Source organism: Enterobacter sp. kpr-6 (genome assembly GCF_900116015.1).
In the GTDB taxonomy this organism is placed as follows: Bacteria; Pseudomonadota; Gammaproteobacteria; order Enterobacterales; family Enterobacteriaceae; genus Enterobacter_D.
Genome location: NZ_FOYH01000004.1, coordinates 1 through 114,809 on the forward strand (window position 1 = coordinate 1; position 114,809 = coordinate 114,809).

Consider the following 114,809-nt stretch of genomic DNA (forward strand, 5'->3'; position numbering starts at 1 on the left):
GCACCACCCAAGCGGGAATAGCTCAGTTGGTAGAGCACGACCTTGCCAAGGTCGGGGTCGCGAGTTCGAGTCTCGTTTCCCGCTCCAAATTTCTCCTGAATAAATTATCCACAGCGTAAAGCCTCGCTGCGGGCGTTTTATTTCACTCTTGTCATATTCTTGTAAACAGACTTATCCACAGCCGCCTTCTCTTTATCCAGAGCTTTAAATGCTTCAGGATGTGAATAGTATTTGCTTAACATCTTAAAAAATAACGATAAAATATTATTGCAAAGTGTTAATGCGATCGCTTGACCTCTTTTTGCACCTTGAAACGCAATGTGTTTTTATTTTTATGCACAAGCTGTGGAAAGCTCAGGCGTCCCTTGGCAGGCCTTTTTCTATCACTCTCACCAGTCGCTGTTTTTGCGGTAATTGCACCTCAACCACACAGGCATTTCGCTTCTCAATTTGCTGCGCAATCGCCCAGTCTATGTGTTCATCAAGAAGTGGGTGCTCACCTCTGCGTGCTTCGAGTGCCCGAATATTTTGCTCATCCCAGGCAGCATTTCCCAGCGCGACGGCGATATTACGCAGCCAGCGCAGATGACCAATACGGCGGATCGCCGATCCCTCCGTCATTTTCAGGAAATGCGCTTCGCTCCAGGCAAATAGCGCGGTTAATTCCGGCGCGTGCAGCGCTTTACGCGGGCTGAAGTCGTCTTCGTCGGTCAACTGAGAGAAGCGATTCCACGGACAAATCAACTGGCAGTCATCGCAGCCATAGATGCGGTTGCCCATCAGCGGGCGGAATTCTTCCGGGATAGCGCCTTCAAGCTCAATGGTGAGATAGGAAATACAGCGCCGCGCATCGACGGTGTAAGGTTCGACAATTGCCCCGGTCGGGCAAATCGTCATGCAGGCCACGCATTTTCCGCAGCCTTCTTCCACCGGCTGATCGACCGGCAGGGGCAGGTCGATCAACAGTTCCCCGAGAAAGAAAAAGGACCCGGCTTCGCGGTTAAGGATGAGTGAGTGCTTACCTGTCCAGCCCAGCCCCGCTTTTTCTGCCAGCGGGCGCTCAAGAATGGGCGCGGAATCAACAAAGGGTCTAAAATTCAGCGAGCCGCACTGCGCCTGAATCTGTTCGCCCAGTTTTTTTAAGCGATTTCGCAAAAGTTTATGGTAATCGCGCCCCAGCGCATAACGGCTGACGTAACCCAGCGCCGGGTTTTTTAGCGTGCTGGCAAAAGCAGCATTGGCGGGCAGATAATTCATGCGCACGCTGATCACGCGCAGCGTGCCGGGCAAAAGCTCATGGGGACGGGCGCGCATCATACCGTGACGCGCCATCCAGTCCATTTCGCCGTGATATTGCTTATCCAGCCATGCCTGAAGCTCAGGTTCGGCTCCGCTGAGATCGGTATCGGTGATACCGACCTGCTGAAAACCCAGTTCAGCACCCCACTGTTTAATGTTTTGCGCTAACTGATTGAGATCGAGGGGCTGTGACATGACGGACCATACCATGAAGAAAAACGCCGCAAGTATACCACACTCCATCTGGCCTGCGGATGAACTCAAATGCGCTGAAAAAGAGGCTGCCGACGCGCTCGGCATCACGCTATATGAATTAATGCTGCGGGCGGGCGAAGCGGCTTTTCACGTGGCGCGCACCCATTACCCTGACGCCGCGCACTGGCTGATCCTGTGCGGACATGGCAACAACGGCGGCGACGGCTACGTGGTGGCGCGTCTGGCTGCGGCTGCGGGTATAGACGTCACGCTCGTCGCGATGGAAAGCGAAAAACCGTTGCCGGAAGAATCGCAGGCCGCGTGCGACGCCTGGCTCAATGCCGGGGGTGAAATTCACGCTCCCGACGCACTCTGGCCGGAAACGGTGGATCTGATTATTGATGGGTTGCTCGGCACCGGGTTAACGCAGGCACCGCGCGAGACGGTCGCCGCGCTGATTGAGAAGGCGAATCAGCATCTGGCCCCGGTGCTGGCGCTGGACATTCCCTCCGGTCTGCTGGCGCAAACGGGCGCGACGCCGGGGGCGGTGATCAACGCGGCGCATACGGTCACGTTTATTGCCCTCAAGCCCGGCTTGCTCACCGGCAAAGCGCGCGATGTGGTCGGGCAACTTCATCATCATGCGCTCGGCCTGGAAAGCTGGCTGGCAGGCCAGACGACGACACTGACCCGTTTTGACGCTTCGCAATTAGCGGGATGGTTCCCTCCGCGGCGGCCCACCTCGCATAAAGGCGATAACGGACGGCTGGTGGTGGTGGGTGGCGATCACGGCACGGCGGGGGCGATCCGCATGACCGGTGAAGCCGCATTACGTTCTGGTGCGGGCCTGGTGCGCGTGCTGACGCGCAGTGAAAATATCGGTCCGCTGGTTACCGCCAGGCCAGAGTTAATGGTTCATGAACTGACCACCAGTTCGCTGGAGGAAAGCCTCGAATGGGCGGATGTAGTGGTCTTCGGGCCGGGCCTTGGGCAACAGGCGTGGGGCAAAAATGCCCTGCAGAAAATTGAGAATTTTCGCAAACCGATGTTGTGGGACGCCGATGCGCTGAACCTTCTGGCAATCAATCCCGATAAACGTCACAATCGCATCCTGACCCCACACCCCGGCGAAGCGGCGCGGCTTCTCAACTGTAGCGTTGCAGAAATTGAAAGTGATCGCTTACTTTCTGCTCAGCGTCTGGTAAAACGTTATGGCGGTGTGGTGGTGTTGAAAGGTGCTGGCACGGTCGTGGCGAGCGAAAACGGCGAGACGGGCATTATTGATGCCGGAAACGCCGGAATGGGCAGCGGCGGCATGGGCGATGTGCTCTCTGGTATTATCGGCGCAATGTTAGGGCAGAAATTTGCCCTCTTTGATGCAGCCTGTGCAGGCGGTGTGGCCCACGGTGCTGCCGCTGATTTACGCGCCGCCCGCTTCGGTACGCGCGGCATGCTGGCAACCGATCTTTTTTCTGCGCTGATGCGTGTTGTTAACCCGGATGTAATAGACCTAAACCATGATTAATCGAGTGATTCCTTTACCCGACGAGCAGGCAACTTTAGAACTCGGCAAGCGCCTGGCGCAGGCTTGTGATGGCGCAACCGTGATTTATCTGTACGGCGATCTGGGCGCGGGTAAAACGACGTTCAGCCGGGGTTTCCTGCAGGCGTTAGGCCACAACGGGAATGTGAAAAGCCCAACCTATACGCTGGTCGAGCCTTATACCCTCGATAACCTGATGGTGTATCACTTCGACCTGTACCGCCTCGCGGACCCTGAAGAGCTGGAATTTATGGGGATCCGCGATTATTTTGCCAACGATGCAATTTGCCTGGTTGAATGGCCGCAGCAGGGGGCGGGCGTGTTGCCTGAACCCGATGTCGAGATCCATTTAGACTACCAGGCGCAAGGGCGTGAGGCGCGCGTGAGTGCTGTATCCTCATCAGGTGATGCGTTACTGGCGCGTCTGGCCGGTTAACTGTAGGGATGGCGGGATGATCAATCGCGTTAAAAAATGGCTGTTAACGGCGCTGGTGCTGATGAGCACGCAGGCCGGAGCAGCAAGTTTGTCAGATATTCAGGTCTCCAACGGCAACGACCAGGCACGCATAACGCTGAGCTTTATGGGCGATCCCGACTATGCCTTCTCGCAGGACGGCAAGCGCAGCGTGGCGCTGGATATCAAACAGACCGGGGTGATTCAGGGGCTGCCGTTGCAGTTTAGCGGTAACAATCTGGTGAAATCGATCCGCTCAGGTACGCCGAAAGATAATCAGTCGCTGCGTCTGGTGGTCGATTTAACCCAAAACGGTAAAACCCGCGTGGCGAAGCAGCAAAACGGCGCGAATTATACGGTGGTATTTACCATCAATGCCGATGCGCCGCCGCCCCCTCCGCCACCGCCGGTGGTGGCGAAGCGCGTTGAGACGCCTGCCGTTGCGCCGATGGTGACGCCGCGTCCTGCACAGCCTGCGCGTAATCCCTTCAAAAATGAAAATGACCGCATGACCAGCGTGACCAGTAGCAATACGGTGACTCGTCCGGCGATGCGGGCGAGCAGCGCACCGGGTGAGAAAGTGATCATCGCGATCGACGCCGGGCACGGCGGGCAGGATCCGGGCGCAATTGGCCCCGGCGGGACACGTGAGAAAAACGTGACGATTTCTATCGCCCGCAAACTGCGTACGTTGCTCAATGACGATCCGATGTTTAAAGGCGTCCTGACCCGTGATGGCGATTACTTTATTTCGGTGATGGGCCGTTCTGACGTGGCGCGTAAGCAAAACGCCAACTTCCTGGTTTCCATTCACGCCGATGCCGCACCAAACCGCGATGCGACCGGGGCGTCGGTATGGGTGCTTTCAAACCGTCGCGCCAACAGCGAGATGGCAAGCTGGCTTGAGCAGCATGAAAAGCAATCCGAACTGCTGGGCGGGGCCGGAGATGTGCTGGCTAACAGCCAGTCCGATCCTTATCTCAGTCAGGCGGTACTGGATTTGCAGTTCGGTCATTCGCAGCGCGTCGGGTATGATGTCGCGGTCAATATGTTAGGCCAGTTGCAGCGCGTCGGTTCCCTGCATAAACGTCGCCCGGAACATGCAAGTCTGGGCGTGTTGCGCTCGCCGGATATCCCGTCGGTACTGGTTGAAACCGGATTTATCAGCAACAGCGGCGAAGAGCGTCTGCTGGGCAGCGATGATTTCCAGCAGCAGATTGCGGAGGCGATTTATAACGGCCTGCGTCAGTACTTCCAGGCGCATCCGATGCAGTCCGCACCGCAAGGCGCGGGCCAGACGGCAAGCGCCGCCTCACCGGGTGCGTTCGTCAACTAAGGAGATTTCATGCCGATTCAGGTTCTGCCGCCTCAGCTTGCGAACCAGATCGCCGCAGGCGAAGTGGTGGAGCGCCCTGCGTCGGTGGTGAAAGAGCTGGTGGAAAACAGCCTTGATGCGGGCGCGACCCGCATCGATATCGATATTGAACGCGGCGGCGCAAAGCTCATCCGCATTCGCGATAACGGCTGCGGCATTAAAAAAGAAGAACTGGCGCTGGCGCTGGCGCGTCATGCCACCAGTAAAATCGCCTCGCTTGACGATCTGGAAGCCATCATCAGCCTTGGGTTTCGCGGTGAGGCGCTCGCCAGTATCAGTTCGGTATCACGCCTGACGCTGACTTCACGCACCGCCGATCAGCCGGAAGCCTGGCAAGCCTATGCCGAAGGGCGCGAGATGGACGTCACCGTCAAACCCGCTGCGCATCCGGTGGGCACCACCCTTGAAGTGCTGGATCTGTTTTACAACACCCCCGCGCGCCGCAAATTCATGCGCACCGAAAAAACCGAATTCGGACATATCGATGAAGTGATCCGCCGCATCGCGCTGGCGCGTTTTGACGTCACCATCAACCTCAATCACAACGGGAAAATGGTGCGCCAGTACCGTGCGGTTCCGTCAGGCGGGCAGAAAGAGCGCCGCCTGGGGGCCATTTGCGGGCTGCCGTTCATCGAACAGGCGCTGGCGATTGAGTGGCAGCACGGCGATTTAGGTATGCGCGGCTGGGTGGCCGATCCGAAAACCACCACCACGGCGTTCGCGGAAATTCAGTATTGCTACGTCAACGGGCGCATGATGCGCGACCGTCTGATTAATCATGCGATTCGTCAGGCGTGCGAAGACAAACTGGGTGCCGATCAGCAGCCCGCGTTTGTCCTTTATCTGGAGATCGACCCGCATCAGGTCGACGTCAACGTGCATCCGGCAAAACACGAAGTGCGTTTCCATCAGTCGCGGCTGGTGCATGATTTTATCTATCAGGGCGTACTGAGCGTGCTGCAACAGCAGATGGAGACGCCGTTGCCGCTGGCGGATACGCCCGCACCCGTGGCGCGAAGCGTACCGGATAATCGCATTGCTGCAGGCCGTAATCAGTTTGCGGAACCTGCCGTGGCCCGTGAACCTGCGGCGGAGCGTAATTCCGCGCCGCGCAGTGGGCACAGCGGTGGCGGGAACGCAGGCTGGCCGAATGCCCAGCCTGGCTATCAGAAAAAGCAAGGGGCGCTCTACCGACAACTGCTGGATACGCCGGAGAAAGTTGAACCTGTCGCCCCTGCGCCCGCACCTTCAGTTCCTGCACTCGACGGACACAGCTACAGTTTTGGTCGCGTATTGACCATTATCGGCCAGGACTGCGCGTTGCTGGAGCGGGCAGGGCAGGTGGCGCTTTTGTCGCTGCCGGTCGCCGAGCGCTGGTTTAAGCAGGCGCAACTGACGCCGGGGAGTACGCCATCGTGTGCACAACCGCTGCTGATCCCGGTACGGCTGAAAGTGACCGCAGAAGAGAACGCGGCCCTGAAGCGCGCTCAGGCTATGCTGACCGAAATGGGCATTGAATTTCAGTCAGACGCCCATCATGTGACCATTCGCGCGGTACCTTTACCCTTGCGCCAACAAAATTTACAAATCTTGATTCCTGAACTGATAGGCTACCTGGCGCAGCAGACGACGTTCGACGCGGCAAATACCGCTCAATGGTTTGCCCGTCATCTGGCAAGCGATCATCCCCAGTGGAGTGTGGCCCAGGCCATTAGCTTGCTGGCAGATGTCGAGCGTTTATGTCCGCAACTGGTGAAATCACCGCCGGGTGGCCTGTTACAACCTGTTGATTTACATTCGGCGATGAACGCCCTGAAACATGACTGACAAAAGCAATTACAGCCTGCCAAAGGCGATTTTTTTGATGGGGCCGACGGCCTCCGGCAAAACGGCGTTAGCCATTGAGCTGCGTAAAGTTTTACCCGTAGAGTTGATAAGCGTGGATTCCGCCCTTATCTATCAGGGGATGGATATTGGCACTGCCAAGCCTTCTGCCGACGAATTACAGGCGGCACCGCACCGGTTACTGGACATCCTTGACCCGGCGCAGGCGTATTCAGCGGCTGACTTTCGCCGCGATGCATTAGCGGCCATGACCGAAATTACCGCCGCAGGCCGGATACCCTTACTGGTTGGCGGCACGATGCTCTACTTTAAGGCGTTGCTGGAAGGGCTGTCTCCCTTGCCCTCAGCCGATGCCGAAGTGAGAGCGAAAATTGAACAACAGGCGGCCGAGCTGGGATGGGAAGCGCTGCACCGACAACTTCAGGATATCGATCCGGTTGCGGCTGCACGAATTCATCCGAATGATCCGCAAAGGCTTTCCCGGGCACTGGAAGTTTTTTTCATTTCGGGTAAAACTTTAACGGAACTGACGCAAACGTCAGGAGAGGCTCTGCCGTATCAGGTGCATCAGTTCGCCATCGCCCCGGCGAGCCGTGAACTGCTCCACCAGCGAATTGAGCAGCGTTTTCATCAGATGTTGGCTTCAGGTTTTGAAGCAGAAGTGCGGGCGCTATTTGCCCGTGGAGATTTGCATACGGATATGCCTTCCATTCGTTGTGTGGGATATCGCCAGATGTGGTCATATCTTGACGGTGAGATTTCATACGATGAAATGGTTTATCGAGGTGTTTGCGCGACGAGACAGTTGGCGAAGCGCCAGATGACCTGGTTGCGTGGTTGGGATGGCGTGCACTGGTTAGACAGTGAAAAGCCGGAACGGTCACGAAATGAGGTATTACAGGTTGTTGGTGCTAACGTACACTGAATGTGTACAATTAAGTCGTATCGTGCGCAAAATTTTACGCAGTTTTCAGAACCTCCGGGTTCAAAGTACAAAACAAGCATATAAGGAAAAGATAGAATGGCTAAGGGGCAATCATTACAAGACCCGTTTTTGAACGCACTGCGTCGTGAACGTGTTCCGGTTTCTATTTATTTGGTGAATGGTATTAAGCTGCAAGGTCAAATTGAGTCTTTCGATCAGTTCGTGATCCTGTTGAAAAACACGGTCAGCCAGATGGTCTATAAGCACGCGATTTCTACTGTTGTCCCGTCTCGCCCGGTTTCCCATCACAGTAACAACGCGACCGGCGGCTCCAGTAACTATCATCATGGCAGTAATGCGCAGGGTTCTTCTGCAACGCAACAAGACAGCGAAGAAACCGAATAAGGTTGATGGCTGTTTTTCCATGTCGGGGAGCCAGATTAGTTAGGTTCCCCGCTGGTCTTTAATGAGGAGTTACGCTTGTTTGACCGTTATGATGCCGGTGAGCAGGCGGTACTGGTACACATCTATTTTTCGCAAGACAAAGATATGGAAGACCTCCAGGAGTTTGAATCTCTGGTCTCTTCCGCCGGTGTCGATGCAATGCAGGTGATTACCGGTAGCCGTAAAGCGCCGCACCCAAAGTATTTTGTTGGTGAAGGTAAGGCAGTTGAAATAGCGGAAGCCGTGAAGGCGACAGGTGCATCGGTCGTGCTCTTCGATCATGCGCTAAGCCCGGCCCAGGAACGCAACCTGGAGAGACTGTGCGAGTGCCGTGTTATCGATCGTACAGGACTGATTTTAGACATTTTTGCCCAACGTGCACGTACCCATGAAGGTAAGTTGCAGGTTGAACTGGCGCAGTTGCGTCATATGGCTACGCGCCTGGTGCGTGGCTGGACCCACCTTGAACGACAGAAAGGCGGGATTGGTTTGCGCGGTCCGGGGGAAACCCAGCTCGAAACCGACCGTCGTTTGCTGCGTAATCGCATCATGCAAATCCTTTCGCGGCTTGAGAAAGTTGAAAAGCAGCGTGAGCAAGGGCGTCGCTCCCGTCAAAAAGCCGATATTCCGACCGTGTCGCTGGTGGGTTACACCAACGCCGGCAAATCGACGCTGTTTAATCAGATTACCGAGGCCCAGGTTTATGCCGCAGACCAGTTGTTTGCGACCCTGGACCCGACCCTGCGCCGCATTGATGTTGCGGACGTGGGAGAGACCGTGCTTGCGGACACGGTAGGTTTTATCCGCCATTTGCCACACGATTTAGTTGCCGCGTTTAAGGCAACGTTGCAGGAAACCCGGCAGGCGACGCTACTGCTGCATGTGGTTGATGCGGCAGATGTGCGCTTGCAGGAAAACATAGACGCAGTGAATACGGTACTCGAGGAGATTGACGCTCACGAGATCCCCACGCTGCTGGTTATGAACAAAATCGATATGCTGGATGATTTTGAGCCACGTATCGACAGGGATGACGAAAATAAACCGATTCGGGTTTGGCTTTCTGCGCAAACCGGTGTGGGTGTACCGCTGTTATTCCAGGTGTTAACCGAACGTCTTTCCGGTGAAGTGGCGCAGCATACGTTGCGTTTACCGGCCAAAGAAGGGCGTTTGCGAAGCCGCTTTTATCAGCTTCAGGCGATTGAAAAAGAGTGGATGGAGGATGACGGTAGCGTCAGCATGCAGGTGCGCATGCCGATCGTCGACTGGCGTCGCCTCTGTAAACAAGAACCTGCATTGGTGGACTACGTTGTCTAACCGGCGTATCACCTGAAGATATTTCCCCCTGGTGGGGGCATCACCGCATAACAAATATGGAGCACAAACATGGCGTGGAATCAGCCCGGTAATAACGGACAAGACCGCGACCCGTGGGGCAGCAGCAATAAACCCGACGGTAACTCTGGGGGAAATAAAGGTGGTCGCGAACAGGGGCCGCCCGATCTGGATGATATTTTCCGCAAGTTGAGCAAAAAGCTCGGCGGTCTGGGCGGTGGTAAAGGCACCGGTTCAGGCGGCGGCAGCTCATCGCCAGGGCCGCGCGCGCATCTGGGTGGACGCGTTGTCAGCATCGTTGCTGCGGCGATCGTCATTATCTGGGCCGCCAGCGGTTTCTACACCATTAAAGAAGCCGAGCGCGGTGTTGTTACCCGTTTCGGTAAATTCAGCCATCTGGTAGAGCCAGGCCTGAACTGGAAACCGACGTTTGTGGATAACGTGACGGCGGTTAACGTTGAAGCAGTTCGCGAACTGGCGGCATCCGGCGTGATGCTGACGTCTGACGAAAACGTGGTGCGCGTAGAAATGAACGTGCAGTACCGCGTCATTGATCCGCAACACTATCTCTTTAGCGTGACCAGCGCAGACGACAGCCTGCGTCAGGCGACCGACAGCGCCCTGCGCGGCGTAATCGGCAAATACACTATGGATCGCATCCTCACTGAAGGCCGTACCGTTATTCGTAGCGATACCCAGCGTGAACTGGAAGAGACCATCAAGCCGTACAACATGGGTATTACCCTGCTGGACGTCAACTTCCAGGCTGCGCGTCCGCCGGAAGCGGTACAGGCTGCGTTTGATGATGCGATTGCCGCACGTGAGAACGAACAGCAGTCCATCCGTGAAGCAGAAGCTTACGCTAACGAAGTGCAGCCGCGTGCTAACGGTCAGGCACAACGTATTCTGGAAGAAGCGCGCGCCTACCGCACACAGACTATTCTGGAAGCGCAGGGTGAAGTGGCGCGTTTCGCCAAAATCCTGCCGGAATATAAAGCCGCACCGGAAATTACCCGCGAGCGTCTGTATATCGAAACCATGGAAAAAGTGCTCAGTCATACCCGCAAAGTGCTGGTTAATGACAAAGGCGGCAATCTGATGGTGCTGCCACTGGATCAAATGCTGAAGGGCGGTAACGCGTCTACCTCAAAAGGTAATACCAGCAGCGCCAATGATCTGTTGCGCCTGCCGCCTGCGTCTACCTCTGGCAGCGGGGCAAATTCAGCGCCTGCCGCTAATCAGGGCGACATCATGGACCAACGCCGTGCTAACGCGCAGCGTAACGACTACCAGCGTCAGGGGGAATAACGATGCGTAAGTCTTTAATTGCGATAATTATCATCGTGCTGGTGGTGCTTTATACGTCTATTTTCGTGGTAAAAGAAGGCGAGCGCGGCATTACCCTGCGCTTCGGTAAAGTTCTGCGTGACGATGAAAACAAGCCGCTGGTGTTTGAGCCGGGCCTGCATTTCAAACTGCCGTTTATTGAAACCGTTAAAACGCTGGATGCGCGTATCCAGACTATGGATAACCAGGCCGATCGCTTTGTTACCAAAGAGAAAAAAGACCTGATCGTTGACTCCTACATTAAGTGGCGTATCAGCGATTTCAGCCGCTACTACCTGGCAACCGGTGGTGGTGACGTTTCTCAGGCAGAAGTCCTGCTGAAACGTAAGTTCTCTGACCGTCTGCGTTCTGAGATTGGTCGTCTGGACGTGAAAGACATCGTTACCGATTCCCGTGGTCGTCTGACCCTCGAAGTGCGTGACGCGCTGAACTCAGGTTCTGCCGGAACAGAAGATGAAGTGGCTACGCCTGCGGCTGACGATGAAATCGCTAAAGCGGCTAAGCGCGTGACTGCGGAAACTAACGGTAAAGTCCCGGTAGTAAACCCGAACAGTATGGCGGCCCTGGGTATCGAAGTGGTCGATGTGCGTATCAAGCAGATCAACCTGCCGAACGAAGTTTCGGAAGCGATTTACAACCGTATGCGCGCCGAGCGTGAAGCGGTTGCCCGTCGTCACCGTTCACAAGGTCAGGAAGAAGCGGAGAAATTACGCGCGACTTCCGATTACGAAGTGACGAAAACGCTGGCGGAAGCCGAGCGTGAAGGTCGCATCCTGCGCGGTGAAGGTGATGCAGAAGCCGCTAAACTGTTTGCTGACGCTTTCAGCCAGGACCCTGATTTCTACGCGTTCATTCGTAGCCTGCGCGCTTACGAGAACAGCTTCCAGAGCAATCAGGACGTCATGGTTCTCAGCCCGGAAAGTGATTTCTTCCGCTACATGAAGACGCCAGGCAACGCCGTAAGATAAAATCAGCAAGGCGGTTTTATCCCATCAAAACCACCGGGATCCCCACAGGATCCGGTGGTTTTCTCATTTAAGGATCCTGCATGAACTCAACAATCTGGCTGGCACTGGCGCTCGTTCTGGTGTTTGAAGGGCTTGGTCCGATGCTTTATCCGCGCGCCTGGCGGCGTATGATCGCCTCGCTTGCGCTCTTACCGGATACGATTTTACGTCGTTTTGGCGGCGGTCTAGTGGTTGCTGGCGTGGTTGTCTACTATATGTTGAGGAAAACGATTGGCTGAAGAAATAGCACGCATAATGGACGAAATTAGCGGACAAAAAGTGCTGATTATCAGAAAAAGCGATGGTAGAATCCTTTTTTAAGCAAACGGTGATTTTGAAAAATGGGTAACAACGTCGTCGTACTGGGCACCCAATGGGGTGACGAAGGTAAAGGGAAGATTGTTGATCTTCTGACTGAACGGGCTAAATATGTTGTGCGCTACCAGGGCGGTCACAACGCAGGCCATACTCTCGTAATCAACGGTGAAAAAACCGTTCTCCATCTTATTCCATCAGGCATTCTCCGCGATAACGTGACCAGCATCATTGGTAACGGCGTTGTGCTGTCTCCTGCAGCCCTGATGAAAGAGATGAAAGAGCTGGAAGACCGTGGTATCCCGGTTCGTGAGCGTCTGCTGCTGTCTGAAGCGTGCCCGCTGATCCTCGATTATCATGTGGCGCTGGACGTTGCTCGCGAAAAAGCGCGCGGTGCAAAAGCTATCGGGACGACCGGTCGCGGTATCGGCCCTGCTTACGAAGACAAAGTTGCACGTCGCGGTCTGCGCGTTGGCGACCTGTTTGATAAAGCCACCTTTGCAACCAAACTGAAAGAAGTGCTGGAATATCACAACTTCCAACTGGTGAACTTCTATAAAGTCGACGCAGTTGACTACCAGAAAGTGCTGGACGATGTGATGGCGGTTGCCGACATCCTGACCTCCATGGTTGTTGATGTCTCCGATCTGCTCGACCAGGCGCGTAAACGTGGTGATTTCATCATGTTTGAAGGCGCGCAGGGTACGCTGCTGGATATCGACCACGGTACTTATCCGTATGTGACCTCCTCTAACACCACCGCTGGTGGCGTGGCTACCGGTTCCGGTATCGGCCCGCGTTATGTGGATTACGTGCTGGGTATCATCAAAGCTTACTCCACCCGTGTGGGTGCAGGTCCGTTCCCGACTGAACTGTTTGATGACATCGGCGAGTTCCTGTGCAAGCAGGGTAACGAATTTGGCGCGACCACCGGTCGTCGTCGTCGTACCGGCTGGCTGGATGCGGTGGCAGTGCGCCGCGCCGTGCAGATCAACTCCCTGTCGGGTTTCTGTCTGACCAAACTCGACGTGCTGGATGGCCTGAAAGAAGTGAAAATCTGCGTGGCTTACCGCCTGCCGGATGGCCGCGAAGTGACCACCACCCCGATGGCTGCTGACGACTGGGAAGGCATCGAGCCGATCTACGAAACCATGCCGGGCTGGTCTGAAACGACCTTCGGTGTGAAAGAGCGCAGCGGTCTGCCGCAGGCGGCGCTGAATTACATTACGCGCATTGAAGAAGTCACCGGCGTGCCGATTGATATTATTTCAACCGGTCCTGACCGTACTGAAACTATGATCCTGCGCGACCCGTTCGACGCATAATCACTCCAGGGGCGCAAACACTGCGCCCCTTGTTTTTCCGCGATTTTACCTCCATTTCTAAATAAATTAGCAGCCTGGCTGGTGGCTGGTTTATCATCAATAGAGTCAATACACCGCAGGTGTACCGCGTTTTCCCTTTTTCCCTGAGGTTGATGTGCAGTTAACGAGTTTCACCGATTACGGATTGCGGGCTTTAATCTATATGGCATCGCTTCCGGAAGGTCGCATGACCAATATTTCTGAGGTGACAGAGGTCTACGGCGTATCCCGTAATCATATGGTCAAGATTATCAACCAACTGAGTCGCTCAGGATACGTGGCGGCCGTCAGAGGAAAAAACGGCGGGATCCGCCTGGGTAGACCCGCACAAACTATTCGTATTGGTGATGTGGTGCGTGATCTGGAACCGCTGGCGCTGGTGAATTGCAGCAGCGCATTTTGTCATATCACCCCCGCTTGCCGCCTGAAGCAGGCGCTTTCTCAGGCCGTGCAAAGTTTCCTGAATGAACTGGATAACTACACGCTGGCCGATTTGGTTGAAGAGAATCAACCGCTTTACAAATTATTGCTGGTGGAGTGAACGATATCCCACCAGAGCTGACAACGGAGGAAACCGCAATGTCACAAGATCCTTTCCTGGAGCGCGAAGCTGAAAAGTACGCCAATCCAATTCCAAGCCGTGAGTTCATTCTCGATCACTTATCAAAACGCGAAAAACCGGCCAGCCGTGAAGAGCTGGCGATTGAACTGAACCTCGAAGGCGAAGAGCAGCTTGAAGGGCTGCGTCGCCGTCTGCGCGCCATGGAGCGCGACGGACAACTGGTCTTCACCCGCCGCCAGTGCTATGCCCTGCCAGAACGCCTCGACCTGCTGAAAGGCATCGTCATCGGTCACCGCGACGGCTTTGGCTTTTTACGCGTTGAAGGCCGCAAAGACGATCTCTACCTGTCGTCTGAACAGATGAAAACCTGCATTCATGGCGATCAGGTGCTGGCACAGCCGCTGGGTGCCGATCGTAAAGGCCGCCGTGAAGCGCGCATCGTCCGCGTGCTGGTGCCGAAAACCAGCCAGATTGTGGGCCGCTACTTTACCGAAGCGGGCGTGGGCTTCGTGGTACCTGACGATAGCCGTCTGAGCTTTGATATCCTGATCCCGCCAGAAGAGATCATGAACGCGCGGATGGGCTTTGTGGTGGTGGTCGAACTGACCCAGCGCCCGACCCGTCGCACGAAAGCGGTCGGTAAGATTGTTGAAGTGCTCGGCGACAACATGGGCACCGGCATGGCCGTGGACATGGCGCTGCGCACCCACGAGATCCCGTACGTCTGGCCGCAAGCGGTCGAAGATGAAATCGCCAGCCTGAAAGAGCAGGTGCCGGAAGAGGCAAAAGCGGGCCGCATTGACCTGCGCAATCTGCCGCTGATGACCATCGACGGCGAAGACGCCCGCGACTTTGATGATGCGGTCTACTGCGAGAAAAAACGCGGTGGCGGCTGGCGCTTATGGGTCGCCATTGCGGATGTGAGCTACTACGTGCGTCCCGGCACCTCGCTGGATGACGAAGCGCGCAACCGCGGCACCTCGGTCTACTTCCCGTCGCAGGTGGTGCCGATGCTGCCGGAAGTGCTCTCCAACGGCCTGTGCTCGCTCAACCCGCAGGTTGACCGCCTCTGCATGGTCTGCGAGATGACCATCTCCGCCAAAGGGCGCTTAACCGGCTACAAATTCTATGAAGCGGTGATGAGCTCGCACGCGCGTCTGACCTACACCAAAGTGTGGCATATGCTCGAAGGCGACAAAGAACTGCGCGAGCAGTACGCCCCGCTGGTGAAACACATTGAAGAGCTGCACACCCTCTACAAAACGCTGAACCAGGCACGCGAAGAGCGCGGCGGCATCTCGTTTGAGAGTGAAGAAGCGAAGTTTATCTTCAATGCTGAACGCCGTATCGATCGCATTGAACTGACCGAGCGTAACGACGCGCATAAACTGATCGAAGAGTGCATGATCCTGGCGAACATCTCCGCCGCGCGTTTTGTGGAGAAAGCCAAAGAGCCTGCGCTGTTCCGTATTCACGACCGTCCGACCAACGAAGCGATCACCTCTTTCCGTTCGGTGCTTGCGGAGCTGGGCCTGGAATTGCCGGGCGGCAGCAAGCCGGAGCCGGGCGATTACGCCGAACTGCTGGAATCCATCGCCGATCGTCCTGACCACGAGATGCTGCAAACTATGCTGCTGCGCTCGATGAAACAGGCGATTTACGACCCGGAAAACCGTGGACACTTCGGCCTTGCCCTGCAACAGTACGCGCACTTTACCTCGCCGATCCGCCGTTATCCTGACCTGTCGCTGCACCGCGCCATTAAATACCTGCTGGCGAAAGAGCAGGGACACGAAGGCGACAGCACCGACACCGGCGGCTGGCACTACTCCGTTGAAGCGATGCTGCAATTAGGTCAGCACTGTTCAATGGCAGAACGCCGCGCTGACGAAGCCACGCGCGAAGTCTCCGACTGGCTGAAGTGCGACTTTATGCAGGATCAGGTGGGCAACACCTTCTCCGGCGTTATTGCCAGCGTCACCGGTTTTGGTTTCTTCGTACGTTTAAGCGATCTGTTTATCGATGGCCTGGTGCACGTCTCTTCGCTCGACAACGACTACTATCGTTTCGATCAGGTAGGTCAGCGTCTGATTGGCGAATCCGGCGGCCAGACCTATCGCCTCGGCGACCGCGTGGTAGTGCGCGTGGAAGCGGTCAATATGGACGAGCGCAAAATCGACTTCACGCTGATCTCAAGCGAGCGCGGCCCACGTAACGTCGGCAAGACCGAACGTGAACGCGCGAAAAAAGGCACGCCGGGCCGCAACAGCAGCCGCCGTCGCCAGGTCGGTAAGAAAGTAAATTTTGAGCCGGACAGCGCTTTCCGTGGTGACAAAGGCAAGCCGAAGGCCAAAGGCAAAACCAAAGCGAAAGCCGACGACAGCGCAAAGCCAAAGGTGAAGAAAGAGAAAAAACCGAAGGCACCGTCGGCGCAAACGCAAAAAATCGCCGCGGCAACCAAAGCCAAACGTGCAGCGAAAAAGAAAATCGCTGAGTAATTTTCCCCCTCATTCCAGCGGATGGCGTGAGGGTAACTGCTAACAGCTTAATAACGAGTACATTAATGAGTGAAATGATTTACGGCATCCACGCGGTGCAGGCACTGCTGGAACGCGCTCCTGAGCGCTTTCAGGAAGTTTTTATTCTGAAAGGTCGTGAAGACAAACGTTTGATGCCGCTTATCCATGCGCTGGAAGCCCAGGGCGTGCCGGTACAGGTGGCGTCCCGTCAATATCTGGACGAAAAGAGCGAAGGCGCGGTGCACCAGGGGATCATCGCCCGCGTGAAGCCGGGTCGTCAGTATCAGGAAAACGATCTGCCGGATCTGATCGCAAGCCTCGATAAACCGTTCTTTTTGATCCTCGATGGTGTGACCGATCCGCACAACCTCGGTGCCTGCCTGCGCAGCGCCGATGCCGCGGGTGTGCATGCGGTGATCGTGCCGAAAGACAAATCGGCCCAGCTTAACGCCACGGCGAAAAAAGTCGCCTGCGGCGCGGCAGAAAACGTGCCGCTGATCCGCGTCACCAACCTGGCGCGCACCATGCGTCTGTTGCAGGAAGAGAACATCTGGATCGTCGGCACCGCAGGCGAAGCGGATCACACGCTGTTCCAGAGCAAAATGACCGGTTCAATGGCGCTGGTGATGGGGGCCGAAGGCGAAGGGATGCGTCGTCTGACCCGCGAGCACTGCGACGAACTGATCAGCATCCCGATGGCGGGCAGTGTGTCCTCGCTGAACGTGTCGGTGGCAACCGGGATTTGTTTGTTTGAGGCCGTGCGCCAGCGCGGTTAGTTTTTCTGGTTAAGTTCACCCTAACCCTCTCCCTGAGGGAGAGGGAATAGCCCGAGCATGAGTCTGACTCTCCCTCAGGGAGAGGGAATAGCCCGGGCGCGGACTTGCCCTCCCTCTCCCTCAGGGAGAGGGCCGGGGTGAGGGTGTTCTCTTCCCATTTTGTGATCCCCCCAACGCGCCAGTCACCCTTCGCTGTCCATACTTACTGGCAATGCCATTGAAGGAGGGACGCAACATGCACTGGCACACCCACACCGTGTTTAACCAACCCATTCCGCTTCACAACAGCAATCTCTTTCTCTCAGACCAGGCGCTGCACGACGCGGTGATCCGCGAAGGCGCAGGCTGGGACGTGGAACTGCTCGCCAGCATCGGGCAACAGCTTGGCACGGCAGAATCCCTTGAACTCGGCAGGCTGGCGAACAGTAATCCGCCCGAACTGTTGCGCTATGACGCCACCGGTGAGCGGCTGGACGATGTGCGCTTTCATCCGGCCTGGCATCTGCTGATGCAGGGGCTGTGCGCCAACCGGGTGCATAATCTGGCCTGGGAAGATGACGCGCGGTTAGGATCGTTCGTTGCCCGTGCCGCGCGCTTTGTACTTCATGCACAGGTGGAAGCGGGCACGCTTTGCCCGGTCACCATGACCTTTGCCGCCACGCCCCTGCTGCAACAATCCTTGCCGACACCCTTTCACGACTGGTTAAAACCGCTGATGAGTGACCGCTATGATCCGCATCTGGCACCCGGCGCACAAAAGCGCGGACTGCTGATCGGCATGGGGATGACCGAAAAGCAGGGCGGTTCCGACGTGCTCAGTAACACGACAAAGGCTGAAAAAAGCGGTGACGTTTACCGGCTGGTGGGGCACAAATGGTTTTTCTCGGTGCCGCAAAGCGATGCGCATCTGGTACTGGCTCAGGCCAAAGGCGGCCTGTCATGCTTTTTCGTGCCGCGATTTTTACCTGACGGGATGCGCAACGCGGTGCGTCTGGAGCGCCTGAAAGACAAACTGGGCAACCGTTCCAACGCCAGTAGCGAAGCGGAATTTTTCGATGCGACCGGCTGGCTGCTGGGGGAGGAGGGCGACGGCGTGCGGCAGATCCTCAAAATGGGTGGTCTGACGCGCGTGGACTGCGCCCTTGGCAGCCACGGCCTGATGCGCCGCGCCTTTTCCGTGGCGCTCTATCACGCCCATCAGCGGCAGGCGTTCGGCAAAAATCTGGTCGATCAGCCTCTGATGCGTGAAGTGCTCAGCCGGATGGCCCTTCAGCTTGAAGGACAAGCCGCCTTTCTGTTTCAACTGGCGGGCGCGTGGGATAAGCGCGCCAGCGAGCAGGCGGCGCTGTGGGCGCGGCTGTTCACACCTGTCGCAAAATTCAGCATCTGCAAGGCAGGCATCCCCTTTGTGGCGGAAGCGATGGAAGTGCTCGGCGGGATCGGCTATTGCGAAGAGAGCGAACTGCCGCGCCTGTACCGCGAAATGCCGGTCAACAGTATCTGGGAAGGCTCAGGCAATATCATGTGCCTCGACGTGCTGCGGGTGCTGGCAAAACAGCACGGTGCAATGGATTTATTGCTGGCGGCGTTTGGGGAAGTGAAGGGGCAGGATCGGCATTTTGATCGCGCCTGGCGGCAGTTGCAGCCGCGTCTGTATAAGCCTCAGGAGGCGCAGGCCCGCGAGTTGGTGCAGCAACTTTATCTGCTGGCCTCAGGCAGGCAGATGCTGCGCCACGCGTCTCCGCCGCTGGCCCAGGCCTGGTGTCAAATGATGCTGGATACCCGTGGCGGCTCGCTGATTGATAAGCAGGTGCAAAACGACCTGCTGCTGCGCGCCACGGGCGGGGTGGGTTAAAGGCGGAACAGGCTGACCAGTTCGTTCAGGTGGTTGCCTTTCTCACGCAGCGTGCGCGCCGTGGCTTCGCTGCGTGAAACCCGTCCGGCGTTAACGTGGGTAGCTTCGCCAATGTGCGTCATGGCGATATTCACCTGGCCAATTCCGGCGGATTGCTCATGTGACGCATGGTTAATTTCGGTCACTAACTGATTGATATCGCGCATATGATCGATGATTGAGCCCATCGCCTGTTGCGTTTGCTCCGACAGCGCGTGGCCTTCGGTGACTTTGCTCAGGGTGTCGTTGATCAGCCCCTCGATCTCTTTCACCGCATTGCCACTGCGGGCCGCCAGCGCACGCACTTCCTGGGCGACGACGGCAAAGCCTTTACCATGCTCGCCCGCGCGGGCCGCTTCCACGGCGGCGTTCAGCGCCAGGATATTGGTCTGAAAGGCAATTGACTCGATAACGTGTGTAATGTCGGCGATACGTTGCGATGCGTCGCGAATATCGTTCATGGTGGCAACCGCATAGCCGACAGTTTGCCCGCCTTTCTGCACCGCCTGGGAGGTTTCTTTCACCAGATGCTGCGTTTGCTCCATGTTGTCAGCGGTTTGCTGCACGGTGGCGGCGAGCTGCTCCATGCTGGCGGAGGTTTCCTCCACGCTGCTGGCCTGCTTATTGATTTGCTCGCTGATTTCGCCGCTGTCTGCCGCCAGTGCATTGGTGCCTTCATTGATTTCGCCCGCAGCTTCGCGCACCTGTCTGACCATGGTTTGCAAACCGTGGCCGATGCCGTTGATCGCAGTGATTAGCTGGCCCACTTCATCATGACGACGGGTATCCAGCGTGGCGCGTAAGTCCCCGGCAGCGTAGCGTTGCGCCAGCCCGGTTACATCGCGCAGCGGACGCGTCAGCCAGCGGCGAATAATCACCACGTACAGGGCGGCAAAGAGCAGGGAGATCACTGCGCCCGCCAGCAAAAACTGATTGCGCAGGGTGGTCACATCGCGCAGCAGTACCGCTTTATCCACCTCGCCAACGATTGTCCAGTTCCAGCCTGGCAGCGTGGTCCACGACATTTTCAGCGTGCGGCCTTCGGCATCGGTGCGCTCCAGCGTGCCGGATGGCGTCGTCTGCATCGCTTTCTGCGTGGCGTCATCCCACTGCGGGCGCTGGCCTTCTTCACGCGGGTGGAACAGATAATTGCCGTAATTCTTGCCAGGGTTGTTATCCAGCACATAGAAATGGCCGCTTTCACCCAGTTTGCGGGAGAGAATTTTCTCGCGCATCACGTTCCAGGAACGGGTGATATCCACGCCGACAAACAGAATGGCAATGGTGTTACCGCTGGCATCTTTTACCGGCTGATACTGGGTGATGTAGCGTTTACCGAACAGCAGGGCCAGGCCGCGATACGCCTCACCGCGCAGAACGGGGGCCATCGCCGGGCTGGCTTTATCCAGTTGGGTGCCGATGGCGCGCTCGCCGTTCTCTTTACGCAGCGAGGTTGCCACGCGAATGAAATCATCGCCGTTGCGCACAAACAGGGTCGCAATCGCGCCAGTACGATTCAGAAAATCATCCGGGGCGCTGTTATTTTCATGCAGTTCGGTATCGCCGCCCTTAAGCAGCGGAACGTTAAGGCCGTTAATAGTGCGGATTTGCGTGGGATCGACGCTCATGGGTTGCGGAATAAAACTTCCGAACAGCGTCGTGTAGCTTTGCACTTCTTCGCTCAGGCTGGTGTTAAACATTTCTACCATATCCACCATGCCCGTGGACTGGCTATGCAGATCTTCGACCGCCAGCGCTTCCAGTTGCTGGCTGGCTTTATGACTCATCAGAAACGTAAATAACAGGAACAGGACGGCAACGCTTACGCCTGTCAGTAGCGAAAGTTTAGTGCCAAGCCCAGTACGGCGAAAAAATGCGGTCATAAATTATCCGTGAATCGAGAGGTATGGCTCGTTCAACGGCAGTTACCCGCTAACATTTAGGCGATCTGTGTAACCAAATGTTACCAGAATATATTGTCTTAATAACAATGTGGTAATTAAAAATTAACATGAAAAAGCCACCAGATAGGGTGGCTTCAAAAAATCTTATGCGTAAATAATGGCTTGCACGCGCCAGTGATCGGCATGCTGGTTTTCCTGCATCTTAATAATGCGATACCAGGAGGCTCCCCGTTCATCTGCCTTCAGAGCGATAACGCGTTCAACATCCTGTGCACTGCCGCAAATATTACTGACTGAAATCAGGCCAATTTCATTGAGGCCTGTCACGCAGTCCGCGCTGGCGAACTCCGCAGATTGCGCTGTGGTACTCACTAAACCAACGGAAAGTAACAGTGAGGTTAAGGCAAGTGATCGTTTCATTTGTCAGCTCCATTTAACGTTACCCTGGATAAGGTCAGGGCAGTCCATCGCGCTTAAACTCATTCCCTTGCCGCTGGCATTGAGTTCATTCTGCACAGGAATACGTCTACGGACGCAAAGCAGTGTAAATTTACTTTAAAAATCAACGCTTATTTATTGACGATATAAGATGGCCTGCGAATACCACTGGCCGGTAAAGACGGTATCGTCATTAAGGATGATGACGTAATAATCTGCTTTTGCTGCGGTGGCTTTGGCTTTAATTTCCGCCTCCGCATCCATGGGTGAACCATGGACCATCGCGCTAATTGTTCCCATTTTTTGCAATCCTTGCGTCTGATCACGACTGATTTCTTGTGGCTCGCTGGTGACCGGCGGCGGTGGCTTAGGCGTACCCTGAAGTGCGCTACAACCGCTAAGCACAAGTGCCAGCATGACCGGAACAAATAAACGCATGGTATTTTCTCGTTTCCTGATAGCCATAGTGTAGCCCTCCAGAAATTTCCCTTTGGGGGAATGTTCCCGATTTGTTAGCTGTGACGTGATTTTCGAATGAAAATCACCTGAAAGCGTAATGGACATCTCAACATTATGGATTAAAACCGTAGATTCACGCTTGCGCCAGGTTTCACTGCATGGCATATCTTAAAAAAAGTCTGGAGATGACCATGATTGAACTTGGCATTCGCCACGTCGCCGGCATTGAAACTCTGCATGCAACACCCGCGGGCAGCCAGGATCGCGCGCTGCCCACGGTGCTGTTTTACCACGGGTTCACATCATCAAAGCTGGTTTACAGCTATTTCGCTGTGGCGCTGGCACAGGCGGGATTCCGCGTGGTGATGCCGGATGCCCGCGATCACGGTGCGCGTTTTGATGGCGATGAAGCTCACCGGCTCACGCAGTTCTGGCAAATTTTGCATACCAATTTTGTTGAATTCGACGCGATTAAGGCCGCGCTCTACGCAGACGGTTTGATTGCCGATGACCGGCTGGCGGTGGGTGGCGCGTCAATGGGGGGCATGACCGCGCTGGGACTGATGACGCAGCACACGGAAATCACCTGCGTGGCAAGCCTGATGGGATCGGGCTATTTCACGACCCTCGCCGATACGCTTTTCCCTCCCGCTGATCCGCAGGCGATAGCGCCGCTCAAAGACTGGGATGTCACGCATCAGTTAGACCGTCTGACCGACAGACCATTGCTACTATGGCATGGCATTGCCGACGACGTGGTGCCCGCCGCGCAAACACAACGTCTGGCGCAGGCGCTGCGTCAGGCGGGGCTGGACGCGCAATTAACCTGCCTTCTCGATGAAGGCGTGAAGCACCGCATCACGCCGACCGCGCTTGAGGCCACGGTACGCTTTTTTTGCGCGCATCTGTAAGCGCAATCTAAAGGCAAAAAAAGCCCCCGGAGGTGGGGGCGAATGACTATGGCAATATTTTCGTTGTGGTAAATCTGCTGCTAGCGGTAGATCGCCGCGCTGGCGTGAATATTACCGTTGCTTCCCGGCTCATGAATGAGTATTTCATGCCAGGACGTTGCGCCGTGTGCGTCTGCTTCGTCTTGAAGGGCCTGATGTGCTTCGCTTTCAGTGGCGAGATTATGATTGATATAAATTACGCCCAGACTGTGCACATCATCCATATTTCGGGTTACCTGGTCGTCGATATTAACTGCTGCCGTCACGTTCGCGCTCAGCAATAACGCGGCAAGGAATGAGAATGCGATGGTTTTCATGGTGTTACGCTCCGAAACTGCTAATGACGTTACCTTTTGAAAGCAATTCCTCCCGGTTAAAAGAGTGTTATCTAAGTGTAATCGCAGGCCCCAGGAGTTACCGCGACCATTTCTGATGCAGTTGTTCAAAAAAATGCTGTAATGCGTTTTGCTTAATTTTAAGCCACTGACTGAGCCTGGCTTTACGCTTCGTGCGAATTATTTATACAACGCGCTTGAGTTCGGCAGGCGTCGCAAGTATGATTACGCGTCAATTTTTCAGCCGCCTTTCAAACACGTTCCTTGCTTCCATGGGCCGCGGCTGACCCTGACAGGAGGCTGAATAATCCGTAAGGAGCAATTCGATGCGTCATTACGAAATCGTTTTTATGGTCCATCCTGACCAAAGCGAACAGGTTCCGGGCATGATCGAGCGTTACACTGGTGCAATCACTGCAGCAGAAGGTACGATCCACCGTCTGGAAGACTGGGGCCGCCGTCAGCTGGCTTACCCGATCAACAAACTGCACAAAGCACACTACGTTCTGCTGAACGTTGAAGCGCCGCAGGAAGTTATCGATGAGCTGGAAACAAACTTCCGCTTCAACGACGCCGTTATCCGTAGCATGGTAATGCGTACTAAAAACGCGGTTACCGAAGCATCTCCGATGGTTAAAGCGAAAGACGAGCGCCGTGAGCGTCGCGATGATTTCGCTAACGAAACCGCAGATGCTGAAGATGCTGGGGATTCTGAAGAGTAATTTCTGATGACCAACCGTCTGGCGTTATCCGGCACCGTGTGCAGGAATCCCCTTCGAAAGGTCAGTCCCTCAGGAATTCCTCATTGCCAGTTCGTGCTTGAGCATCGTTCTGTGCAGGAGGAGGCCGGTTTTCACCGGCAGGCGTGGTGTCAAATGCCTGTAATAATCAGCGGGCATGAGAATCAGGCCATTACTCACAGTATAACGGTCGGTAGCGCAGTCATTGTTCAGGGGTTCATCAGTTGCCATAAGGCAAAGAACGGACTGAGTAAAATGGTACTGCATGCCGAGCAGATTGAATTGATAGATTCTGGAGACTAGCCAAATGGCACGTTATTTCCGTCGTCGCAAGTTCTGCCGTTTCACCGCGGAAGGCGTTCAAGAGATCGACTATAAAGATATCGCAACGCTGAAAAACTACATCACCGAAAGCGGTAAGATTGTCCCAAGCCGTATCACCGGTACCCGTGCAAAATATCAGCGTCAGCTGGCCCGCGCTATCAAACGCGCTCGCTACCTGTCCCTGCTGCCGTACACTGATCGTCATCAGTAATCGGTCACGGTCCATTAATACGACTTTGAGAGGATAAGGTAATGCAAGTTATTCTGCTTGATAAAGTAGCAAACCTGGGTAGCCTGGGTGATCAGGTTAACGTTAAAGCGGGTTATGCTCGTAACTTCCTGGTACCGCAGGGTAAAGCTGTTCCTGCTACCAAGAAAAACGTTGAATTCTTCGAAGCTCGCCGTGCTGAACTGGAAGCCAAACTGGCTGACGTTCTGGCAGCAGCTAATGCTCGCGCTGAGAAAATCAACGCACTGGGCACTGTTAACCTCGCGTCTAAAGCTGGCGACGAAGGTAAACTGTTCGGTTCCATCGGTACTCGCGACATCGCTGACGCTGTAACTGCAGCTGGCGTTGACGTGGCTAAGAGCGAAGTTCGTCTGCCGAACGGCGTTCTGCGTACCACTGGTGAGCACGAAGTGAACTTCCAGGTTCACAGCGAAGTGTTCGCTAAAGTTATCATCAACGTGGTTGCTGAGTAATCTGCAACTGTCGTACTGATAACACACAAAACGCCGACCTCGTGTCGGCGTTTTGCTTTTTATGCCGCCCCCACGTCTCACTTCAGTCCTCACAGGATAGATATTCATTTCTGATTCACTGATAATAAAATAAAACGTTATTTCAACATCGGTGGAAGGAATGGAAACTGCTAATCCGGCAACGATTTTTGCCCGTAAAAAAGTTGCTTACGCCTGCGCGACCCTGTGCTGCCTGCTGTGGGGAAGCTCTTACCCCGCGATCAAAAATGGTTATGAAATTTTTGAAATCGCCACCGATGACATCCCTTCAAAAATTGTCTTTGCCGGGTACCGCTTCCTGTTTGCCGGTCTTTTGCTGCTGCTGTTTGCCATGGCGCAGCGTAAACCCATCGCGCGATTCAGCCCCCGGCAGTATGGACAACTGGCCTTTTTAGGACTGACGCAAACCTCTGTTCAGTATGCTTTTTTCTATATTGGCCTCGCGTTTACCACCGGTGTGAAAGGCTCGATCATGAACGCCACCGGAACCTTTTTCAGCGTCCTGCTGGCCCACTTCATCTATCAGAACGACAAGCTGAGCTACAACAAAACTATCGGCTGCGTACTGGGATTTGCCGGGGTGATGCTGGTCAACATTAACCACTCGCTGATGGACGTCAGTTTCGTCTGGATGGGCGACGGCTTTGTGGTGCTGGCGGCGTTTATCCTGTCGGCGGCCACGCTTTACGGCAAACGCATTTCGCAGACGGTGGACCCGACGGTCATGACCGGCTGGCAACTGGCCTTTGGCGGCGGCGTGCTGGTGGTAGGGGGCTATCTGACGGGCGGAACGCTGGTGGTACACAGCGCCACGGCAGTGGCGATTCTGGGATATCTGACGCTGCTCTCATCCATCGCTTTCGCCCTGTGGAGCGTGCTGCTGAAATACAACCGCGTGAGTATGATTGCGCCGTTTAACTTCGTGATCCCGGTCGCCGGGACGGTGCTTTCGGCGATTTTCCTTGGGGAAAATATTCTCGACATCAAATACGCCATTGCGCTGGTGCTGGTGTGTTCGGGGATCTGGTGGGTCAACAAGCGTACTGCCTGATAAAACGCCGGGCCAGCGATTAGCGACCCGGCGTAACATTTATTGCGCGCGAATAAAACTGCCGTCCGGCTGGCGGGTAAAGAGCACCTGCTGATTACCTTCACCTTCAATAGTCAGGCCCGTCACCACGCCGCTGGCGTTCTGGCGGATCTTCACGATTTGCCCGGTTTGCAGACTGCTCAACGGCTTACCGCTGCCCTCGACCTGCGCCATCGCATAGACGTCGGTAGGCGGCAGATTATGGTCGCGGAATAACTGCGCCAGCGTTTTGCCGGACTCAATGCGGTACGTGCGCCACTGCTGTTCAATACCCACCGGCTCCTGTAGCGGTGCGGCCTCCTGCGTTACCGGCTCCTCTTCCATCTGCGGTTCAGGATTTTGCGGCAAAGATTGCGCCGGTTCACTGACCAGCGGCGGCTGTTCCACCGGTTGAGGCTGAGGGGATGACTGGGTTGGCAGGTCGATTTGCGCATCGCGCTGAGCAGGCAGCGCGTCGTTCCCGTCGGGCGTGGGAAGCAGGATGCCAACGACGACCAGCGCGGCCGCAAGAATAATACCGCGACGATGCATCGGCGGAAGCGGGTCCATAAGGCGAAAATTGTCCGGTGCGTGCCAGATTTTCGCCAGGGTAGGTTTCAGTGCAAATCGCCCGGGCATGGCTTTCCTCCTGCTCCGCGTCGTTATTTTCCTGTGCCATTGAGTATAGATGGCTAACTGCCTGATGAGCGTAGCAAAGCCGACTTTCGTGACATCAGATCGGGAATAATCTTAACCTCTCTATTGTTTCGTTTTCCCTGCGATTTGTCATCAATCGCGGCGACAAAGTTTTACCCGTCGCAGCGTGACTGTTATGCTGCCCGCTACATTAAACAGGATGAAAGGAAAACCCATGACAACCCCGACTTTTGACACTATCGAAGCGCAGGCAAGTTACGGTATTGGCTTGCAGGTAGGCCAGCAGCTGAGCGAGTCTGGCCTCCAGGGACTGTTACCGGACGCGCTGGTAGCAGGCATTGCCGATGCGCTGGCGGGCAAACAGCCTGCGGTACCGGTTGATGTGGTTCACCGCGCGCTGCGTGAAATCCACGAACGCGCTGATGCAGTACGTCGCGAGCGCTTTGAATCAATGGCTGCGGAAGGCACCCAGTATCTCGAAGAAAACCGCGAGAAAGAGGGTGTGAACAGCACCGAAACGGGCTTACAGTTCCGCGTCCTGAAGCAGGGCGAGGGCGCAATCCCGGCGCGTACTGACCGTGTGCGCGTGCACTATACCGGTAAACTGATCGACGGCACCGTGTTTGACAGCTCCGTCGCGCGCGGCGAACCGGCTGAATTCCCGGTCAACGGCGTTATCGCAGGCTGGATCGAAGCGCTGACCCTGATGCCGGTGGGTTCCAAATGGGAACTGACCATTCCGCAAAATCTCGCTTACGGCGAGCGCGGTGCAGGTGCATCCATTCCGCCGTTCAGCACCCTGGTGTTTGAAGTGGAATTGCTGGAAATCCTGTAATTCCGTTGAACGATTCCTCTCCCTGCCTGGGGAGAGGAAGTCACAAAACAGCACATCCTCCATTCTTTTGCGCAATCCTGGTGTTTAATCTTGCAAATGCATTGATTGAGTGTATTTTTGTGAGCCTGTTCGCAGAAGCTGAGTGATATAACACTCACTTTAAACATAAATTTAACATTACCCCGAATTCGACGTATTCATCCCACCGATTCTTACCTACTATCGATGAGTCAAAAATCAAGGCATTGTCACGTAGTGACGTAATGAAAGGCCAGAAGAGCCTCAACAACACAGACAGGTACAGGAATAAATCACATGGTAGATCAGGTAAAAGTCGTTGCCGACGAACAGGCACCGGCTGAGCAATCTCTACGGCGTAATCTCACTAACCGTCATATTCAGCTTATCGCCATCGGCGGTGCTATCGGCACCGGGCTGTTTATGGGATCGGGTAAAACCATCAGCCTCGCCGGACCGTCGATCATTTTCGTTTATATGATCATCGGTTTTATGCTGTTTTTCGTTATGCGCGCCATGGGCGAGCTGCTGCTCTCAAATCTGGAATATAAATCGTTCAGCGACTTTGCCGCCGACCTGCTCGGGCCGTGGGCGGGCTATTTTACCGGCTGGACGTACTGGTTTTGCTGGGTGGTCACCGGCATGGCAGATGTGGTGGCGATCACCGCGTACGCACAATTCTGGTTCCCCGGTCTCTCAGACTGGGTCGCTTCGCTGGCGGTCATTTTGTTGCTGCTGAGCCTGAATCTGGCGACGGTAAAAATGTTCGGCGAGATGGAATTCTGGTTTGCGATGATCAAGATTGTCGCGATTGTGGCGCTGGTTATCGTCGGCCTGGTGATGGTCCTGACGCATTTTACCTCCCCGTCGGGCGTGGAAGCCTCTTTCGCTCATCTGTGGAATGACGGCGGCTGGTTCCCGAAAGGCATCAGCGGCTTCTTCGCAGGCTTCCAGATTGCGGTGTTTGCTTTTGTGGGCATCGAACTGGTGGGGACCACGGCGGCAGAAACCAAAGATCCGGAGAAATCCCTGCCGCGTGCGATCAATTCGATTCCCATCCGCATCATCATGTTCTACGTGTTCGCACTGATTGTGATTATGTCGGTGACGCCGTGGAGTTCCGTGGTTCCGGATAAGAGCCCGTTCGTTGAGCTGTTTGTGCTGGTCGGTTTACCGGCGGCGGCGAGCATTATCAACTTTGTGGTGCTGACCTCTGCCGCATCGTCGGCGAACAGCGGCGTGTTCTCAACCAGCCGTATGCTGTTTGGTCTGGCACAGGATGGCGTTGCGCCGAAAAGTTTCGGTAAGCTGTCAAAACGCGCGGTGCCGGCAACGGGCCTGACGTTCTCCTGCATTTGTCTGCTCGGCGGTGTGGTGATCCTGTTCGTGAACCCGAGCGTGATTGCCGCGTTCACCATGATCACCACCGTCTCGGCGATCCTGTTTATGTTCGTCTGGACGATTATTCTGTGCTCGTACCTGGTGTACCGCAAACAGCGCCCGGAACTGCATGAGAAGTCGATTTATAAAATGCCGCTCGGCAAGGTGATGTGCTGGGTATGTATGGCGTTCTTTGCGTTTGTGCTGGTGCTGCTGACGCTGGAGAGCGATACCCGTCAGGCGCTGATCGTCACGCCGCTGTGGTTTGTGGTGCTCGGTGTGTTCTGGCTGCTGGTAGGCAGGAAGCGCATCGCGGCAATGCGTAAATAACTACCCCTCACCCTAACCCTCTCCCCTGGGGAGAGGGGACAGAGCGGGCACGGAATCGAAACCTCCCTCTCCCTCAGGGAGAGGGCCGGGGTGAGGGTGAAAACTACTCCCCCGCCAGCGCCCGTGGGAACAGCACATTGTTCTCAAGGCTGATATGCTCCATCAGATCATCAATCAGCTCATTAATCCCGTTGTACATCGCTTTCCACGTCGTGCAGGCTTCCGGCGGCGGCGTCACATTATTGGTGGTGTGCTTAATCACCTCCAGCAGTTCGCCCGCATCGTCGTGCTCGCTTTCCATCACATTAATTGGCCCCGCCGCATGGCTGCCCATGCCCTGTTTGATCATCGGGAACAGGATCTGCTCCTCTTTCATCATATGACTGGAAAGTTCTTCATGCAGCATGGTCAGGTATTTGGCCAGGCCGCGCGGGACGTTGGGTTTATCCGCGTGAACGCGTTCCACTTTCGTGGCCTGCAGGATCAGTTCCGGTAACTGCTCGCGGTGACGGTCATGGTAGCGCACGATAATGTGATCGATGATGTCGCCCAGCGGTGCGGCGCGCCAGTCTTTTTCCACCGGCTGCGTAGCCAGTTCTGCCAGTTGAGCTTCAATCACCGCCACGTCAATTTCCTTGCGTGCCGCCGCTCGTTCCAGCGTTTGTTTACCACCGCAGCAGTAATCCATGTCGTACTGGCGGAACAGCGCGGACGCGCGTGGAATGGAAAGGGCAAGTTCACCTAAAGGTTGATCGCGAAAGGCCATGGCCGTTACCTCGTTAGTCAGAATATAAATTGCATTTTAAATGCATCTTTAAGGCGAAGATATAACCCTTTTGAGGCAAAGCCTGATTCCGTTGAATTTTGTGGTCTGCGTCACAAAAAAATCCTGTCCCTAACGCCTTGATCCTCTTGCAAAAGTCACAAAATCGTTTCTTTCTTGCGATTACTTCGTTAAACAAGCGTTAAAACCTGCCGATAAAGCTTCATTCAGACAATATCCTGCGGCTTACAAAAGGTTTTCAATGTTTAAACGTATAAAAGTTATAACCTTATTAATCATAGTGTTGTTAGTGTTCGGCGTAATGCAGCTGATCTCAGCGGGTATCTTTATCAGCGCCCTGAACAATGACAAATCCAACTTTACGGTTTCACAGTTATCCAGCCAGAACGTGGCGGAATTTACTGACGCCTGGATTAGCCTCAATCAGGCGCGCGTGACCCTTAACCGGGGCATGTTGCGTCTGCAAAGCAGCGCGGCGAGCCAGATTAACGGCGGGCAGCTCAGCGATCTGGTGAAGAACGCTAACAATCTGCTCAGTGACGCACAGAGCCATTTCGATAAGTACAACGCCCTGCCCGAAACGCCGGGACTGGATCCCCGTCTGGCTTCCGAGCTGGAAAAGCAGTACGGCATCTACTCCGCCACCCTGGCTGAAATGAACCGACTGTTAGCGGCGGGCGAGCTTGAAGCCATGTTTAAGCAAAACGCCGAACAAAAGCAGGTTGCGATGCAGGCCATCTATCATGACTGGCGTGAAGCGCAGGCGCTGCTTGCCAGCCGTGGTATTGCCGATAACGAAAGCGACTACCTGCGCATTCTGTGGATCCTGGGTGCGATGATGGTCATCGTGGTGGTCGTGATCGTGGCAAGCTGGAGCGCCATGCAGCGCGTGCTGCTCAAACCGCTGCACGAGGTGATGAACCACATCCGTCACATTGCCGCAGGCGATCTGACCCATGAGATCGACGCGGAAGGTAAAAACGAAATGGCCCTGCTGGCGCATAACGTGCGCGAAATGCAGCAGGCGCTGGTCAACACCGTTAGCGTCGTGCGCGATGGCGCGGACACCATCTTTACCGGCGCGGGTGAAATCTCCGTGGGCAGCAACGATCTCTCCTCGCGTACCGAGCAGCAGGCCGCCTCACTGGAAGAAACCGCCGCCAGCATGGAGCAATTAACCGCGACGGTGAAACAAAACGCCGACAACGCGCGTCAGGCGACGCAACTGGCGAAAAATGCCTCCGAAACCGCGCAGAAAGGCGGAGCGGTAGTGGATGGCGTGGTGCGCACCATGGACGAAATCGCCACCAGCTCCAGCAAAATCGCCCAGATCACCAACGTGATCGACGGTATTGCCTTCCAGACCAATATCCTGGCGCTGAACGCGGCGGTTGAAGCGGCGCGTGCGGGCGAGCAGGGGCGCGGATTTGCGGTGGTAGCGGGCGAAGTCCGCACCCTGGCGAGTCGCAGCGCGCAGGCAGCCAAAGAGATCAAAGCGCTGATTGATGATTCCGGGAGCCGCGTCGAAGCCGGTTCTGCACTGGTGAACGAAGCCGGGGAAACCATGGCAGAAATCGTCAATGCGGTGACCCGCGTGACTGACATCATGGGTGAGATTGCCTCGGCCTCCGATGAGCAAAGCCGCGGTATCGATCAGGTCGGCCAGGCGGTCGCGGAGATGGATCGCGTGACCCAGCAAAACGCCTCGCTGGTGGAAGAATCTGCGGCAGCGGCAGCCGCCCTGGAAGAACAGGCTGGCCGTCTGAATGACGCCGTGTCGGTATTCAAAATGAACCGCACGCCTGCGGGAAAAACGGCGAGCGTTAAGACTCCTCGCGCCACCGCAAAACCTGCCCAGACGCTGAACGACGCGAACTGGGAAACCTTCTAAACCCCGCGCCCGGCACAACCGTGCCGGGCTGTTACACCCGGCGCGGTTTCACCCGCACGGCAATCACCACGCCCGTCACCAGCAGCGCAATCCCGGTCGCCGTCAGCAGCGGAGGCAGACTCTGGCGCAGTAAAAAGGTATACAGCATCCCGGCCAGGGTTTCGAAAACGATCAGCGGCCCTAAAATCACCGTCGGTAGTTTCTGACTGGCGAGATTCCAGCACAGCGCGCCCACCCAGGAACAGAGCACGGCGATTGCCACCATCAGGGTGATAAACACCTCAGGCCGTGGGCCAAACGGCAGCGAAAACGCCGGGGCTTTTCCGTGCAGCCACAGACACGCGCCGATATACCCCGCCAGCGCGACCGGCAGCGTCACCAGACCCTGCGCCGTCGCCCACATCATCGGATGCTGCGTTGGATTTTCCCGCAGCCAGCGGGCATTACGCAGCGCGTACCACGCCCAGCAGCCGACCGACACGAACGCCAGCGCGATGCCCGAACCGTAACGCCAGCCGCTAAAATTGGGCAGACCGTGGCGGAGTTCAGCAACATTCACGCACACCAGCCCGATCAGAATACACACCAGCGCGGGAGCCAGTCGGTGCCACGGCAGCTTGCCGTCGCGCTGGCTGTAGAGCAGATTTGCCAGCACCGGCAACACCACCGGCAGCGTGCCGATGATCATGGTGGAAACCGGCGCGCCCGTGCGCTGAATAGCGCTGGCGAGACAGACGTAATAAATAAGGTTGCCCATCATGGTCAGCGCCAGCGCGGTCAGCCAGTCTTTAGGGCTGAGTTTGCGTAATCCCGCGCGCCCCAGCCACGCCAGCGGCACGGCGATAAGCCCCAGCGCCAGATAACGCCCGGTCGATTGCAGGATCGCCGGGTAATCGGGCACCATCAGCGGCCCGACAAAAATAAGTCCCCAGAACAGCCCTGCCAGCAGAGCGTACAGCACACCACTAATCATCTTCTTATCCGTATTGCGTCGTTGCGGGCAGTGTAGGGCAGGGCGGGCGGAGAATATTGTATGAGGTTGCGCATTAGCGGCGCGCGACCTGCTTCTGATAGCGCACCGGGGTAATGCCGTAGCGGCGGGTAAAGGCGCGCGTCAGATGCGACTGATCGGTTAGTCCGGTCAGCGCCGCGACGTCGGCGGCGGGCAGGCCTTGGGTCAGAAACTCTTTGGCACGCCACAAACGGATCGCCATCAGCATCTGATGCGGAGTGACGTGGAAGTGCGCTTTAAACTGGCGCTGAAAATGGTACGGACTGAGGGCGACCACGCCCGCCAGATCGTCAAGGGTAATGGTCTGCATATAGTTGTCGTGCAGGTAATCGCGCACGCGCTCAAAGCGATGCTTACCTTCGGCGGCGACAGGCGCATGACGCGCCAGCGGCTGAAAAGCCTCGATCAGATCGAGCAAATGACCGTTCTGCGCCAGCGGATCGTCGGTATGCCAGAGCGCATGGATCAGGCGGCAGATTTGCGTTGCCCGCAGGGGATCCTGGCGTGAGACATCGGCAAACCACCAGTCGCGAATGCCCGTCACCTGCTCCAGCCGCTCCGGTTGCAGATAAATCATCCGGTAGCGCCAGCCGTCGGCGGTGGCGGCCTCGCCGGTATGCAGTTCGTCGGGATTCATGGTGACAACGGCGTTGGCGGGGGCGACGTGGTGCGCGCCGCGATAGCGAAAACGTTCGGCCCCGGCTTCAATCGCGCCGATGCCGAAGGCTTCATGTGTGTGCGGTTCAAAGGCGTAACGCGAAATATGCGCATGATAAAGCTCCACGCCCGGCACCTGGGCCAGGTGGCGAAAGCATGCGCTGTCGGTCTTATCGCTGAACTGTTCGGGTACGCCTTGCACAATCACTCTCCGCGCGGGTCATCAGGTCATTATTAAGGATGACCCGCCGGGGTGCCACAAAAATTAACCAGTATGTAACACTTAAAGGATCGCTTTAACGCTCTCAGCAATCGGCGTGGTCGGGCGGCCAATGAGCGTGCTGAGGGTGCGGCTGTCGTCAAATAAACCGCCTTTCGATGCGCCAGTGTCGGAATCCGCCAGCATGTCAGCCAGTCCGTCCGGCAGACCAAAGCCTTTAAGCGCGGCGGCAAAATCGGCTTCGCTCAGGTTCTGATACACCACATTTTTACCGCTCTGTTTCGCCAGCTCAGCCGCCAGTTCACTCAGCGTATACGCGGAATCACCCGCGAGTTCATACACGTTGCCCGCGTGCCCCTCTTCGCTGATAACGCGCGCAGCGGCGGCGGCGTAATCAGCGCGGGGGGCGGAGGCGATTTTTCCCTCGCCCGCCGCGCCGATAAACACGCCGTGCGCCAGTGCCGCCGGTGCGCTGGCAAGATAGTTTTCGCTGTACCAGCCGTTACGCAGCAGCGCGTAAGGGATGCCGGAATCCGCGAGCATTTTTTCGGTTTCGACGTGCTCCGCGTGCAGGCCGAGCGGGGAGGTATCCGCATGCAGCAGACTGGTGTAGGCGATAAATTTGACGCCTGCGGCACGGGCGGCATTGATGACATTGCGGTGCTGGGCGGCACGCTGACCGACTTCGCTGGATGAAATCAGCAGCAGTTTTTCAACGCCTGCAAGCGCGGCGGTAAACGCGGCTTCATCGGTGTAATCCGCCTGGCGTACCACCACGCCCAGGCTTGCGAGCGCATCGGCTTTCGCCGGGTTACGCACGATAGCCACAATCTGGCTGACAGGAACGGTTTTGAGCAGGGATTCAATAACAAAATGGCCAAGCTGGCCGGTGGCTCCGGTAATCGCGATCATGGGAAACTCCTTCGGGTTTGCGTTGTGTTATGGCACACTAGCACCCTAACTAACTTTTAGTAAGTACGCACCCAAAGGTAAGTATGAAAACAGCCGATGAGAAATTAACCCTGACTGAGCAGATGCGTAACGGCAATTTATTTGCCGAACAGTGTCCGTCCCGCGACGTGCTTAAGCATGTCACCAGTCGCTGGGGCGTGCTGATTCTGGTGGCGCTGCGCGACGGCACGCACCGGTTCAGCGATCTGCGCCGCAAAATGGGCGGAGTGAGTGAGAAAATGCTCGCGCAAACTTTGCAGTGGCTGGAGCAGGACGGGTTTGTGAATCGGGTCTCTTACCCGGTTGTGCCGCCGCATGTGGAGTACAGCCTGACGCCGTTGGGTGAGCAGGTGAGTGAAAAAGTGGCGGCGCTGGCAGACTGGATCGAGCTGAATCTGCCGGACGTGCTGGCGATGCGTGACGGACGCGCGGCATAAGCCCGGCAGACAAACGCCGCCGGGCAGGATGCTTACTTCTTGCTTAAATCGATCTGGTAAATCGCAAAACCGATGTCGTCGCTGCCGACGTTTTTCATCGGGTACTGCGCTTTCTCTTTGATAAACGCCGCTGCTTTTTCTGACGGTGAGGTTTCAAAACGCACATCGACCGGTTTACCGATTGGGGCCAGACGCCAGTTGTTGTCGGCCGCCGGGTGGATCTCTCCACTGCGTGCCGACTCGTCGCTGATCCATTTCGCCAGCACCGAACGGTTTTCATCCGGTGACGCAAAGGCAATGTGGCTGTCGCCCGTTCCGGCAAACTTGCCGCCGTAAGCGCGATAGTTATTGGTCGCCACCAGGAAGGTTGCCTTCGGATCGATCGGCTTGCCGTTGAATGTCAGATTTTTAACGCGTTCGGCCTGCGGATTGACGCTCTGGCATTCGCCGTCGTAGCGCGCCGGTTGCGTCACGTCGATCTGGTATTCCACGCCGTCGATCACGTCAAAATTGTAAGTACGGAAACCGTCCCAGTTAATCAGCGACTGCGGTTTGCTGCTGTTCGGATCGATCTGGTTAAACTGCCCGGCGGAGCACTCCAGCCACTCCTTCACCTCTTTCCCGCTCACTTTCACCACCACCAGCGTGTTGGGGTAGAGATAGAGATCGGCGGCGTTGCGGAAGGTGAGCTGGCCTTTTTCTACTTCCACAAAACTGGCCGGATCGTTTTTACGTCCGCCCGCTTTAAACGGCGCGGCGGCAGAGAGCACCGGCAATTTCGCCAGATCCGGATCGCCCTGAATAAAGTGTTCAACGTAGGCTTTCTGGGCGTTGTTCACCACCTGCACGGTCGGATCGTCCTGCACCAGCGACAGATAGCTGTACATGTTGTCGGCAGATTTACCGATCGGCTTGCTGACAAACTCGCGCGTGGCGTCGTGATCGTGTTTGAGAATATCAACCAGCTTGCTGTCTTCTGCCACGAGCGATTTCTTCGCCGCGGCGTCGTAAATCGGGCGCGCTTCGGCTTTAGACTGCGCGACCTGCCATTTGCCGCCGTCGTTATTGAGCGTCAAATCCACCACGCCCAGATGATCGCCCCACATGCCAGGCATGACTGATGGCACGCCGTTCAGCTTGCCGTTGGCGATATCCGCGCCCTTGATGCTGGCGAAATCTTTGCCGGGGAACACGGCGTGCGCGTGGCCGAACAGGATGGCGTCCACGCCCGGCACTTCGCTTAAGTAGTACACCGAATTTTCTGCCATCGCCTGATACGGATCGGCAGAGAGCCCGGAGTGCGCGACCACCACCACCAGATCCGCACCTTCTTTGCGCATTTCCGGCACATATTTGCGCGCGGTTTCGGTGATGTCGTTCACGGTCACTTTGCCGCTCAGATTGGCTTTATCCCACGTCATGATCTGCGGCGGCACGAAGCCGATGTAGCCGATGCGCAGGGTATGCGTGTTGCCGTCTTTATCTTTCACCAGGGTGTCTTTGATGAGATACGGGGTAAACAGCGGCTTTTTGGTTTTCTCATCAATAATGTTGGCGTTAACGTAGGGGAATTTGGCCCCCGCCAGCGCACGGTGCAGGTAGTCCAGACCGTAGTTAAATTCGTGGTTGCCGAGGTTGCCGACCGCGTAGTCCAGGGTGTTCATCGCTTTGTAGACCGGATGCACATCGCCTTCTTTCAGCCCTCTGGCAGCCATATAATCCCCGAGCGGACTGCCCTGGATCAGATCGCCGTTATCCACCAGCACGCTGTTGGTGGCTTCCTGACGCGCGGCATTAATCAGGCTGGCCGTACGCACCAGACCGAATTTTTCCGTCGACGTATCTTTGTAGTAATCGAAGTCCATCATATTGCTATGCAAATCAGTGGTTTCCAGAATACGGAGATCCACCGTTGCGGCCTGCACGCTGGCGGCAATCAGCGTAGCAAGGAGCGTTGCGCTAAACTTAATCATCAGAGATGTCCTTTTTAGATCTGAGCCACAAAAGAGAATGTATGTACATTTTGTTGCTTACAGAATTGTGAATGTTGCCATAAAAAGAGGCGCGAGATCCGCAACCCTCATCACAGATGGCAGATTCACCCGCAATACGATATAAATAAAACAACGAGTTAGATCCCACTGTAATCAAAAAGAGGTGGATAATGTTAGAAGCTATTTGTCAGCTCGCGCGGGAAGCGGGCGATGCCATCATGCAGGTGTACGACGGACATCAGCCGATGGACGTCACAAGTAAAGTCGATGAATCCCCGGTCACCGCCGCCGATATCGCGGCACACACGCTGATTGTGCAGGGCCTGCAGGCGCTGACCCCGGATATCCCGGTGCTGTCTGAAGAAGATCCGCCGTCATGGGAAATTCGCCAGCACTGGCAGCGTTACTGGCTGGTCGATCCGCTCGATGGCACCAAAGAATTCATCAAACGTAACGGCGAATTCACCGTTAATATCGCCCTGATTGAGCAAGGAAAACCGGTGCTCGGCGTGGTGTACGCGCCGGTCTTAAAAGTGATGTATTGCGCGGCAGAAGGGAAAGCCTGGAAGGAAGAGAACGACACCCGCAAGCAGATCCAGGTGCGCGACGCCCGCCCGCCACGGGTGGTGATCAGCCGCTCACACGCGGCCAGCGACGCGGAACTGAAAGAGTATTTGCTGCAAATGGGCGAGCACCAGACCACGGCGATCGGGTCGTCGCTGAAATTCTGTCTGGTGGCGGAAGGTGAAGCGCAGCTTTACCCGCGCTTCGGGCCAACGAACATCTGGGATACCGCCGCAGGCCATGCGGTTGCTGCGGCTGCCGGGGCGCACGTCCATGACTGGAAAGGCAAAACGCTGGACTACACGCCGCGTGAATCCTTCCTCAACCCCGGCTTCAGGGTTTCTATTTACTGAGCAATTCGCGCAGCAGGGCGACCACCTGCTGCGCTTCTTCTTTCGTTAACGCCCCGTCTTTTGCCCACTGCACCCGCCCGTCTTTATCCAGCACGGCCACCGCAGAGCTTTCTTCATCGAGCTGCCACGCCTTACGCGTGACGCCGTCGCTGTCGATAATAAACTGTGACCAGGGGTAGAGTTTTTTATTGCTCTCAATGCTGCTGCGCACAAACATTGCCGAGCCTGGGATCGCGTCATCGGTGTTGATGATCGTGGTGGTCTGGTAACGATCGTGCGGCAGGTTGGCCGTCTTAATGGCTTCGATCAGCGCCGCGTTTTTCTCTTTTGCCGAGGTGCGTCCGGCAATATGCTGCACCAGTCGCACTTTTCCTGTTAATTGCGCGCTGTTCCATTTTTTATAGCTAAACTCATTGTTACTCAGGATCAGTTCTCCCCTGTCAGCAATGCCGACAGGCGGCACGCGCTGATTGTTCTCGAAGCGATGCGCCGAGGCGATCAGCGGCAGTAACAGGCAGGTTGCTACCAGTGTGTTGCGTAGGATCATGGTTATTCCTTTGTTGTGAGCAGGTGATCCGACCACTTGGTCATGACGATTTAATCATAAGTGCTATCAATGCTCTTTTCCCGCAAAGCAGATGCCAGTTTGCGGGCGAACGCACATATCTGTAAAAAAATGCGGACTTATACTGCCGTATTTTCAGCATGGAAAAGAATATTCTGAATAATTGTCATCAAACGGTAAATAAACTTATTCATACTGGGTATCAATGGCTTTCTGATCTATAGTCTTTGGGCAACAAAATTTGCGCTCAGTACCGTCGGACCGATTGTGGCACCGCGAGGGCGTAAGACTCAGCAGGAGATACAAGAATGAAAATTTTCCAACGATACAATCCGCTGCAAATAGCGAAGTACGTAAAAATCCTGTTCCGTGGACGGTTGTATATCAAGGACGTCGGCGCTTTCGAGTTTGATAAGGGTAAAATCCTGCTCCCGAAAGTAAAAGACAAGCAGCATTACTCTGTAATGTCTGAAGTTAACCGCCAGGTTCTGCGTTTGCAGTCCGACATGGCGTAATCGTTGTGCTATGCAGTAGTTCATTACGATAATAAAACGGCCCCTCAGGGGCCGTTGATGTTTTGGGCGTCATGCCGTGCAAGCGCGTTATTTTTTCTCGTCAGCAAAAATCTGGGCAAACATCGGCACCAGCCGTTTATTCCCGCTCTCGCTCAGATGATTATCATCCTGATAAAGCGGCTTGAGATCTTTACTCCCGGTACAGATATCGCCTGTACACAGCCAGGGCACCGGATCGAGCAGCTTCACATTACACTGGCGTGCCGCCTGCTCCTGTGCGTTGAGCACAAAATCGTTATGCTTTTTATAGGCCGCTACCGACGCGCTGATATCTATCGGCTTCTTGCCGGTCATAATGGCTCTGGCCAGCGTATTCGGCACGTTGACCGGCATTTCCGGCATCGGTTTCACCAGATACACAGGATGGCTGGCGCTTAATGAACACAGCTTTTCAACGAAAGCCTGGGTGAATTTGCGCTTTTCCGTTTCGCTGTCTTCCACCACGCTATTATCAAAACTGACCAGACGCTCATCAATATAATGGGCAGAGCGGTTAACAATAACCACGGGAACAGAAGGGGGATATTGAGTCAGCATCTTTTCCAGCGAATTATTAAAGTCATAACAATTCTTATGGCTTGGTTGCAGCGAACGGGCGCGGGATAAGGTCGGGCAGCCAGGATTAATTAATCCCACCACCGAGCTATTTTCACCGGCCGCCTCCGCTAAAGCCGTTGCGGTACTTTGCGCATGGCTGTCGCCAATAATAATGGCGCGTAATTTTCCTTCGCCATAATGACTGATAAACGATTTTTCATTGACCTGATGATTGGTGTTGCTGATTTCAGCCGTAATACTTTCAATCAGCGGTTTGTCTTTTGCATTAAGCCTGTCGCTGCGGGTCAGCATACTTAAGGTATAGATCAACGCCACGCTGCATAATAAAACCAGGCCAAACTGCGGGCGTGAGCAGGCGGTGAGAAATTTCTGCGACGGCTTTTCAAGGTATTTCCAGGATAACCATCCCAGTATCAGTGAGACGATAACGCCGCCCGTCAGCCATGCCGGACTATGGAGTTTTTCGGCATAATTAAGAAATACCACCACCGGCCAGTGCCATAAATAGATTGAGTAAGAGCTGAGGCCAATCCAGCGAATTTCCGGGCGATAGAAAAGCGGCAACGACTCAATGCGGGCGAGCAGCACCAGCATGGTGCCTACCACCGGGATCAGGGTCATCACGCCCGGCCAGCGCATCGTCGGGGACATAAAAGCAATGGCTGCGACAATTAACGCATAACCCAACAAGGCGCTCGCCCGGCGCACGCTATCCGGCAGCCGGGCATTTTGTGCCGCGTAGCAGACAATACCGCCGCACAGCATTTCCCACGCCCGAAATGGCATCAGGTAGAAGGGCGACGAGCTGTTTGCCAGTGGGTAAAGATAGCCTAAAGCAAAAGAGGCCACCGCCAGCACGGACAGCATGAAGACCGGCCGCATCACGCGACCAAAGCGGAACCAGGCCATTAACAGCAGCGGTAACAGCAAATAAAACTGCCACTCAACCGATAAAGACCAGGTGTGTAATATCCACGAGTCGTGGGAATCGGCGGCAAAGTAATTATTCGACTCTTTATTTAAGCGAATATTAGAAATAAACAAAATGACGTAGCCGAGATAATATCCCAGGCGTTTAAATTCGATATTCGGCAGCCAGTACCAGCCCAGCGCAAAAAGGAAAATGCACAGAAAAAACAGGGCGGGAATAATGCGCTTACATCGATTAATGTAAAAATCAATCAGGCGAAAGGACCCATTCTCAAGGCCGGTTGCCACTATTTTGGTCATCAAAAAACCGGAGATGACGAAAAAGACATCGACGCCCGCAAAGCCACCCGGCGCAAGCGAGGTCGGGAAATGGTAAAAAATCACCGCCAGGATCGCGATGCCACGCAGAAAATTTATGTCGTCTCTGAAACTCACTCGGGTGCGTTCAATGGGTTGAATCTTAAGTGACGAGTGATGTGCGTTAGTGGAGGTCAACATAAGTCCCATAAAAAATTTAACAACATTCATGGGCATTATATTTTAGTGGGGGACGGATAGATAGATTAAATGCTTGTGCGACAGGAGAGGGAAAACAGGGGAAGAGAAACGTTGCCGGGCAGAGGTGCGCCGCCCGGCAACGGAGAGGGTTAAGCCACGTCTTTCTCAGCGTCCGGCATGGTCGGGACCAGTACCGTTGGCTTGTTATCGATTCGCGTAACTAATAGCTGATCGATACGGAAGTTATCAATATCCACCACTTCGAACTTAAAGCCGTGGAATTTCACCGAGTCGGTACGTTTCGGGATCTTACGCAGCATGAACATCATGAAACCGCCGATGGTTTCATAATTGCCCGATTGCGGGAACTCGTCGATATCCAGCACGCGCATCACGTCATCAATCGGCGTGCCGCCGTCAATCAGCCAGGAGTTTTCATCACGCGCCACGATTTGTTCTTCCTGGCCCTGACCCACAAGGTCGCCCATCAGCGTGGTCATCACATCGTTGAGCGTGATAATCCCCACCACCAGCGCGTACTCGTTCATGATCACCGCGAAGTCTTCCCCGGCGGCTTTGAAACTTTCCAGCGCTTCAGAAAGCGTCAGGGTATCCGGCACGATCAGGGTGTTGCGGATCTGCACGCCGTTCACCAGCGTCAGGCTCTGATTACCGATCACTCGGTTAAGCAGATCCTTGGAATCGACATAACCGATGATGTGGTCGATATCTTCATTACAGACCAGAAACTTCGAATGCGGATGCTCGGCCACTTTATTCTTCAGACTCTGCTCATCTTCATGTAAATCGAACCAGATGATGTTTTCACGCGAAGTCATTGAAGAGGGTACGGTACGGGATTCAAGTTCAAACACGTTCTCAATCAGTTCGTGTTCCTGCTTACGCAGCACGCCTGCCAGCGCACCGGCCTCGACCACCGCATAAATATCATCAGAGGTGATGTCGTCTTTGCGCACCATCGGCAGTTTGAAAATGCGGAAAATCACATTCGCCAGACCGTTAAAGAACCAGACCAGCGGCGTGAAAATGAACAGGCAGAAGCGCATCGGGTTGATGATGCGCAAAGCCACAGCTTCGGGCGCAATCATACCGATGCGTTTCGGAGTGAGATCCGCAAACAGGATGAACAAACTGGTCACAAGGGTGAAGGAGATCATGAAGCTGAGCTGATCGGCCAGCTCCGGCGACACCACATTAACGAGCACACTATAAAAAGCAGGGGAGAAGGCCGCATCGCCTACGATACCGCCAAGAATAGCGACCGCGTTCAGGCCAATTTGTACCACGGTAAAGAACATGCCAGGCGTTTCCTGCATTTTCAGGATGCGCATCGCGTTGATATTGCCCTCATCAGCCAGCAGCTTCAGTTTGATTTTACGGGAGGCGGCAAGTGAAATCTCCGACAGGGAGAAAAATGCACTCACGGCAATCAGGCAAAGTATTAGCAAAATACTGTTTAACATATCTTATCCGGCGTGTAGCCAGATCCTCGGAAGGGAAGGGTTGAAAAACTAAGGGTTAAAACGGTGTGAAATCAAGCCCAAAAGGTGTGGGCCAGCAATTTCAGGGCTTAGTATAGCCTAAGCCCCACTGAGGCTGCCAGCAGTGTAAGCGGAACGTTACATGGCGGCATAGTGGCTTACTTCGATCCATTACATTTACTGATAGATGATGGCTTTCATTTTACAGATGGTTTAAATTCATTCTGATTGTAAGGTTTTCCTTAAGCGGCACCATTACCAGGTTAATTGCATTAAGAAGTCGGGGAGAAGCGCCGGGACACAACGTGTTTTTCTTGATGAATGTAAGTTTATTGTTATCAGTTTGATACGAGCGATTTTAACCTATTTGAACAGGATAGATAATGGCCCGAATTATACTTGCCGATGCGGAGCAGTGGCAGAACAGCGATACAGAAGTATTGCAGGTTATTCTTAAGGGTACCTGCACCTCTTTTGCCGAAATAATGGGTTACGAGCTTGAGAAAAACATTATTGTCAGTAATCGATTAGGGGACGATCCCCCGATGATTTTCTATCCGCAGGACTCTGTGGAAGACCGCGAAAATTACAAAATTGCCCTCAATATTCCTGATGTCAGCGACTGGGGCGAGATCATCTATCAGTTTTCTCATGAAGTGGGCCATGCGTACTGCCAGTATTTTAAAGCCCCGGTGCATAAACAGAAATGGTTCGAAGAAGCGCTCTGTGAAGCGATTGCCATGAGTAATTTGCATTACATGTTTCATCACTGGGACACGCTGGGTTTAGCGGACGATCCGCGCGTTAATGCCCTGCGCGAGGAGCCCCTGCGCTGGCTTAATGAAAACCTGCGCGATGTGCCGAAAGACATTTCCACCGCCAGAATTTTAGAATTTATTAATACCTGCCTGCCGGTATTTGAAATTAAAAGCATCACCAAAATCTGGGACCAGGATAATACAAATAAACTCAGAGCCATCTCTTATTATTTGTGTGCGAACCTGTTTTATAACGATGTGCATCGCTGGAAAGCGGTGAAATATTTCAATGAATGGGACACCAGCGCGGATAAAAACTTTGCCGATTTCATGAGGAACTGGGTAAAGCATGGCGACGATAACGTCAAACTGGTGGTCACAACGCTAGGTTTTGTTTTTTAAAAACGCGCGCAGACCCGGCGCATCGGGTCTGCGCGGCGGAACGTCACGGTAAAATATCCACCCACTGCCGCATCTGTGATGAGCGGTAAAGGGCGTCGACGACTGCCTGCGCGCGGGCGGCATCGTCAAGCGTGGCGTAATCGTCTTTTCCTTCCTCACGCACGGCGGCATAAAACTGGCTGATAGCCTGCTGGTGTCCATCCCCCCAGTAACACTTCGCATCGCCTTCCGGCGGCGCATCGCAGGCCAGCAGGGTGCGTTCATTTTCCGTGATGCGCCAGAGCCGGCTTTCCTCCAGACGTAACAGCCCCCGCTCGCCGTGGATCTCCAGTTGCAGCGGCGAATCCGTGCTGTAGCAGGTGGTGGCGTGAAACACGCCGTGCGCGCCGTTGGTAAACCTCAGCATCGCCATCGCGCTGTCTTCTGTTTCGATGATGTCACTGAGCAAGGTACTGTCCACGACGCCTTTCACCCGGCTGACGCCGCCCGCAAACCACTGCATCAAATCCAGAGTGTGAATGGCCTGGTTAATCAGCAGGCTGCCGCCTTCGGTGGCAAAGCGTCCGCGCCAGCCGCTGTCGGTGTAATATGCGCCACCGCGCGACCAGGTGAGGCTTGCTTTCATGCCGCGCATGTCGCCAATGCTGCCCTCACGTAATTGCTGCCGGATGGCCTGGCTGGTGGGGTTATGGCGGTTCTGAAAACAGACGCCGAGCCGCCCCTTTGCTTCAGCGGCGGCCTGGCGGATCAGCGACACCTCCAGCAGATTCAGACCGACCGGCTTTTCGCTGAACACATGTTTACCGGCGGTCAGCGAGGCGATGATCATCTCCCGGTGCAGATAATGCGGCGTGCAGATATGCACCGCATCAATATCTTTATCCCGCAGCATCTCGCGGTAATCCACGTAATAGCGGCAATCATAGCGGCGGGCGAGTGCCGCGCCTTTCTCCCGATCGCTCTCCACCAGCGCGGTGAGATGCACCCCCGGCGTATGCCGCAGTCCCTCCACATGGCAGGTATGGATCGCCCCCGCGCCGATAAGCGCGACGTTAAGCCTGTCCATCACAGCCTCCGCAGCCGGGCATTGGCCAGCATTTGCGCCTTCACACACAATTCGGCGGCTTTAAACGCATGGGCCTGGGTCATGGCGTTTTCAGTGCGGTGAATGCAATCCAGAATCAGCTCGCCAAAATAGGGGAAGCCCACTTTACCGGCGACCGGATAGCGGAATTCACCCTCGTGATTGACCAGATACACCACGTCCTGCTCGCCGCGCGTCAGATCGATGTATTTGCGGATCTCGATATAGCCTTCGGTGCCCAGGATCGTCAGCCGCCCGTCGCCCCAGGTCGGCAACCCTTCTGGCGTAAACCAGTCGCAGCGAAAATAGCCGCTCGCGCCGTTTTCGCCTTCCAGCAGCGCATCGCCAAAATCTTCAAAATTGGGATACTGGGGATGGTTCACATTGCGCGCCTGGCTGGCGACGATCCGCGCGTCGGTGTTGCCGGTGTAATAGAGGAACTGCTCGATCTGGTGGCTGCCGATGTCGCAGAGGATGCCGCCAAAATAGCGCCGCTCGTAGAACCAGTCGGGCCGCCCGGTGCCTTCCCGGTGCGGGCCGGTGCCGAGCGTCTGGATCACGCGCCCAATCGCGCCCTGCGCCACCAGTTGCCCGGCAAAAACGGCGCTCTCTACATGCAGGCGCTCGCTGTAATAGACCGCATACTTGCGCCCGGTGCTGGCGACCATCGCTTTGGCATCATCCAGTTGATCGAGCGTGGTGAGCGGCGCTTTGTCGGTAAAATAGTCTTTCCCGGCAGCCATCACCAGCAGCCCCAGCGGGCAGCGTTTGGATGGCACGGCAGCGGCGGCAACCAGCTTGACCGTTTCATCATTCAGGATCGTTTGCAGCGAGGTCGCGGCTTTGGCCTGCGGGTACTGTTGCAGGAATTTATCGACTTTTACCGGATCGGGATCGTAGACCCATTTCAGCGTCGCGCCCGCTTCAATCAGCCCGTTGCACATGCCATAAATATGCCCGTGATCGAGCGCGGTGGCGGCAATCACAAATTCTCCAGGCTGCACCACCGCGTTGGGTTTCCCCGCCGGGGCGTAATTCATTCCGTCCTGCTTATTCATCTTCAGTTCCTCAGGTGTGCTTACCAGGTGCCGGAGGCATCCAGCGTGCGGCTGGTGACGTTTTTATCCACCGACTGCGCGATGCGCGCTTGCAGGCATTCAAGATAGTGTTTTTCATCAATGGGCAGCGTGACCCAGGCATCGGTCCAGGTGGAGAGATGCATGGCGTTGGAGAGCGTTAACCCCCGGATGCCCTCGACGCCCGGCGCAATCAGCGGCTCACCGCGCAGCACGGCGGCACAGAAATTGGTGGTGATCACATGATGATCGCTGCACTCCGGTGGAGTCGGAATATGAACTTCCCAGCACTCCGGTTCACCAAAACCGTTCTGCCAGCGGGCATTAAATTCCGTTTCAGATTCGCGTAAGCGCCAGTAACGCAGTTTGCCATCTTCCACCACCACTTTGCCGCGATCGCCTGCAATCTCCAGGCGGTTAGTTCCGGGCGTTTCGGCCACCGTGGTGATAAACACGCCGGTTGCGCCGTTAGCGTATTCCGCATACGCGGTGACGGTGTCTTCCACTTCAATCTGGCGGCGCTGCCCGAACTGGCAGAACGCGCGCACCCTGACGGGCATCCCCACCAGCCACTGCCAGAGATCGAGCTGGTGCGGGTCCTGATTCAGCAGCACGCCGCCGCCTTCGCCTTTCCACGTCGCGCGCCAGCCGCCGGAGTTGTAATAACTTTGCGAGCGATACCAGTTAGTAATGATCCACGTCGAGCGGCGGATCTCCCCCAGCTCGCCGCTGTCGATCAGATCTTTTACTTTCTGATACAGCGGGTTAGGGCGCTGGTTGTACATAATGCCAAACACCACGTCGCACTCGGCGGCGCACTGGTTCATCTCGCGCACCTGAGCGGTGTAGACGCCCGCGGGTTTTTCGCACAGGGTATGAATGCCGTGGCGCATCGCCAGCATTGAGAGTTCGGGATGCGCGTAATGCGGCGTGGCGACAATCACCGCGTCGATAAGCCCGCTTTCCAGCATGTCGCGGGCATCGCTGAACAGCCCGACTTGCTCGCCCACCAGCGCGCGGATGGCGTCATGTCTGGTTAAATCGTTGTCGCACACGGCGCACAGACGCGCCTCTTTGACCTGGCCTGCAAGCAGATAGCGGGCGTGCACGCTGCCGATGTTACCCACGCCGATGATCCCAAAACGTACCCTGTCCATGTCATACCTTTTCAGTTCGAGGAGAGATAGCCCGAAGGTAAAAAAGGGCATCCCCGGCGGCAAATACAATTTGTGAGAATGCTCGCAGGCCGGGGAGGTAAAGCGGCAGGACTAATAAAAAAAGTTTTAGAATCATTGGCCTGGCGTTGCAAAAATTTGCAGTTTTTGATTGCGAGCGGGATCACACTATGGCGGGCAGGCTAAAAATGGACGAAATCGCGGTGCAAACGGGCTATTCCGTCAGCACCGTGTCGCGGGTGTTGAGCGGCAAGTCTTACACCAGCGATCGCGCGCGGGAGGCGATTGTGCAGTGCGCGCGCAGGCTTGGCGTACTGGAGGACCTGGCCTGCGGGCGCTTATTGATCAACGGGATCGCCGTCTTTGCGCCCGCCCGCACCTTCAGCGCGCGCGGCGATCTGTTTTACCACGAAGTGACGCGCGGCATTGCGCAGGCCACGGCCCCGCACGACGTCCACATCAGCTATTGCAGTCTGGAGGAACAACACGCCGACATCGCGCTGTTTCTGCAAAAAGCGGGCGATAAGAACAGCAACGCTATCATTATTATCGGCGTGGACGATCCCACCGTGCTCAAGCTGGCGGAAACCCTGGGCAAGCCGTGCGTACTGATTAATGCAGATAACCGCGAGCGGCGGCTGGACGCGGTCTCCCCGGATCATCGCGCCATCGGGTTTAACGCCGCCCGCCACCTGCTTGAGCGCGGCTACCGGCGAATTCTGACCATCACCACCCTGCGGCGCGAGACGCTGTATGTGCGTCTTGAAGGGGTGAAAGAGGCGTACCGGCACTTTCATGTGGCGTTCGATCCAAAGCAGGATTTGATGGTGACGGAGGGATTTAGCGCCAGCGAAGCTGCCAGCATGCTCACCGCCTGGCTGGAGAGCCGCCCGAAAGCCCAGTGGCCGCAGGCGCTGTTATGCGCAAGCGCGGAGATGGCCACCGGCATGAAACAGGCCCTGAAACCGCACGGGCTGCGGATCCCGGAAGATATCGCGCTGATAAGCACGGATTTTGACTGGCATCTTGAACACGGCGCAACGGGACCGGTCAGCGGCATCGCCGTACCCTGCCGCGAGCTGGGCGTGGAGGCGGTGCATCTGCTGCAAACGCGACTTAACCGCCCGCAGGCCCCTGTGTTTAATCTGCTGCTCCAGGGGCGGCTGGTGGAGGGCGGGACGGTGCTGGATGCGACGCGCTTTGCGGCGCTGCCACGGTTTTAGTTTTCCCCTCACCCTAACCCTCTCCCCATGGGAGAGGGGACATTCCGCGCTCTGTCACGGTTTTCCCCCTCTCCCTCAGGGAGAGGGTCGGGGAGAGGGTGAGGGCTCGCCTTTCTCCCTCTCCCTCAGGGAGAGGGCCGGGGTGAGGGTGAAAGTCACATAAGCCTTGGCAACAGACTAAACACATTACCAAACCAGCACACTATCACCACAACCCCGAAGGTAATCACAATGACTGGAATGACGCGCCCGCCCCACACGGTAAACATTTGATCCGGGAATTTTTGCCGGGACTTCAGCGCCAGTATCGCAGGAATAATCACCGCCCAGATGGTTGCGCATAACCCCGCGCCACCAATACCGTAAATAAACCCATTCGGGAAAAACAAATACAGGATCGTCGGTGGCAGAAAGGTCAGCAGGATAGTTTTAAAACGGCCGCTGTGGGAATTAGTAAATTTAAATAAATCTGCCAGGAAATCGAACAGGCCCAGCGTGACACCAAAAAAAGAACTCGCTACGGCCAGATTCGAGAACACCAGTAAACAAAACTCGATCATCTTACTCTGGTTGGTGCCAAGGAATGAGTTAACCAGCGCGTCAACATTCCCGCCTGAGGCGATAATACCTTTAAACGCTTCGCGCGAGATATTACCCATCGTGCAGTAGAGCCAGAATAAATAAATGAGCAGGGCAAGAGAGGAGCCAAATACAATGCTTTTTATTAACTTATCTTTTCTCTTGCCATAACAGATGATAAGGCTGGGAATATTTCCATGGAAACCGAACGAGGCCAGGCATACAGGGATCGCCATAAAAATATAAGGAAAGAAGGAGCGGCTTGCTTCGCTTGCGCCATCAGTCCCGCGTAAAATCGTGTAATCGACCTGAAAGAAAAACGAACCAAAGACGATCACAAACGCGAGGATCTTAATGCCGAGAAAAAGGGAGGTGATCCTGCTGGCCGCCAGTGAGCTAAACCATAAAACGGCGGCAACAAAAAGTGCCGTGCAAACGCCGATGATCTTTGGATTAACATGCTCTCCTGAGTGCATGGAGATCGTTTCACTGATAATTGCGCCGTTAGCGGAGATATAGGCATACGTCAGAATATACAACACGAAAGCGACGGTAAGGCCGCTGAAAATATTCCATTTATTGCCGAGTAAATCTTTGGTGATAGTATTAAAACTCGAACCAACAGGGTAATTTAAATTGGCTTCCAGTAACAATAAACCCGAGTGCAGCATTGAAAACCAGGCGATAATCAATATGAACGCACCCCAAAAAAACCAGGCACCTGCAAGATCAACGGGTAAAGCAAACATCCCCCCACCAATTACGGTTCCGGCAATAACCATAATTCCCCAAAACGATGAATGCCTGGTATTGGAACTTTCTTCCATGTGAGCCTCTTATCTGGTGTTATATATCATTATTAGTGCTTTATATTTTTATGGTGTATGAAGGATAAATGGCTATAGGTTATAGCCATTTATCGCGGGGGAGGGATGATCAGATCTCTTTCAGTTTGGCGGTAAAGTGACGTAACACTTTAGGCTCATAAGTGAAGGTCAATCCCTTTATATTTTTGGCATTTTCTTTCACATGGCTGAAGGCTTCGATAATAAAATCCATATGCGACTGGGTGTAGGTTGCGCGTGGGATCGTTAAGCGCAGCAGTTCAGCCGGGCAGGGTAATTGCTCCCCGGTTTTCGGATCTCTGCCCAGCAGGAATGAACCAATTTCCACCGCTCTGATGCCCGCCACTTTGTATAACTCACAGGCAAGCGCCTGCGCCGGGAACTGCGCGGCAGGGATATGAGGCAATAATTTACCGGCATCAACAAACGCAGCATGTCCCCCGGCCTGCTGGCAGGTCACACCAATGGCTTCAAGACCGTCAACCAGATACTGGATCTGGGTAATGCGATAGGCCAGCCAGTCCTGATTCATCCCGTCACGCAGCCCCACGGCCAGGCGTTCCATGGCCCCGCCTTCCAGACCGCCATAGGTGGGGAAGCCTTCCTGAACGACGCAAAGGGTCCGGCACTCGGTATACACATCAAAATAACGATCGTCTTTGATGCACAATAATCCGCCCATTGGCACCATCGCATCTTTCTTCGCCGACATCGCCAGCATATCGGCATATTTATAAGTCTCACGCGTAATCTCTTCGATGCTCCAGTCCTGATAACCGGGTTCGCGTTGCTGAATAAAATAAGCGTTTTCTGCAAAGCGTGCGGAATCCATGACCACCGGAATATCGTATTTTTGCGCAATCTCATACATCGCTTTCAGGTTGGCCAGAGAGACGGGCTGGCCACCCGCGGAATTACAGGTGATAGTAGAAACAATATAAGGGACATTATTTGCGCCAACTTCCTGGATACCTTCTTCCAGCTTATCCAGTTCAAAATCGCCTTTAAAGTCATAACGCGCGGCGGTATCAAAGGCTTCTTTGATATAAACATTTCGCACCGTACAGCCGTTTATCTGGCTGTGGCCCTGGGTGGTATCAAAGAAATAGTTTGAGAACGCCACCATTTTTGACCGGTCGAGGCCTTTTTCCTGTTCGCGCTTGCGAATTAATACCGGAATATAAATCTGTTCAGCGCCGCGTCCCTGGTGGGTGGGAATGGTGTACTGGTAACCGAAAATATTTTTTACCGCTTCGGCAAGGGCGTAATAACTCCGGCTGCCGCTGTAGGCTTCATCGCCGCGCATCATGGCGGCCTGCATATTCTGGGTCACGGCCCCGGTACCGCTGTCGGTCAGCAAATCAATAAACACATCTTCGCTGTCAAGCAGGAAGGGGTTCATACCGGAGTTAATAATCGCCTTTTCACGATATTCACGGGTGGTACGTTTTACCGGTTCAATAACACGAATACGAAAGGGCTCTGGCAAATGTTTAAAATTATTCATTGTATAATCCTTTACTAAATTAATATGTTGCTTGTAGCGATCCACCGATGATGAATCACCAGGGTTATCTGAAGAGGTCTGTTTTAATTAAGGCGTGCGCGTGCGCTCTGTATTTCCTGAGACTATCTTTTCGCATACCAAAAAAGAGGCGTGCGAACAGATTAACTGCGGATATACAGCCAGTGGCCTGAATTATACAGAATCAGCGAAACAAACAGCGTTATCTGTTTATTTGCCTGGAAGAAGGGGGGAGTTAAGGGCGATGATTGACGATGATGGAGTCAATGTTGAACCACTTTGCGGTCATATATGTGTTAAATAAGTTAATCATAATATATCAACCTTTATTAAACATGATGACATGATTAGCGCCTGCGCCTTTTTTGTCCATGGATGTTTAAATGTATTGTGATTAACCTCACGATATATTAAATAAATGACGCCATTCAGCCAGAGAAATAATAAAAATAAAAGACTTCTCCGCCGTAGCGGAGAAGATTAAATCACAGGATACGAGGATTACTGCGGTGGTAAACAGACGCCAATGCCGCCAATGCCACAATATCCATACGGATTTTTATGCAGATACTGCTGGTGATCGTCTTCGGCGTAATAGAAGGGGCCAGCGGTTTTGATCTCGGTGGTGATCTCGCGCGTGTCGCCTTCAGCACGCATTGCGGCCTGGAAACGTTCTAAACTGGCTTTTGCGGCGGCGTCCTGCTCCGGGGTCAGCGGGTAAATTGCGGAGCGGTACTGGGTGCCCTGGTCGTTGCCCTGGCGCATTCCCTGGGCCGGATCGTGGTTCTCCCAGAAGATCTGCAACAGGCGTTCGTAGCTGATGACCGCCGGATCGTACACCACGCGCACCGCTTCGGCGTGCCCGGTCTGACCGCTGCATACTTCGCGGTAGGTCGGGTTCGGCGTATAGCCACCTGCGTAGCCTGCGGCGGTGCTGTAAACGCCCGGCAGAGGCCAGAACAGGCGTTCAACGCCCCAGAAGCAGCCCATGGCGAAATAGGCGATTTCCATGCCGTCCGGCACGTTGGTCATCGAATGCTCATTGACGGCATGCAGACTGGCAACGGGCATTGGAGTGTTGCGACCCGGTAATGCATCCGACTGAGTTACAAGGTGTTTTTTATCAAAAAGACTCACGGTATAGCCTCCGGGGAACAGTAATTGTGGTTAAGGTTGTCATCCGGCCTGTCTTTTAACACAATAAGTGTTGTAAATAGGGCTAAATTTAAACATAAGAAATATTGGGGTAGTCGTCCGTTTTTCAATCCATATTGTTGGATTTTTGTTAAGCCGGTAGCGGCATTTCAGTTTTTTTCCAGGGCCAGGAACCAGGGATATTCAGGAGAGAACGTGCCAAAAATCCGTCTTTTATGTTTTGCCAGTGTGCTGCTGGCAAGCGGCTCTGTCCAGGCGGCAAACGTCCGTTTGCAGGTTGAAGGGCTATCCGGCGCGTTACAAAAAAACGTCCGCGCGCAGTTATCCACCATTGAAAGCGATGAGGTCACGCCCGATCGCCGTTTTCGTGCTCGTGTGGATGACGCCATTCGCGGCGGGCTGAAAGCGTTAGGCTATTACGAACCCACGATTGATTTCGATCTGCGACCCCCGCCGGCAAAAGGCCGTCAGGTACTGATCGCCCGCGTGACGCCGGGGCCGCCGGTGCGCATTGGCGGCACGGGCGTGATCCTGCGCGGCGGCGCACGTGACGACCGGGATTATCTCGACCTGCTCAAAAACCGTCCGAAGACCGGTACGGTACTCAACCATAAAGATTACGACAGCTTCAAAAAATCGCTCACCAACGTGGCGCTGCGCAAAGGCTACTTCGACAGCGCCTTCAATAAACACCAGTTGGGCATTGCTCTCGATCGCCATCAGGCGTTCTGGGATATCGATTACGACAGCGGCCAGCGCTACCGCTTTGGCGATGTCACCTTCGAAGGCTCGCAGATCCGCGAGGAGTACCTGCAAAACCTGGTGCCGTTTGAAAAAGGCGATTATTACCAGACCAGCGACCTGGCCGAGCTGAACCGCCGCCTCTCCGCGACCGGCTGGTTTAATTCGGTGGTGGTGGCCCCGGAATTTGAAAAATCACGCAAAACCAAAGTGCTGCCGCTGCACGGCGTCGTCTCCCCGCGCACGGAAAACACCATTGAAACCGGCGTCGGCTACTCCACCGACGTAGGGCCGCGCGTCAAAGCGACGTGGAGAAAACCATGGGTCAACTCTTACGGCCACAGCTTTAGCACCAGTACCAGCCTCTCCGCGCCGGAGCAGCAGCTTGATTTCAGCTACAAAATGCCGCTGTTAAAAAATCCTCTGGAGCAGTATTACCTGGTGCAGGGCGGGCTAAAGCGAACCGATCTCAACGATACCGAGTCAGACTCCACCACGCTTGCGCTGTCGCGCTACTGGGATCTCTCCAGCGGCTGGCAGCGGGCCATTAACCTGCGCTGGAGCCTCGATCACTTTACCCAGGGCAAAATCACCAACACCACCATGCTGCTCTATCCGGGCGTGATGATTAGCCGTACCCGCTCGCGCGGCGGGCTGATGCCGACCTGGGGCGACTCGCAGCGCTACTCGATTGATTACTCCAATACCGCGTGGGGTTCAGACGTCGATTTCTCGGTGATTCAGGCGCAAAACGTCTGGATCCGCACCCTCTACGATCGCCACCGCTTTGTCGCGCGCGGCAACCTCGGCTGGATCGAGACCGGCGACTTCGACAAAGTACCGCCGGATCTGCGCTTCTTCGCCGGGGGCGACCGCAGTATTCGCGGCTACAAGTACAAATCGATCTCGCCAAAAGATGACGAGGGCAAGCTGAAAGGGGCGTCAAAACTGGCGACCGGATCGCTGGAGTACCAGTACAACGTGACCGGGAAATGGTGGGGCGCGACCTTTATCGACAGCGGCGAAGCGGTGAGTGATATCCGCCGCAGCGATTTCAAAACTGGCGCGGGCGTGGGCGTGCGCTGGCAGTCTCCGGTCGGGCCGATCAAGCTCGACTTCGCCGTTCCCATCGGCGACAAAGACGAACACGGATTACAGTTTTACATCGGTCTGGGGCCTGAATTATGAGTTTATGGAAGAAGATAAGCCTCGGTATTCTGGTGTTTATCCTGCTGTTGCTGGGCACGGTGGCGTTTTTAATCGGCACCACCACCGGGTTACACACCCTGTTTAAGGCCGCGAACCGCTGGGTGCCGGGCCTTGAAATCGGCCAGGTCACCGGCGGCTGGCGCGATCTGACCCTGAAAAACGTTCGCTACGATAAGCCCGGTGTGGCGGTGAATGCCGGGCAGATCCATCTGGCGGTCAAACTGGGCTGCCTGCGGGACAGCAGCCTGTGCGTGAACGATCTGTCGCTAAAAGATATCAATGTGGTGATAGATAACGACAAACTGCCGAAGTCTGAGCAGGTGGAGGAAGAGGACAGCGGGCCGCTGGATCTCTCCACGCCGTATCCCATCACCCTGAGCCGGGTGGCGCTCAATAATGTGAACATCAAAATCGACGACACCACCGTGTCGGTGATGGATTTCACCACCGGGTTGAACTGGCAGGATAAAAACCTGACCCTGAAACCGACCTCACTTCAGGGGCTGTTAATCGCGCTGCCGAAAGTGGCGGATGTGGCGCAGGAAGAAGTGGTCGAGCCGAAGATCCAGAATCCGCAGCCGGATGAAAAACCGCTCGGCGAGACGCTCAAAGATCTGTTCTCAAAACCGGTGCTGCCGGAAATGACCGATGTGCATTTGCCGCTCAATCTCAATATTGAGGAGTTTCGCGGTGAAACCCTGCGGCTGACCGGCGATACCGACATTCTGGTGCGCAGCCTGCTGCTGAAGGTCAGCACCCTCGACGGCAACATGAAGCTCGACGCGCTGGATATCGACTCTAACCAGGGCACGGTGAACGCCACGGGCACCGCGCAGTTAAGCAACAACTGGCCGGTGGATATCACGCTGAACAGCACGCTCAACGTCGATCCGATCAAAGGCGAGAAAGTGAAGCTGAAAGTCGGCGGCGCGTTGCGCGAGACGCTGGACATCGGGGTGAATCTTTCCGGACCGGTCGATATGGTGCTGCGCGCCAAAACGCAACTGGCCGAAGCGGGGCTGCCGCTTAATCTGGAACTGATCAGCGAACAGCTTTACTGGCCGTTTACCGGCGAGCGCCAGTATCAGGCCGACGACCTGAAGCTGAAACTCAGCGGCAAAATGACCGATTACACCCTCTCATTCAGCACCGCCGTGAAGGGAGAGCAGATCCCGCCTGCGACCATTTTGCTGGACGCTAAAGGCAACGAGCAGCAGATCACTCTCGATAAGCTCACCGTGAATGCGCTGGAAGGTAAAACCGAACTGAAAGGGCTGGTGGACTGGCAGCAGGCGATTAGCTGGCGCGGCGAACTGGCGCTGACCGGCATTAACACCGCGAAAGAAGTACCGGACTGGCCATCGAAACTTAACGGCCTGATTAAGACGCGCGGCAGTCTGTACGGCGGAAGCTGGCAGATGGATATCCCTGAGCTGAAAATCAGCGGCAACGTGAAAGAAAACAAGGTCAACGTTGAGGGATCGCTGAAGGGCAACAGCTACCTGCAATGGGTGATCCCAGGCCTGCATGTGGCGCTGGGCCGTAACAGCGCCGATGTGAAGGGCGAGCTGGGCGTAAAAGATCTCAATCTCGACGCCACCATTGATGCGCCGGGGCTGGATAACGCCCTGCCGGGCCTGGGCGGCACGGCGAAGGGGCTGGTGAAAGTGCGCGGTACGGTCGATGCGCCGCAGGTGCTGGCAGACATTACCGCCCGTGCGCTGCGCTGGCAGGAACTTTCTATTGGCCTGGTACGCGTGGAAGGGGATATCAAATCCACCGATCAGATCGCCGGTACCCTGAATGCCCGCATTGAGCGCATCAGCCAGCCGGGGGTGAACTTAAGCCTGGCGACGCTGACGGCGAAGGGCAGCGAGAAGCAGCACGAGCTACAGCTACGCGTACAGGGCGAGCCGGTATCCGGGCAACTACAACTGGCCGGGAGCTTCGACCGCACCACGCAGCGCTGGAAAGGCAACCTGAGCAATACGCGCTTTGACACGCCGGTCGGCCCATGGGCGCTGAACCGGGAGATTGCGCTGGATTACCGCAATCAGGAGCAGAAAATCAGCATCGGGCCGCACTGCTGGAATAACCCGAATGCCGAACTGTGCATTCCGCAAACGGTGGACGCCGGAGCGGAAGGGCACGCGGTGGTTAACCTCAACCGCTTCGATCTGGCGATGGTGAAATCCTTTATGCCGGAAACCACGCAGGCCAGCGGGACGTTCAGCGGTAAAGCCGACGTCACATGGGACACCACCAAAGAAGGGCTGCCGCAGGGCCAGGTGACGCTCTCCGGGCGTAACGTCCGGGTGACGCAAACCGTCAACGACGCGCCGCTGCTGGTGGCGTTTGATACCCTCGATCTGAACGCGCAACTGCGTAATAACCGCGCCGATCTGGGCTGGATGATGCGCCTGAACAACAACGGCCAGTTTGACGGCCAGGTGCAGATCACCGATCCGCAGGGGCGGCGTAATCTCGGCGGTAACATCAACATCCGTAACTTCTCGATTGCGATGGTTAACGCTATTTTCTCGCGCGGCGAGAAAGCGGCAGGGCTGTTAAACGCCAATCTGCGGCTGGCAGGCAACGTACAAAGCCCGCAACTGTTCGGGCAGATGCAACTGAACGGCGTGGATGTCGACGGCAACTTTATGCCGTTTGATATGCTGCCAAGCCAGGTGGCGATGAACTTCAACGGGCAGCAATCGACGCTACAGGGCGTGGTGCGCACGAAGCAGGGGCAAATCACCCTCGCGGGCGATGCCGACTGGAGCCAGATCGATAACTGGCGCGCGCGGGTGGCGGCGAAGGGCAGCAAAGTGCGGATCACCATTCCGCCGATGGTGCGCCTCGACGCCTCACCGGACGTGGTGTTTGAAGCGACGCCGGAACTCTTTACCCTCGATGGCAACATTGATATCCCGTGGGCGCGCATTGTGGTGCACGAACTGCCGGAGAGCGCGGTGGGCGTGTCAGGCGATGAAGTCATGCTCAATCCTCAACTGGAACCGGAGAAACCGGCCAGCGCGGGCATCCCGATTAACAGCAATCTCACTGTCCATGTCGGTAATAACGTGCGTATGGATGCATTCGGACTAAAAGCCAGACTGACAGGCGATCTGAAAGTTGCACAAGATAATCAAGGGCTTGGCCTGAACGGACAAATAAATATCCCGGAAGGACGCTTCCATGCCTACGGACAGGATTTGATTGTGCGCAAAGGTGAGTTATTGTTCTCGGGCCCACCGGATCAACCTTTGCTTAACATTGAGGCGATCCGTAACCCGGAAGCCACCGAAAACGATGTGATTGCCGGGGTACGCGTGACGGGCACTGCCGATGAACCGAAGGCGGAGATCTTCTCCGACCCGGCGATGTCGCAGCAGGAAGCGTTATCGTATCTGTTACGCGGTCAGGGACTCGACAGTAACCAAAGCGACAGTGCGGCGATGACTTCAGCGCTTGTCGGGCTGGGGGTTGCACAAAGTGGTCAGGTTGTGGGTAGAATCGGCGAGACGTTTGGCGTCAGTAATCTGGCACTGGATACCGCCGGGGTAGGTGATTCCTCTCAGGTGGTGGTCAGCGGCTATGTACTGCCCGGTCTGCAGGTGAAATATGGCGTGGGGATCTTTGACTCTCTGGCGACGCTCACGCTACGTTATCGCCTGATGCCTAAGCTATATCTGGAAGCGGTGTCCGGCGTAGACCAGGCACTTGATTTGCTCTATCAGTTTGAGTTTTAGCAATGCGAATATTTGTCTACGGCAGTTTACGACGCAAACAAGGCAACAGCCACTGGATGACCAATGCTCAGTGGCTGGGCGATCACAGCGTTGAGGATTATCAACTTTACAGCCTGGGCCACTATCCAGGCGCGGTACCCGGCGCGGGCCATGTAGAGGGTGAAGTCTATCGTATCGACTCGGCAACACTATCCGAGCTGGATGCATTACGCACCGCAGGCGGGGAATATAAACGCCAGCTGATCCAGACGCCTTACGGAAGTGCATGGATGTACGTGTATCAACGTCCGGTTGAGGGACGTACATGGATCGAGTCCGGGAACTGGCTCGACCGGGATCGGTATTAACATAACGCCACCTTCGGGTGGCGTTGTTTTTCAGACATAAAAAAACCTGGCACCAGCGGTAACCAGGTTTTAAAACAGCAGGCTAACTTATTTCTTCGCCGCGCGCTCGAAAGAAGCAACGATTTCAGCTTTCGCCGCTTCTGCGTTGTCCCAGCCGTCCACTTTCACCCATTTGCCTTTTTCGAGGTCTTTGTAGTGCTCGAAGAAGTGGGAGATTTGCGCTTTCAGCAGTTCCGGCAGATCGTTCACATCTTTGATGTGATCGTATTCTTTGCTCAGTTTGGTGTGCGGAACCGCAACCAGCTTGGCATCTTCGCCCGCTTCGTCGGTCATCTTCAGCACGCCAACCGGACGGCAGCGGATCACAGAACCCGGTTGCAGCGGGTACGGCGTCGGCACCAGTACGTCAACCGGGTCACCGTCCAGAGACAGGGTGTGGTTGATGTAGCCGTAGTTGCACGGATAGAACATCGCGGTGGACATGAAACGGTCAACGAACAGCGCGCCGGTGTCTTTGTCGATTTCATATTTGATCGGATCGGCGTTCGCCGGGATCTCAATCACAACGTAGATATCTTCTGGCAGTTCTTTGCCCGCCGGAACGTTCAGTAAGCTCATGTTTGTTTCCTTTAAAATGTGTGCAAACAAGTGCCGGGTATTATAGCCAACTCACCGGGAATGTCTCTGGCTGTTTTACGCCGCTGCGTTCAACTGGCCGCTTTTTAAGAGCTGTCTGGCAGTCGGATAATCCATAAACATAGCTACATCCTGAATAAATTTGTGGAAGCGGTTACAAAGCAGAATTGGGCGATCGCCCGTGATGTGAAATTGAGCAATTTCAAGTGCCCTCAACATGTTCATAACACTTTGCTTTTCGCGGGCTGGATCTCATCTAGTCATTAACCTTTCATTCACTTTTCCGAAGTGTGATGTAACGCATTCTGTTACATCCTCCATTGTCTATAGTTTCCCGGCAGGTGAAGTTATAGCCAACAATTACCCTACGAGGATGTCCTTATGTGGAAGCGCTTACTTCTTGTCACAGCAGTTTCGGCAGCCATGTCGTCTATGGCGATGGCCGCTCCGTTAACCGTCGGTTTTTCGCAGGTCGGATCTGAATCCGGCTGGCGAGCCGCTGAAACCAACGTCGCGAAAAGCGAAGCTGAGAAACGCGGCATTACCTTAAAAATCGCTGATGGTCAGCAAAAGCAGGAAAACCAGATTAAAGCCGTGCGCTCGTTCATCGCGCAGGGGGTGGACGCCATCTTTATCGCCCCGGTCGTGGCGACAGGGTGGGAGCCGGTGCTGAAAGAAGCGAAAGATGCTGAAATCCCGGTGTTTTTGCTCGACCGCTCCATCGACGTGAAAGATAAATCGCTTTATATGACCACCGTAACCGCCGACAACGTGCTGGAAGGCAAGCTGATTGGCGAGTGGCTGATTAAAACCGTCGGCGATAAGCCATGTAACGTGGTTGAGTTGCAGGGCACGGTCGGCGCGAGCGTGGCGATTGACCGTAAGAAAGGGTTTGCGGAAGCGATCAGCAAAGCGTCCAACATCAAAATTATCCGTTCCCAGTCCGGCGACTTTACCCGCAGTAAAGGCAAAGAAGTCATGGAGAGCTTCATCAAGGCGGAAAACAACGGCAAGAATATCTGCATGGTTTACGCCCACAACGATGACATGGCGATCGGCGCTATCCAGGCAATTAAAGAAGCAGGCCTGAAGCCGGGCAAAGATATTCTGACCGGTTCTATTGACGGCGTGCCGGACATCTTCAAAGCAATGATGGACGGCGAAGCCAATGCCAGCGTTGAGCTGACGCCAAACATGGCGGGTCCGGCGTTCGATGCGCTGGAGAAATATAAGAAAGATGGCACCAGGCCTGAGCAGTTGACCATTACTAAATCGACGCTTTACCTGCCGGATACGGCGAAAGAAGAGCTCGAGAAGAAACAAAACATGGGTTATTGAGTTAAACCACCCTCACCCCGGCCCTCTCCCTGAGGGAGAGGGGGAAGGGCGGTAACGTGGCAACGCGGGCACAATCGATCCCCTCTCCCTCAGGGGGAAGGGCATCAACGCGGGCACAATCGATCCCCTCTCCCTCAGGGAGAGGGTTAGGGTGAGGGTGATCAATGAATCAACAAGAAATTCTGAGCACGGACGGCTTAAGCAAATTTTTCCCCGGCGTCAAAGCGCTTGATAACGTCAATTTCAGCCTGCGGCGCGGGGAAATCATGGCCCTGCTCGGTGAAAACGGAGCCGGAAAATCCACGCTGATCAAAGCGCTGACCGGGGTTTATCACGCCGATCGCGGGACGATCCGCCTTGAAGGTGAGCTGATCTCGCCAAAAAATACCGCCCATGCCCAGCAACTGGGGATCGGCACCGTGTACCAGGAAGTCAACCTGCTGCCCAATATGTCGGTGGCGGACAACCTGTTTATTGGGCGCGAGCCCCGGCGTTTTGGTTTTCTGCGTCGCAAAGAGATGGAGAAGCGCGCCACCGCGCTGATGGAGTCCTACGGCTTTTCCCTCGACGTGCGTGAGCCGCTGAACCGTTTTTCGGTGGCGATGCAGCAGATCGTCGCCATCTGCCGCGCCATCGATCTCTCCGCCAAAGTGCTGATCCTCGACGAACCCACCGCCAGCCTCGACACCCAGGAAGTGGAGATGCTCTTCACCCTGATGCGCCACCTGCGCGATCGGGGCGTCAGCCTGATCTTCGTCACCCATTTTCTCGATCAGGTCTACGAGGTGAGCGATCGCATTACCGTGCTGCGCAACGGCGGGTTTGTCGGCTGCAAAGAGACGCGCGAACTGCCGCAGATTGAACTGGTGAAAATGATGCTGGGCCGCGAGCTGGACAATAATGCCCTGCAACGCGCGGGCCGCACGCTGCTCAGCGAGCGCCCGGTGGCGGCGTTTAAAGACTTTGGCAAAAAAGGCACCATCTCGCCGTTCGATCTTGAGGTGCGCCCCGGTGAAATCGTCGGCCTCGCCGGGCTGTTAGGATCGGGCCGCACCGAAACCGCCGAAGTGATTTTTGGCATTAAACCCGCCGACAGCGGGACAGCGCTGATCAAAGGCAAACCGCAGACGCTGCGCTCGCCGCATCAGGCGTCAAATCTTGGCATCGGTTTTTGCCCGGAAGACCGCAAAACCGATGGCATTATTGCCGCCGCGTCGGTGCGCGAAAACATCATTCTGGCGTTGCAGGCCCAGCGCGGCTGGCTGCGCCCGATCCCGCGTAAAGAACAAAACGAGATCGCCGCGCGCTTTATTCGCCAGTTGGGGATCCGCACGCCAAGCGCCGAACAGCCGATTGAATTTCTTTCCGGCGGCAATCAGCAAAAAGTGCTGCTCTCGCGCTGGCTGCTGACCAAACCGCAGTTTCTGATCCTCGACGAACCGACGCGCGGCATCGATGTGGGCGCGCACGCCGAGATCATCCGTCTGATTGAAACGCTGTGTGCCGATGGCCTGGCGCTACTGGTCATTTCTTCTGAACTGGAAGAGCTGGTGGGCTATGCGGATCGGGTGATCATCATGCGCGATCGCAAGCAGGTGGCGGAGATCCCGCTCGCGGAACTCTCCGTTCCGGCGATCATGAATGCCATTGCGGCATAAGGAGAAAATTGTGATGTCCCGTTCTCTTCCTCATACTGGCGAGCCGAAGCGTCGCTTCAACTGGCCGACGGGTATGCCGCAGATTATCGCCCTGCTGCTGGTGCTGGTGGTCGACAGCCTGGTTGCGCCGCATTTTTATCAGGTGATTTTGCAGGATGGCCGTCTGTTCGGCAGCCCGATCGATATTCTTAACCGCGCCGCGCCCGTCGCGCTGCTGGCGATCGGCATGACGCTGGTGATCGCCACCGGCGGCATCGATCTTTCCGTAGGGGCGGTGATGGCGATCGCGGGCGCGACGGCGGCGTCGATGACCGTCGCCGGGCACAGCCTGCCGGTGGTGCTGCTGGCCGCACTCGGTTCCGGCGTACTGGCCGGGCTGTGGAACGGTGTGCTGGTGGCCATTCTTAAAATTCAGCCTTTTGTCGCCACCCTGATCTTAATGGTCGCCGGGCGCGGCGTGGCGCAGCTTATTACCTCCGGGCAGATCGTCACCTTCACGGCACCCAATCTCTCCTGGCTTGGCAGCGGTTCGCTGCTGCTGTTCCCGACGCCGGTGATTATCGCGCTGGTCACGCTGGTGGTTTTCTGGCTCTTTACCCGCAAAACGGCGCTCGGCATGTTTATCGAAGCGGTGGGGATTAACATCCGCGCGGCGAAAAATGCCGGGGTGAATACCCGCCTGATGGTCATGCTGACCTATGTACTGAGCGGCGTATGCGCGGCGATCGCGGGCATCATCGTCACCGCTGACATTCGCGGCGCGGACGCCAACAACGCCGGGTTATGGCTGGAACTGGACGCCATTTTAGCGGTGGTGATCGGCGGCGGATCGCTGATGGGCGGGCGCTTTAACCTGCTGCTGTCGGTGGTCGGGGCGCTGATTATTCAGGGTATGAATACCGGGATTTTACTTTCCGGCTTCCCGCCGGAACTCAACCAGGTGGTGAAAGCCGTCGTGGTGCTGTGCGTACTGATTGTGCAGTCGCCGCGCTTTATTGCTTTACTGAAACGGAGCCGTGGTCATGATCAAACGTAACCTGCCGCTGATGATCACGCTCGGCGTGTTCGTGCTCGGCTACCTCTATTGCCTGACGCAGTTTCCCGGTTTTGCTTCCACGCGGGTGATCTGCAACATCCTGACCGATAACGCCTTTTTAGGGATTATCGCCGTCGGCATGACCTTTGTGATCCTCTCCGGCGGGATTGACCTGTCGGTGGGCTCGGTGATCGCCTTTACCGGGGTGTTCCTCGCCAAAGCGATTGGTTTCTGGGGCATTTCGCCGCTGCTGGCGTTCCCGCTGGTGCTGGCGATGGGCTGCGCATTTGGCGCGTTTATGGGGCTTTTAATCGACGCGCTGAAAATTCCGGCGTTCATTATTACCCTTGCCGGGATGTTCTTTTTACGCGGCGTCAGTTATCTGGTGTCGGAAGAGTCGATCCCCATCAACCACCCGGTCTACGACACGCTCTCAAGCCTGGCATGGAAGATCCCCGGCGGCGGGCGCTTGAGCGCCATGGGCCTGCTGATGCTGGGCGTGGTGATCATCGGGATTTTCCTCGCTCACCGCACGCGCTTTGGCAATGAGGTCTACGCCATCGGTGGAAATGCAACTTCAGCCAATCTGATGGGTATCTCCACGCGCAGCACCACGATCCGCATTTATATGCTTTCAACCGGGCTTGCCACGCTCGCCGGGATTGTGTTCTCCGTTTATACCCAGGCGGGCTACGCGCTGGCTGGCGTCGGGGTGGAACTGGATGCGATTGCCTCGGTGGTAATCGGCGGCACGCTGCTCAGCGGCGGGGTCGGCACGGTACTCGGCACGTTATTTGGTGTGGCGATCCAGGGGCTGATCCAGACCTACATCAATTTTGACGGTACGCTCAGTTCCTGGTGGACAAAAATCGCCATCGGCATTTTGTTGTTTATTTTTATTGCCTTACAACGTGGTCTGACGGTGCTGTGGGAAAATCGCCAGAGCTCGCCAGTGACGCGCGTTAGCACGGCGGCAACAAAGCAGTAACACATTGAATTGTCTAAAAAAGCACTAAAGATATTCCGGTAGCGGCCGATAACCTTTCGTTACGCATATTTTCGCCACGAAGTATCCTGCTACCGGAATCATCAACATGCTAAAAACGCTATCGATTCGCACCGGCTTGCTTTCCTTACTGGCCGTTATGACCTTACTCCTGCTGCTGGTGAGCGGCATGGGGATTTACGCCCTTACGCAAAGTTCCTCTTCACTGCAACGTATTAACCACCTTCAGGGGGAGCAAATGGCTCGCCTTAACGAAGGCTACAACCTGATCCTGCGGGCGCGAAATGAAGCGGGCCAGGCCGTTCGCATGATGGAAGTCGGCCTGCTCGACGATGCCGCCAAATCGGTCAAAAACATCAACGGCGAAATCGCGCAGGCGCAAAAAAGTATGCAGGCGGTAATTAACGCTGGCGTGGACGATGAGAAGGGCAAACCGCTGCTTGAGAAGGTCGCCCGCAGCTATAACGCATTTAATACGCAGGGCATCGTGCCGATGCTGGGCGCACTTAACGAGCAGAGCGCTGACAGCTATTACGATCTGCTGGAAAACAAACTGATCCCGGTCTCCCGCCAGTTTGATACCGATATGCAGGCTTTCCTGAAGTGGGGAGAGGCGCGCGGTAAAACGGAAGTGGACGACGTACAGCGCAGTAAAAACCGCGTGATGCTGTTTATCGTGATTGCCGCGCTGCTGACGGCGGGCATTATCGTACTGGCGTGGATGGTGCTGCGCCATATGCTGCTCAAGCCGCTGGATGCCTCCATTAAACAGCTTGAGCAGGTGGCCGCAGGCGATCTGCTTCCGGCTAACGCGCATCCGGCAAGCCAGGAATTTACCCGCCTGAATGCGGCAATTGAAGAGATGCGTCAGTCGCTGGTGGAATCCGTCACCCGCGTGCGTGATGCCAGCGCGCAAATTGATACCGGTAGCCGCGAGCTGACCGCCGGGAATATGGATCTGGCCCAGCGCACTGAATCCAACGCCACCTCCCTTGAGCAGACGGCGGCGAGCATGGAAGAGATCACCGCGACGGTGAAACAGAACGCCGATAACGCCGAGCAGGCGCACCAACTGGCGAAAACGGTATCCGACACCGCCGATCGCGGCAGCGAAATGGTCTGCTACGTGATTGAAAAGATGAGCGATATCTCCGGCAGTGCCAACCGCATCGCCGACATCCTGAGCGTTATCGACGGCATTGCTTTCCAGACCAATATCCTCGCGCTGAACGCCTCGGTGGAAGCCGCCCGCGCGGGTGAGCAGGGTCGCGGATTTGCGGTGGTTGCCGGTGAAGTGCGTAACCTCGCCAGCCGCAGCGCCGATGCCGCCAAAGAGATCCGCACGCTGATTAAAGATTCCCAGACCCACGTGAGCGAAGGCAGCGATCTGGCGATGCAGGCCGGGGAAACCATGGACGAAATCGCCGGGGAAGTTATGCGCATGACGAAGCTGATGCGTGAAATCGCCAGCGCCTCCCACGAGCAGAGCCGGGGGATTGAGCAGGTGAATATTGCGGTCAATCAGATGGACGAAACCGCGCAGCAGAACTCGGCGCTGGTGCAGCAGTCCTCTGCCGCGACGCGCTCGCTGGAAGAGCAGTCAAGGGAGTTGATGGAAGCGATGGCGTCGTTCAGGTTGCAGACGGCGGGGTAGAACGTTTCCCCTCACCCCGGCCCTCTCCCTCAGGGAGAGGGGGATCGGTTCCCTCTCCCTGAGGGAGAGGGTTAGGGTGAGGGTGAAAATTACGGGTGAGGGTGAAAATTACGCGTCCGGGAACTCGCGCATAAACCGCTCTACATCATCCACCATATGCTCATTCCCCACGAAGAACGGGCGGCGCTGGTGCAGGCTTTCCGGCATGATATCCAGAATACGCTCTTTACCGTCGCTCGCTTTACCGCCTGCCTGTTCCGCCAGGAACGCCATCGGGTTGCATTCATACAGCAAACGCAGCTTCCCTTCCGGGTGGCTGGCGGTGCTTGGGTAGAGATAAATCCCGCCTTTCAGCAGGTTACGGTGGAAGTCCGCCACCAGCGAACCAATGTAGCGCGTGGTGTACGGGCGCTGCGTTGACTTATCTTCTTCCTGGCAGAACTTCAGATACTTCTTCACGCCCTGCGGGAATTTAATGTAGTTGCCTTCATTAATGGAGTAAGTGTTGCCCTTTGCCGGGTAGCGCATACGCTCCTGGCACAGGCAGAAGACGCCGAGCGACGGATCGTAGGTGAAAGCGTGAACGCCGCAGCCGGTGGTGTACACCAGCATGGTGGAGGAGCCGTAAACCACATAGCCCGCCGCAACCTGCTTGCTGCCCGGTTGCAGGAAGTCTTCTTCCGTGACCGCAGTGCCGACCGGCGTAACGCGGCGGTAAATAGAGAAGATGGTACCGACAGAAACGTTAACGTCGATGTTGGAAGAACCGTCCAGCGGGTCCATCAGCACCACGTATTTCGCGTGCTCACAGCCTTCAAAAACAACGATTTCATCTTCTTCTTCAGAGGCGATACCCGCAACGATGTCCCGTGCGCGCAGTGCAGCTTTTAGTTTTTCATTGGCGAACAGATCGAGTTTCTGCTGAACCTCGCCCTGTACGTTTTCAGCACCGCTGGCACCGAGAATATCAACCAGTCCGGCTTTGTTGATATCGCGGTGGATGATCTTAGCACCCAGCTTTATCGCTGATAACAAAGCAGTCAGTTCACCGGTAGCGTGAGAAAACTCATGCTGCTTTTCAACGATAAATTCACCTAACGTTTTCATAACACTTCCCTACAATTTATGTGGAGTAAAGCGACTGCAACAATCTTAACAAAGTTTCAAAAGATTGCGCAGAGGTGAATCGCGCCAGCAGACCTGGGATTATCCTGAAATGCATTTCTCTTACGGCAGAACATCGGGGTAAAATGGCCGCCAGATTAGAGAAAGGTAACGACGTATGCGCATTCATATATTGGGGATTTGTGGCACGTTCATGGGCGGACTGGCAATGCTGGCGCGCTCCCTGGGCCACGAGGTAACGGGTTCGGACGCCAATGTGTATCCGCCGATGAGCACGCTGCTTGAAGAGCAGGGCATTGAATTAATTCAGGGTTATGACCCCAGCCAGCTGGATGACGAGCCGGATCTGGTGATTATCGGTAACGCCATGACGCGCGGGAATCCGTGTGTTGAAGCGGTGCTGGAAAAGAACATTCCGTATATGTCCGGCCCGCAGTGGCTGCACGATTTTGTCCTGTGTGACCGCTGGGTGCTGGCCGTCGCCGGGACGCACGGCAAAACCACCACCGCCGGCATGGTGACCTGGATCCTCGAAGCCTGCGGCTACAAACCGGGCTTTGTGATCGGCGGCGTGCCGGGCAACTTTGACGTGTCAGCCCGCCTGGGTGAAAGCCCGTTCTTCGTGATTGAAGCGGACGAATATGACTGCGCCTTCTTTGATAAACGCTCCAAGTTCGTGCATTACTGTCCGCGCACGCTGATCCTCAACAACCTTGAGTTCGATCACGCGGACATCTTCGACGATCTGAAAGCGATTCAGAAGCAATTCCACCACCTGGTGCGCATCGTACCGGGGCAGGGGAAAATCATCTGGCCGGAAAGCGACATCAACCTGAAACAGACCATGGCGATGGGCTGCTGGAGCGAGCAGGAGCTGGTGGGCGAACAGGGCCACTGGCAGGCGAAAAAGCTGACCACCGACGCATCCGTCTGGGAAGTATGGCTGGATGGCGAATGCACGGGCCGTGTCGAATGGGATCTGGTTGGCGAGCACAACATGCATAACGGTCTGATGGCGATTGCCGCCGCCCGTCATGTGGGTGTGACGCCTGCGGATGCAGCGAACGCGCTCGGCTCATTCGTGAATGCCCGTCGTCGCCTGGAGCTGCGCGGTGAAGCCAACGGCGTGACGGTGTACGACGATTTCGCGCACCACCCGACGGCGATCCTCGCCACCCTTGCCGCGCTGCGCGGGAAAGTGGGCGGTACGGCGCGTATTCTGGCGGTGCTGGAGCCGCGCTCGAACACCATGAAAATGGGCGTCTGCAAAGACGATCTCGCTCCATCACTGGGCCGCGCGGATGAAGTCTTCCTGCTGCAACCGCAGCACATTCCATGGCAGGTAGCGGAAGTGGCTGAAGCCTGCATTCAGCCCGCCCACTGGCATGCTGACGTGGACACGCTGGCAGAGATGATCGTGAAAACCGCCCAGCCGGGGGATCATATTCTGGTGATGAGCAACGGTGGTTTTGGTGGGATACATCAGAAACTGCTGGATGGGCTGGCGAAGAAAGCCGCTGCGGCGGCAGAGCCGGTTTAGGTTTTTACCCTCACCCTAACCCTCTCCCTAAGGGAGAGGGAACGGATCGAGTACAGGCCTGCCTTTCCCCCTCTCCCATGGGGAGAGGGCCGGGGTGAGGGGGAAGAACCCGCTTACTCTTCCCCTTCAGACAGCTCACGCAAATACTGGAAAATCAAACGCGCGGACTTCGGCGCTTTATTCCCTTCTTTCTCTTTTTGCGCATTGCGGATCAGCGAGCGTAACTGCTGGCGGTCGGCGTGTGGCCACAGGTTCAGCACTTCCGGCACCGCGTCATCACCCTGTTCGATCAACCGATCGCGGATCTGTTCCAGCTTGTGGAAAAACGCGACCTGCTGGTTGTGGCGGTTTTTCAGCTTATCCAGCGCCTGCCGGATCGGATCGACCTCGCGCTGACGCAGCAATTTGCCGATCAACTGCAACTGGCGGCGGCGGCCTTCTTTCTTAATGCGCTGCGCCAGTTCAATGGCCGCGCGTAAATCATCATCCAGTGGGATCTTGTCGAGGGCGTTTTTACCCAGATCCACCAGTTCAGCGCCGAGGCGTTTTAATTCTTCCGCATCGCGCTTAATTTCACTTTTACTGACCCAGATGATCTCATCATCTTCATCGTCAATATCATCACCGGGCACGTCGTCGAGCCAGTCATCGGGCTGCTTGGTCATCTCAGGCTCCTTAAAAAAGAGGCTAATACTAACACCCTGGGAGCACACTGAGAATGGGTTCTCTGTTAGACTTCTTTGAAACTCCCTCTACATTATGGCATTAGCGATGAAAGTAATCACACAAGTTGCGCAGCAACGCAAAGCACTGGAAGAGGCCGTATCGACTGCACTGGAACTCGCCGCTGGCAAGTCTGACGGTGCAGAAGTGGCGGTATCGAAGACGACCGGTATTAGCGTCAGCACGCGCTACGGTGAGGCGGAGAACGTTGAATTCAACAGCGATGGTGCGCTTGGCATCACCGTTTATCATCAAAATCGCAAAGGCAGCGCCTCGTCTACCGACTTAAGCCCGGAGGCCATTGCGCGCACCGTGCAGGCGGCGCTGGACATCGCCCGCTACACCTCGCCGGATCCGTTTGCTGGCGTCGCCGATAAAGATCTGCTGGCTTTTGAAGCCCCGGATCTGGATCTGTTCCACCCGGCGGAAGTGACCCCCGACGAAGCGATTGAACTGGCTGCCCGTGCCGAGCAGGCGTCGCTGAACGTCGATAAGCGCATTACCAATACCGAAGGCGGCAGCTTTAACAGCCACTACGGGATTAAAGTTTTTGGCAACAGCCACGGCATGCTGCAAAGCTACTGCTCAACGCGCCACTCCCTCTCCAGTTGCGTTATCGCGGAAGAGAACGGCGATATGGAACGTGATTACGCCTACACCATCAGCCGTCGTTTAAGCGACCTGCAATCCCCGGAATGGGTGGGCGCTGAGTGCGCACGACGCACGCTGTCGCGTCTCTCTCCGCGCAAACTCTCCACCATGAAAGCACCGGTGATTTTTGCAAATGAAGTGGCGACCGGGCTGTTCGGACACCTGGTCGGCGCGATTGCGGGTGGTGCGGTGTATCGCAAATCCACCTTCCTGCTGGATCATCTCGGCAAGCAGATCCTGCCGGAATGGTTAACGATCGAAGAGCATCCGCATTTATTAGGCGGACTGGCGTCCACGCCGTTTGACAGCGAAGGCGTGCGCACGGAGCGCCGCGATATCATCAAAGATGGCATCCTGACTCAGTGGCTGCTGACCAACTATTCCGCGCGTAAGCTGGGGCTGAAAAGCACCGGTCACGCGGGCGGCATTCACAACTGGCGCATCAACGGACGCGGCCTCGGCTTTGAGCAGATGCTTAAAGAGATGGGCACAGGTCTGGTGGTAACAGAGTTGATGGGGCAGGGCGTGAGCGGCATCACCGGTGATTACTCGCGCGGTGCGGCCGGATTCTGGGTCGAAAACGGTGAAATTCAGTACCCGGTGAGTGAAATTACCATCGCCGGTAACCTGAAAGATATGTGGCGTAATATGGTCACCATTGGTGACGATATCGAAACGCGCAGCAATATTCAGTGTGGTTCAGTGCTGCTGCCGGAGATGAAAATCGCTGGCCAGTAATTATCAATAACAACAAAAAGGAAATGAGCAATGCGTAAAAAACTGCTGGCGATACTGGCTGTATCATCCCTCTTTGTAGGCCAGGCGGCATTTGCCGATCTGGAAGATGATATGGACACGCTTAATGAAAACCTGAAAGTAGTGCAAAAAACCGATAACGCGGCGGAAATGAAAGACGCGTTAGCGAAAATGCGCACTGCTGCGCTGGATGCGCAAAAAGAAACGCCGCCGAAGCTGGAAGACAAACCGGCAGACAGCCCGGAAATGAAAGATTTTCGCCACGGTTTTGACATTCTGGTTGGGCAGATTGATGGCGCAATGAAGCTGGCTAACGAAGGCAAAGTGAAAGAAGCGCAGGCCGCGGCGGAAGAGTTTAAAACCACGCGTAATACCTACCACAAGAAGTACCGCTAATTTTTCCCCCTCACCCCGGCCCTCTCCCTCAGGGAGAGGGTGAAAGGCGGGCCGGTGCTCGCCCTTCGCCGGGGGAGAGGGTGAAAGGTAAGTCGGTGCTCGATCCGTCCCCTCTCCCTGAGGGAGAGGGTTAGCGCAGGTGATGCACCACCTGATTACTACTCCCGCGCCAGATCAGCATCGGATCTTTCAGGTCCTGCACAAATTTACCGTCGATCAGCACGTTGATCAGATCCACCACCGCCTTCTGCGCGTCATTCAATTCCTCCAGCTTGTACCCCGTCCACACCCAGATATCTTTGCCGGGGCATTCCGCGCGGATGCGCTGTACCAGCGCTAATATCTCAGGCACGTTTTGTGGGTGCAGCGGATCACCGCCAGAGAGGGAGATCCCCTGGCGCTTGACGCGGGTATCGTTCAAATCAGCAATGATGTTATCGGCCATTTCAGCGGTAAAAGGCTGCCCGGAATTCAGCCGCCAGGTGCTTTTGTTATAGCAGCCAGGGCACTCGTGAACGCACCCTGAGACGAACAGGGTACAGCGGGTGCCAGGGCCGTTAACGATATCGACGGGGTAATATGCGTGAAAGTTCATAGTGAATAACCTGATGCCCTCACCCCGGCCCTCTCCCCCAGGAGAGGGAGAAAACCAGCGTCGGGCTTAACAATGTGCTCGATCTGTTCCCTCTCCCTGAGGGAGAGGGTTAGGGTGAGGGGAGATCTTAACCGAGCTGCCCATTTCCCAAGTGTTTCACGCGGCGCTTCACTTCTTCCTGCTTACCGGCGTTAAACGGACGGGCATCCGGGCTGCCTAAATAACCGCATACGCGGCGGGTGACCGACACGCGCGCGGCGTCGTGATTGCCGCATTTCGGGCAGGTGAAGCCTTTGCTGGTGCATTCAAACTCACCGGTAAAGCCGCACTCGTAGCACTCGTCGATCGGCGTGTTGGTGCCGTAATAAGGCACGTGCTGATAGCTGTAATCCCACACGTCTTCCAGCGCCTTCAGGTTGTGCTGAATGTTCGGGTACTCGCCGTAGCAAATGAAGCCCCCGTTCGCCAGCGGCGGGTACGGCGCTTCGAAATCGATCTTGTCGTAAGGATTAACCTTTTTCTCGACGTCGAGGTGGAAGCTGTTGGTGTAATACCCTTTTTCCGTCACCCCCGGCACCACGCCGAATTCGGCGGTATCCAGACGGCAGAAGCGGTCGCACAGGTTTTCGCTTGGCGTGCTGTAAAGACTAAAGCCGTAGCCGGTTTCCTCTTTCCACTGATCCACCGCTTTACGCAGACGCTCAACAATGGCGAGGCCTTTTGCCCGCAGCGCAGCGCTGTCGTACATGTGGCTGTCGCCCGCCAGCGCATTGATGGTTTCGTGAATGCCGATGTAACCCAGTGAAATCGACGCGCGGCCGTTTTTAAAGATTTCAGAAACGTCGTCGTCGGCTTTCAGACGCACGCCGCACGCACCTTCCATATAAAGAATCGGCGCAACGCGCGCTTTCACCCCTTCCAGACGGGCGATACGCGTCATCAGCGCTTTACGCGCCAGCACCAGACGCTCATCCAGCAGTTGCCAGAACGCCTCTTCATTCCCTTTGGCTTCCAGCGCAATGCGCGGCAGGTTGAGGCTGATCACGCCCAGGTTGTTGCGACCATCGTGCACCTGCTCGCCGTTTTCGTTTTCCCAGACGCCAAGGAAACTGCGGCAGCCCATCGGAGTTTTGAACGAACCGGTTACCTTCACGACCTGATCGTAATTGAGGATATCCGGGTACATGCGCTTGCTCGCGCACTCCAGCGCCAGTTGTTTGATGTCGTAGTTGGCGTCGCCGGGCTTGTGGTTCAGGCCATCGCGGATCGCAAACACCAGCTTCGGGAACACCGCGGTTTTACGGTTTTTACCGAGACCAGCGATGCGGTTACGCAAAATGGACTGCTGGATCAGGCGCGATTCCCAGCTGGTGCCGAGGCCAAAACCGAAGGTTACAAACGGCGTCTGGCCGTTAGCGGTGTGCAGCGTGTTCACTTCGTATTCCAGCGACTGAAACGCGTCGTAGCACTCTTTTTCGGTGCGCGACCGGGCGTAGCCTTCCACATCCGGGATCTGCCAGCTTTCAGCGATCTCACGGTGTTTGGCGAAACTCGCCGTCACGAACGGGGCCAGCACTTCATCGATGCGGTTAATGGTGGTGCCACCGTAAATATGGCTGGCGACCTGGGCGATGATTTGCGCGGTGACGGCGGTGGCGGTGGAGATCGATTTTGGCGGTTCAATCTCCGCGTTACCCATTTTAAAGCCGTGGGTCAGCATACCTTTCAGGTCGATCAGCATGCAGTTGAACATCGGGAAGAACGGTGAATAGTCGAGATCGTGATAGTGAATATCGCCGCGCTCGTGCGCCTGCACCACATCACGCGGCAGCAGGTGCTGGCGGGCATAATGTTTGGCGACGATACCGGCCAGCAGGTCGCGCTGGGTAGGGATCACTTTGCTGTCTTTATTGGCGTTTTCATTGAGCAGGGCGGAGTTAGTTTGCTCGACCAGGCCGCGGATTTCCTGGTTCAGACGCCCGCGTTTTTCACGCTCAATGTCGCGGTCGTGGCGGTACTCAATGTACGCGCGCGCCAGTTGTTTGTACGGGCCGGACATCAACTGGTTTTCCACTGCCGTCTGGATTTCGCTGATATCGACCTTTGAATTGGGCTGCATTTGCTGACTGACTATTTCTGCGACGGTGGCGCAATAGTCTGCGTCATCGACTCCCGCTGCTTTAGCGGCACGAAGAATGGCTTCTTTGATGCGCTCTGATTTGAAAGGGACTTTACAGCCATCTCGTTTCAACACATGCGGTGTCATGATCTCTCCATTGTTAAAAAACAGGTTATCCACAGAGGCGGGGATTTATGCACGGGCCGTATTTGTTTGAGTCATCAGCCTTTCCCCTTCGCCTGGCCCTTTTTATCCACAAGGTTGCGTGAAAAATCATCTAAACGATTGTTGTAATAGTAGACGATTGATACAACATGTAGGGCCGGGCCGCGATTTTAATATCTATATATAGTGATTTGCATCAAACATGTTTGCGGTTTTATTGATGCAGGACAAAGTAAAAAGAAGACCGTAGAGAGGACGGGCGCTGCAGAGGGGATAAAATATTGTGCTTAACAAGTGCTTAAAAATGCAGCGAAAATGAGGGTTTGTGAGGTGAGGGACCCCTCACCCCGGCCCTCTCCCTAAGGGAGAGGGAGAAGGGCAAGTCCGCGCTCGGGCTGTTCCCTCTCCCTAAGGGAGAGGGTTAGGGTGAGGGTGAAAAAACTCACCCCGTCACCCACCACACCGCCTCATACGGGCGCAGCGTCATCGGAGCAGGGGCATTGGCGGCCTCGTCATAATTACTCATCAGCACGTTCCACTCGCCCTCGCAATTATCCGGCTGCCAGGCGTGGCATTCTCCGCTGAGATTCGCCAGAACCAGCAGCGTCTGGCCCTGCCAGGTGCGGCGGTAACACCACAGCGCCGGGTGATCCGGGAGCAGATCCTGATAATCACCGAAGGTCAGTACCGGCTCGCGTTTACGCAGCGCAATCAGCGTCTGATAGGTGTAAAACACCGATTTCGGATCGGCGAGTGCCGCCTGCACGTTCACCCGATCGGCGTTATCGCACAGCCCGATCCACGGCTCACTGTCGGTAAAACCGGCGTGCGGCCCTGCGTTCCATTGCATCGGCGTGCGGCCATTGTCGCGGGATTTACTGGCGAGGATCGCCAGCAAGGTGTCCGCATCCACCCCGGTGTTGCGCCCGGCGGCAAACATGTTATGGCTCTCCACGTCGCGGTAATCGGTGATGCGCGCAAAGTGCGGATTGGTCATGCCGATCTCTTCACCCTGGTAGATGTACGGCGTCCCCTGCATGCCGTGCAGCACCATTGCCAGCATTTTCGCTGAAATTTCGCGGTATTCCCCCTCATCGCCAAAACGCGACACAATGCGCGGCTGATCGTGGTTACACCAGAACAGCGCATTCCACGCGACCTTGTGCATCCCCTGCTGCCAGTGGCTGAACAGCGCTTTAAGCTGCACATAATCGGGGGCAGCGAGCGTCCATTTTCTCCCGCCGGGGTAATCCACTTTCAGGTGATGAAAGTTAAAGGTCATCGACAGTTCGCTGCCATCAAGCGCCGCGTAGCGCTGGCAGTGTTCAAGCGTGGTGGATGACATCTCGCCCACCGTCATCAGCCCGCGCGGAGTAAAGACATCGCGGCTCATTTCACGCAAAAACTCATGCGCGCGCGGCCCGTCGGTGTAAAAACGCCGCCCGTCGCCCAGTTCGTCCGTCGGGAAATCCTGATCTTTAGAAATTAAATTCACTACGTCGAGGCGCAACCCGTCCACGCCGCGGTCGGCCCAGAATTCGCAGACCTTTTTCAGTTCCGCACGTACCGCCGGGTTTTCCCAGTTCAGATCCGCCTGTTCAGGGGCGAAAAGATGCAGATAGTACTGACCGCTTTCGGCATGCCAGCGCCAGGCGCTGCCGCCAAATTTGGAAATCCAGTTGTTCGGCGGCGTCTCCGGGATGCCGTCGCGCCAGAAATAAAAGGCGCGGAAGGGACTGTTGGGATCGAGCGCTTCGCGGAACCACGGGTGCTGCGTGGAGGTGTGGTTTAACACCATATCCAGCACGAGACGCATACCGCGCGCATGGGTCTGCGCCACCAGTTCGTCAAAGTCATCCAGCGTGCCGTAGGTTGGATCGATGGCGGTGTAGTTCGCCACGTCGTAGCCGTTATCAACCTGCGGAGAGATATAAAACGGGGTGAGCCAGAGGGCATCCACGCCGAGAGTTTTCAGATAATCCAGCCGCTGCGTGACGCCGCGTAAATCGCCGGTGCCGGAGCCGGTGGTGTCCTGAAAACTCTTTGGATAGATCTGGTAGATCGTGCCGTTCTGCCACCAGTGAGGAAGGGTATTCATGGTCTGGTCCTGGTCAAAAAAAGGGGCGCAAATGCGCCCCGAAACACTCATATAATCTGTAGCGCGCCCTGGCGGAACTTACGCTGGTAAATCACCGTGGTCAGCGCCATCGGGACAATAATTGCTATCGCCATCGCCAGCGAGAAGACCTGCCAGTAGGGTGTCTGGATAGACAAAATACCCGGCAGACCGCCGACGCCAATCCCGTTTGCCATTACCCCGTACAGGCCGCATAGCAGCGCGGCCAGGCCGGAACCAATCATCGCGCACAGCATCGGGAAGCGGTATTTCAGGTTGATGCCGTACATCGCCGGTTCCGTCACGCCGAGGAAGGCGGAAATCGCGGCCGGCACGGAAATTTCGCGCTCATTATGTTTACGGCTGACGATGATAATGCCCACTACCGCCGAGGCCTGCGCGATATTAGAGAGCGCAATCAGCGGCCACACCGGGGTGCCGCCAAGGCTCTGGATCATCTGCATGTCGATGGCGAGCGTGGTCTGGTGAACGCCGGTGATCACCAGCGGCGCATACAGGAAGCCAAACAGCGCCGCGCCAATCGGGGCGAAACTGCCGGTCATCAGGTGGCGCACCGCGAAGGCCACGCCGTCGCCAATCATGCGGCCAAAAGGTCCGATAAACGCATGGGCGAGGAACACCGCGAGGATCAGCGAGCACACTGGCACCACCACTAAATAGAGGTAATCCGGCACCAGGCGTTTTAAACGGATTTCAATAAAGCCGAGCGCCAGGCCCGCCAGCAGTGCCGGGATCACCTGCGCCTGATAGCCCACTTTCGCCACGCTGAACAGGCCAAAGTCCCAGACTTCCGGTGCCTGCGAACCCAGTAAGTAAGCGTTCATTAACTGCGGCGACACCAGCGTCACGCCGAGCACGATGCCGAGGATCGGCGTGCCGCCCATTTTGCGCACCGCCGACCAGCAAATGCCCACCGGCAGGTAGAAGAAGATCGCCTCGCCAATCAGCCACAGGAAGTCGTAGACCGTTTTCAGCGCCGGGAACATCTGCGCCAGCGTCTGGCCGTTGCTCATCGGCACATCGCCGACCACGTTGCGGAAGCCTAAGATCAAACCGCCGCTGATAAGCGCGGGCAGCAGCGGGAAGAAGATCTCCGCGAAGTGGGAGATCAACTGCTCGTGCCATTTCATATTTTTTCGGGCGGCGCGTTTCGCCTGCTCTTTATCCGCGCTCGCCTGCCCGATGGTGGTGATAAGCACCTGGTAGTAATCGCCCACGTTGGTACCGATCACCACCTGGAACTGCCCGGCATTGGTAAAGCAGCCTTTGACCATCGGCAGTTCTTCAATGGCTTTCGGATCGGCAACCGCCGGATCGTTTAGCACAAACCGCAGTCGGGTAATGCAGTGACTGACGGTGGCAATATTTTCCCGTCCGCCGACCAGAACGATCAGCCGATCAATATCAGTTTGTTGCACTTTGCTCATGGTAGAACCTCATTAAGAGGGGGAATGGGTAGGGAAGCAATGACCTGGCCGCAAGCGTATCCGCGAATCGAAACAGAAGGAACGGGAACGTTCCCGAAATCAGGTGAGGATCACACTATATCGGCGAAACGGGTGAGGTCAGGCGAGGTGAGAGGGGACGATGATCGTACGCGGATCGGCGCGACCGGTGATCTGATCGATAAGCTGCATTGCGGCCATTTGCCCCGCCTGGGCATAACCGGGATCGACGGTAATCGTCTCCGGGTGCAGGAATTTCATCAGCGGCGTATTGCCGACGCTGGCCAGTTGCAGGGAGGTGATGCGTTGCTCCTGGAGATACTTACTTGCGCCGAGCGCCAGCGTATCGGTGGCGCATACCAGCGCGGTGGTCTCATCGGTCAGCACCTGCGACACAAACTCGTAGCCCTGCTTCATTGCAAGGCCGGGGAGGGCGACGAGGGGCGTAAGCTGATGCTCTTTGCAGAAGGCGAGATAGGCCGCATGACGGCGCTGGCCGGTGGTCGCGTCGCTTACGGGGACGCCGAGAAAACTGATGTGGCGATGGCCCTGATCGAACAGTTTTTGCATCAGCAGATGGATTGCCCCTTCGTCGTCGTAACACACCGAGGCAAAGCCTTTTGCATCACGCGCCAGCAGCACCAGCGACGATTGCCAGGGCGCGAGCAGCGCTTCGGTGAGGCCGGTAAACCCGAACAGCACCACGCCGTCAATATTGCGCCGGCTGAGCATCCCTAAATGCTCCTCCACCAACGCCGGGGAAAACTGGCTTTCCATCATGATGGGATCGTAGCCCTGGGCATAAAACGCAGGGAGCATGGTTTGTACCGCAAGGTTTTCCGACAGCGAATCAAGACGGGTGACAATAATGGCGACCACTTTATCACTCTGCCCGCGCATGGCGCGTGCGGAGCGCGAAGGAGAAAAACCGTGCTGCTGCATCACTGCTTCCACCCGCTCACGGGTTTGCTCGCTCACGCCGCTTTCATTATTCAGCACGCGGGAAACGGTGGATTTCCCCACCCCGCTCAGTCGCGCGATGTCTTTGATTGTCAATCGGTTTTGCATGCGTCCTTTCCCCTTCTGGCCTATTCGCCGCTCAATGCTACTGAATCCCGTCACAATGAGCAAAGCCTGCTTTCCTTTACATGCGTAATTGCAGCCTGTGGATTATTAACGAAAGCCGTAATTAATAATAAATAGGCTGATAATGATATTCACACTATAGAAAAATATATTTTCCAGAGCAGATTTTGTTTTATTTTTATTGAAACCTGAAATAGCGAAACCGATCACGTTTTAACGTGCAGCTTAATGAATTTTTTTTCAGGAAACAGAGGTTCATTGCAAAAATGAAACGATGTGCTGAAATTTTTAACGGCGCATGATTTTTTGTGAACGGCATCCGCGAAATATTTTCATTGTCAGACTATTCTTTGAACGTTCGTCGTATATCTCATCGATTTCTGTCTTTACCTCTGTCGTGGGGCGTCCCCACCCTGCGTGTTTTTTATATATGGAAATGATAAATCACTGGAGAATGTAAAATGAAACTGACGAAAAGCCTGCTGTCGCTCTGTATCGGTATTTCCGTATTAATCACCAGTCAATCTACGCTTGCCCAAACCTTCCGTGCCGCTGATGTTCACCCGGCGGATTACCCCAACGTTGTTGCGGTTAAACATATGGGTGAGAAACTGAGTGCCGCGACGGATGGGCGTCTGGATATTAAAACATTCCCCGGTGGTGTATTGGGCGATGAAAAACAGATGATTGAGCAAGCCCAGCTCGGTGCGATTGATATTATCCGCGTCTCGATGACCCCTGTGGCCGCCATATTGCCGGAAATTAACGTCTTCACTCTGCCGTATATTTTCCGCGATGAAGATCACCTGCATAAAGTGCTGGACGGCATGATTGGCAAAGAGATAGGCGATCGTCTTACGGCGAATCCTAAGTCCCGTCTGGTGTTTCTCGGCTGGATGGATGCGGGAACCCGTAACCTGATCACCAAACAACCGGTCAATAAAATAGACGATTTAAAGGGGATGAAAATCCGCGTTCAGGGTAGCCCTGTTGCCCTCGACACCTTAAAAGCGATGGGCGCGAACTCCATCGTTATGGGCGTGAGTGAAGTGTTCAGCGGTATGCAAACCGGCGTCATTGACGGCACGGAAAATAACCCGCCAACCTTTGTGGCGCATAACTATTTGCCGGTCGTTAAAAACTATACCTGGAGTAAACACTTTATTATCCCGGAGCTGTTTTTATTCTCTAAAGCCAAATGGGATAAATTAGAAAAAGCCGATCAGGATTTGATTCTGAAGCTGGCAAAAGAGGCGCAGGCCGAACAGCGTACATTGTGGGAAGCCTATAACACCAAATCGCTGGAAGCCATGAAAACAGGCGGCGTTCAATTCCACGATGTTGATACCAAACCTTTCTTTGAAGCCACGCAGTCCGTCCGCGATAAATATGGCAAAGGCCATGAAGATTTAATTAAACGTATTCAGGACGTGAAATAAGCCTTTACGCAGGCAGAATTATTCTGCCTGCGTTAACCCTGTTAGCTTTGTGAGGTATTGCGATGGGTGAACTTTATTCATCATGTATGGATATGCTTTACCGTATTTCTATGTGGGTGGCCGGAATAGCGCTGCTGGTCATGGTCGCCGTTATTCCCGTTGGGATCTTCGCCCGTTATGTCATGAACAGCGCCCTCTCCTGGCCTGAACCGGTCGCCATTATCTGCATGGTGACCTTTACCTTTGTTGGCGCAGCGGTGAGCTACCGCGCAGGCTCGCATATTGCGGTCAACATGGTCATAGACCGCTTAGGCGAATCTGCCCGCCGCTTCTGTTTTATCGTCGCTGATTTAATGCTGATGGCGATCAGCCTGTTTATTCTCTGGTACGGCACCTCGCTGTGCATGGATTTATGGGATCAGCCTGTCGCAGAATTCCCGCTGGTTACCGCCGGAGAAAACTATCTGCCGCTGCCCATCGGTTCGGCAATCACCATTCTGTTTATTATTGAGAAGATATTCCGTGGTTCCCAATATCAGCGTCCGGTTGTGATGCTGGGATCGACCAGTTAATCCCCGGCCCGTTTCAGAAAGGAAAGCAGATGGACGCATTTATTCTTGTCTTTACGCTCGGCATTATGTTGGCGATTGGGGTGCCGGTTGCGTATGCCGTTGGCATTAGCGCGATTATTGGGGCGTGGTATATCGAGATCCCGCTGGAAGCGGTCATGATCCAGTTAACCAACGGGGTGAACAAATTTTCGCTGCTGGCGATCCCGTTCTTTATTCTCGCCGGGGCGATCATGGCGGAAGGCGGAATTGCACGCAGGCTGGTAAATTTTGCCTATATTTTTGTCGGCTTTATTCGCGGCGGTTTATCGCTGGTGAATATCGTGGCCTCAACCTTTTTCGGTGCCATTTCCGGATCGTCAGTGGCGGATACGGCGTCTATCGGCTCGGTGATGATCCCGGAGATGGATAAGAAAGGCTATCCGCGCGACTTCGCCGCCGCAGTCACGGCGAGCGGATCGGTGCAGGCAATTCTTACGCCGCCCAGTCATAACTCGGTGATCTACTCGCTGGCGACCGGCGGCACGGTGTCCATTGCGGCGCTGTTTATCGCCGGGATCCTGCCGGGCCTGCTGCTGAGCTTAACCCTGATGGTGATGTGTATCTGTTTCGCCCACAAGCGCGGCTACCCGAAAGGCGAGCGCATCCCGTTTCGCCAGGCGCTGAAGATTTTTGTCGATACGCTCTGGGGCCTGATGACCGTAGTGATCATTATGGGCGGCATTCTTTCGGGGATTTTCACCGCCACGGAATCGGCGGCGATCGCCTGCCTGTGGGCATTCTTCGTCACCATGTTTATCTACCGTGATTACAAATGGTCGGAACTGCCGAAGCTGATGTACCGCACGGTGAAAACCGTCACCATCGTGATGATCCTGATCGGCTTTGCGGCGGCGTTTGGCGCGGTGATGACCTACATGCAGTTGCCGATGCGCATCACCGAGGCCTTCACCCACATTTCGGATAACAAATACGTCATCCTGATGTGCATTAACATCATGCTGCTGTTGCTCGGTACGCTGATGGACATGGCCCCGCTGATCCTGATCCTGACGCCAGTGCTGCTGCCAGTGACCAATGCGCTGGGCATCGATCCGGTGCACTTCGGCATGATCATGCTGGTCAACCTGGGGATCGGCCTGATTACGCCGCCGGTGGGATCGGTGCTGTTTGTGGCCAGTGCGGTGAGTAAGCAGAAAATAGAGCAGGTGGTGAAAGCGATGCTGCCGTTCTATGCGGTGCTGTTCCTGGTGCTGCTGCTGATAACCTACATCCCGGCGATCTCGCTGTTCCTGCCAAAACTGTTTGGAGTGATGTAACGGGCGTTTATACCGGATGGCTGGCTGACGGGCGATGTGCTTTTGTCGGCCAGCCATCCGGCAAGATTATTCCTCAAAGATTTCACTCATCTCTTCGGCAAGCATGAGCATTTCACCCTCGTAATATTTGAATTTTATCTGACCAAAACCTGCGGCATGCCAGGTCTCTATCGTTTTGCCTTCTTCCTTTACCCTCAAATGGCAGACGTTTTTAAACACTCTTTCTTTGCCATCAATGTCTAACGGCAAATCTTCAAAGCCGACAAAGGTGTAGTGGCTGTATCCGTCGAAATCAATCTCTGTGCGCTCACCGGTGCTGGCGGTGATTTGCGTACCTTTCCCGCTAAGTTTAAAAGATTGTCCAGGCGCGACCTGTTCCGGGTGAGTCGGGGCGGTAGTCCAGTCAACGGTAACGTCAGGCGTATTGCGATCGCTCATGCTCCAGTTGACTGAACGCAGCAGTTTTCTGCCGCTTATGTCATAGATAAGCGTATTGCGTATGTTTCCATTAACCGTATCCATTTGAATGGCGGGCTTTCCATTAACGTCGATTTTGGCCGTAGAGACGACAGAGTCGCCCATCTGATAAGAAATATCGGCTTTGAGGGGGAAGCAATCGGAAAAGGAGGGGGCAGCGAAAACCGGGGCGGTCAGCGCGAGCGGCAAAAAAGAGGCCAGAATAGCCAGGCGGCGAGGTGTCATAGATTTCCCTTACTGTAGATACGTCCTGTATTGGTGTAAGAGGGGATTATAAAGGGCTACCGACCATCATCCCCTTGATGAAATCTGATTTTCCACGCAGGAGCGTGTCGGGAAAGTGGCGTTATGATCCCGGTAAATCTTGATTTAGCAGGGTCATTCGGGTCCTTTTTGCTTATAAAAATTCCCGATGTCAATGGCTAAGGTTTTACTACTCGCATGTAAATGAATTCTTAAAAATCTCCTTTTTTGCATTGACGAATTTCTTTAAGAAAAAACGTTAATACAATGGCTTATTTTCAAAAAGCGAAAGGAGATATCATGTCTAAATATATAGAAGGTGTAGAAGATCCTGCTTATACCATGGACGAAGGAAGTGGTGCATGGTGTAGCGCAGAACATTTTTCAGATGAGCTTTATCATTATAAATATTATCTGGAGAAAATCCTCAGTGGAAATATTTTTCTGCGATACCGCTATCCTTACGCTCTTGAACACTTACAACATTATTTTTCAGATACAGGAGCTGATATTAATTTAAATTTATTAGATGTAATGAAAAAGTCACGTCAATTAAAACAAAACTGTGATAGGGAAATAGATGAGGCTATTGTATTTTGTAAAAGCTTATCTCATGGCAGGCACAATATTACCTCGTCAGTTGTCAGTTTCGGGTATTTTATCTCAGATGATAGTGATTTGTTTTATGCTATTGGTGGGTATCAGTACTGGGGAAAAGGAGAGGTCATTATAAATGATGATGGGAAATCCCATAGTGCTTATAGTTACACCACAAATCATAAAAGCCTTCTGCGTTATTATAAATTGAGATTTAAATTTGTATTCTTTGATAGATATAATTGGAATGTTAATCAACCTGATGCAGGCGTTCGTTTTGGCGGCCTTCCCATTTCAGACAGGTTTATGGGGAGTTTTCATCAGCAATGTCTTGCAAGAGAATATAATATTCATGGTGTATTAGAGATAGAAAAAGAATGGCATGATTATGGTTTCTAATTTTTTCACGAAAAGAATAGTGAATATAATGATTACGTTAATGCTTTTTTTTACCTGTTACTTAATATTAGCTGGTCGTTCTCTTATAGATGAAAGTAATCATCTTTTGGCAGTGACATGGTGTAAAAAAGACAAAAACGGCGTCTTATATGATGAGTCTATTTCTCGTTTTGGAATATACGTTATTATGGAAAAAACGGCTGATGAGTATTCAGTCAGGATTAGAGCAATGGATTATCCCATAGGCAATATTTTCCAGCCATACAGATATGCCTATTCTTCGGTGATAGCCAGAGTGCCAGATGTAGCGGCTGCTCGTAAGAAATGGAGTAATATCACCTGCTTGCCAGATAATAGTGCCAGAGTAGGTGAAAGTGGATATGTTTATAAATGGAGTGATAGTTGAATGAGCAATTTCATAAGGGAAAATAAAGTTAAAACGTTGCTGTTAATTGTGTCTTTAGCTACCTCCATTTTTATATATGATTCGGCGAGCAGATATTATGGTTTGACGGCATATCAGATCAATAATGATTTATATGTTACCCTTGAAATTGAAAGTTCGGAAAATTTTTTCAAAGAAAAAGATCGAAAAAATCTGTCGCTTTATATCTATCGGGATAAATGGCGCTGGATATCAGGAATAGCCTGTTTTTATAAAAACATAGATATAGCCCCACCGGGGAGCATGGCGTTATATGACTGGAAAATATTATCCATGGAAGCAGGTATTGTCACGCTGACGAATAATGAGAAAGAAATTGCAGTTTCCATTGAGCAATGTTTTTAATCCGCCTTCAGCGAAGGCGGATTACGAAAAATCAGCGACGTACCGCGATCGCTTCGATTTCGATCTTCACGTCTTTCGGCAGACGGGCCACTTCCACGCAGGAGCGCGCCGGGAAGGTGGCGTTGTGCTCGGTGAAAAACGCTTCGTAGGTGGCGTTAATGGTCGCAAAATCGTTCAGATCTTTCACGAACACAGTGGTTTTTACGATATCACCCACTTTCAGGCCAGCCGCTTCGACGATCGCTTTAACGTTTTCCAGCGACTGACGCGCCTGCGCGGAGACGTCATCCGGCACGGTGCCGTTTTTCGGATCCACCGGGATCTGACCGGAAGTGATGATCATGCTGCCTAAATCAACGCCCTGAACATACGGCCCAATGGCTGCTGGTGCATTTTCCGTCGCGATGGTTTTAGTCATAATTTCTCCTGTATTTCAGCGGGAAGAGGGGTTGGGTTCCGCGCCATTATAGGGAGGGAGGAACCCATAACCAACCTCAATTAATTTGCCAGTACCACAGAATGGGAAAACTCTTTCTCACAGTATTTGCATTTCAGCGCGATATCCGCTGCGCGTTTTTTCACCGCAAAGCTGGATGAAACCGGCTCGGCGTGGCTGATGCAGTTGCTGTTCGGGCAGATCAGCACCGCTTCGATGCGTTCCGGCAAACTGGGGCGCGATTTCCCCACCACTTCATATTCATCAATGCGGTTAACGGTGGCGTCCGGCGCATACAGGGCTAACTGGTTAACCTGCTCGTCGGTCAAAAAGGTGTTCTCGATTTTGATCAGATCCTTGCGGCCCATTTCACCTGACGGCAGATTCAGGCCGATGGTGATGCGCTGGTCGGTTTCGGTCAGCTTAAACAGGGTCAGCAGCTTAAAGCCCACCTGCGCCGGAATATGGTCAATCACGGTGCCGCGCTTAATGGCTTCAACCTGGAGTTTGTTATCATGTGTCATGTCGTTTCCCCTCTTAAAGTGCCAAATCGCGATTGAGTACCAGCGCCAGCAGTGCCTGACGCGCAAAGATGCCGTTTCCGGCCTGCTGGAAGTACCAGGCGTGTGGCGTTTTGTCGACGTCGGTGTGGATCTCATCCACGCGCGGCAGCGGGTGCAGCACCTTCATATTGCTGCGCGCGCCGGTCAAATCACTGGCACGCAGGACAAACTGCGCCTTCACGTTGGCGTATTCCGACGGGTCCAGGCGCTCTTTCTGCACGCGGGTCATATAGAGAATATCCACTTCCGGCATCACGTCCTCGATGCTGTCGTGCACGCTCCACGCGATGCCGTTTTCATCGAGCATATCCAGAATGTACTGCGGCATGGCCAGCGCCACAGGTGCGATAAACAGGAAGCGGTTGCCGCTGAATTTCGCCATCGCCTGCGCCAGCGAGTGCACCGTGCGGCCATATTTCAGATCGCCGACCATCGCGATATTCAGATTTTCCAGGCGGCCCTGGGTTTCCTGGATGGTGAACAGATCCAGCAGGGTTTGCGTCGGATGCTGGTTCGAGCCGTCGCCTGCGTTGAGTACCGGAATGCCACCGGAAAATTCCGTCGCCAGCCGCGCCGCGCCTTCCTGCGGGTGGCGCATCACAATGGCGTCCACGTAGGTGCTGATGACCGAAATGGTGTCGGCCAGGGTTTCGCCTTTTTTACCGAGCGACGTATTCGCGCTGTCCGAGAACCCCACCACGCTCGCGCCCAGGCGATGCATGGACGTTTCAAACGACAGGCGGGTACGGGTGGACGCTTCAAAGAAACAACTGGCGATCACTTTATGCTTTAGCAGCTCCGGCTGGGGATTCGCCTTGAGGCTTGCTGCGGTCGCCAGCACCAGTTCAAGTTCTTCGCGACTGAGATCGTTTATGGAAATGATATGTTTCTGATATAGCGGATTAGCCATGGTTATCTCCGGACGTCTGCGCAAAAAAAAGCCCCTCAATAGAGGGGCTGTGGAATAGAGTCGGCAACGGGAAGAAAAACGGCAGGCCTGCGCCCTTTTTCAGACGCGGTAAGACAGTATGTCGAACGCTTTGGACCATGCTTCCTCCCGGCAAATTGTCGGGCATTATACTGAGCTGCTTTTTCGGATCAAGTAATTAATGCACAATTCACGCTATGCAAACGGTTATTATGCATATTAATGCATTCTTAATAGATAATTAACGCGCTTGTGTACGATGGCGGTGCGCTTCACATCGCGCGGAGCCACCCAGACAATACTGCTACCTGCCACCACGCCTAAGATCTCCGGGATGGCATGGTAATCCAGTATCCTGGCGACGGCGCGCCCGTATCCGGCGGCGGTATGAATAAGGATAAACTCGCTATTGTGCTCCACGCTGACCACCATCTCAGAGATGGAACGCGCCGCATCCGGGGCCGGGCGTAATTGCGGATTCACGGAATAAATTTTTTGTCCCTTCGCATTGCGGATTTTTATGACGCCCAGCAGCTTAAGCAGACGCGAAACGGTGGACTGGCTGATGGTTTCGAAGCCATGATCCTGCAAATCCCGACGGATCTGCTCCTGTGATAAATAGCTTTTTTCCATGATAAGACGCTGACAGACGGTGAGCTGAAGCTGCTCTCTGGCGGAGTTAGCGGGTTCGTTCATAGCGTTATCTCAATTGGTTGCCAAAATGCCCGGAAGCGTGGCTTACCGGGCCTGAAAACGTGCAGATGCCCTACGGCGAAAACTCAAAGCAGCGCGCCCACGCTGAGCACCAGGGTGATCACGATGGTCAGTATTAAAAGCAAAGGGGCGACCCACTTCAGGTAACGCACATAAGGTACGCGGGCAATGGCCAGGCCGCCCATCACAACAGCAGACGTTGGCGTGATCAGATTCACAATGCCGGAAGCTGACTGGTAGGCGGTGACCACCAGGTCGCGGTTAACGTTCGCAAAATCAGCAAGTGGAGCCATGATCGGCATGGTCAACACCGCAAGCCCGGAAGATGAAGGCACCAGAAACGAGAGCACCACTTCCAGCCAGTACATCACGTTGATAAACGCCACCGAGGACAAACCGCTCACCATCCCTTCGGCGCTGTGCAAAATGGTGTGGGTGATCATCCCCTTATCCATAATCACCACGATGCCGCGCGCAATGCCGATGATCAGCGCCACGCCGAGCAAATCGCGCGCGCCGTTGATGAACGTGGAGGTCAGTTCTTCTTCGCTCATGCGGGCAATCAGCCCCACGATGATGGCGGCGGCGAGAAACACGGCGGAGATTTCAGCCATCCACCAGCCGAGCACCGCTACGCCGTAGATCATCACTGCGAAGGCGAGGGCGAAAATCACTAGAATCAGCTTGCGAATCGGGGTGAATTCGAGCGCTTCCGGGGATTTATTGCCCAGAAAATGCGCCTGATTTTCTTCGAGTTTATCGGCCACGATGGAGCTTGTCGGATCGAGACGAACCTTACGCGCATAACGCATCACCCACGCCACGCAGATCACCCAGCCCACGCCGAGCAGCAGCACGCGCAGCAAAATGCCGTTGGTGAAGGGAATGCCTGCGGCGTTGGCGGCGATCACCGTGGCGAAGGGGTTGATCGTCGAACCCAGTGTGCCGATCCCCGCTCCCAGCAAAATGGTCGAGGCGGCGACGACAGGATCGAAGCGGGCGGCGAGCATCACCGGCACCAGCAGGGTGTAAAACGGCAGCGACTCTTCGGCCATGCCGTAGATCGTCCCGCCGGCGGCGAACAGCCCCATCAGGATCGGGATCATCCACTCTTCGCGCCCGCGAAGGCGGGTGGTGACACGCTCGATCCCGGCGTCAATGGCCCCGGTTTTGGTGACGATCCCCAGAAAGCCGCCGATGATCAAAATAAACAGTGCCACGTCGATTGCGCCTGCCTGACCGGTCGTCGGATCGTAGAGGCCGCTGATCGGGGCCATCAGAACGGCCACCAGCCCCTGCGGATGCGCCGCAACGTGAGCGTAGGTGCCTGCAACCGGGACTTCTTTACCCAGCGTTTCGTTCATCGCCATCTGATACTGCCCGGCCGGGATCACCCAGCTAAGCGCGGCGACCAGCGCGATGAGAACAAATAAAATGGTGTAAGCGGAAGGAAATTTGAACTTGCCCATGGGGTGCTCTCCCTTTTCGGGCGCGCCAGCGTGCCGACGCGCCCGGTTGATTACTCGCCGAGTGTCGCCACCATGACCGCTTTGATGGTGTGCATTCTGTTTTCTGCTTCGTCAAACACGATGGAGTTGGCGGACTCGAACACCTCTTCCGTCACTTCCAGCCCCTTCAGCCCGTAGGCGATTTCGATTTCACGGCCCATGGTGGTGTGCTCGTTGTGGAAGGCGGGCAGGCAGTGCATAAATTTGACGTTCGGGTTGCCAGTGGCTTTCACCACGTCGCCGTTAACCTGGTAAGGTTTCATCAGGCTTACGCGCTCGCCCCAGGCTTCTTTCGGCTCGCCCATCGACACCCACACGTCGGTGTAGAGGAAATCGACGCCGTTGACGCCTTCTTCCACGTCTTCCGTCAGCACGATCCGCGCCCCGGTTTCGGCGGCGATGGCACGGCACTGCGCCACCAGCGCCTCTTCCGGCCAGAACGCGCGAGGAGCGACCAGGCGGATATCCATGCCCATTTTCGCTGCGCCAACCATCAGGTCATTGCCCATGTTGTTGCGCGCATCGCCGAGGTACGCAAAGCTCAGCTCCGGCAGGGTTTTGCCCGGCGCGTGTTCGAGCATGGTCATCAGATCCGCGAGGATTTGCGTCGGGTGGAACTCGTTGGTCAGCCCGTTCCAGACCGGCACGCCCGCGAATTCACCGAGTTCTTCCACAATCGCCTGGCCGTAACCGCGATATTCAATGCCGTCATACATGCGTCCGAGCACCCTGGCGGTGTCTTTCATCGACTCTTTGTGGCCGATCTGCGATCCGCTTGGGCCGAGGTAAGTGACCTGCGCGCCCTGATCGAACGCCGCCACTTCAAACGCACAGCGGGTACGGGTGGAGGTTTTCTCAAAAATCAGCGCGATATTTTTACCGACTAAGGTTTTCTTCTCACACCCGGATTTTTTGGCCGCTTTCAGCTCAATGGCGAGATCGATGAGGTGCTGAATTTCGGCGGGGGTGTAGTCTAAAAGTTTCAGGAAATTGCGGTTTTTCATTGAGATAGTCATATAAATGTCCTTTTAGAATGTGCGATTTTGTGACCCTCACCCCGGCCCTCTCCCTCAGGGAGAGGGGGCGAAAATTCCCTCCCCCTGAGTGAGAGGGGGCGAAAATTCCCTCTCCCTGAGGGAGAGGGTTAGGGTGAGGGGAAAAAATTACTGCCGAATCAGCGTTCCTTTATCCCCGGCTAAAATCGCCGGGCCGTCTGCCAGCGCGCCGATCCCGGCGATGCCGTTGCACTCGCGCACAAAGCGGCTACAGGCGGCGACCTTCGGTCCCATCGATCCGGCGTCAAACGTCATCTCATCCAGCAGCGCGGGCGTGACCTGGGCGAGGGGGCGCTGACCGGGCTTACCCCAGTCGACATACACCGCGTCGGCGTCGGTGAGGATCAGCAGGGCGTCGGCCTCAATCTGGCGGGCGAGCAGGGCGGCGGAGAGGTCTTTGTCGATCACCGCCTCAATGCCGTGGTAGCCGTCGGCTTTCTCCACCACTGGTACACCGCCACCGCCGTTGCAAATCACCAGGTGATCGCGGCTGATCAGGGCGTTAATGGCGTCGCTCTCGACGATCCGCTTCGGCTGCGGCGAAGGCACCACGCGGCGGAAGTACGTCCCGTCAGCCTTAAAGCGCCAGCCTTTTTCTGCGCTCAGGGCGTCGGCCTGCGCCTGGTCATACACCGGGCCAATGTATTTGGTCGGATTGGCGAAGGCGGGATCGGCCGCATCCACTTCCACCTGCGTCAGCAGCACGCTCACTTCCCGCTGCGGCAACTGGTTTTTCAGCGATTGCTGGAGCATGTAGCCGATCATCCCCTGGCTTTCCGCGCCGAGAATATCGAGCGGGTAGGGGGTGACGTTTTCATAGGCGCTGTTTTGCAGTGCCAGCAGACCCACCTGCGGGCCGTTGCCGTGCACCAGCACCACGCGCCAGTTGTGGGTCAGGCCGGCGATGGTTTTTGCCGCCAGATCGATATTCTTGCGCTGAATGTCTGCTTCCAGCGGCTCACCGCGTTTAAGCAGCGCATTACCACCGAGCGCGACCACGAGGGTAGGTTTCAATTCCATTTTGCGTCTCCTTAAATGCCGTCACGTTCAAGCGGGCAACTCATGCAGCGCGCGCCACCACGACCCCGCCCCAGTTCGTCACCGGGGATCGGCAGGACGGTAATGCCCGCTTTGTCATATTTTTCGTTGGTCCAGATGTTGCGCTCGTAGCCGACAACCACGCCGGGGCGCAGGGTCAGCACGTTGTTAGCGTCATTCCACTGCTCGCGTTCGGCTTCGAAGGCGTCGCCGCCGGTGGTGATCAGGCGGATCTGCGACACGCCCAGCGCTTTTTCCAGCGCATGCAGCAGGCTCGGCTCTTGCAGACGGCTCAGACCGCCGCGTCCGTCCGGGGTCAGCGTCCAGCACTGCACATCTTTGCGCACCACTTCCGGGTAAACCGAGAAGGTATCGACGTCGATATGGGTCATTACGGTGTCGAGGTGCATACAGGAGCGGTGCTTGGGTAATTCAACGGCGATCACCCGCTCGGCCTGACGATGTTTAAACAGGCTGTTGGCGAGGAATTCGATCCCCTGCGGAGTGGTGCGTTCGGACATACCGATTAATACTGCGCCGCGTCCGATGACTAATACATCGCCGCCTTCCAGTGTCGCATGATCGTAATTAATATCTTCATCGCCGAAATATTTAATAAACTCGCCGTCGGTAAATTTCTGGTGCCAGCGATAAATGGCGCGCAGATTATTGGTTTCACGCTGGCGGGCTGGTTTTGCCATTGGGTTGATGGAGACGCCGTTATATATCCAGCATGAGGTGTCGCGTGTAAATAAATGGTTAGGGAGCGGCTTCATAATAAAATCATTTGCCGTATGTGTATCGACGACCATATTTTTAATAAAGGCCGGGATTTCTCCGTAGGTCAGTCCCCCGCTCAGACGACGCGCCAGTTCGCGGTGCGGCATATCGGCCAGCCAGCCGCGCACGTCGGAGGCAAATGTCGGCCCAAGGCGGTAATCCGATACCTGAGTTTGCAGCAGCCAGGCCTTGGCATCCGGCGTATCCAGCGTTTCGGTTAACAGATCGGTAAGCAGTAATACTTCCACTCCTTGCTGGCGCAGGGTATTGGCAAAAATATCGTGTTCTTCACCGGCCCGTTCCACTGACAGCACGTCGTCAAATAACAGCTCCTGACAATTCGAGGGCGTCAGTCTTTTCAGGCTCAGGTTAGGGCGATGCAACATAACGCTGCGCAATTGGCCAATTTCAGAACCGACGTAATGCTTTTCCATAATTATTCCTTGAACTTTTTTAAGAATAAAAGGGACGGCGTTATGAAAATATTATTTTTCATAACCCTTCGTGTTCAGTTGAATTCGGGGGCCATACTAAACGCTGGCGTTATTTATAATGTGATATTGCTCACGCTGAAATGGGGGAGAGCGGGTTTGTTTCTTAATGCATGACTGACATCAGAAAATACCCAAATCATTAAAATAGCCGGATGAATCCCTACGCATTATTCAGTTTCATTATTTGAACTTGTTAATATAATGTAGAAATTAAAAAATAATCACTGTGATTTATCTTATTGATTTTTAACGTTAAATAAATCAGTGCTGCATGAGTATTCAAAATAAACGATCGATTATTTGCGCATTAAGCTAAATTAAAAAATAACTATGGCGTTACCTGCCTGAATATGTTGTGAGGCAAAGTGTGAGTACGCCAAGGTTTTTTTGATAAGTATAAACTAATCAATGGGTTATAGATTGCATTATTATGGATAATCAATCACTTATGCAGAATGGCTGCATAAAGCCAGAATGCTATTTAACAATTTAATAACGGGTCTGCCGATAAACATGCGTTACAACAAATCTTTGCCAATTAGTAGTGGTAGGGAAGTGGTTTTTTTCGTATAACACATAAAAAATGAAACGCTGTTTTACGAAAGGAGATCATTATGATCGTTGGCAATATCCACAATCTGCAATCCTGGCTGCCTCAGGAACTGGCGCAGGCGATTGAATACGTTAAGCAGAACGTCACCGACGCAACCCCGACTGGCAAGCACGACATCGACGGCAGCCGTCTGTTTTTCCTGCTTTCCGAAGATATGACGCAGCCGTTTGCCGAGCGCCGCGCCGAGTACCACGCCCGCTACCTGGATATTCAGATTGTTTTAAAAGGCCAGGAAGGGATGACCTTCAGCACCCTGCCGCACGGCACGCCGGATACCGACTGGCTGGCGGATAAAGACATCGCGTTTTTACCGGCAGGCGAGCAGGAAAAAACCGTGGTGTTAAGCGAAGGTGATTTTGTGGTGTTTTATCCGGGGGAAGTGCATAAGCCGCTGTGCGCCGTGGGTGAGGCTGCACAGGTGCGTAAGGTGGTGGTGAAAATGCTGGTGGGGTGAGGTTTTATCCTCACCTTACTCATACCCTCACCCCGGCCCTCTCCCTAAGGGAGAGGGGGAAAAGCCAGCCCGCGCTCGATTTGTCCGCGGTGCACAGGGGAGAGGGGAAGGGCAATCCGCGCTCGATCTATTCCCTCTCCCCTGTGGGAGAGGGTTAGGGTGAGGGGATATTACTGACTCAGCGTCGCCACCATCACCGCTTTAATCGTATGCATCCGGTTCTCAGCCTGGTCAAACACCACGCTGTTCGCTGACTCAAACACTTCGTCGGTGACTTCCATGCCACCGTGGAGGCCAAATTCTTCCGCCATCTTTTTGCCAAGCGTCGTCTGGTCATCGTGGAAGGCGGGCAGGCAGTGGAGGAATTTCACCTGCGGATTCCCGGTTAACGCCATCATCTGACGATTAACCTGATAATCACGCAGCAGGGCAATACGTTCGGCCCATTTCTCTTTTGCTTCACCCATCGACACCCACACATCGGTATAGATAAAGTCTGCGCCTTTCACGCCCGCAGCGATATCTTCCGTCAGCGTGATATTGCCGCCGTTCTGCACCGCCAGCGCCGTGCACTCGGCCACCAGGCTCTCCTGCGGCCAGCAGGCTTTCGGCGCGACGAGGCGCAGATCCAGTCCCACCAGCGCCGCCGCTTCCAGCATCGAGTTGCCCATGTTGTTGCGTGCATCGCCCGCGTACACCAGTGTCATCTCGTTAAAGGCTTTGCCCGGCAACTGCTCCTGCATGGTGAGCAGATCCGCCAGCAACTGGGTCGGGTGGAACTCATTGGTCAGTCCGTTCCATACCGGCACCCCGGCGAATTCCGCCAGCGTTTCGACGATTTCCTGACCGTATCCCCGGTACTGAATGCCATCGTACATCCGGCCCAGCACCCGTGCGGTATCTTTAATTGATTCTTTATGCCCAATCTGGCTACCGCTTGGGCCGAGCCAGGTTACGCGAGCGCCCTGGTCAAATGCGGCAACTTCGAAAGAGCATCGTGTGCGGGTAGAGTCTTTTTCGAAGATGAGCGCGATATTTTTGCCAGTAAGCTTCTGTACTTCCGTACCTTTTTTCTTGTCGGCTTTGAGTTGTGCGGCGAGCGTCAGCAGGGTATTGATTTCATTGCTGCTAAAATCGAGCAGTTTAAGAAAGTGTTTCTGGTAAAACGCAGACATGTTTCCCTCTCATGGCTTAAGCCACTTATTGAATTAAAATTCACTTTATATGTGTAAATATTCATTTGCAACCCTGTTTAACAAATCTTTTCTGTCAGGAGTGGAGGCATTGGCAACGGTATGTGAAAATAAGAGTATCTGCCGCACATATGAGGAACGAGCCATGGCAAACCCGGAGCAACTGGAAGAGCAACGTGAAGAAACGCGTTTAATTATTGAAGAACTGCTGGACGATGGCAGCGATCCCGATGCGCTGTACACAATCGAGCATCATTTCTCTGCCGACGATTTTGAAACGTTAGAAAAAATGGCCGTTGAAGCCTTCAAGCTGGGTTATGAAGTGACCGAGCCGGAAGAGCTGGAAGTGGAAGAGGGCGACGTGGTGATCTGCTGCGACATCCTGAGCGAATCCGCACTGAAAGCAGAGCTGATCGACGCGCAGGTTGAGCAACTGATGGCGCTGGCAGAAAAATTCGATGTTGAATATGACGGCTGGGGCACCTACTACGAAGATCCGAACGGCGAAGAAGGCGACGACGAGGACGATGAAGATTTCGTCGATGAGGACGACGACGGGATCCGTCACTAAGTTTTACGCTCTGGTCATCAGTGCGGTAGCGCCCGCTGCCGCACTGCAAGGAATTCCATGGATTACCCGCACATACTCTCCCCGATACACCAGTTTCTGCACTGTCCGACGCCGCAGGCGTGGATCGATCGCGCGCGCGATCCGGCTAATCTGCCGCTGCTGTTAACCGATCATCTTGTTTGTGAATTAAAGGCGGCGCAAACGGCGATGCTACTGGTGCGCAAATACGTGGCGGATAAAACCGGCGGCGATACGCTGCTCGACTGGTTAAAACCCTATGAGGCCTTTACCTTTCGCGAGGGGCCGGAACCCGATTTTATCGCGCTGCATAAACAGATTGGCAAAAGCGTGATGCCTCAGACCGACGATCCCTGGGGACGACAGCTTATCGACAGCATGGTGCTGCTGATTAAAGAGGAATTGCACCATTTCTGGCAGGTGCGCGAGGCGATGATGTTGCGTAACATTCCCTACGTCAAAATCACCGCCAGCCGTTATGCCAAAGGGATGCTGAAAGCCGTGCGCACGCATGAGCCCTTAACGCTCATCGATAAACTGATTTGCGGTGCTTATATTGAAGCGCGCTCCTGCGAACGTTTCGCCGCACTGGCTCCTTTTCTGGATGACGATTTGCAGAAGTTCTACCTGTCATTATTGCGATCGGAAGCGCGCCACTACGAAGATTATTTGACGCTGGCGCAGCAGGTTTCGGATGAGGATATTTCCCCGCGCATTCGGCATTTTGGTGAGGTGGAAGCGACATTAATTTCCACGCCGGATAACGAATTTCGTTTTCACAGCGGCGTACCCGTTTAATTAGCAGGACATCAGGATGAAACTGTCACGGATAGCTATACCGCTTGTTGTCGCCCTTATTGCAGGGGTGCTGGGCTACATGAAGAGCGCAGATAACAACAAAACCACTACTCTCTCCCCGGAAGAACAATTCGACGCAGCGCTGGCGACCATGCCCTCGTTCCAGGTGCTTAAAGAGCAGGAGCCGCAGTTCTGGGTGCAGATGCGGACTCGCGCCATGGCGTTGCAAAAAGAAGGGAAGACCGAGCAGCAGATTATCGACATTATCCAGCCCCAAATTTTGCAAAAGCAGGTGGCGCGCCTGCAACAGGCCCCGGACGATCAGGTGGTGCTGTATATGAAAGTGAATATGGAGCAGACCGCGGCGGTGCAAAAGGTCAGCGACGATAGCTGCTACCGTTTTCTGTTCCCGGCGGTGAAGGGCGGGGTAAACCCGATGCGTATTCTGCCGCAGGAGATGCTGCGTTACCGGATGAACGTTGACGCCAATATGATGCGCTCGGCGTATGGCCCGAATAAACACACCGTTACTCATCAGGAACGCGATCAGGCCCTTGAAGATTTACGCCCTGTGGTGGCGCAACTGGCGCAGAAGTATGGTCAGGACATGGAGATTATGTCGCAGCCGGAAAAAGGTGTCGGTAAAGAGAAGGTGACCTGTGACATCGTGCGGGACCTGTGGGCTGGCGTGCTGGCGCTGCCAGAGGCGAAAGCGGCGGGGATTGTGCGCTATACGTCGAGTGAGATGTAGCGGGTTGACCCCTCACCCCGGCCCTCTCCCCATGGGAGAGGTGGATCTGTTCCCTCTCCCTTAGGGAGAGGGTTAGGGTGAGGGGAAAATCCCATCACAGCACCTTAAGCATCCGCACTTCGCAATCCACATGCCCGGTGCAGCCGAGCGGTGCGTCGATATGCTCAAACCCTAAATGCTCATACAGCGCAATCGCCTCTTTCAGAAAGGCGGTGGTTTCCAGATAGCAGCGTTTGAAACCCTGCTCGCGGGCGTGATCCATCGCCAGCAGCGCAAGTTTCTTCGCCAGGCCCTGGCCGCGCATTTCGGGAAGGAAATACATTTTTTGCAGTTCGCAAATGTCCGAATCGCTACAGGAAAGCGGCGCGACGCCACCGCCGCCAACCACCTGACCCGCCCGCTCAATCACCCAGTAAGCATGACGGGGCTGGCTGTAAAGTTGATACAACGCGTCCAGATTGGGATCGGCAACGGTGTAGCCTTTATCGGCCGTTAATCCGAATTCAGCGGAAACCTCGCGGATCACACGGGCGATGGCCGGATTATCATTTTCCTGGAGTAGGCGAAGCAGTAATTCGCCTGTCATAATGTGTGCATTACTCTGCATGGGATAACCTGGAGTATTAGGGGATGTAAAAAGTCTTTGGACAAGCCCCCACTATAAAACAGACCTGGCAAAGATGAAAAATAAAAGCCTGCTTTTGCCAGCATTGCATCTTATTGTCGTGTCGCGGCAATGAAATACAGCGCGGCATATTGTGCTGCGCTGAGTCAGTTCCCCCTTAGAATAAGGGTTTTTAATCATTTATTTCAGGATGAAAAGTATGAGTTCTTTTACTAAAACACAGCGCCATGCCCTTAAGTTTCATGGGGAAGGCGGAAAATATTTTGTTATATGGCTGGTGAATATTTTTCTATCAATCATCACTCTGGGTATATATTCCGCATGGGCGAAAGTCAGAACATATCGTTATTTTTATGGCAATACAGAGCTTTCAGGCGATCGTTTTGATTATCACGCCCGCCCGCTACAAATTCTGATTGGTCGTATTATCGCCTTTGTTGGCATTGTTATTTTCTATATTTGTTCCATGGCAAGTGAAACGCTGACCATGCTTATCGTGGCGGTTTTTGTCTTACTGCTGCCGTGGATTATTGTCCGTAGCTGGCGCTTCAACGCCATCATGTCCAGCTATCGTGGCGTGCGGTTTAACTATATTTGCCGCCTCGGTCGCGCCTACTGGATATTTCTCGGCTTCCCGCTGGTGTGCTTCATAGGACTGATTCTTGCTTTTGGCGTGGCGCGGTTTCTGGCCAGCGGGCTCACGGAATTCATACTTGCCCTCGTGTTTTTTATACCGGCCTTTATCACGTTTAACGGGGTAAGCACTGCCCTGAGTTACGATCTCTATGTGAATAACCTTTTCTTTGGCGATGCCGCGTTTAAGGGCGAAATGAAGAAAGGGGCCTTTGTCAAAATGGCCTTTAAATCTGCGCTGATTGTTGTGCCGGTGCTGCTCATCGCCGGGGCAATACTGGGCAAAATGATCTATTCCATTGCACTAATGAGTGCGTTTGGAGGCGCTGAAGAAGCAGCATCCATGATGATTCTCAGCCATTATGGTTCGATTATTCTGGTCTATGTGCTGATGCTGTTTGGGAGCATGGTTGCGGCGGCATGGCTGATTGTGGCGCATCGTAACTATGTGGCGAACCAGACCACGCTGAACAATGGCGCTATCCGTTTGTACTCCAGCATGAAATTCACCTCCTATCTGGGCCTGCTGTTTACCAACGCGCTGATTGTCATTTTCTCTTTAGGCATCGCCTCGCCGTTTGCCCATGTGCGTCATGCACGCTACGTGCTGGAGACGCTGGAAGTGGAAGGGGATCTGGATTCACTGACCGTCCATGCGCACAGTGAACATGCGCCGGGTGCGGTGACGGAAGAGCTGGTGCAGGCGCTGGATATTAATGTCGGGTTCTAATCTCACGGGTTTTTATCAGTATCCCGGTCGGGCTGCCCGTGAGGTGGCCCAACTGACGCTGCATGACGCGGCGGTGACGCTGCATGTTGACGCGGGCAGTCAGACCTGGCCGCTGGCTGAACTGACGGTGTCAGACGCGCTGGGGGATATTCCATTATCCCTGACGTTTGCCGACGGCGGCCGGTTTGTGCCCGCCGACGATAGGCTATTTCGTCAGTGGTATTTTCGCCATCGCCGTCCGGGACTGATTCATCGGTTAGAGCAGCACAAACGCGGCGTGGTAGCGATGCTGTTCGGCACGGTGCTGGCGGGCGTGTTCTACGTCTGGTGCCTGCTGCCGTTACTGAGCAACCTCATTGCCCAACAGCTACCGGCGAGCATCGAGCAGCAGCTTGGCCGTTACAGCGCGACCTATCTCGAAAGCCAGGGACTGACCCAAAGCAAACTGAGTGCAACGCGTCAGCAGCAGCTACAGATGCTGTTCCGGGAGGTGATCCCAAAAGATATGCGCGATCGGCCGGGCCTGCGCCTGCGCATCATGCATTTCCCGATGGGGGCGAATGCATTCATGCTGCCGGACGGTACCCTGATACTCAGCGATCAACTGGCGCAGCTTGCAAAAAGTGACGATGCGCTGGCAGCGGTCATGCTGCACGAGACAGGGCATTATCGGTATCGTCATTCGATGCAGATGGTGGTGCGCTCTTCACTGATTTCAATCACCATGATGTGGGTGATGGGAGATGTCAGCGGGGTGGGCGACACCTTGTTGCAGTCGGCGGTATTGCTTAACGAGATGCGCTTTTCCCGTAGCATGGAAAGCGAAGCGGATGAATTTGCGCTGGAAGAAATGCAACGCCAGGGGCGGTCGTTGACCGCGATGCTACAAATCTTCACCGCACTGGGCGAGGATGGAAAAGAGGAAAGCAAATGGGCACTCCCGGACTGGCTTAGCACGCATCCGGCCATGGAGGAGCGGCTGGAGGCAATCCGCAACGCCGCGCAATAATTTGCATAAAAAAACCGGGCACGTTAATGCCCGGTTTTTTATTGGCGGATAGCGGCTTTGTAAGTGAATGAATAGCTATTTAGATAGAAGAATATAAATTATACCAGCAGTGTCATATTTTCTGCTGGCGTCCTGTTTTAGGATAGATGCTCATGTAAAAATTTTATCAATGTACCAGCATGTGTTACTTCACGGATGAATAAATGATGAGTATAGATTCTGCATTATCAATACAACTGCCCTATGAGATTTTTTCTACCTATCACCGTTTCGATAATTATTATATTGATGATATGCGGTGCGGTGATTTATATGATTGGGATTTTCAATCTAGGGGATTGAAAGATATCTTTGCGCGGGTCGATCCATTCAGGTGTTTGCAATTTAATATGGCGACTACCTTTAACACCCATTATCCTGATTTCGGTCATCAGCAAGTGCAAGGTAAGCCAATTAGCCGTCGGCAATGCGCAGATATTATGTTTGATGAGATGAAAGAGTTGTCTATGCAATTTGCCAATGGACAGTATGCGTCTCTTATTGGTGAGCTGATTGATCATTTTCATTACGGCAAAGGGCAACCATGGTCTGGTGAACTTCTGAATCGTGCGTCCCATTTATGACCAATTTTCAGGCGTATATGCGTATGAAGGGGGGCGTATGAAGCTGAAACATAAAGTCGTTATCGGTAGTATAGTGCTACTGATATTCAGCTATCTGCTCTGGACTCAACGACCAGTAAATATTATTTGGGCCGGAAGTAAGATTAAGTATGATCCTGCATCTGCACCAGAATTTAATGTCTGCAACGATAGAAATTTCGGAGCATATGATATCGTAGTGAACCATCTTGCATTAACTGAATGGGGGCGGATTCACTGGTATTTGGAGCACAAAGATGAACTGAAGAAAAAATACGGTATACCCTCATGCGATTCCTGGATTATTACTTTTTGGGATATTGGTGGCGGGTTTACCGATATTAAAAAATCCGGCGATAGCGATCTCTATTGTTTCCCCCCGACAAAAGAATCAGAAAAACATTGTATTGAAAAAAATATACTCATGGATGTAGATTTCGATGCGGGGTTCTATGAAAGATTCTCTTTCAGTGATAGTGATTATTACTGGATTACCATGCCGGACGGGAAGCTTTTGCGAATTAAAACACCTTAAAATAAAACGCCGAAGAATACCTTCGGCGTTTTCGTTAACTTACAGCGCGGCTATTACCGCCTGCTGTTCAATCAGCTTCGCTTTGGCCTGGGCGAAACCGTCCAGACGCTCGCGCTCTTTGGCAACAACCGCTTCAGGCGCGCGCGCCACGAAACCTTCGTTACCCAGTTTGCTTTCGATTTTACCGATCTCCAGCTCGATTTTAGCCACTTCTTTCGCCAGACGTTCAAGCTCGGCGGCTTTATCCACCAGGCCTGCCATCGGGATCAGCAGTTCTGCGCCGTCGATGATTTTGGTCACCGACACCGGGCCTTTATCATCGGCTGGCAGCACGGTGATGCTTTCCAGACGGGCCATGGTTTGCAGGAATGTGCTGTTTTCGTTCACGCGACGCACGGCAGCCTCGCTGCAACCGCGCAGCAGCAGAGCCAGCGGTTTACCCGGAGAGAGGTTCATCTCGGCGCGAATATTACGCACGGCGACAATCGCCTGCTTCAGCCATTCAGTGTCAGCGGCTGCGGCTTCGTCCACTTTCGCGGCATCGTACTGCGGGAATGGCTGCAGCATGATGGTGTCAGCGGTGATGCCACACAGCACTTTCACGCGCTGCCAGATGGTTTCGGTAATAAACGGAATCATCGGGTGCGCCAGGCGCAGCAGACCTTCCAGCACCGTCACCAGCGTATTACGGGTGCCGCGCAGTTCCACTTCAGAGCCGCCGTTCATTACCGGCTTGGTCAGTTCCAGATACCAGTCGCAGAACTGGTTCCAGGTGAACTCATACAGAATGCCTGCGGCGATATCGAAGCGGTAGCTGTCCAGCGCTTCACGGTAGGCTTTCACCGTGCGGTTGAACTCGGCGAGGATCCAGCGATCCGCCAGCGACAGGGTCATTTCGCCGCCGTTGAAGCCGCAATCCTGATCTTCGGTGTTCATCAGCACGAAGCGGCTGGCGTTCCACAGCTTGTTACAGAAGTTACGGTAACCTTCCAGGCGCTTCATGTCCCAGTTGATGTCGCGACCGGTTGAGGCCAGCGCCGCCAGCGTGAAGCGCAGGGCGTCGGTGCCGTGCGGCTCAATGCCGTTCGGGAACTGCTTCTCGGTGCGTTTAGCGATTTTTTCTGCCAGCTGCGGCTGCATCATGTTGCCGGTACGTTTCTCCAGCAGATCCGGCAGGGAAATGCCGTCCACCATATCCAGCGGGTCAATCACGTTGCCCTTGGATTTGGACATCTTCTGGCCTTCGTCGTCGCGGATAAGCCCCGTCATGTAGATGGTCTTGAACGGGATCTGCGGCTTGCCGTCTTCGTCTTTGATGAAGTGCATGGTCATCATGATCATGCGCGCAATCCAGAAGAAGATAATGTCGAAGCCGGACACCATCACTGAGGTCGGGTGGAACTGACGCAGCGCGTCGGTGTTTTCCGGCCAGCCGAGGGTGGAGAAGGTCCACAGCGCAGAGGAGAACCAGGTGTCGAGCACGTCGTCGTCCTGACGCAGCGCAACGTCGGCGCTCAGGTTATTTTCCTGACGCACTTCGTCCTCGCTGCGGCCTACATAGACGTTGCCGTCGTTGTCATACCAGGCCGGAATACGGTGGCCCCACCAGAGCTGGCGGGAGATACACCAGTCCTGAATGTCGCGCATCCAGGAGAAATACATGTTTTCGTACTGCTTCGGCACGAACTGAATATCGCCGTTCTCAACCGCTTCGACCGCCGGTTTAGCCAGCACGTCAGCACGCACGTACCACTGGTCAGTCAGCATCGGTTCAATCACCACGCCGCCACGGTCGCCGTAAGGCACGGTCAGGTCGTGGGGTTTGATCTCTTCCAGCAGGCCGAGCGCATCAACGGCGGCAACCACGGCTTTACGCGCGGCAAAGCGCTCAAGTTTCTGGAATGCAGCCGGGATTTCAGCGGAGTAAACGTCAGATTCGTTGCCTTTGGTGTCGTACACTTCGGCGCTTTCACGGATATCACCGTCAAAGGTCAGAATGTTGATCATTGGCAGGGCGTGGCGACGGCCAACTTCATAGTCATTGAAGTCGTGTGCCGGGGTGATTTTCACGCAGCCGGTGCCTTTGGTCATGTCGGCGTGTTCGTCGCCCACAATCGGAATGCGGCGATCGACCAGCGGCAGCATCACGAATTTGCCAATCAGGTCTTTATAACGTGGATCTTCCGGGTTAACTGCCACGCCGGTATCGCCCAGCAGGGTTTCCGGGCGGGTGGTGGCAACCACCAGGTAATCTTTACCGTCAGCGGTTTTCGCGCCGTCGGCCAGCGGATAGCGGATGTGCCACATCGAGCCTTTGGACTCGCGGTTTTCCACTTCCAGATCGGAGATTGCAGTGCGCAGTTTCGGATCCCAGTTCACCAGGCGCTTGCCACGGTAAATCAGATCTTCTTTATACAGGCGCACAAACACTTCTTTGACGGCGTTAGACAGGCCTTCGTCCATGGTGAAGCGCTCGCGCTCCCAGTCCACGGAGTTGCCAAGGCGACGCATCTGACGGGTAATGGTGCCGCCGGATTCTGCCTTCCACTGCCAGATTTTGTCGATGAACGCATCGCGGCCATAGTCGTGGCGGGTTTTACCTTCTTCGGCGGCAATTTTGCGCTCAACCACCATCTGGGTTGCGATACCCGCGTGGTCGGTACCGGCCTGCCACAGGGTATTTTTACCCTGCATACGCTGGTAGCGGATCATGGTATCCATGATGGTTTGCTGGAAGGCGTGACCCATATGCAAACTGCCGGTGACGTTCGGCGGCGGGATCATGATGCAGAAACTTTCCTGGCTTTCATCGCCATTCGGTTTGAAATAGCCCTGCTGCTCCCAGTGCTCGTAAAGCGGCTGTTCGATATCTTGTGGGTTATATGTCTTTTCCATTATTTCCAGGTTGCCGTATTCAGGTTAAAACCGGCCAGGCGATAGGCTTTATAGCGCTCGCGAGCCAGTTGTTTCAAAGTTTCTTCGTAGGGGACGAAGTCTATCACTTCTGTGAAAGCGGTGGCAAAATCTGCAAAGTTTACGCGTAAAGCGATTAACAGATCGCGCGGGCTGCTGTTGCGCTTCTGCGGCCAGGCGATTTCGACCGGCGCACCGCCACGCGGCCCTTCACCCGCCAGATTGTGCGGGACAAAACTCTCTGCCGGACGCGCCCAGAGCGCCTCATCCAGCCGGATAGCCTGCTGTTCATCTTCACAGGCGATCAGCACACGCTTGCCGTTGCGCCAACGTTCTGCGGCAATGTCACACACCAGTTGCTCAACGGCGCTTAAGCCATCCACGGCGTTGTCATTGTCCAGAAGATAGAACGTTGCGTTTTTCATATATGGGGCTTCTTGTTGTGGGTTTAAACCTTACACCCTCACCCCGGCCCTCTCCCTGAGGGAGAGGGGGAAAGGCGGGATCGCGCACAGTCTGTGCCCTCTCTCTGAGGGAGAGGGGGAAAGGCGGGATCGCGCACAATCTGTCCCCTCTCCCTGTGGGAGAGGGCCAGGGTGAGGGGTAAACACGTCTTACTCTTCGCCGCTAAATCCGGCGCGGTTTAACAGGAACTGCGACAGCAGCGCCACCGGACGGCCCGTTGCGCCTTTGGCTTTACCGGAACGCCATGCGGTGCCCGCGATGTCCAGGTGCGCCCAGTTGTACTTACGCGCAAAGCGCGACAGGAAGCAGCCTGCGGTGATGGCTCCACCAGGACGCCCGCCGATGTTAGCCATATCCGCGAAGTTGGATTCCAGCTGTTCGTGGAACTCATCGCCCAGCGGCAGACGCCATGCGCGGTCACCCGCCTGTTCGGACGCGCCGATAAGCTCGTGGGCCAGCGGATTGTGGTTCGACATCAGGCCGGTAATGTGATGACCCAGCGCAATCACGCACGCGCCGGTGAGCGTCGCCACGTCGATCACCGCTTCCGGATCAAAACGCTCAACGTAGGTCAGCACATCGCAGAGCACCAGACGGCCTTCGGCGTCAGTATTCAGCACTTCTACCGTCTGCCCGGACATGGTGGTCAGCACGTCGCCCGGACGATATGCCCGTCCGCCCGGCATGTTTTCACAGCCCGCCAGTACGCCCGTGATGTTCAGCGGCAGTTGCAGTTCAGCGACCATGCGCATCACGCCGTATACCGCCGCCGCGCCGCACATGTCGTACTTCATCTCATCCATGCCTTCAGCAGGCTTGATGGAGATACCGCCGGAGTCAAAGGTCAGGCCCTTGCCCACCAGCACAATCGGACGCGCATCTTCTTCCGGCGCACCTTTGTACTCAATGACGGACATCAGGGATTCGTTTTGCGATCCCTGGCCCACCGCCAGATAAGAGTGCATCCCCAGCTCGCGCATTTGCTGTTCGCCAATAACGCGGGTGACAACGTTCTTGCTGTAGGAGTCTGCAAGCTGGCGCGCCTGGGAAGCCAGATAGCCTGCGTTACAGATATTCGGCGGCATGTTGCCCAGATCTTTTGCTGCTTTAATCCCGGCAGAAATCGCCAGACCGTGCTGGATCGCGCGCTCACCACTGGTCAGTTCACGGCGCGTCGGCACGTTGAACACCATTTTACGCAGCGGGCGGCGCGGTTCGCTTTTGTTGGTTTTAAGCTGATCGAAGCTGTACAGCGTCTCTTTTGCCGTCTCTACCGCCTGGCGTACTTTCCAGTAGGTGTTGCGGCCTTTAACGTGCAGTTCGGTCAAAAAGCAGACCGCTTCCATTGAGCCGGTATCATTCAGGGTATTAATGGTTTTCTGAATTACCTGCTTGTACTGGCGCTCATCCAGTTCGCGCTCTTTACCGCAGCCAATCAGCAAAATACGTTCGGAAAGCACATTCGGAACGTGGTGAAGCAACAGCGTTTGCCCCGGCTTGCCTTCCAGCTCACCGCGGCGCAGCAGCGCACTGATATAGCCGTCGCTGATTTTATCAAGTTGTTCGGCGATGGGAGAAAGTCGGCGCGGTTCAAACACGCCAACGACGATGCAGGCACTCCGCTGTTTCTCCGGGCTACCGCTTTTTACACTGAACTCCATGCACTACGCTCCTGAATCTTAAAGACAACGGCCATGGCTACGGATAGAATTGCAAGCTTTCGTAACTCATATCCGCTGTTGCGATGACTTCGTGTTAATCTTAACGTCATTACAGTTCGATACGTCAGAACGTATTCTACCCTGTGTCGGCGCTAAGAATTTTAATCTTAGCGATGCTTTCAAAGACTCAAGAGAATAAATGACGTTTAAGCCATGAAACAAGCGAAAATCCTGCAAAAGACGAGTTTTTACGGGCGTATTTAAAGTGATAATCATAAGATATCTGGTTCGGGAGACGCTCAAAAGCCAACTGGCGATCCTCTTTATCCTGCTGCTGATTTTTTTCTGTCAGAAGCTGGTCAGGATCCTCGGCGCGGCGGTTGACGGTGAAATCCCAACAAATCTGGTGCTCTCATTATTGGGATTAGGTGTGCCTGAGATGGCGCAATTGATCCTGCCGCTCAGTCTGTTCCTCGGACTGCTGATGACGTTGGGTAAACTCTATACCGACAGCGAAATCACGGTGATGCACGCCTGTGGCCTCAGTAAAGCCGTACTGGTCAAAGCCGCGATGGTGCTGGCGTTACTGACCGGGATTGTTGCCGCGGTGAACGTCATGTGGGTCGGACCGTGGTCGGCGCGCCATCAGGACGAAGTGCTGGCGGAAGCGAAAGCCAACCCCGGCATGGCTGCGCTGGCGCAGGGTCAGTTCCAGCAGGCCACCGACGGCAATTCTGTGCTGTTCATTGAAAGCGTGGACGGCAGCCGCTTCAACGATGTTTTCCTCGCGCAAATCCGTCCTAAAGGCAATGCCCGCCCGTCCGTGGTGGTCGCGGATTCGGGCGAACTGGCGCAGCGCAAAGATGGTTCGCAGGTCGTGACGCTGACCAAAGGCACACGCTTCGAAGGCACCGCGCTGTTACGCGATTTCCGTATCACCGACTTCCAGGATTATCAGGCGATTATCGGCCACCAGACGGTGGCGCTGGACCCGGATGACACCGAGCAGATGGACATGCGCACGCTGATTAACGCCGATCCTGCGCGTCACAAGCGGGCGACGGCCGAACTGCACTGGCGTTTAACGCTGGTATTCACCGTATTTATGATGGCGCTGATGGTGGTGCCGCTCTCCGTGGTTAACCCGCGTCAGGGCCGTGTGCTGTCGATGCTGCCCGCCATGCTGTTGTATCTGGTCTTTTTCCTGCTGCAAACCTCGCTTAAATCGAATGCGGCGAAAGGGAAAATTGATCCTCTTATCTGGATGTGGTCGGTCAACCTGCTCTATCTGGCGCTGGCGATTGGCCTGAACCTTTGGGACACGGTGCCGATGCGCCGTCTGCGCGCCCGTTTCACGCGTACAGGAGCGGTATAATGCAGGCATTTGGCGTACTCGACCGCTATATCGGTAAAACCATTTTCAACACCATCATGATGACGCTGTTCATGCTGGTGTCGCTTTCCGCCATCATCAAATTTGTCGATCAGTTAAAGCGTGCCGGGCAGGGCAGCTACGACGCGCTCGGGGCAGGCATGTATACCGTGCTCAGCATCCCGAAAGACATCCAGATCTTCTTCCCGATGGCGGCCCTGCTGGGCGCGTTGCTGGGACTGGGGATGCTGGCGCAGCGCAGTGAGCTGGTGGTGATGCAGGCTTCCGGCTTCACCCGTATGCAGGTGGCGCTGTCGGTGATGAAAACCGCGATCCCGCTGGTGCTGTTGACCATGGCGATGGGGGAGTGGGTGGCTCCGCAGGGTGAGCAGATGGCGCGTAACTATCGCGCACAACAGCTTTACGGCGGTTCGCTGCTCTCAACTCAGCAGGGGCTGTGGGCAAAAGACGGTAACAACTTTGTTTACATCGAACGCGTTACCGGCGACGCCTCTCTCGGCGGCGTGAGTATCTATGCGTTTAACGACCAGCGCCGCTTGCAGTCGGTGCGTTATGCGGCATCGGCGACCTTCGACAACGCGGCGAAAGTCTGGCGTTTGTCGCAGGTGGATGAGTCGAATCTGCGCGATCCGAAACAGATCACCGGTTCGCAGACCGTAAGCAGCACCTGGAAGACCAACCTCACGCCGGACAAACTGGGCGTGGTGGCGCTGGACCCGGATGCGCTCTCCATTTCTGGTCTGCATGATTACGTGAAGTACCTGAAGTCCAGCGGCCAGGACGCCGGGCGTTATCAGCTGAATATGTGGAGCAAAATCTTCCAGCCGCTGTCTGTCGCGGTGATGATGCTGATGGCGCTGTCGTTTATCTTCGGCCCGCTGCGTAGCGTCCCGATGGGCGTGCGCGTGGTGACAGGTATCAGCTTCGGCTTTGTGTTCTACGTGCTGGATCAGATCTTCGGCCCGCTGACCCTGGTGTACGGCATCCCGCCGATTATCGGCGCACTGCTGCCGAGCGCCTCGTTCTTTGCCATCAGCCTGTGGCTGATGATGCGCCGCTCGTAACGCTTTTCCCCTCACCCCGGCCCTCTCCCAATGGGAGAGGGAGAAATCATCCCCCCTTACACAATGAAAGAGGGGAAGGCCAGTCCGCACTCGATCTGTTCCCGCACCCAATGGGAGAGGGGGAAAGGCCAGCCCGCACTCGATCTGTTCCCTCTCCCCTGGGGAGAGGGTTAGGGTGAGGGGACAGGCACTTCCGCTATATCCTGTACTTTGTGATTTTCTCTGCTACGCCTATGCTTTGCTTACGGTTAATCACATTATCAGGTAGTTATGTCCAGATTTTTCTTTAATGACCGCAAGCAACTGGTCAACGACGCGATTGAGGGCCTTGTCATTTCTGCCCCGCACGCGAACCTTGTCCGCCTTGATATCGATCCCGCCATCCGCGTGGTAGCACGCAGCGACTGGAGCAAAAGCCGCGTGGCGGTGATCTCCGGCGGCGGCTCCGGTCATGAACCCGCTCATGCGGGATTCGTCGGCAAAGGTATGCTCACCGCTGCCGTGTGCGGCGATGTCTTTGCCTCCCCGAGCGTCGATGCGGTGCTCAACGCTATCGTCGCGGTCACCGGCGATCGCGGCTGCCTCTTAATCGTTAAAAACTACACCGGCGACCGCCTGAACTTCGGCCTCGCCGCCGAGAAAGCCAAGCGCTACGGCCTGAAGGTCGAAATGGTCATCGTCGCCGACGACATCGCTCTGCCGGATAACAAACAGCCGCGCGGCATCGCGGGCACGGCACTGGTGCACAAAATCGCAGGCTTTGCCGCCGAGCAGGGAAAATCCCTCAGCGAAGTCCGCGACATTGCACAAAAAGCCTGTGATAACGTCTTCAGCCTTGGCCTGGCCATGGAAACCTGCAACCTGCCGGGCGAAAGCGAAGATGACGAGAACCGCATCTCGCGCGGCAAAGTCGAACTGGGCCTTGGCATTCACGGTGAACCGGGAGCCAGCATCGTTGATACGCACAACAGCAAAACCCTGATCGACACGCTGATTAAGCCGCTTAAAGCGCAGGCGGGTGACGGTCGCGTGGCGGTGCTGATCAACAACCTCGGCGGCGTGTCGGCGCTGGAGATGGCGCTGCTCACCAAAGAACTGGCGCACTCGGCCTTAAAAGATCAGATCGCGTATCTGATTGGCCCGGCCCCGCTGGTTAGCTCGCTGGATATGAAAGGTTTCTCCCTCTCGTTGCTGCGGCTGGATGATGAGTTCGAACGCGCCCTGTGCGCCGATGTGGAAACCGTTGGCTGGCAAAAACCGGTGGCCTTCGCGCCGATGCGCACCCTCAGCCACAGCGTGCTGCGCGACGGCGTGGAAACTCAGCCTTCCGCTAACCCGCAGATTGGCGCTCGGGTGAAAGCCGCCACCGCAACGCTTATCGGCCTTGAGAACCGTCTCAACGCGCTGGATGCCAAAGTGGGCGACGGCGATACCGGTTCGACCTTCGCAGAAGGCGCGCGCGACATCGCCCAGCTGCTTGACGCCAACAAACTGCCGCTCGACAACACCGCGCAACTGCTGCAACTGGTCGGTGAACGACTGGCGACAGTGATGGGCGGATCGAGCGGGGTGCTGATGTCGATTTTCTTCACTGCCGCCGGACAAGCGATTCATGACGGTCAGTCGCTGCCCGAGGCGCTGCTGAAAGGCTTAAAACAGATGAAACACTACGGTGGCGCGGATCTGGGCGACCGCACGCTGATTGACGCGCTGCAACCGGCGCTGGAAGCGCTGCGCGAGGGCGATCTCAACGCAGCGGTAGCCGCCGCCAAAAAAGGGGCAGAGAGCACGGCGTCAATGCAAAAAGCTGGCGCGGGGCGCTCGTCTTATGTGAACCGTGAGAACCTGGAAGGCGTGACCGATCCGGGCGCGGTGGCCGTTGCGGAAGTCTTTGCGGCGTTAGCAGAGAAGTGACGGATAACCCGGCAGGCCTGACCTGCCGGGCTTTAAATCAAAAATCGGCTTTTAACACCACGCGGTAACGGGCTTTGCCCTCGCGCACGTGTTGCAGAGCATCGTTGATTTTCGACATCGGGAACAGCTCAGTCGTCGGCGCGACCTGCGCCCGTCCGGCAAACTTCATCAGTTTACGCAGCTCAAACGGCGTGCCCGTCGCAGAACCGGAGATGCTGCGATCGCCGCCAATCAGCGTAAAAGCCGGTACCGGCAACGGTTTCAGCACCGCGCCAACGGTGTGGAAATTCCCGCCGTAGGCCAGCGCTTCGAAATACGGCTGCCAGTCGAGATCGACATTCACGGTATTAATAATCAAATCGAACTGTCCGGCCAGCGCTTTTAAGGCTTCCGGATCGCGGCTGTTCACCACTTTATCGGCACCAAAGCCACGTACTTCGGCCTCTTTCGACGGATTCGAACTGAACGCCGTCACTTCACAACCCATGGCGTGCAGCAGCTTGATCGCGATGTGCCCCAGCCCGCCAATCCCGATCACCCCGACGCGGCTGGTGGCGGTGACATGATGCATCAGCAGGGGTTTGAACACCGTGATACCGCCGCACAGCAGCGGCCCGGCGGATTCGATATCAATACTGTCCGGCAGCGGAATAACCCATTGCCAGTCGGCACGCAGCTTATCGGCAAAGCCACCGCGGTTTAAAATGGTTGGCACCGCGCCTTCCAGACAGTTGATCTGGTTGCCGCTGATACAGGCATCGCAATGCCCACAGCTACGCGCTGTCCAGCCGATACCCACGCGCTGACCGACTTTCAGGCCCTTGTCCTGTGCCGCGCTGCCGAGCGCGACCACGCGACCAATCACCTCATGCCCGGCGACCAGCGGATATTGCGACATGCCCCATTCGTTATCGATCATCGACAGATCCGAATGGCAGATCCCGCAGTAATCGACCTGCACCTCTACATCCCCCGCCAGCAGCTCCCCGGCGTCGTACTCGTACACTTCCAGATCGGCCCCGGCCTGCGGCGCGGCGTAGCTTTTTATGATTGTCATGGCGTTTTCCTGGTTTGATGGAGTTACGGAAGAAGTGTAGAGCATTCCACGGCGACGGACTTGGCAATAGGGGGGATGGTTTTTTTCAGTCTTACCACGAGAGAGGCGCGGTTTTCTCCCTCTCCCTGGGGAGAGGGCTGGGGTGAGGGAGGAGGGGGTTACATGTTCAACAGAACCGCATTCAGCCAGCGCTCATCCCGCTCCGGCCTGACATCCAGTGTTGTCCACAGCGACGCCACGCTTATGCCTGGCAGCGCGGCGATCAAGGCCTGCAACCCCGCTTCATTCATATCGGTAAACTGCCGTCCGTCTTTTTCACGCTCGCTGTCACCGTATTTGAACGAGACATACCAGACGCCGCCAGGTTTTAGTGCCACGGCGAGCCGCTGCATCACGCCGGGCAATTCCCCGAGAGTGACGTGCAGCAGCGAGGCACAGCACCAGATCCCATCGTAAATCTGCACGGCATTGACGTCATTGAAGGTCATCTGTTGCACGTCGATCCCCGCATGTGCTGAAGCCAGCTTAACCAGTTCCGCCGACGCATCGAACGCCTCAACCTGATAGCCCATTGCAACAAAAGCCTTGCTGTCGCGACCCGAGCCGCAGCCTGCATCCAGCACCCGCGCGCCCGGCTTGAGACGGGCAGTAAAAGGAGCGTACAGCGCGGCCATATCCACTCCCACCGTGCCATCGAAAAACGCCTGTGCGTGCTGGCGATAGTAATTCAGCGACATTATAAAATGACCTCTTCCCGGGCGACGGGCTGCCATTGATGAAAACGGCAGCGCAGCGCGGCATTCCACTGATCGTTTAAAAAGCTGCGGCGCTTCTGCTCATGACGCCCGGTCTGATTAAGGATCGCCTCATGTAGCGGCAGTTTGCTGTTAATAAAATATTCGTTGCGGGCGTGCAGGCGTTTGAGTAAATCCAGCGCCGGAACGCGTGCGGATTTGCCATTTTCTCCCCGATTACACGACTTGCAAGCCAGTACCAGATTCCACACGCCGTTGAGATTCACGCCCGGCAGACCTGTTTGCGCAGCCAGCGGGATAAAGTGATCGACGTCGGCGAGTAAATCATGTCCCGGCTCCAGACTCACGGGCGCGTGACAGTAAAAACAGTGACCTTTCTGGTAACCATTCAGACTATTGCGACAACTGGTGAGCGTAATGCGGGCGTTCTGACGCAGCGTAAACAGCGTTTCGCCGCTGATATCGTAATGTATATCCAGCAACGGCGGCGGGAGGTCCAGCGCCCAGGCTTTTTCAACAAGGCACCAGCGCGCATCCGTTTCATGGATCAGATTACGAAACTGCGGGCCCAGCGTGAGACGATAAAAATCATCCGTCAGGCGAATGCCTTTGCGCTCACGACGTTCATTGATAAAAAACTGCGTCTCCAGCGGGCCGCCATTCACGTTATGGAACGCATCCAGCACCACCGAGAAGCCGTGGCGCACCGTGGTATCAATGAGCTGTTCGTGGGGGATTTCACCCTGGTTAAATTGCAGGCAGGCGGTAAGAAACTTACCGGGTTTTTTATCATTAAGGATCTGACGAGGCGCGTTTTTCAGATGCTCACAAATATGTCGGGCGAAAGGCACGGCCAGATCGTTGAGCGTAACCAGCGAATCCTCACGCGGTACGTCATACAGCGCATGCGCCAGCGCGAATTTGTAGGTCGCAAAGTTGTTGCCAAAGAGGATCACGCCGCGCCAGTAATTTTCCAGCGACGGATCGATTTGATAAAAGCGCATGATTGCATCCCGATATCAGTAGCGGTGTAGGGTAACCCCATCCATTACTGAGATCAGATAACAAACGCTGGAAAATGTAAACCGCAGGGCTCGCATTACAGGATTCTGGAAGGTGGCTTCCAGAAGTGGAGGGAAGAAGCTGATTTTTTCAACACTTAGCAGGCGGGGAACACCTGGACGCTTGCATGGTGGCGCACGACAGGTATAATCCACAACGTTTTCCGCATACCTTTCCGTGCCGGAGTGGCGAAATCGGTAGACGCAGTTGATTCAAAATCAACCGTAGAAATACGTGCCGGTTCGAGTCCGGCCTTCGGCACCATCGGAACATCAATAGACGTCAACGGACGTCTTTTTTTGTGCCTGAAATCCAGTATCCGCAAGGCTTTGCCCCGCTTTTTAGTCAACCGACGTCAATCTAAGTTACCCCACATCAACATGCTTGTGAGTATAGAACCGAGTATATATGTTGGTTCGATAATGCTTATATACTCACGGCAGCATATGGAAGGAATACCATCATGGCCCTGACTGATACCAAGGTGCGTTCGGCAAAATCTGAAGCAAAGGAATACTCGCTAGTCGATGGCGATGGCATGTTTTTGTTGATACATCCTAACGGCTCCAAATATTGGCGCTTCCGTTTCCGCTTTGGCGGCAAGCAGCACCTCATGGCTTTTGGGGTTTACCCTGAAACGTCACTGGCTGATGCACGTCAAAAGAGGGAAGAGGCCAGGAGGCTTGTTGCTGCCGGTGTCGATCCTCGTGAGCATAAGCGTGCAGTGAAAGAAGAACAGGCTAAAGAGGCCATCACTTTTGAATCTGTTGCCAGAGATTGGCACGCCAGCAATCAAAAGTGGTCTGAGTCACATAGCGGCCGTGTTCTTAAAAGCCTGGAAGATAATCTATTCGATGCGATTGGTAAGCGGAATATCGCTGAGTTAAAAACCAGAGATTTACTTATCCCCATAAAGACCGTAGAGATGTCTGGACGTCTTGAGGTGGCGGCGCGTCTACAGCAACGAACAACTGCAATTATGCGATTTGCCGTGCAAAGCGGTTTAATTGATTACAACCCCGCACAAGAGATCGCTGGAGCAGTTGCCACAGCTAAACGACAGCATCGTGCTGCGCTAGAACTTAATCGCATTCCGGAGTTACTTCATCGCATTGATACCTACACTGGCAGGCCATTAACACGCTTAGCAGTGGAGCTGACGTTGTTGGTCTTTATTCGATCTAGTGAACTACGTTTTGCTCGCTGGTCAGAAGTCGATTTTGAAACTGCAATGTGGACGATTCCGGGAGAGCGCGAGCCATTGGAAGGTGTGAAGCATTCACATCGAGGATCGAAAATGCGGACCCCTCATCTTGTTCCTTTATCCCGTCAGGCTCTGACCATTCTGGAAAAGATCAAAAGCATGAGTGGAAACCGAGAGCTGATTTTCGTTGGTGATCACGATCCTCGTAAGCCAATGAGTGAGAATACAGTGAATAAAGCTCTGCGGGTGATGGGCTATGATACGAAGGTTGAGGTTTGCGGGCATGGTTTCAGGACTATGGCATGTAGTTCATTAATTGAGTCGGGATTGTGGTCGAAGGATGCGGTAGAGCGGCAGATGAGTCACCAGGAACGTAACTCTGTGCGTGCGGCTTATATTCATAAGGCCGAGCACTTAGGGGAGCGTAGGCTGATGGTGCAGTGGTGGGCGGATTATCTGGATGCGAACCGGGAGAAGGGGATTAGTCCGTTTGATTTTGCTAAGTTGAGTACGGGTTGATCGAAAGGGATTCTGGAAGGCATGCATTGGGCATGCCTTATTTTTTTGCTAATTTTGATATTTGCAGGCGCATAA

General features: G+C 55.0%; 106 protein-coding genes and 2 tRNA genes. 60 read left to right on the forward strand and 48 right to left on the reverse strand.

The genetic code is table 11. The annotated features are described in order from the left end of the window. The first annotated feature begins 11 nt into the window (after positions 1-11). A tRNA-Gly gene (locus BM373_RS11695) sits at positions 12-87 on the forward strand. A 267-nt stretch (positions 88-354) separates the two neighbouring features. Here BM373_RS11695 and queG read toward each other — a convergent pair. Beyond that, positions 355-1,494, reverse strand: a complete 1,140-nt coding sequence (queG, locus tag BM373_RS11700) for a tRNA epoxyqueuosine(34) reductase QueG (protein WP_090461623.1) — start codon at positions 1,492-1,494, stop codon at positions 355-357. Between queG and nnr the strand changes: the two genes are divergently transcribed. The 15 genes from nnr to BM373_RS11775 all read left to right on the forward strand — a co-directional run bounded on the left by nnr (position 1,493) and on the right by BM373_RS11775 (position 19,160). Then, entirely contained in the window at positions 1,493-3,019 is a 1,527-nt protein-coding gene (nnr, locus tag BM373_RS11705; RefSeq protein ID WP_090461624.1) for a bifunctional ADP-dependent NAD(P)H-hydrate dehydratase/NAD(P)H-hydrate epimerase, read from the forward strand. The genes queG and nnr overlap by 2 nt on opposite strands. Further along, positions 3,012-3,473: a tRNA (adenosine(37)-N6)-threonylcarbamoyltransferase complex ATPase subunit type 1 TsaE gene (tsaE, locus tag BM373_RS11710; RefSeq protein WP_090461625.1), complete on the forward strand. Its 462-nt coding sequence runs from the start codon at positions 3,012-3,014 to the stop codon at positions 3,471-3,473. The genes nnr and tsaE overlap by 8 nt, the downstream gene beginning before the upstream one ends. A gap of 16 nt (positions 3,474-3,489) precedes the next feature. Beyond that, positions 3,490-4,827 carry an N-acetylmuramoyl-L-alanine amidase AmiB gene (gene amiB, locus BM373_RS11715; RefSeq protein ID WP_090461626.1) on the forward strand — a complete coding sequence of 446 codons (1,338 nt, stop codon included), beginning with the start codon at positions 3,490-3,492 and terminating at the stop codon, positions 4,825-4,827. Positions 4,828-4,836: 9 nt separating this feature from the next. Beyond that, positions 4,837-6,693, forward strand: coding sequence for a DNA mismatch repair endonuclease MutL (mutL, locus tag BM373_RS11720; protein WP_090461627.1), 1,857 nt, complete (start codon positions 4,837-4,839; stop codon positions 6,691-6,693). Beyond that, positions 6,686-7,636, forward strand: a complete 951-nt coding sequence (gene miaA / locus BM373_RS11725) for a tRNA (adenosine(37)-N6)-dimethylallyltransferase MiaA (protein WP_090461628.1) — start codon at positions 6,686-6,688, stop codon at positions 7,634-7,636. Before mutL ends, miaA begins: the two co-directional genes overlap by 8 nt. A gap of 96 nt (positions 7,637-7,732) precedes the next feature. Further along, on the forward strand, positions 7,733-8,041 hold the full coding sequence (hfq, locus tag BM373_RS11730; protein WP_090461629.1) for an RNA chaperone Hfq: 309 nt from the start codon (positions 7,733-7,735) through the stop codon (positions 8,039-8,041). A gap of 75 nt (positions 8,042-8,116) precedes the next feature. After that, positions 8,117-9,397, forward strand: coding sequence for a ribosome rescue GTPase HflX (hflX, locus tag BM373_RS11735; protein WP_090461630.1), 1,281 nt, complete (start codon positions 8,117-8,119; stop codon positions 9,395-9,397). 69 nt (positions 9,398-9,466) lie between these two features. Beyond that, positions 9,467-10,723 carry an FtsH protease activity modulator HflK gene (gene hflK, locus BM373_RS11740; protein WP_090461631.1) on the forward strand — a complete coding sequence of 419 codons (1,257 nt, stop codon included), beginning with the start codon at positions 9,467-9,469 and terminating at the stop codon, positions 10,721-10,723. Positions 10,724-10,725: 2 nt separating this feature from the next. Next, positions 10,726-11,730, forward strand: a complete 1,005-nt coding sequence (gene hflC / locus BM373_RS11745) for a protease modulator HflC (RefSeq protein ID WP_090461632.1) — start codon at positions 10,726-10,728, stop codon at positions 11,728-11,730. 80 nt (positions 11,731-11,810) lie between these two features. Then, positions 11,811-12,008 carry a DUF2065 domain-containing protein gene (locus BM373_RS11750; protein WP_090461633.1) on the forward strand — a complete coding sequence of 66 codons (198 nt, stop codon included), beginning with the start codon at positions 11,811-11,813 and terminating at the stop codon, positions 12,006-12,008. Between the two features lie 102 nt (positions 12,009-12,110). Further along, positions 12,111-13,409, forward strand: a complete 1,299-nt coding sequence (locus BM373_RS11755) for an adenylosuccinate synthase (protein WP_090461634.1) — start codon at positions 12,111-12,113, stop codon at positions 13,407-13,409. 154 nt (positions 13,410-13,563) lie between these two features. Beyond that, positions 13,564-13,989, forward strand: a complete 426-nt coding sequence (gene nsrR, locus BM373_RS11760) for a nitric oxide-sensing transcriptional repressor NsrR (RefSeq protein ID WP_090461635.1) — start codon at positions 13,564-13,566, stop codon at positions 13,987-13,989. Between the two features lie 38 nt (positions 13,990-14,027). Beyond that, positions 14,028-16,508 (forward strand): ribonuclease R, encoded by a 2,481-nt coding sequence (gene rnr / locus BM373_RS11765; protein WP_090461636.1) that lies wholly within the window; start codon positions 14,028-14,030, stop codon positions 16,506-16,508. Positions 16,509-16,573: 65 nt separating this feature from the next. Beyond that, positions 16,574-17,305, forward strand: coding sequence for a 23S rRNA (guanosine(2251)-2'-O)-methyltransferase RlmB (gene rlmB, locus BM373_RS11770; protein WP_090461637.1), 732 nt, complete (start codon positions 16,574-16,576; stop codon positions 17,303-17,305). A gap of 235 nt (positions 17,306-17,540) precedes the next feature. Then, positions 17,541-19,160, forward strand: a complete 1,620-nt coding sequence (locus BM373_RS11775; RefSeq protein WP_090461638.1) for an isovaleryl-CoA dehydrogenase — start codon at positions 17,541-17,543, stop codon at positions 19,158-19,160. Here BM373_RS11775 and BM373_RS11780 read toward each other — a convergent pair. The 3 genes from BM373_RS11780 to bsmA all read right to left on the reverse strand — a co-directional run bounded on the left by BM373_RS11780 (position 19,157) and on the right by bsmA (position 22,006). Next, positions 19,157-21,082 (reverse strand): methyl-accepting chemotaxis protein, encoded by a 1,926-nt coding sequence (locus tag BM373_RS11780; protein WP_090461639.1) that lies wholly within the window; start codon positions 21,080-21,082, stop codon positions 19,157-19,159. The genes BM373_RS11775 and BM373_RS11780 overlap by 4 nt on opposite strands. Before the next feature lie 165 nt (positions 21,083-21,247). Next, positions 21,248-21,523: a DUF1471 family protease activator YjfN gene (gene yjfN, locus BM373_RS11785; protein ID WP_090461640.1), complete on the reverse strand. Its 276-nt coding sequence runs from the start codon at positions 21,521-21,523 to the stop codon at positions 21,248-21,250. Between the two features lie 153 nt (positions 21,524-21,676). Next, positions 21,677-22,006, reverse strand: coding sequence for a biofilm peroxide resistance protein BsmA (bsmA, locus tag BM373_RS11790; RefSeq protein ID WP_090461641.1), 330 nt, complete (start codon positions 22,004-22,006; stop codon positions 21,677-21,679). Between the two features lie 185 nt (positions 22,007-22,191). On the opposite strand from bsmA, the gene yjfP reads away from it, so the two are divergent. Continuing rightward, entirely contained in the window at positions 22,192-22,911 is a 720-nt protein-coding gene (gene yjfP / locus BM373_RS11795) for an esterase (protein ID WP_090462192.1), read from the forward strand. A gap of 80 nt (positions 22,912-22,991) precedes the next feature. Here the strand turns inward: yjfP and BM373_RS11800 are convergent, their stop codons facing one another. Continuing rightward, on the reverse strand, positions 22,992-23,267 hold the full coding sequence (locus tag BM373_RS11800; protein WP_090461642.1) for a YdgH/BhsA/McbA family protein: 276 nt from the start codon (positions 23,265-23,267) through the stop codon (positions 22,992-22,994). Positions 23,268-23,611: 344 nt separating this feature from the next. Between BM373_RS11800 and rpsF the strand changes: the two genes are divergently transcribed. From rpsF to BM373_RS11825, 5 genes are all read left to right on the forward strand, one after another. Further along, on the forward strand, positions 23,612-24,007 hold the full coding sequence (gene rpsF, locus BM373_RS11805) for a 30S ribosomal protein S6 (RefSeq protein ID WP_090461643.1): 396 nt from the start codon (positions 23,612-23,614) through the stop codon (positions 24,005-24,007). 6 nt (positions 24,008-24,013) lie between these two features. Then, positions 24,014-24,328 carry a primosomal replication protein N gene (priB, locus tag BM373_RS11810; protein ID WP_090461644.1) on the forward strand — a complete coding sequence of 105 codons (315 nt, stop codon included), beginning with the start codon at positions 24,014-24,016 and terminating at the stop codon, positions 24,326-24,328. 4 nt (positions 24,329-24,332) lie between these two features. Further along, a complete protein-coding gene (gene rpsR / locus BM373_RS11815) occupies positions 24,333-24,560 on the forward strand; it encodes a 30S ribosomal protein S18 (RefSeq protein ID WP_000135199.1) in 228 nt (75 codons plus the stop codon). 41 nt (positions 24,561-24,601) lie between these two features. After that, positions 24,602-25,051 carry a 50S ribosomal protein L9 gene (rplI, locus tag BM373_RS11820; RefSeq protein ID WP_090461645.1) on the forward strand — a complete coding sequence of 150 codons (450 nt, stop codon included), beginning with the start codon at positions 24,602-24,604 and terminating at the stop codon, positions 25,049-25,051. A 160-nt stretch (positions 25,052-25,211) separates the two neighbouring features. Next, a complete protein-coding gene (locus BM373_RS11825) occupies positions 25,212-26,141 on the forward strand; it encodes a DMT family transporter (protein ID WP_090461646.1) in 930 nt (309 codons plus the stop codon). A gap of 39 nt (positions 26,142-26,180) precedes the next feature. Here BM373_RS11825 and BM373_RS11830 read toward each other — a convergent pair whose 3' ends face one another. Further along, positions 26,181-26,798, reverse strand: coding sequence for a LysM-like peptidoglycan-binding domain-containing protein (locus BM373_RS11830; RefSeq protein ID WP_090461647.1), 618 nt, complete (start codon positions 26,796-26,798; stop codon positions 26,181-26,183). Between the two features lie 232 nt (positions 26,799-27,030). On the opposite strand from BM373_RS11830, the gene fklB reads away from it, so the two are divergent. Both fklB and cycA read left to right on the forward strand, forming a co-directional pair. Next, a complete protein-coding gene (gene fklB / locus BM373_RS11835; RefSeq protein WP_177220149.1) occupies positions 27,031-27,651 on the forward strand; it encodes a BamJ family beta-barrel-assembly machinery protein in 621 nt (206 codons plus the stop codon). A gap of 315 nt (positions 27,652-27,966) precedes the next feature. Next, on the forward strand, positions 27,967-29,379 hold the full coding sequence (gene cycA / locus BM373_RS11840; RefSeq protein WP_090461649.1) for a D-serine/D-alanine/glycine transporter: 1,413 nt from the start codon (positions 27,967-27,969) through the stop codon (positions 29,377-29,379). Positions 29,380-29,482: 103 nt separating this feature from the next. Here cycA and ytfE read toward each other — a convergent pair whose 3' ends face one another. Then, positions 29,483-30,145, reverse strand: a complete 663-nt coding sequence (gene ytfE, locus BM373_RS11845; RefSeq protein ID WP_090461650.1) for an iron-sulfur cluster repair protein YtfE — start codon at positions 30,143-30,145, stop codon at positions 29,483-29,485. A 259-nt stretch (positions 30,146-30,404) separates the two neighbouring features. Between ytfE and BM373_RS11850 the strand changes: the two genes are divergently transcribed. After that, positions 30,405-32,054, forward strand: coding sequence for a methyl-accepting chemotaxis protein (locus BM373_RS11850; protein WP_090461651.1), 1,650 nt, complete (start codon positions 30,405-30,407; stop codon positions 32,052-32,054). A gap of 31 nt (positions 32,055-32,085) precedes the next feature. Here the strand turns inward: BM373_RS11850 and BM373_RS11855 are convergent, their stop codons facing one another. From BM373_RS11855 to BM373_RS11865, 3 genes are all read right to left on the reverse strand, one after another. Then, positions 32,086-33,027, reverse strand: a complete 942-nt coding sequence (locus BM373_RS11855) for a DMT family transporter (protein ID WP_090461652.1) — start codon at positions 33,025-33,027, stop codon at positions 32,086-32,088. Between the two features lie 73 nt (positions 33,028-33,100). Then, a complete protein-coding gene (locus BM373_RS11860) occupies positions 33,101-33,925 on the reverse strand; it encodes an AraC family transcriptional regulator (RefSeq protein ID WP_090461653.1) in 825 nt (274 codons plus the stop codon). A gap of 81 nt (positions 33,926-34,006) precedes the next feature. Next, positions 34,007-34,855 (reverse strand): SDR family oxidoreductase, encoded by an 849-nt coding sequence (locus tag BM373_RS11865; RefSeq protein ID WP_090461654.1) that lies wholly within the window; start codon positions 34,853-34,855, stop codon positions 34,007-34,009. A 122-nt stretch (positions 34,856-34,977) separates the two neighbouring features. On the opposite strand from BM373_RS11865, the gene BM373_RS11870 reads away from it, so the two are divergent. Then, the gene (locus BM373_RS11870) at positions 34,978-35,331 is read left to right on the forward strand and encodes a winged helix-turn-helix transcriptional regulator (protein ID WP_371261112.1); all 354 of its coding nucleotides are present in this window, start codon (positions 34,978-34,980) and stop codon (positions 35,329-35,331) included. Between the two features lie 32 nt (positions 35,332-35,363). On the opposite strand, the gene BM373_RS11875 is transcribed toward BM373_RS11870, so the two are convergent. Continuing rightward, positions 35,364-37,304 (reverse strand): bifunctional 2',3'-cyclic-nucleotide 2'-phosphodiesterase/3'-nucleotidase, encoded by a 1,941-nt coding sequence (locus BM373_RS11875; RefSeq protein WP_090461656.1) that lies wholly within the window; start codon positions 37,302-37,304, stop codon positions 35,364-35,366. Positions 37,305-37,495: 191 nt separating this feature from the next. On the opposite strand from BM373_RS11875, the gene cysQ reads away from it, so the two are divergent. Then, a complete protein-coding gene (gene cysQ, locus BM373_RS11880; RefSeq protein WP_090461657.1) occupies positions 37,496-38,242 on the forward strand; it encodes a 3'(2'),5'-bisphosphate nucleotidase CysQ in 747 nt (248 codons plus the stop codon). Here the strand turns inward: cysQ and BM373_RS11885 are convergent. Beyond that, complete coding sequence (locus BM373_RS11885; protein ID WP_090461659.1) at positions 38,232-38,789, reverse strand: YtfJ family protein; 558 nt, start codon at positions 38,787-38,789, stop codon at positions 38,232-38,234. The two genes, cysQ and BM373_RS11885, sit on opposite strands and share 11 nt — an antisense overlap. A gap of 326 nt (positions 38,790-39,115) precedes the next feature. Here BM373_RS11885 and BM373_RS11890 point away from each other — a divergent pair, with 326 nt between their 5' ends. After that, positions 39,116-39,322 carry a DUF1107 domain-containing protein gene (locus BM373_RS11890; protein ID WP_090461661.1) on the forward strand — a complete coding sequence of 69 codons (207 nt, stop codon included), beginning with the start codon at positions 39,116-39,118 and terminating at the stop codon, positions 39,320-39,322. Between the two features lie 87 nt (positions 39,323-39,409). Here the strand turns inward: BM373_RS11890 and BM373_RS11895 are convergent, their stop codons facing one another. Both BM373_RS11895 and BM373_RS11900 read right to left on the reverse strand, forming a co-directional pair. Continuing rightward, on the reverse strand, positions 39,410-41,305 hold the full coding sequence (locus BM373_RS11895) for an acyltransferase family protein (protein ID WP_177220150.1): 1,896 nt from the start codon (positions 41,303-41,305) through the stop codon (positions 39,410-39,412). A gap of 212 nt (positions 41,306-41,517) precedes the next feature. Further along, the gene (locus BM373_RS11900) at positions 41,518-42,852 is read right to left on the reverse strand and encodes a polyamine export protein PaeA (protein ID WP_090461664.1); all 1,335 of its coding nucleotides are present in this window, start codon (positions 42,850-42,852) and stop codon (positions 41,518-41,520) included. 401 nt (positions 42,853-43,253) lie between these two features. Between BM373_RS11900 and BM373_RS11905 the strand changes: the two genes are divergently transcribed. Continuing rightward, complete coding sequence (locus tag BM373_RS11905) at positions 43,254-44,030, forward strand: hypothetical protein (protein WP_090461666.1); 777 nt, start codon at positions 43,254-43,256, stop codon at positions 44,028-44,030. Between the two features lie 43 nt (positions 44,031-44,073). On the opposite strand, the gene BM373_RS11910 is transcribed toward BM373_RS11905, so the two are convergent. Genes BM373_RS11910 through BM373_RS11920 form a run of 3 tightly spaced genes read right to left on the reverse strand, consistent with a single transcriptional unit; the run spans position 44,074 to position 47,347 of the window. Further along, on the reverse strand, positions 44,074-45,096 hold the full coding sequence (locus BM373_RS11910) for a Gfo/Idh/MocA family protein (RefSeq protein WP_090461668.1): 1,023 nt from the start codon (positions 45,094-45,096) through the stop codon (positions 44,074-44,076). Continuing rightward, positions 45,096-46,172 (reverse strand): Gfo/Idh/MocA family protein, encoded by a 1,077-nt coding sequence (locus tag BM373_RS11915; RefSeq protein ID WP_090461670.1) that lies wholly within the window; start codon positions 46,170-46,172, stop codon positions 45,096-45,098. The genes BM373_RS11910 and BM373_RS11915 overlap by 1 nt, the downstream gene beginning before the upstream one ends. Positions 46,173-46,192: 20 nt before the next feature. Then, positions 46,193-47,347: a Gfo/Idh/MocA family protein gene (locus tag BM373_RS11920; protein ID WP_090461672.1), complete on the reverse strand. Its 1,155-nt coding sequence runs from the start codon at positions 47,345-47,347 to the stop codon at positions 46,193-46,195. Positions 47,348-47,535: 188 nt separating this feature from the next. Here BM373_RS11920 and BM373_RS11925 point away from each other — a divergent pair, with 188 nt between their 5' ends. Further along, positions 47,536-48,588, forward strand: coding sequence for a LacI family DNA-binding transcriptional regulator (locus BM373_RS11925; protein ID WP_090461674.1), 1,053 nt, complete (start codon positions 47,536-47,538; stop codon positions 48,586-48,588). A 155-nt stretch (positions 48,589-48,743) separates the two neighbouring features. On the opposite strand, the gene tnaB is transcribed toward BM373_RS11925, so the two are convergent. From tnaB to msrA, 4 genes are all read right to left on the reverse strand, one after another. Then, complete coding sequence (tnaB, locus tag BM373_RS11930; protein WP_090461676.1) at positions 48,744-49,994, reverse strand: low affinity tryptophan permease TnaB; 1,251 nt, start codon at positions 49,992-49,994, stop codon at positions 48,744-48,746. Positions 49,995-50,103: 109 nt separating this feature from the next. Continuing rightward, positions 50,104-51,519, reverse strand: coding sequence for a tryptophanase (gene tnaA, locus BM373_RS11935; protein WP_090461678.1), 1,416 nt, complete (start codon positions 51,517-51,519; stop codon positions 50,104-50,106). A gap of 253 nt (positions 51,520-51,772) precedes the next feature. Next, positions 51,773-51,850, reverse strand: coding sequence for a tryptophanase leader peptide (locus BM373_RS21970; RefSeq protein WP_218159470.1), 78 nt, complete (start codon positions 51,848-51,850; stop codon positions 51,773-51,775). Positions 51,851-52,038: 188 nt separating this feature from the next. Then, the gene (msrA, locus tag BM373_RS11940) at positions 52,039-52,674 is read right to left on the reverse strand and encodes a peptide-methionine (S)-S-oxide reductase MsrA (protein ID WP_090461680.1); all 636 of its coding nucleotides are present in this window, start codon (positions 52,672-52,674) and stop codon (positions 52,039-52,041) included. 213 nt (positions 52,675-52,887) lie between these two features. Between msrA and tamA the strand changes: the two genes are divergently transcribed. Genes tamA through BM373_RS11955 form a run of 3 tightly spaced genes read left to right on the forward strand, consistent with a single transcriptional unit; the run spans position 52,888 to position 58,741 of the window. Then, on the forward strand, positions 52,888-54,621 hold the full coding sequence (tamA, locus tag BM373_RS11945) for an autotransporter assembly complex protein TamA (RefSeq protein WP_090461682.1): 1,734 nt from the start codon (positions 52,888-52,890) through the stop codon (positions 54,619-54,621). Continuing rightward, positions 54,618-58,394: an autotransporter assembly complex protein TamB gene (gene tamB, locus BM373_RS11950; RefSeq protein WP_090461684.1), complete on the forward strand. Its 3,777-nt coding sequence runs from the start codon at positions 54,618-54,620 to the stop codon at positions 58,392-58,394. Before tamA ends, tamB begins: the two co-directional genes overlap by 4 nt. A gap of 2 nt (positions 58,395-58,396) precedes the next feature. Further along, positions 58,397-58,741, forward strand: a complete 345-nt coding sequence (locus BM373_RS11955; RefSeq protein ID WP_090461685.1) for a gamma-glutamylcyclotransferase family protein — start codon at positions 58,397-58,399, stop codon at positions 58,739-58,741. 87 nt (positions 58,742-58,828) lie between these two features. Here BM373_RS11955 and ppa read toward each other — a convergent pair whose 3' ends face one another. After that, entirely contained in the window at positions 58,829-59,359 is a 531-nt protein-coding gene (gene ppa, locus BM373_RS11960; RefSeq protein WP_090461687.1) for an inorganic diphosphatase, read from the reverse strand. 399 nt (positions 59,360-59,758) lie between these two features. Between ppa and ytfQ the strand changes: the two genes are divergently transcribed. From ytfQ to BM373_RS11985, 5 genes are all read left to right on the forward strand, one after another. Further along, a complete protein-coding gene (gene ytfQ, locus BM373_RS11965) occupies positions 59,759-60,715 on the forward strand; it encodes a galactofuranose ABC transporter substrate-binding protein YtfQ (RefSeq protein WP_090461689.1) in 957 nt (318 codons plus the stop codon). A 164-nt stretch (positions 60,716-60,879) separates the two neighbouring features. Further along, positions 60,880-62,373, forward strand: coding sequence for a galactofuranose ABC transporter, ATP-binding protein YtfR (gene ytfR / locus BM373_RS11970; protein ID WP_090461690.1), 1,494 nt, complete (start codon positions 60,880-60,882; stop codon positions 62,371-62,373). Positions 62,374-62,383: 10 nt separating this feature from the next. Next, the gene (ytfT, locus tag BM373_RS11975) at positions 62,384-63,409 is read left to right on the forward strand and encodes a galactofuranose ABC transporter, ATP-binding protein YtfT (RefSeq protein WP_090461692.1); all 1,026 of its coding nucleotides are present in this window, start codon (positions 62,384-62,386) and stop codon (positions 63,407-63,409) included. Further along, a complete protein-coding gene (gene yjfF / locus BM373_RS11980) occupies positions 63,396-64,397 on the forward strand; it encodes a galactofuranose ABC transporter, permease protein YjfF (RefSeq protein WP_090461694.1) in 1,002 nt (333 codons plus the stop codon). The genes ytfT and yjfF overlap by 14 nt, the downstream gene beginning before the upstream one ends. A 106-nt stretch (positions 64,398-64,503) precedes the next feature. Further along, entirely contained in the window at positions 64,504-66,069 is a 1,566-nt protein-coding gene (locus BM373_RS11985) for a methyl-accepting chemotaxis protein (protein WP_090461696.1), read from the forward strand. 108 nt (positions 66,070-66,177) lie between these two features. On the opposite strand, the gene fbp is transcribed toward BM373_RS11985, so the two are convergent. Further along, complete coding sequence (gene fbp, locus BM373_RS11990; RefSeq protein ID WP_090461698.1) at positions 66,178-67,176, reverse strand: class 1 fructose-bisphosphatase; 999 nt, start codon at positions 67,174-67,176, stop codon at positions 66,178-66,180. A 175-nt stretch (positions 67,177-67,351) separates the two neighbouring features. Here fbp and mpl point away from each other — a divergent pair, with 175 nt between their 5' ends. Beyond that, positions 67,352-68,734 (forward strand): UDP-N-acetylmuramate:L-alanyl-gamma-D-glutamyl-meso-diaminopimelate ligase, encoded by a 1,383-nt coding sequence (mpl, locus tag BM373_RS11995; RefSeq protein WP_090461700.1) that lies wholly within the window; start codon positions 67,352-67,354, stop codon positions 68,732-68,734. A 113-nt stretch (positions 68,735-68,847) separates the two neighbouring features. On the opposite strand, the gene yjgA is transcribed toward mpl, so the two are convergent. Next, the gene (yjgA, locus tag BM373_RS12000; protein ID WP_090461702.1) at positions 68,848-69,399 is read right to left on the reverse strand and encodes a ribosome biogenesis factor YjgA; all 552 of its coding nucleotides are present in this window, start codon (positions 69,397-69,399) and stop codon (positions 68,848-68,850) included. A 94-nt stretch (positions 69,400-69,493) separates the two neighbouring features. On the opposite strand from yjgA, the gene pmbA reads away from it, so the two are divergent. Continuing rightward, entirely contained in the window at positions 69,494-70,846 is a 1,353-nt protein-coding gene (pmbA, locus tag BM373_RS12005; RefSeq protein ID WP_090461703.1) for a metalloprotease PmbA, read from the forward strand. 30 nt (positions 70,847-70,876) lie between these two features. After that, positions 70,877-71,260, forward strand: a complete 384-nt coding sequence (gene cybC, locus BM373_RS12010) for a cytochrome b562 (protein WP_090461705.1) — start codon at positions 70,877-70,879, stop codon at positions 71,258-71,260. A 130-nt stretch (positions 71,261-71,390) separates the two neighbouring features. Here the strand turns inward: cybC and nrdG are convergent, their stop codons facing one another. From nrdG to treR, 5 genes are all read right to left on the reverse strand, one after another. Beyond that, complete coding sequence (nrdG, locus tag BM373_RS12015; RefSeq protein ID WP_090461707.1) at positions 71,391-71,855, reverse strand: anaerobic ribonucleoside-triphosphate reductase-activating protein; 465 nt, start codon at positions 71,853-71,855, stop codon at positions 71,391-71,393. 127 nt (positions 71,856-71,982) lie between these two features. After that, on the reverse strand, positions 71,983-74,121 hold the full coding sequence (gene nrdD / locus BM373_RS12020; RefSeq protein ID WP_090461709.1) for an anaerobic ribonucleoside-triphosphate reductase: 2,139 nt from the start codon (positions 74,119-74,121) through the stop codon (positions 71,983-71,985). A 460-nt stretch (positions 74,122-74,581) separates the two neighbouring features. Then, a complete protein-coding gene (gene treC, locus BM373_RS12025; protein ID WP_090461711.1) occupies positions 74,582-76,237 on the reverse strand; it encodes an alpha,alpha-phosphotrehalase in 1,656 nt (551 codons plus the stop codon). 47 nt (positions 76,238-76,284) lie between these two features. Then, complete coding sequence (gene treB / locus BM373_RS12030; protein WP_090461713.1) at positions 76,285-77,703, reverse strand: PTS trehalose transporter subunit IIBC; 1,419 nt, start codon at positions 77,701-77,703, stop codon at positions 76,285-76,287. Positions 77,704-77,841: 138 nt separating this feature from the next. Further along, on the reverse strand, positions 77,842-78,789 hold the full coding sequence (gene treR, locus BM373_RS12035) for a trehalose operon repressor TreR (protein ID WP_090461715.1): 948 nt from the start codon (positions 78,787-78,789) through the stop codon (positions 77,842-77,844). 479 nt (positions 78,790-79,268) lie between these two features. On the opposite strand from treR, the gene BM373_RS12040 reads away from it, so the two are divergent. From BM373_RS12040 to BM373_RS12050, 3 genes are all read left to right on the forward strand, one after another. Further along, positions 79,269-80,246 carry a TRAP transporter substrate-binding protein gene (locus BM373_RS12040; RefSeq protein ID WP_090461717.1) on the forward strand — a complete coding sequence of 326 codons (978 nt, stop codon included), beginning with the start codon at positions 79,269-79,271 and terminating at the stop codon, positions 80,244-80,246. 62 nt (positions 80,247-80,308) lie between these two features. Then, complete coding sequence (locus BM373_RS12045; protein WP_090461719.1) at positions 80,309-80,818, forward strand: TRAP transporter small permease; 510 nt, start codon at positions 80,309-80,311, stop codon at positions 80,816-80,818. 29 nt (positions 80,819-80,847) lie between these two features. Further along, entirely contained in the window at positions 80,848-82,134 is a 1,287-nt protein-coding gene (locus tag BM373_RS12050; RefSeq protein ID WP_090461721.1) for a TRAP transporter large permease, read from the forward strand. 66 nt (positions 82,135-82,200) lie between these two features. On the opposite strand, the gene BM373_RS12055 is transcribed toward BM373_RS12050, so the two are convergent. Further along, complete coding sequence (locus tag BM373_RS12055) at positions 82,201-82,836, reverse strand: hypothetical protein (protein ID WP_090461723.1); 636 nt, start codon at positions 82,834-82,836, stop codon at positions 82,201-82,203. A 318-nt stretch (positions 82,837-83,154) separates the two neighbouring features. On the opposite strand from BM373_RS12055, the gene BM373_RS12060 reads away from it, so the two are divergent. Genes BM373_RS12060 through BM373_RS12070 form a run of 3 tightly spaced genes read left to right on the forward strand, consistent with a single transcriptional unit; the run spans position 83,155 to position 84,640 of the window. After that, the gene (locus BM373_RS12060; protein WP_256214636.1) at positions 83,155-83,850 is read left to right on the forward strand and encodes a hypothetical protein; all 696 of its coding nucleotides are present in this window, start codon (positions 83,155-83,157) and stop codon (positions 83,848-83,850) included. A gap of 28 nt (positions 83,851-83,878) precedes the next feature. Continuing rightward, positions 83,879-84,256, forward strand: a complete 378-nt coding sequence (locus tag BM373_RS12065) for a hypothetical protein (RefSeq protein WP_143102655.1) — start codon at positions 83,879-83,881, stop codon at positions 84,254-84,256. Then, entirely contained in the window at positions 84,257-84,640 is a 384-nt protein-coding gene (locus BM373_RS12070; RefSeq protein WP_090461729.1) for a hypothetical protein, read from the forward strand. Between the two features lie 31 nt (positions 84,641-84,671). Here BM373_RS12070 and ridA read toward each other — a convergent pair whose 3' ends face one another. The 9 genes from ridA to arcA all read right to left on the reverse strand — a co-directional run bounded on the left by ridA (position 84,672) and on the right by arcA (position 92,096). Beyond that, on the reverse strand, positions 84,672-85,058 hold the full coding sequence (gene ridA / locus BM373_RS12075; RefSeq protein WP_090461731.1) for a 2-iminobutanoate/2-iminopropanoate deaminase: 387 nt from the start codon (positions 85,056-85,058) through the stop codon (positions 84,672-84,674). An 80-nt stretch (positions 85,059-85,138) separates the two neighbouring features. Then, positions 85,139-85,600 carry an aspartate carbamoyltransferase regulatory subunit gene (pyrI, locus tag BM373_RS12080; RefSeq protein ID WP_090461733.1) on the reverse strand — a complete coding sequence of 154 codons (462 nt, stop codon included), beginning with the start codon at positions 85,598-85,600 and terminating at the stop codon, positions 85,139-85,141. Positions 85,601-85,613: 13 nt separating this feature from the next. Continuing rightward, positions 85,614-86,549: an aspartate carbamoyltransferase gene (gene pyrB, locus BM373_RS12085; protein ID WP_090461735.1), complete on the reverse strand. Its 936-nt coding sequence runs from the start codon at positions 86,547-86,549 to the stop codon at positions 85,614-85,616. Next, on the reverse strand, positions 86,542-86,715 hold the full coding sequence (pyrL, locus tag BM373_RS21975; protein WP_143102656.1) for a pyr operon leader peptide: 174 nt from the start codon (positions 86,713-86,715) through the stop codon (positions 86,542-86,544). The genes pyrB and pyrL overlap by 8 nt, the downstream gene beginning before the upstream one ends. A 71-nt stretch (positions 86,716-86,786) precedes the next feature. Next, positions 86,787-87,263: an arginine repressor gene (locus tag BM373_RS12095; protein WP_090461736.1), complete on the reverse strand. Its 477-nt coding sequence runs from the start codon at positions 87,261-87,263 to the stop codon at positions 86,787-86,789. Between the two features lie 83 nt (positions 87,264-87,346). After that, complete coding sequence (locus BM373_RS12100; protein ID WP_090461738.1) at positions 87,347-88,750, reverse strand: YfcC family protein; 1,404 nt, start codon at positions 88,748-88,750, stop codon at positions 87,347-87,349. Positions 88,751-88,800: 50 nt separating this feature from the next. Beyond that, a complete protein-coding gene (gene argF, locus BM373_RS12105) occupies positions 88,801-89,805 on the reverse strand; it encodes an ornithine carbamoyltransferase (RefSeq protein WP_090461740.1) in 1,005 nt (334 codons plus the stop codon). 147 nt (positions 89,806-89,952) lie between these two features. Continuing rightward, complete coding sequence (arcC, locus tag BM373_RS12110; protein ID WP_090461742.1) at positions 89,953-90,864, reverse strand: carbamate kinase; 912 nt, start codon at positions 90,862-90,864, stop codon at positions 89,953-89,955. Positions 90,865-90,875: 11 nt separating this feature from the next. Continuing rightward, positions 90,876-92,096 (reverse strand): arginine deiminase, encoded by a 1,221-nt coding sequence (gene arcA / locus BM373_RS12115; protein ID WP_090461744.1) that lies wholly within the window; start codon positions 92,094-92,096, stop codon positions 90,876-90,878. A gap of 674 nt (positions 92,097-92,770) precedes the next feature. Between arcA and BM373_RS12120 the strand changes: the two genes are divergently transcribed. Then, positions 92,771-93,223 (forward strand): YhcH/YjgK/YiaL family protein, encoded by a 453-nt coding sequence (locus BM373_RS12120; RefSeq protein ID WP_090461745.1) that lies wholly within the window; start codon positions 92,771-92,773, stop codon positions 93,221-93,223. Positions 93,224-93,393: 170 nt separating this feature from the next. Here BM373_RS12120 and argF (BM373_RS12125) read toward each other — a convergent pair whose 3' ends face one another. Both argF (BM373_RS12125) and BM373_RS21980 read right to left on the reverse strand, forming a co-directional pair. Further along, positions 93,394-94,365 (reverse strand): ornithine carbamoyltransferase, encoded by a 972-nt coding sequence (argF, locus tag BM373_RS12125; protein WP_371261113.1) that lies wholly within the window; start codon positions 94,363-94,365, stop codon positions 93,394-93,396. After that, positions 94,326-94,463 (reverse strand): putative translational regulatory protein ArgL, encoded by a 138-nt coding sequence (locus BM373_RS21980; protein ID WP_371261107.1) that lies wholly within the window; start codon positions 94,461-94,463, stop codon positions 94,326-94,328. Before BM373_RS21980 ends, argF (BM373_RS12125) begins: the two co-directional genes overlap by 40 nt. A gap of 98 nt (positions 94,464-94,561) precedes the next feature. Here BM373_RS21980 and rraB point away from each other — a divergent pair, with 98 nt between their 5' ends. The 3 genes from rraB to BM373_RS12140 are packed head-to-tail and all read left to right on the forward strand — an operon-like array spanning position 94,562 to position 96,554. Continuing rightward, positions 94,562-94,987: a ribonuclease E inhibitor RraB gene (gene rraB / locus BM373_RS12130; protein WP_090461749.1), complete on the forward strand. Its 426-nt coding sequence runs from the start codon at positions 94,562-94,564 to the stop codon at positions 94,985-94,987. 57 nt (positions 94,988-95,044) lie between these two features. Beyond that, complete coding sequence (gene miaE / locus BM373_RS12135; protein ID WP_090461752.1) at positions 95,045-95,803, forward strand: tRNA isopentenyl-2-thiomethyl-A-37 hydroxylase MiaE; 759 nt, start codon at positions 95,045-95,047, stop codon at positions 95,801-95,803. 16 nt (positions 95,804-95,819) lie between these two features. Beyond that, positions 95,820-96,554, forward strand: a complete 735-nt coding sequence (locus tag BM373_RS12140) for a topoisomerase II (RefSeq protein ID WP_090461754.1) — start codon at positions 95,820-95,822, stop codon at positions 96,552-96,554. Positions 96,555-96,648: 94 nt separating this feature from the next. On the opposite strand, the gene BM373_RS12145 is transcribed toward BM373_RS12140, so the two are convergent. Beyond that, the gene (locus tag BM373_RS12145) at positions 96,649-97,161 is read right to left on the reverse strand and encodes a GNAT family N-acetyltransferase (RefSeq protein WP_090461756.1); all 513 of its coding nucleotides are present in this window, start codon (positions 97,159-97,161) and stop codon (positions 96,649-96,651) included. Positions 97,162-97,378: 217 nt separating this feature from the next. Between BM373_RS12145 and BM373_RS12150 the strand changes: the two genes are divergently transcribed. The 4 genes from BM373_RS12150 to BM373_RS12165 all read left to right on the forward strand — a co-directional run bounded on the left by BM373_RS12150 (position 97,379) and on the right by BM373_RS12165 (position 100,727). Next, a complete protein-coding gene (locus BM373_RS12150; RefSeq protein WP_090461758.1) occupies positions 97,379-98,542 on the forward strand; it encodes a YjgN family protein in 1,164 nt (387 codons plus the stop codon). After that, positions 98,529-99,551 (forward strand): M48 family metallopeptidase, encoded by a 1,023-nt coding sequence (locus BM373_RS12155; protein ID WP_090461760.1) that lies wholly within the window; start codon positions 98,529-98,531, stop codon positions 99,549-99,551. Before BM373_RS12150 ends, BM373_RS12155 begins: the two co-directional genes overlap by 14 nt. Before the next feature lie 203 nt (positions 99,552-99,754). Continuing rightward, positions 99,755-100,174: a DUF3289 family protein gene (locus BM373_RS12160; protein ID WP_256214638.1), complete on the forward strand. Its 420-nt coding sequence runs from the start codon at positions 99,755-99,757 to the stop codon at positions 100,172-100,174. A 37-nt stretch (positions 100,175-100,211) separates the two neighbouring features. After that, a complete protein-coding gene (locus BM373_RS12165; protein WP_090461761.1) occupies positions 100,212-100,727 on the forward strand; it encodes a DUF943 family protein in 516 nt (171 codons plus the stop codon). A gap of 39 nt (positions 100,728-100,766) precedes the next feature. On the opposite strand, the gene BM373_RS12170 is transcribed toward BM373_RS12165, so the two are convergent. The 3 genes from BM373_RS12170 to pepA form a co-directional block, all read right to left on the reverse strand. Continuing rightward, complete coding sequence (locus BM373_RS12170) at positions 100,767-103,622, reverse strand: valine--tRNA ligase (RefSeq protein ID WP_090461763.1); 2,856 nt, start codon at positions 103,620-103,622, stop codon at positions 100,767-100,769. Continuing rightward, a complete protein-coding gene (gene holC, locus BM373_RS12175; RefSeq protein WP_090461765.1) occupies positions 103,622-104,065 on the reverse strand; it encodes a DNA polymerase III subunit chi in 444 nt (147 codons plus the stop codon). The genes BM373_RS12170 and holC overlap by 1 nt, the downstream gene beginning before the upstream one ends. Positions 104,066-104,254: 189 nt before the next feature. Next, positions 104,255-105,766: a leucyl aminopeptidase gene (gene pepA / locus BM373_RS12180; protein WP_090461766.1), complete on the reverse strand. Its 1,512-nt coding sequence runs from the start codon at positions 105,764-105,766 to the stop codon at positions 104,255-104,257. 265 nt (positions 105,767-106,031) lie between these two features. Between pepA and lptF the strand changes: the two genes are divergently transcribed. From lptF to BM373_RS12200, 3 genes are all read left to right on the forward strand, one after another. Then, complete coding sequence (lptF, locus tag BM373_RS12190) at positions 106,032-107,141, forward strand: LPS export ABC transporter permease LptF (RefSeq protein ID WP_090461771.1); 1,110 nt, start codon at positions 106,032-106,034, stop codon at positions 107,139-107,141. Continuing rightward, positions 107,141-108,223 carry an LPS export ABC transporter permease LptG gene (gene lptG, locus BM373_RS12195; RefSeq protein ID WP_090461773.1) on the forward strand — a complete coding sequence of 361 codons (1,083 nt, stop codon included), beginning with the start codon at positions 107,141-107,143 and terminating at the stop codon, positions 108,221-108,223. The genes lptF and lptG overlap by 1 nt, the downstream gene beginning before the upstream one ends. A gap of 270 nt (positions 108,224-108,493) precedes the next feature. Then, a complete protein-coding gene (locus BM373_RS12200; protein ID WP_090461775.1) occupies positions 108,494-110,137 on the forward strand; it encodes a dihydroxyacetone kinase subunit DhaK in 1,644 nt (547 codons plus the stop codon). A 37-nt stretch (positions 110,138-110,174) separates the two neighbouring features. Here BM373_RS12200 and BM373_RS12205 read toward each other — a convergent pair whose 3' ends face one another. The 3 genes from BM373_RS12205 to BM373_RS12215 all read right to left on the reverse strand — a co-directional run bounded on the left by BM373_RS12205 (position 110,175) and on the right by BM373_RS12215 (position 112,953). Then, positions 110,175-111,194: an NADPH-dependent aldehyde reductase Ahr gene (locus BM373_RS12205; protein ID WP_090461778.1), complete on the reverse strand. Its 1,020-nt coding sequence runs from the start codon at positions 111,192-111,194 to the stop codon at positions 110,175-110,177. Between the two features lie 158 nt (positions 111,195-111,352). Next, positions 111,353-111,931 carry a class I SAM-dependent methyltransferase gene (locus BM373_RS12210; RefSeq protein ID WP_090461780.1) on the reverse strand — a complete coding sequence of 193 codons (579 nt, stop codon included), beginning with the start codon at positions 111,929-111,931 and terminating at the stop codon, positions 111,353-111,355. Then, entirely contained in the window at positions 111,931-112,953 is a 1,023-nt protein-coding gene (locus tag BM373_RS12215; protein WP_090461782.1) for an HNH endonuclease family protein, read from the reverse strand. Before BM373_RS12215 ends, BM373_RS12210 begins: the two co-directional genes overlap by 1 nt. 237 nt (positions 112,954-113,190) lie before the next feature. On the opposite strand from BM373_RS12215, the gene BM373_RS12220 reads away from it, so the two are divergent. Together BM373_RS12220 and BM373_RS12225 are read left to right on the forward strand one after the other, a co-directional pair. Next, positions 113,191-113,275 (forward strand) — tRNA-Leu (locus BM373_RS12220). A gap of 199 nt (positions 113,276-113,474) precedes the next feature. After that, positions 113,475-114,734 (forward strand): tyrosine-type recombinase/integrase, encoded by a 1,260-nt coding sequence (locus BM373_RS12225; RefSeq protein ID WP_090461784.1) that lies wholly within the window; start codon positions 113,475-113,477, stop codon positions 114,732-114,734. Positions 114,735-114,809 lie beyond the last annotated feature (75 nt).

Excerpts from the sequence above, each read along its gene's own strand:
- pyrI (WP_090461733.1), bottom strand. The coding sequence starts at position 85,600 with ATGACACATGATAACAAACTCCAGGTTGAAGCCATTAAGCGCGGCACC.
- amiB (WP_090461626.1), top strand. The coding sequence starts at position 3,490 with ATGATCAATCGCGTTAAAAAATGGCTGTTAACGGCGCTGGTGCTGATG.
- ridA (WP_090461731.1), bottom strand. The coding sequence starts at position 85,058 with ATGACTAAAACCATCGCGACGGAAAATGCACCAGCAGCCATTGGGCCG.
- BM373_RS12045 (WP_090461719.1), top strand. The coding sequence starts at position 80,309 with ATGGGTGAACTTTATTCATCATGTATGGATATGCTTTACCGTATTTCT.
- tsaE (WP_090461625.1), top strand. The coding sequence starts at position 3,012 with ATGATTAATCGAGTGATTCCTTTACCCGACGAGCAGGCAACTTTAGAA.
- BM373_RS21970 (WP_218159470.1), bottom strand. The coding sequence starts at position 51,850 with ATGATTAACTTATTTAACACATATATGACCGCAAAGTGGTTCAACATT.
- ytfQ (WP_090461689.1), top strand. The coding sequence starts at position 59,759 with ATGTGGAAGCGCTTACTTCTTGTCACAGCAGTTTCGGCAGCCATGTCG.
- hflC (WP_090461632.1), top strand. The coding sequence starts at position 10,726 with ATGCGTAAGTCTTTAATTGCGATAATTATCATCGTGCTGGTGGTGCTT.
- yjfF (WP_090461694.1), top strand. The coding sequence starts at position 63,396 with ATGATCAAACGTAACCTGCCGCTGATGATCACGCTCGGCGTGTTCGTG.
- BM373_RS11865 (WP_090461654.1), bottom strand. The coding sequence starts at position 34,855 with ATGATCGCGATTACCGGAGCCACCGGCCAGCTTGGCCATTTTGTTATT.
- BM373_RS12055 (WP_090461723.1), bottom strand. The coding sequence starts at position 82,836 with ATGACACCTCGCCGCCTGGCTATTCTGGCCTCTTTTTTGCCGCTCGCG.
- treB (WP_090461713.1), bottom strand. The coding sequence starts at position 77,703 with ATGAGCAAAGTGCAACAAACTGATATTGATCGGCTGATCGTTCTGGTC.
- BM373_RS21980 (WP_371261107.1), bottom strand. The coding sequence starts at position 94,463 with ATGAATATTTACACATATAAAGTGAATTTTAATTCAATAAGTGGCTTA.
- tnaB (WP_090461676.1), bottom strand. The coding sequence starts at position 49,994 with ATGGAAGAAAGTTCCAATACCAGGCATTCATCGTTTTGGGGAATTATG.
- tnaA (WP_090461678.1), bottom strand. The coding sequence starts at position 51,519 with ATGAATAATTTTAAACATTTGCCAGAGCCCTTTCGTATTCGTGTTATT.
- BM373_RS11855 (WP_090461652.1), bottom strand. The coding sequence starts at position 33,027 with ATGATTAGTGGTGTGCTGTACGCTCTGCTGGCAGGGCTGTTCTGGGGA.
- ppa (WP_090461687.1), bottom strand. The coding sequence starts at position 59,359 with ATGAGCTTACTGAACGTTCCGGCGGGCAAAGAACTGCCAGAAGATATC.
- BM373_RS12200 (WP_090461775.1), top strand. The coding sequence starts at position 108,494 with ATGTCCAGATTTTTCTTTAATGACCGCAAGCAACTGGTCAACGACGCG.
- pyrB (WP_090461735.1), bottom strand. The coding sequence starts at position 86,549 with ATGGCTAATCCGCTATATCAGAAACATATCATTTCCATAAACGATCTC.
- BM373_RS11900 (WP_090461664.1), bottom strand. The coding sequence starts at position 42,852 with ATGTTAAACAGTATTTTGCTAATACTTTGCCTGATTGCCGTGAGTGCA.
- yjfP (WP_090462192.1), top strand. The coding sequence starts at position 22,192 with ATGATTGAACTTGGCATTCGCCACGTCGCCGGCATTGAAACTCTGCAT.
- rpsR (WP_000135199.1), top strand. The coding sequence starts at position 24,333 with ATGGCACGTTATTTCCGTCGTCGCAAGTTCTGCCGTTTCACCGCGGAA.
- BM373_RS11890 (WP_090461661.1), top strand. The coding sequence starts at position 39,116 with ATGAAAATTTTCCAACGATACAATCCGCTGCAAATAGCGAAGTACGTA.
- BM373_RS12160 (WP_256214638.1), top strand. The coding sequence starts at position 99,755 with ATGATGAGTATAGATTCTGCATTATCAATACAACTGCCCTATGAGATT.
- holC (WP_090461765.1), bottom strand. The coding sequence starts at position 104,065 with ATGAAAAACGCAACGTTCTATCTTCTGGACAATGACAACGCCGTGGAT.
- rpsF (WP_090461643.1), top strand. The coding sequence starts at position 23,612 with ATGCGTCATTACGAAATCGTTTTTATGGTCCATCCTGACCAAAGCGAA.
- BM373_RS11920 (WP_090461672.1), bottom strand. The coding sequence starts at position 47,347 with ATGGACAGGGTACGTTTTGGGATCATCGGCGTGGGTAACATCGGCAGC.
- yjfN (WP_090461640.1), bottom strand. The coding sequence starts at position 21,523 with ATGAAACGATCACTTGCCTTAACCTCACTGTTACTTTCCGTTGGTTTA.
- BM373_RS11905 (WP_090461666.1), top strand. The coding sequence starts at position 43,254 with ATGGCCCGAATTATACTTGCCGATGCGGAGCAGTGGCAGAACAGCGAT.
- tamB (WP_090461684.1), top strand. The coding sequence starts at position 54,618 with ATGAGTTTATGGAAGAAGATAAGCCTCGGTATTCTGGTGTTTATCCTG.
- argF (WP_090461740.1), bottom strand. The coding sequence starts at position 89,805 with ATGACTATCTCAATGAAAAACCGCAATTTCCTGAAACTTTTAGACTAC.
- BM373_RS12165 (WP_090461761.1), top strand. The coding sequence starts at position 100,212 with ATGAAGCTGAAACATAAAGTCGTTATCGGTAGTATAGTGCTACTGATA.
- BM373_RS11800 (WP_090461642.1), bottom strand. The coding sequence starts at position 23,267 with ATGAAAACCATCGCATTCTCATTCCTTGCCGCGTTATTGCTGAGCGCG.
- ytfR (WP_090461690.1), top strand. The coding sequence starts at position 60,880 with ATGAATCAACAAGAAATTCTGAGCACGGACGGCTTAAGCAAATTTTTC.
- pmbA (WP_090461703.1), top strand. The coding sequence starts at position 69,494 with ATGGCATTAGCGATGAAAGTAATCACACAAGTTGCGCAGCAACGCAAA.
- bsmA (WP_090461641.1), bottom strand. The coding sequence starts at position 22,006 with ATGGCTATCAGGAAACGAGAAAATACCATGCGTTTATTTGTTCCGGTC.
- BM373_RS12040 (WP_090461717.1), top strand. The coding sequence starts at position 79,269 with ATGAAACTGACGAAAAGCCTGCTGTCGCTCTGTATCGGTATTTCCGTA.
- queG (WP_090461623.1), bottom strand. The coding sequence starts at position 1,494 with ATGTCACAGCCCCTCGATCTCAATCAGTTAGCGCAAAACATTAAACAG.
- BM373_RS12215 (WP_090461782.1), bottom strand. The coding sequence starts at position 112,953 with ATGCGCTTTTATCAAATCGATCCGTCGCTGGAAAATTACTGGCGCGGC.
- BM373_RS12140 (WP_090461754.1), top strand. The coding sequence starts at position 95,820 with ATGAAACTGTCACGGATAGCTATACCGCTTGTTGTCGCCCTTATTGCA.
- BM373_RS12095 (WP_090461736.1), bottom strand. The coding sequence starts at position 87,263 with ATGAACGAACCCGCTAACTCCGCCAGAGAGCAGCTTCAGCTCACCGTC.
- BM373_RS11885 (WP_090461659.1), bottom strand. The coding sequence starts at position 38,789 with ATGATCCTACGCAACACACTGGTAGCAACCTGCCTGTTACTGCCGCTG.
- BM373_RS11775 (WP_090461638.1), top strand. The coding sequence starts at position 17,541 with ATGCACTGGCACACCCACACCGTGTTTAACCAACCCATTCCGCTTCAC.
- ytfE (WP_090461650.1), bottom strand. The coding sequence starts at position 30,145 with ATGGCCTTTCGCGATCAACCTTTAGGTGAACTTGCCCTTTCCATTCCA.
- rnr (WP_090461636.1), top strand. The coding sequence starts at position 14,028 with ATGTCACAAGATCCTTTCCTGGAGCGCGAAGCTGAAAAGTACGCCAAT.
- hfq (WP_090461629.1), top strand. The coding sequence starts at position 7,733 with ATGGCTAAGGGGCAATCATTACAAGACCCGTTTTTGAACGCACTGCGT.
- BM373_RS11870 (WP_371261112.1), top strand. The coding sequence starts at position 34,978 with ATGCGTAACGGCAATTTATTTGCCGAACAGTGTCCGTCCCGCGACGTG.
- BM373_RS11910 (WP_090461668.1), bottom strand. The coding sequence starts at position 45,096 with ATGGACAGGCTTAACGTCGCGCTTATCGGCGCGGGGGCGATCCATACC.
- cysQ (WP_090461657.1), top strand. The coding sequence starts at position 37,496 with ATGTTAGAAGCTATTTGTCAGCTCGCGCGGGAAGCGGGCGATGCCATC.
- arcA (WP_090461744.1), bottom strand. The coding sequence starts at position 92,096 with ATGGAAAAGCATTACGTCGGTTCTGAAATTGGCCAATTGCGCAGCGTT.
- hflK (WP_090461631.1), top strand. The coding sequence starts at position 9,467 with ATGGCGTGGAATCAGCCCGGTAATAACGGACAAGACCGCGACCCGTGG.
- treC (WP_090461711.1), bottom strand. The coding sequence starts at position 76,237 with ATGAATACCCTTCCTCACTGGTGGCAGAACGGCACGATCTACCAGATC.
- BM373_RS11925 (WP_090461674.1), top strand. The coding sequence starts at position 47,536 with ATGGCGGGCAGGCTAAAAATGGACGAAATCGCGGTGCAAACGGGCTAT.
- nrdD (WP_090461709.1), bottom strand. The coding sequence starts at position 74,121 with ATGACACCGCATGTGTTGAAACGAGATGGCTGTAAAGTCCCTTTCAAA.
- BM373_RS12065 (WP_143102655.1), top strand. The coding sequence starts at position 83,879 with ATGATTACGTTAATGCTTTTTTTTACCTGTTACTTAATATTAGCTGGT.
- arcC (WP_090461742.1), bottom strand. The coding sequence starts at position 90,864 with ATGGAATTGAAACCTACCCTCGTGGTCGCGCTCGGTGGTAATGCGCTG.
- priB (WP_090461644.1), top strand. The coding sequence starts at position 24,014 with ATGACCAACCGTCTGGCGTTATCCGGCACCGTGTGCAGGAATCCCCTT.
- BM373_RS11955 (WP_090461685.1), top strand. The coding sequence starts at position 58,397 with ATGCGAATATTTGTCTACGGCAGTTTACGACGCAAACAAGGCAACAGC.
- BM373_RS12120 (WP_090461745.1), top strand. The coding sequence starts at position 92,771 with ATGATCGTTGGCAATATCCACAATCTGCAATCCTGGCTGCCTCAGGAA.
- pepA (WP_090461766.1), bottom strand. The coding sequence starts at position 105,766 with ATGGAGTTCAGTGTAAAAAGCGGTAGCCCGGAGAAACAGCGGAGTGCC.
- BM373_RS12170 (WP_090461763.1), bottom strand. The coding sequence starts at position 103,622 with ATGGAAAAGACATATAACCCACAAGATATCGAACAGCCGCTTTACGAG.
- fklB (WP_177220149.1), top strand. The coding sequence starts at position 27,031 with ATGACAACCCCGACTTTTGACACTATCGAAGCGCAGGCAAGTTACGGT.
- rplI (WP_090461645.1), top strand. The coding sequence starts at position 24,602 with ATGCAAGTTATTCTGCTTGATAAAGTAGCAAACCTGGGTAGCCTGGGT.
- BM373_RS12210 (WP_090461780.1), bottom strand. The coding sequence starts at position 111,931 with ATGTCGCTGAATTACTATCGCCAGCACGCACAGGCGTTTTTCGATGGC.
- BM373_RS11780 (WP_090461639.1), bottom strand. The coding sequence starts at position 21,082 with ATGACCGCATTTTTTCGCCGTACTGGGCTTGGCACTAAACTTTCGCTA.
- BM373_RS12225 (WP_090461784.1), top strand. The coding sequence starts at position 113,475 with ATGGCCCTGACTGATACCAAGGTGCGTTCGGCAAAATCTGAAGCAAAG.
- cybC (WP_090461705.1), top strand. The coding sequence starts at position 70,877 with ATGCGTAAAAAACTGCTGGCGATACTGGCTGTATCATCCCTCTTTGTA.
- lptG (WP_090461773.1), top strand. The coding sequence starts at position 107,141 with ATGCAGGCATTTGGCGTACTCGACCGCTATATCGGTAAAACCATTTTC.
- mpl (WP_090461700.1), top strand. The coding sequence starts at position 67,352 with ATGCGCATTCATATATTGGGGATTTGTGGCACGTTCATGGGCGGACTG.
- BM373_RS11830 (WP_090461647.1), bottom strand. The coding sequence starts at position 26,798 with ATGCCCGGGCGATTTGCACTGAAACCTACCCTGGCGAAAATCTGGCAC.
- miaA (WP_090461628.1), top strand. The coding sequence starts at position 6,686 with ATGACTGACAAAAGCAATTACAGCCTGCCAAAGGCGATTTTTTTGATG.
- fbp (WP_090461698.1), bottom strand. The coding sequence starts at position 67,176 with ATGAAAACGTTAGGTGAATTTATCGTTGAAAAGCAGCATGAGTTTTCT.
- BM373_RS12100 (WP_090461738.1), bottom strand. The coding sequence starts at position 88,750 with ATGGGCAAGTTCAAATTTCCTTCCGCTTACACCATTTTATTTGTTCTC.
- BM373_RS11825 (WP_090461646.1), top strand. The coding sequence starts at position 25,212 with ATGGAAACTGCTAATCCGGCAACGATTTTTGCCCGTAAAAAAGTTGCT.
- rraB (WP_090461749.1), top strand. The coding sequence starts at position 94,562 with ATGGCAAACCCGGAGCAACTGGAAGAGCAACGTGAAGAAACGCGTTTA.
- treR (WP_090461715.1), bottom strand. The coding sequence starts at position 78,789 with ATGCAAAACCGATTGACAATCAAAGACATCGCGCGACTGAGCGGGGTG.
- yjgA (WP_090461702.1), bottom strand. The coding sequence starts at position 69,399 with ATGACCAAGCAGCCCGATGACTGGCTCGACGACGTGCCCGGTGATGAT.
- nrdG (WP_090461707.1), bottom strand. The coding sequence starts at position 71,855 with ATGAACTTTCACGCATATTACCCCGTCGATATCGTTAACGGCCCTGGC.
- BM373_RS11915 (WP_090461670.1), bottom strand. The coding sequence starts at position 46,172 with ATGAATAAGCAGGACGGAATGAATTACGCCCCGGCGGGGAAACCCAAC.
- BM373_RS11750 (WP_090461633.1), top strand. The coding sequence starts at position 11,811 with ATGAACTCAACAATCTGGCTGGCACTGGCGCTCGTTCTGGTGTTTGAA.
- pyrL (WP_143102656.1), bottom strand. The coding sequence starts at position 86,715 with ATGCCCGACAATTTGCCGGGAGGAAGCATGGTCCAAAGCGTTCGACAT.
- BM373_RS12205 (WP_090461778.1), bottom strand. The coding sequence starts at position 111,194 with ATGACAATCATAAAAAGCTACGCCGCGCCGCAGGCCGGGGCCGATCTG.
- BM373_RS11755 (WP_090461634.1), top strand. The coding sequence starts at position 12,111 with ATGGGTAACAACGTCGTCGTACTGGGCACCCAATGGGGTGACGAAGGT.
- miaE (WP_090461752.1), top strand. The coding sequence starts at position 95,045 with ATGGATTACCCGCACATACTCTCCCCGATACACCAGTTTCTGCACTGT.
- mutL (WP_090461627.1), top strand. The coding sequence starts at position 4,837 with ATGCCGATTCAGGTTCTGCCGCCTCAGCTTGCGAACCAGATCGCCGCA.
- rlmB (WP_090461637.1), top strand. The coding sequence starts at position 16,574 with ATGAGTGAAATGATTTACGGCATCCACGCGGTGCAGGCACTGCTGGAA.
- BM373_RS12060 (WP_256214636.1), top strand. The coding sequence starts at position 83,155 with ATGTCTAAATATATAGAAGGTGTAGAAGATCCTGCTTATACCATGGAC.
- BM373_RS12070 (WP_090461729.1), top strand. The coding sequence starts at position 84,257 with ATGAGCAATTTCATAAGGGAAAATAAAGTTAAAACGTTGCTGTTAATT.
- BM373_RS12155 (WP_090461760.1), top strand. The coding sequence starts at position 98,529 with ATGTCGGGTTCTAATCTCACGGGTTTTTATCAGTATCCCGGTCGGGCT.
- nnr (WP_090461624.1), top strand. The coding sequence starts at position 1,493 with ATGACGGACCATACCATGAAGAAAAACGCCGCAAGTATACCACACTCC.
- BM373_RS12050 (WP_090461721.1), top strand. The coding sequence starts at position 80,848 with ATGGACGCATTTATTCTTGTCTTTACGCTCGGCATTATGTTGGCGATT.
- BM373_RS12145 (WP_090461756.1), bottom strand. The coding sequence starts at position 97,161 with ATGCAGAGTAATGCACACATTATGACAGGCGAATTACTGCTTCGCCTA.
- BM373_RS11875 (WP_090461656.1), bottom strand. The coding sequence starts at position 37,304 with ATGATTAAGTTTAGCGCAACGCTCCTTGCTACGCTGATTGCCGCCAGC.
- BM373_RS12150 (WP_090461758.1), top strand. The coding sequence starts at position 97,379 with ATGAGTTCTTTTACTAAAACACAGCGCCATGCCCTTAAGTTTCATGGG.
- BM373_RS11850 (WP_090461651.1), top strand. The coding sequence starts at position 30,405 with ATGTTTAAACGTATAAAAGTTATAACCTTATTAATCATAGTGTTGTTA.
- BM373_RS11985 (WP_090461696.1), top strand. The coding sequence starts at position 64,504 with ATGCTAAAAACGCTATCGATTCGCACCGGCTTGCTTTCCTTACTGGCC.
- cycA (WP_090461649.1), top strand. The coding sequence starts at position 27,967 with ATGGTAGATCAGGTAAAAGTCGTTGCCGACGAACAGGCACCGGCTGAG.